The sequence below is a fragment of the Luteibacter sp. SVR4-7G genome (genome assembly GCF_056755555.1).
Genome location: NZ_JBPGXO010000013.1, coordinates 1 through 89,042, shown reverse-complemented (window position 1 = coordinate 89,042; position 89,042 = coordinate 1). Strand labels below are relative to the sequence as shown.

Annotated in this window: 78 protein-coding genes and 4 tRNA genes; 32 read left to right on the top strand and 50 right to left on the bottom strand. The window is 66.0% G+C overall.

Annotated features, from left to right (window positions below):
• Positions 1-186 precede the first annotated feature (186 nt).
• The 3 genes from ACR9ZH_RS07275 to ACR9ZH_RS07265 all read right to left on the bottom strand — a co-directional run bounded on the left by ACR9ZH_RS07275 (position 187) and on the right by ACR9ZH_RS07265 (position 3,325).
• Positions 187-588, bottom strand: coding sequence for a hypothetical protein (locus tag ACR9ZH_RS07275; RefSeq protein WP_481290092.1), 402 nt, complete (start codon positions 586-588; stop codon positions 187-189).
• Positions 589-665: 77 nt separating this feature from the next.
• Positions 666-2,810, bottom strand: a complete 2,145-nt coding sequence (gene rlmKL, locus ACR9ZH_RS07270) for a bifunctional 23S rRNA (guanine(2069)-N(7))-methyltransferase RlmK/23S rRNA (guanine(2445)-N(2))-methyltransferase RlmL (RefSeq protein ID WP_481290091.1) — start codon at positions 2,808-2,810, stop codon at positions 666-668.
• The gene (locus ACR9ZH_RS07265) at positions 2,807-3,325 is read right to left on the bottom strand and encodes an alpha/beta hydrolase (protein WP_481290090.1); all 519 of its coding nucleotides are present in this window, start codon (positions 3,323-3,325) and stop codon (positions 2,807-2,809) included. Before ACR9ZH_RS07265 ends, rlmKL begins: the two co-directional genes overlap by 4 nt.
• A 45-nt stretch (positions 3,326-3,370) precedes the next feature.
• On the opposite strand from ACR9ZH_RS07265, the gene ACR9ZH_RS07260 reads away from it, so the two are divergent.
• Positions 3,371-3,925: an N-acetylmuramoyl-L-alanine amidase gene (locus ACR9ZH_RS07260; protein WP_481290089.1), complete on the top strand. Its 555-nt coding sequence runs from the start codon at positions 3,371-3,373 to the stop codon at positions 3,923-3,925.
• A gap of 48 nt (positions 3,926-3,973) precedes the next feature.
• Positions 3,974-4,840, top strand: a complete 867-nt coding sequence (gene tesB / locus ACR9ZH_RS07255; RefSeq protein ID WP_481290088.1) for an acyl-CoA thioesterase II — start codon at positions 3,974-3,976, stop codon at positions 4,838-4,840.
• A gap of 15 nt (positions 4,841-4,855) precedes the next feature.
• Here the strand turns inward: tesB and ACR9ZH_RS07250 are convergent, their stop codons facing one another.
• Positions 4,856-7,489 carry a dermonecrotic toxin domain-containing protein gene (locus ACR9ZH_RS07250; protein WP_481290087.1) on the bottom strand — a complete coding sequence of 878 codons (2,634 nt, stop codon included), beginning with the start codon at positions 7,487-7,489 and terminating at the stop codon, positions 4,856-4,858.
• Between the two features lie 195 nt (positions 7,490-7,684).
• Here ACR9ZH_RS07250 and ACR9ZH_RS07245 point away from each other — a divergent pair, with 195 nt between their 5' ends.
• Positions 7,685-8,572 (top strand): LysR family transcriptional regulator, encoded by an 888-nt coding sequence (locus tag ACR9ZH_RS07245; RefSeq protein ID WP_481290086.1) that lies wholly within the window; start codon positions 7,685-7,687, stop codon positions 8,570-8,572.
• Here the strand turns inward: ACR9ZH_RS07245 and ACR9ZH_RS07240 are convergent.
• The 7 genes from ACR9ZH_RS07240 to ACR9ZH_RS07210 all read right to left on the bottom strand — a co-directional run bounded on the left by ACR9ZH_RS07240 (position 8,547) and on the right by ACR9ZH_RS07210 (position 18,813).
• Positions 8,547-9,779 carry an MFS transporter gene (locus tag ACR9ZH_RS07240; protein WP_481290085.1) on the bottom strand — a complete coding sequence of 411 codons (1,233 nt, stop codon included), beginning with the start codon at positions 9,777-9,779 and terminating at the stop codon, positions 8,547-8,549. The two genes, ACR9ZH_RS07245 and ACR9ZH_RS07240, sit on opposite strands and share 26 nt — an antisense overlap.
• Positions 9,780-9,885: 106 nt before the next feature.
• Entirely contained in the window at positions 9,886-12,588 is a 2,703-nt protein-coding gene (locus ACR9ZH_RS07235) for a dermonecrotic toxin domain-containing protein (RefSeq protein WP_481290084.1), read from the bottom strand.
• Between the two features lie 182 nt (positions 12,589-12,770).
• On the bottom strand, positions 12,771-13,229 hold the full coding sequence (locus ACR9ZH_RS07230) for a hypothetical protein (protein WP_481290083.1): 459 nt from the start codon (positions 13,227-13,229) through the stop codon (positions 12,771-12,773).
• A gap of 55 nt (positions 13,230-13,284) precedes the next feature.
• Entirely contained in the window at positions 13,285-14,211 is a 927-nt protein-coding gene (locus ACR9ZH_RS07225) for a multidrug resistance efflux transporter family protein (protein ID WP_481290082.1), read from the bottom strand.
• Between the two features lie 44 nt (positions 14,212-14,255).
• The gene (recJ, locus tag ACR9ZH_RS07220; protein ID WP_481290081.1) at positions 14,256-15,968 is read right to left on the bottom strand and encodes a single-stranded-DNA-specific exonuclease RecJ; all 1,713 of its coding nucleotides are present in this window, start codon (positions 15,966-15,968) and stop codon (positions 14,256-14,258) included.
• The gene (locus ACR9ZH_RS07215; protein WP_481290080.1) at positions 15,965-16,921 is read right to left on the bottom strand and encodes a phosphoglycerate mutase; all 957 of its coding nucleotides are present in this window, start codon (positions 16,919-16,921) and stop codon (positions 15,965-15,967) included. The genes recJ and ACR9ZH_RS07215 overlap by 4 nt, the downstream gene beginning before the upstream one ends.
• 2 nt (positions 16,922-16,923) lie before the next feature.
• Positions 16,924-18,813 carry an ATP-binding cassette domain-containing protein gene (locus ACR9ZH_RS07210; RefSeq protein ID WP_481290079.1) on the bottom strand — a complete coding sequence of 630 codons (1,890 nt, stop codon included), beginning with the start codon at positions 18,811-18,813 and terminating at the stop codon, positions 16,924-16,926.
• 175 nt (positions 18,814-18,988) lie between these two features.
• Between ACR9ZH_RS07210 and ACR9ZH_RS07205 the strand changes: the two genes are divergently transcribed.
• The 6 genes from ACR9ZH_RS07205 (at position 18,989) to ACR9ZH_RS07180 (ending at position 23,513) form a co-directional block, all read left to right on the top strand.
• Positions 18,989-19,330, top strand: a complete 342-nt coding sequence (locus ACR9ZH_RS07205) for a hypothetical protein (protein WP_481290078.1) — start codon at positions 18,989-18,991, stop codon at positions 19,328-19,330.
• A gap of 209 nt (positions 19,331-19,539) precedes the next feature.
• Positions 19,540-20,577: an agmatine deiminase family protein gene (locus ACR9ZH_RS07200; RefSeq protein WP_481290077.1), complete on the top strand. Its 1,038-nt coding sequence runs from the start codon at positions 19,540-19,542 to the stop codon at positions 20,575-20,577.
• Between the two features lie 16 nt (positions 20,578-20,593).
• Positions 20,594-21,484, top strand: a complete 891-nt coding sequence (locus ACR9ZH_RS07195) for a carbon-nitrogen hydrolase (RefSeq protein ID WP_481290076.1) — start codon at positions 20,594-20,596, stop codon at positions 21,482-21,484.
• 22 nt (positions 21,485-21,506) lie between these two features.
• Positions 21,507-22,739 (top strand): TraB/GumN family protein, encoded by a 1,233-nt coding sequence (locus ACR9ZH_RS07190; RefSeq protein ID WP_481290075.1) that lies wholly within the window; start codon positions 21,507-21,509, stop codon positions 22,737-22,739.
• Between the two features lie 85 nt (positions 22,740-22,824).
• Positions 22,825-23,145 carry a c-type cytochrome gene (locus tag ACR9ZH_RS07185; protein ID WP_167022973.1) on the top strand — a complete coding sequence of 107 codons (321 nt, stop codon included), beginning with the start codon at positions 22,825-22,827 and terminating at the stop codon, positions 23,143-23,145.
• Between the two features lie 17 nt (positions 23,146-23,162).
• The gene (locus ACR9ZH_RS07180) at positions 23,163-23,513 is read left to right on the top strand and encodes a c-type cytochrome (protein WP_481290074.1); all 351 of its coding nucleotides are present in this window, start codon (positions 23,163-23,165) and stop codon (positions 23,511-23,513) included.
• 129 nt (positions 23,514-23,642) lie between these two features.
• On the opposite strand, the gene ACR9ZH_RS07175 is transcribed toward ACR9ZH_RS07180, so the two are convergent.
• On the bottom strand, positions 23,643-24,236 hold the full coding sequence (locus tag ACR9ZH_RS07175; RefSeq protein ID WP_481290073.1) for an NfuA family Fe-S biogenesis protein: 594 nt from the start codon (positions 24,234-24,236) through the stop codon (positions 23,643-23,645).
• Between the two features lie 137 nt (positions 24,237-24,373).
• Between ACR9ZH_RS07175 and ACR9ZH_RS07170 the strand changes: the two genes are divergently transcribed.
• Together ACR9ZH_RS07170 and ACR9ZH_RS07165 are read left to right on the top strand one after the other, a co-directional pair.
• On the top strand, positions 24,374-24,715 hold the full coding sequence (locus tag ACR9ZH_RS07170) for a 4a-hydroxytetrahydrobiopterin dehydratase (protein WP_481290072.1): 342 nt from the start codon (positions 24,374-24,376) through the stop codon (positions 24,713-24,715).
• 34 nt (positions 24,716-24,749) lie between these two features.
• Positions 24,750-26,117 (top strand): CPBP family glutamic-type intramembrane protease, encoded by a 1,368-nt coding sequence (locus tag ACR9ZH_RS07165; protein WP_481290071.1) that lies wholly within the window; start codon positions 24,750-24,752, stop codon positions 26,115-26,117.
• 104 nt (positions 26,118-26,221) lie between these two features.
• Here the strand turns inward: ACR9ZH_RS07165 and ACR9ZH_RS07160 are convergent, their stop codons facing one another.
• Positions 26,222-27,169 (bottom strand): RluA family pseudouridine synthase, encoded by a 948-nt coding sequence (locus ACR9ZH_RS07160; RefSeq protein ID WP_481290070.1) that lies wholly within the window; start codon positions 27,167-27,169, stop codon positions 26,222-26,224.
• Between the two features lie 350 nt (positions 27,170-27,519).
• Between ACR9ZH_RS07160 and ACR9ZH_RS07155 the strand changes: the two genes are divergently transcribed.
• The gene (locus ACR9ZH_RS07155) at positions 27,520-30,678 is read left to right on the top strand and encodes an Rne/Rng family ribonuclease (protein WP_481290069.1); all 3,159 of its coding nucleotides are present in this window, start codon (positions 27,520-27,522) and stop codon (positions 30,676-30,678) included.
• 70 nt (positions 30,679-30,748) lie between these two features.
• On the opposite strand, the gene ACR9ZH_RS07150 is transcribed toward ACR9ZH_RS07155, so the two are convergent.
• Positions 30,749-31,402, bottom strand: coding sequence for a response regulator (locus tag ACR9ZH_RS07150; RefSeq protein WP_481290068.1), 654 nt, complete (start codon positions 31,400-31,402; stop codon positions 30,749-30,751).
• A 354-nt stretch (positions 31,403-31,756) separates the two neighbouring features.
• Here ACR9ZH_RS07150 and ACR9ZH_RS07145 point away from each other — a divergent pair, with 354 nt between their 5' ends.
• Entirely contained in the window at positions 31,757-31,903 is a 147-nt protein-coding gene (locus tag ACR9ZH_RS07145) for a hypothetical protein (RefSeq protein ID WP_481290067.1), read from the top strand.
• A gap of 3 nt (positions 31,904-31,906) precedes the next feature.
• On the opposite strand, the gene ACR9ZH_RS07140 is transcribed toward ACR9ZH_RS07145, so the two are convergent.
• The 5 genes from ACR9ZH_RS07140 to ACR9ZH_RS07120 form a co-directional block, all read right to left on the bottom strand.
• A complete protein-coding gene (locus tag ACR9ZH_RS07140; RefSeq protein WP_481290066.1) occupies positions 31,907-32,116 on the bottom strand; it encodes a hypothetical protein in 210 nt (69 codons plus the stop codon).
• Positions 32,117-32,211: 95 nt separating this feature from the next.
• Positions 32,212-34,428, bottom strand: coding sequence for an alpha-galactosidase (locus ACR9ZH_RS07135; RefSeq protein ID WP_481290065.1), 2,217 nt, complete (start codon positions 34,426-34,428; stop codon positions 32,212-32,214).
• A 16-nt stretch (positions 34,429-34,444) separates the two neighbouring features.
• Positions 34,445-35,329, bottom strand: a complete 885-nt coding sequence (locus ACR9ZH_RS07130) for an aldose 1-epimerase (RefSeq protein ID WP_481290064.1) — start codon at positions 35,327-35,329, stop codon at positions 34,445-34,447.
• A gap of 4 nt (positions 35,330-35,333) precedes the next feature.
• Positions 35,334-38,171 carry a TonB-dependent receptor gene (locus ACR9ZH_RS07125; protein ID WP_481290063.1) on the bottom strand — a complete coding sequence of 946 codons (2,838 nt, stop codon included), beginning with the start codon at positions 38,169-38,171 and terminating at the stop codon, positions 35,334-35,336.
• Between the two features lie 246 nt (positions 38,172-38,417).
• Positions 38,418-39,131 carry a FadR/GntR family transcriptional regulator gene (locus tag ACR9ZH_RS07120; protein ID WP_481290062.1) on the bottom strand — a complete coding sequence of 238 codons (714 nt, stop codon included), beginning with the start codon at positions 39,129-39,131 and terminating at the stop codon, positions 38,418-38,420.
• Between the two features lie 167 nt (positions 39,132-39,298).
• On the opposite strand from ACR9ZH_RS07120, the gene ggt reads away from it, so the two are divergent.
• Together ggt and ACR9ZH_RS07110 are read left to right on the top strand one after the other, a co-directional pair.
• Positions 39,299-41,086 carry a gamma-glutamyltransferase gene (gene ggt, locus ACR9ZH_RS07115; protein WP_481290061.1) on the top strand — a complete coding sequence of 596 codons (1,788 nt, stop codon included), beginning with the start codon at positions 39,299-39,301 and terminating at the stop codon, positions 41,084-41,086.
• A gap of 50 nt (positions 41,087-41,136) precedes the next feature.
• Complete coding sequence (locus ACR9ZH_RS07110) at positions 41,137-44,181, top strand: TonB-dependent receptor (protein WP_481290060.1); 3,045 nt, start codon at positions 41,137-41,139, stop codon at positions 44,179-44,181.
• Positions 44,182-44,330: 149 nt separating this feature from the next.
• On the opposite strand, the gene ACR9ZH_RS07105 is transcribed toward ACR9ZH_RS07110, so the two are convergent.
• Entirely contained in the window at positions 44,331-44,714 is a 384-nt protein-coding gene (locus ACR9ZH_RS07105) for a hypothetical protein (protein WP_481290059.1), read from the bottom strand.
• Positions 44,715-45,186: 472 nt separating this feature from the next.
• Complete coding sequence (locus tag ACR9ZH_RS07100; RefSeq protein WP_481290058.1) at positions 45,187-45,828, bottom strand: outer membrane beta-barrel protein; 642 nt, start codon at positions 45,826-45,828, stop codon at positions 45,187-45,189.
• 222 nt (positions 45,829-46,050) lie between these two features.
• Here ACR9ZH_RS07100 and ACR9ZH_RS07095 point away from each other — a divergent pair, with 222 nt between their 5' ends.
• The 4 genes from ACR9ZH_RS07095 to ACR9ZH_RS07080 all read left to right on the top strand — a co-directional run bounded on the left by ACR9ZH_RS07095 (position 46,051) and on the right by ACR9ZH_RS07080 (position 48,154).
• Entirely contained in the window at positions 46,051-46,389 is a 339-nt protein-coding gene (locus ACR9ZH_RS07095) for a hypothetical protein (protein ID WP_481290057.1), read from the top strand.
• Positions 46,390-46,404: 15 nt separating this feature from the next.
• The gene (locus ACR9ZH_RS07090) at positions 46,405-47,430 is read left to right on the top strand and encodes a hypothetical protein (RefSeq protein WP_481290056.1); all 1,026 of its coding nucleotides are present in this window, start codon (positions 46,405-46,407) and stop codon (positions 47,428-47,430) included.
• A gap of 15 nt (positions 47,431-47,445) precedes the next feature.
• Positions 47,446-47,775 carry a hypothetical protein gene (locus tag ACR9ZH_RS07085; protein WP_481290055.1) on the top strand — a complete coding sequence of 110 codons (330 nt, stop codon included), beginning with the start codon at positions 47,446-47,448 and terminating at the stop codon, positions 47,773-47,775.
• A gap of 70 nt (positions 47,776-47,845) precedes the next feature.
• Positions 47,846-48,154, top strand: coding sequence for a hypothetical protein (locus ACR9ZH_RS07080; protein ID WP_481290054.1), 309 nt, complete (start codon positions 47,846-47,848; stop codon positions 48,152-48,154).
• 939 nt (positions 48,155-49,093) lie between these two features.
• Here the strand turns inward: ACR9ZH_RS07080 and ACR9ZH_RS07075 are convergent.
• From ACR9ZH_RS07075 to ACR9ZH_RS07025, 11 genes are all read right to left on the bottom strand, one after another.
• Positions 49,094-49,180 (bottom strand) — tRNA-Leu (locus ACR9ZH_RS07075).
• A 48-nt stretch (positions 49,181-49,228) separates the two neighbouring features.
• A tRNA-Cys gene (locus ACR9ZH_RS07070) sits at positions 49,229-49,302 on the bottom strand.
• Between the two features lie 80 nt (positions 49,303-49,382).
• Positions 49,383-49,458 (bottom strand) — tRNA-Gly (locus ACR9ZH_RS07065).
• 38 nt (positions 49,459-49,496) lie between these two features.
• Positions 49,497-50,111: a CDP-diacylglycerol--glycerol-3-phosphate 3-phosphatidyltransferase gene (gene pgsA / locus ACR9ZH_RS07060; protein ID WP_481290053.1), complete on the bottom strand. Its 615-nt coding sequence runs from the start codon at positions 50,109-50,111 to the stop codon at positions 49,497-49,499.
• Between the two features lie 49 nt (positions 50,112-50,160).
• Positions 50,161-51,987, bottom strand: a complete 1,827-nt coding sequence (gene uvrC / locus ACR9ZH_RS07055; protein WP_481290052.1) for an excinuclease ABC subunit UvrC — start codon at positions 51,985-51,987, stop codon at positions 50,161-50,163.
• Between the two features lie 222 nt (positions 51,988-52,209).
• Positions 52,210-52,989, bottom strand: coding sequence for a 3-deoxy-manno-octulosonate cytidylyltransferase (gene kdsB, locus ACR9ZH_RS07050; protein ID WP_481290051.1), 780 nt, complete (start codon positions 52,987-52,989; stop codon positions 52,210-52,212).
• A gap of 38 nt (positions 52,990-53,027) precedes the next feature.
• Positions 53,028-54,332, bottom strand: a complete 1,305-nt coding sequence (gene aroA / locus ACR9ZH_RS07045) for a 3-phosphoshikimate 1-carboxyvinyltransferase (protein WP_481290050.1) — start codon at positions 54,330-54,332, stop codon at positions 53,028-53,030.
• Entirely contained in the window at positions 54,329-55,441 is a 1,113-nt protein-coding gene (gene hisC / locus ACR9ZH_RS07040) for a histidinol-phosphate transaminase (RefSeq protein ID WP_481290049.1), read from the bottom strand. Before hisC (ACR9ZH_RS07040) ends, aroA begins: the two co-directional genes overlap by 4 nt.
• Entirely contained in the window at positions 55,438-56,538 is a 1,101-nt protein-coding gene (pheA, locus tag ACR9ZH_RS07035) for a prephenate dehydratase (RefSeq protein ID WP_481290048.1), read from the bottom strand. The genes hisC (ACR9ZH_RS07040) and pheA overlap by 4 nt, the downstream gene beginning before the upstream one ends.
• Before the next feature lie 79 nt (positions 56,539-56,617).
• On the bottom strand, positions 56,618-57,703 hold the full coding sequence (gene serC, locus ACR9ZH_RS07030; RefSeq protein ID WP_481290047.1) for a 3-phosphoserine/phosphohydroxythreonine transaminase: 1,086 nt from the start codon (positions 57,701-57,703) through the stop codon (positions 56,618-56,620).
• A gap of 103 nt (positions 57,704-57,806) precedes the next feature.
• Entirely contained in the window at positions 57,807-58,574 is a 768-nt protein-coding gene (locus ACR9ZH_RS07025; RefSeq protein WP_481290046.1) for an FHA domain-containing protein, read from the bottom strand.
• 127 nt (positions 58,575-58,701) lie between these two features.
• Here ACR9ZH_RS07025 and ACR9ZH_RS07020 point away from each other — a divergent pair, with 127 nt between their 5' ends.
• Both ACR9ZH_RS07020 and infA read left to right on the top strand, forming a co-directional pair.
• Entirely contained in the window at positions 58,702-58,977 is a 276-nt protein-coding gene (locus ACR9ZH_RS07020) for a polyhydroxyalkanoic acid system family protein (RefSeq protein WP_481290045.1), read from the top strand.
• Between the two features lie 59 nt (positions 58,978-59,036).
• On the top strand, positions 59,037-59,255 hold the full coding sequence (gene infA, locus ACR9ZH_RS07015) for a translation initiation factor IF-1 (RefSeq protein ID WP_019466733.1): 219 nt from the start codon (positions 59,037-59,039) through the stop codon (positions 59,253-59,255).
• Between the two features lie 163 nt (positions 59,256-59,418).
• On the opposite strand, the gene clpA is transcribed toward infA, so the two are convergent.
• Together clpA and clpS are read right to left on the bottom strand one after the other, a co-directional pair.
• Complete coding sequence (clpA, locus tag ACR9ZH_RS07010; protein WP_481290044.1) at positions 59,419-61,683, bottom strand: ATP-dependent Clp protease ATP-binding subunit ClpA; 2,265 nt, start codon at positions 61,681-61,683, stop codon at positions 59,419-59,421.
• A 78-nt stretch (positions 61,684-61,761) separates the two neighbouring features.
• The gene (clpS, locus tag ACR9ZH_RS07005; protein WP_481290043.1) at positions 61,762-62,094 is read right to left on the bottom strand and encodes an ATP-dependent Clp protease adapter ClpS; all 333 of its coding nucleotides are present in this window, start codon (positions 62,092-62,094) and stop codon (positions 61,762-61,764) included.
• A gap of 121 nt (positions 62,095-62,215) precedes the next feature.
• On the opposite strand from clpS, the gene ACR9ZH_RS07000 reads away from it, so the two are divergent.
• From ACR9ZH_RS07000 to hflD, 3 genes are all read left to right on the top strand, one after another.
• Positions 62,216-62,704 carry an NUDIX hydrolase gene (locus tag ACR9ZH_RS07000; RefSeq protein WP_481290042.1) on the top strand — a complete coding sequence of 163 codons (489 nt, stop codon included), beginning with the start codon at positions 62,216-62,218 and terminating at the stop codon, positions 62,702-62,704.
• Positions 62,701-63,795, top strand: a complete 1,095-nt coding sequence (mnmA, locus tag ACR9ZH_RS06995; RefSeq protein WP_481290041.1) for a tRNA 2-thiouridine(34) synthase MnmA — start codon at positions 62,701-62,703, stop codon at positions 63,793-63,795. The genes ACR9ZH_RS07000 and mnmA overlap by 4 nt, the downstream gene beginning before the upstream one ends.
• A 133-nt stretch (positions 63,796-63,928) precedes the next feature.
• On the top strand, positions 63,929-64,555 hold the full coding sequence (gene hflD, locus ACR9ZH_RS06990; protein ID WP_481290040.1) for a high frequency lysogenization protein HflD: 627 nt from the start codon (positions 63,929-63,931) through the stop codon (positions 64,553-64,555).
• A gap of 208 nt (positions 64,556-64,763) precedes the next feature.
• Here hflD and ACR9ZH_RS06985 read toward each other — a convergent pair whose 3' ends face one another.
• Positions 64,764-65,696 (bottom strand): LysR family transcriptional regulator, encoded by a 933-nt coding sequence (locus ACR9ZH_RS06985; protein WP_481290039.1) that lies wholly within the window; start codon positions 65,694-65,696, stop codon positions 64,764-64,766.
• A 224-nt stretch (positions 65,697-65,920) separates the two neighbouring features.
• On the opposite strand from ACR9ZH_RS06985, the gene acnA reads away from it, so the two are divergent.
• The gene (acnA, locus tag ACR9ZH_RS06980; RefSeq protein ID WP_481290038.1) at positions 65,921-68,665 is read left to right on the top strand and encodes an aconitate hydratase AcnA; all 2,745 of its coding nucleotides are present in this window, start codon (positions 65,921-65,923) and stop codon (positions 68,663-68,665) included.
• A gap of 150 nt (positions 68,666-68,815) precedes the next feature.
• On the opposite strand, the gene ACR9ZH_RS06975 is transcribed toward acnA, so the two are convergent.
• Positions 68,816-69,247, bottom strand: coding sequence for a hypothetical protein (locus ACR9ZH_RS06975; protein ID WP_481290037.1), 432 nt, complete (start codon positions 69,245-69,247; stop codon positions 68,816-68,818).
• A gap of 100 nt (positions 69,248-69,347) precedes the next feature.
• Here ACR9ZH_RS06975 and ACR9ZH_RS06970 point away from each other — a divergent pair, with 100 nt between their 5' ends.
• Positions 69,348-71,039 carry an AMP-binding protein gene (locus ACR9ZH_RS06970; protein WP_481290036.1) on the top strand — a complete coding sequence of 564 codons (1,692 nt, stop codon included), beginning with the start codon at positions 69,348-69,350 and terminating at the stop codon, positions 71,037-71,039.
• Between the two features lie 69 nt (positions 71,040-71,108).
• Here ACR9ZH_RS06970 and ACR9ZH_RS06965 read toward each other — a convergent pair whose 3' ends face one another.
• Both ACR9ZH_RS06965 and dinB read right to left on the bottom strand, forming a co-directional pair.
• The gene (locus ACR9ZH_RS06965) at positions 71,109-71,465 is read right to left on the bottom strand and encodes a PilZ domain-containing protein (RefSeq protein ID WP_481290095.1); all 357 of its coding nucleotides are present in this window, start codon (positions 71,463-71,465) and stop codon (positions 71,109-71,111) included.
• Between the two features lie 131 nt (positions 71,466-71,596).
• Entirely contained in the window at positions 71,597-72,784 is a 1,188-nt protein-coding gene (gene dinB, locus ACR9ZH_RS06960) for a DNA polymerase IV (protein WP_481290035.1), read from the bottom strand.
• A 390-nt stretch (positions 72,785-73,174) separates the two neighbouring features.
• Between dinB and ACR9ZH_RS06955 the strand changes: the two genes are divergently transcribed.
• From ACR9ZH_RS06955 to arsC, 4 genes are read left to right on the top strand one after another with little or no spacing between them, the layout of a single operon-like run.
• On the top strand, positions 73,175-73,981 hold the full coding sequence (locus ACR9ZH_RS06955) for a segregation and condensation protein A (RefSeq protein WP_481290094.1): 807 nt from the start codon (positions 73,175-73,177) through the stop codon (positions 73,979-73,981).
• A gap of 39 nt (positions 73,982-74,020) precedes the next feature.
• On the top strand, positions 74,021-74,776 hold the full coding sequence (scpB, locus tag ACR9ZH_RS06950) for an SMC-Scp complex subunit ScpB (protein WP_481290034.1): 756 nt from the start codon (positions 74,021-74,023) through the stop codon (positions 74,774-74,776).
• Positions 74,773-76,254, top strand: a complete 1,482-nt coding sequence (locus ACR9ZH_RS06945) for a pseudouridine synthase (protein ID WP_481290033.1) — start codon at positions 74,773-74,775, stop codon at positions 76,252-76,254. Before scpB ends, ACR9ZH_RS06945 begins: the two co-directional genes overlap by 4 nt.
• A gap of 5 nt (positions 76,255-76,259) precedes the next feature.
• A complete protein-coding gene (gene arsC, locus ACR9ZH_RS06940; protein ID WP_481290032.1) occupies positions 76,260-76,595 on the top strand; it encodes an arsenate reductase (glutaredoxin) in 336 nt (111 codons plus the stop codon).
• A gap of 107 nt (positions 76,596-76,702) precedes the next feature.
• Here the strand turns inward: arsC and hisIE are convergent, their stop codons facing one another.
• The 9 genes from hisIE to ACR9ZH_RS06895 are packed head-to-tail and all read right to left on the bottom strand — an operon-like array spanning position 76,703 to position 84,026.
• Entirely contained in the window at positions 76,703-77,299 is a 597-nt protein-coding gene (gene hisIE, locus ACR9ZH_RS06935; RefSeq protein ID WP_481290031.1) for a bifunctional phosphoribosyl-AMP cyclohydrolase/phosphoribosyl-ATP diphosphatase HisIE, read from the bottom strand.
• On the bottom strand, positions 77,296-78,066 hold the full coding sequence (hisF, locus tag ACR9ZH_RS06930) for an imidazole glycerol phosphate synthase subunit HisF (RefSeq protein WP_481290030.1): 771 nt from the start codon (positions 78,064-78,066) through the stop codon (positions 77,296-77,298). Before hisF ends, hisIE begins: the two co-directional genes overlap by 4 nt.
• Entirely contained in the window at positions 78,060-78,812 is a 753-nt protein-coding gene (hisA, locus tag ACR9ZH_RS06925) for a 1-(5-phosphoribosyl)-5-[(5-phosphoribosylamino)methylideneamino]imidazole-4-carboxamide isomerase (RefSeq protein WP_481290029.1), read from the bottom strand. Before hisA ends, hisF begins: the two co-directional genes overlap by 7 nt.
• The gene (hisH, locus tag ACR9ZH_RS06920; protein ID WP_481290028.1) at positions 78,809-79,399 is read right to left on the bottom strand and encodes an imidazole glycerol phosphate synthase subunit HisH; all 591 of its coding nucleotides are present in this window, start codon (positions 79,397-79,399) and stop codon (positions 78,809-78,811) included. Before hisH ends, hisA begins: the two co-directional genes overlap by 4 nt.
• Entirely contained in the window at positions 79,399-80,463 is a 1,065-nt protein-coding gene (hisB, locus tag ACR9ZH_RS06915) for a bifunctional histidinol-phosphatase/imidazoleglycerol-phosphate dehydratase HisB (RefSeq protein ID WP_481290027.1), read from the bottom strand. The genes hisH and hisB overlap by 1 nt, the downstream gene beginning before the upstream one ends.
• Entirely contained in the window at positions 80,460-81,518 is a 1,059-nt protein-coding gene (gene hisC / locus ACR9ZH_RS06910; protein ID WP_481290026.1) for a histidinol-phosphate transaminase, read from the bottom strand. The genes hisB and hisC (ACR9ZH_RS06910) overlap by 4 nt, the downstream gene beginning before the upstream one ends.
• Positions 81,515-82,822, bottom strand: coding sequence for a histidinol dehydrogenase (hisD, locus tag ACR9ZH_RS06905; protein ID WP_481290025.1), 1,308 nt, complete (start codon positions 82,820-82,822; stop codon positions 81,515-81,517). The genes hisC (ACR9ZH_RS06910) and hisD overlap by 4 nt, the downstream gene beginning before the upstream one ends.
• Positions 82,819-83,682, bottom strand: coding sequence for an ATP phosphoribosyltransferase (hisG, locus tag ACR9ZH_RS06900; protein WP_481290093.1), 864 nt, complete (start codon positions 83,680-83,682; stop codon positions 82,819-82,821). The genes hisD and hisG overlap by 4 nt, the downstream gene beginning before the upstream one ends.
• A 26-nt stretch (positions 83,683-83,708) precedes the next feature.
• The gene (locus ACR9ZH_RS06895; protein ID WP_481290024.1) at positions 83,709-84,026 is read right to left on the bottom strand and encodes a YerC/YecD family TrpR-related protein; all 318 of its coding nucleotides are present in this window, start codon (positions 84,024-84,026) and stop codon (positions 83,709-83,711) included.
• A gap of 146 nt (positions 84,027-84,172) precedes the next feature.
• Between ACR9ZH_RS06895 and ACR9ZH_RS06890 the strand changes: the two genes are divergently transcribed.
• Positions 84,173-84,847 (top strand): response regulator, encoded by a 675-nt coding sequence (locus ACR9ZH_RS06890; protein ID WP_481290023.1) that lies wholly within the window; start codon positions 84,173-84,175, stop codon positions 84,845-84,847.
• Here the strand turns inward: ACR9ZH_RS06890 and ACR9ZH_RS06885 are convergent.
• Entirely contained in the window at positions 84,844-86,739 is a 1,896-nt protein-coding gene (locus ACR9ZH_RS06885) for an HAL/PAL/TAL family ammonia-lyase (protein WP_481290022.1), read from the bottom strand. The genes ACR9ZH_RS06890 and ACR9ZH_RS06885 overlap by 4 nt on opposite strands.
• A 34-nt stretch (positions 86,740-86,773) precedes the next feature.
• Entirely contained in the window at positions 86,774-88,159 is a 1,386-nt protein-coding gene (gene hisS / locus ACR9ZH_RS06880) for a histidine--tRNA ligase (protein WP_481290021.1), read from the bottom strand.
• A 128-nt stretch (positions 88,160-88,287) separates the two neighbouring features.
• Between hisS and ACR9ZH_RS06875 the strand changes: the two genes are divergently transcribed.
• A tRNA-Pro gene (locus tag ACR9ZH_RS06875) sits at positions 88,288-88,364 on the top strand.
• Between the two features lie 182 nt (positions 88,365-88,546).
• On the opposite strand, the gene ACR9ZH_RS06870 is transcribed toward ACR9ZH_RS06875, so the two are convergent.
• On the bottom strand, positions 88,547-89,042 hold a 496-nt coding region (locus ACR9ZH_RS06870), incomplete at its 5' end, for a hypothetical protein (protein WP_481290020.1).

The following is an 89,042-nucleotide window of genomic DNA, read 5'->3' as shown; positions in this document are numbered from 1 at the left end:
GAGCTGGTCCGTGTGGCGTGTGGCGAAAGGCTCAGCGCGCGCGTTGCGCTTCGTGTAGGAGCGCGCAACGCGCGCGACAGCTCTTCGCGAGGCGCCCAAAGGCGCCCACCCAGCAACAACGCAGGATGCGCGCAAAAAAAAGCCCGGCCAATGGCCGGGCTCTTCGTCCTGTTCCTGAGCGACGGATCAATAGCCGTCGTCGCGGATGTAGCGCGTGCCGTAACCATCGTCCACATAGGTCGTGGTGGTGGTCACGCGACGCGTCACGACCGGCGCGTCCTCGTACACCACGGTGGACGGGCGGCTGTAATACACCGGACGATCGTAGACGACGGTGCGCGGCGCCGTGGCATTGGCGACCAGACCGACGACCGCTCCGGCGACGATGGCACCGGCTATCCAGCGACCGGCGCTGTCGTAGTGGCCGCCACGGTAGTAACCGCCGTGGTACCCGTGGTAACCACCACCGTAATATCCGCCGTGGTAGCCGCCGTAATAGCCGTGCCCGCGAGCGAACGCGCCCGGTGCGAAAGCCATCAGACCTGCCGCGGCGAGGGCGAGACCCGACTTGACGAACTTACCTTTCATGACAGTTACCTCCAGGTGTCGAGCGCAGATTCGCGCTCCGGCGCTGAATCCGGACTGAAGTTTTCTCGACCCTTTCTTCACGTTCTCCACGGATTCACGAACGGTTTCTGGAGAAGCCAGCAGCCGTGTATGTCGTGGCGCCGTGCGAAGTCGAAAGGGATGCTCGGAGCACTCCAGTCTTCGATGGAAAAGTGGGGCTCCAGGGCCGCCCGATCAAGCTGGAAGCGGCGGTAGTTATTTGAGAAAACGATCACTCCGTCCGGCAGCAGGCGCTCGGCGCAGAGCAGCAGGAGCTCGACGTGGTCGCGCTGCACGTCGAAGTCGTCCGCCTTCTTGGAGTTGGAGAAGGTGGGCGGGTCGACGTAGATCAGCCCGTACTGCATCGAACGGCTGCGCAGGAAGGTGAATGCGTCTTCCTGAACCAGCCGGTGCCGGTTGCCGCTGAACCCGTTCAGCGCCAGATTGCGCGAGGCCCAGTCCAGGTAGGTGCCGGAGAGATCCACCGTGGTGGTGTCGCGGGCGCCACCGGCCGCGGCGTAGACGCTGGCGGTACCGGTATAGGCGAACAGGTTCAGGAAGTGCTTGCCCGCGGCCAGTTCGCGGATCCGCGCTCGTACCAGGCGGTGGTCGAGGAACAGACCGGTGTCCAGGTAGTCGGTGGGATTGATGAGGAAGGCCAGGCCGCCCTCGTGGACCTCCACGAATTCGCCCTTCTGGTCGAACTGGCCGTATTTGGAACCGCCCTTGCCACGCTCCCGGGTCTTCACCGCGATGCGCTCGCGCGGCACGCCAAGGACCTCCCCTGCCACCCGCACGATTTCGCGCACGCGGATGCGGGCGATGTCGGCAGGCACGTCCTGGGGCGCCTTGTATTCCTGGATGTGCAGCCAGTCTTCGTACACATCGATCGCCGCGGCATACTCCGGCAGGTCCTGGTCGTAAGCGCGCCAGCAGGTGATCCCCTCCCGGGTAAGCCGCTTGCGCAGGTGACGAACGTTCTTCTCCAGGCGGTTCTTGAGCATCTGCGCGCCGGGCGACAGCGGCTTCGCCTCGCGCGGCGCATCGTCCCATGCGCGCAGCGCAAAGGTGAGCAGCGGCGTTTCGAGGGCGCCGTTGTACAGCGCATAGCGCTTGTCCGGGCTGAGGCGGAGCGCGCGGCCCAGTTCCTCGTCGCCCGCCAGCACGGCGGCGCGCCAGCCCGCGAAGCGATCCTTCAGCGCCTGCCCCAGGTCCCGGTAAAGCACCGGCAGTTCGGCGCGGTCGCCCAGGCGCTCGCCGTAAGGCGGATTGGTGATGACCAGGCCCAGCGGGGTCGCCGGTGGCGGCTCGACGTGCACGGCATCGCGCCGGTCCAGGTGGACGAAGCCGGCCACGCCGGCGCTCTGGGCGTTGCGCTTCGCGGTCTGCACCATGTGCGGGTCGGAGTCGCTGCCGAAGAACACCGGTCGCAGGGCTCGCATGCCTTCGTCCGCGCGTGCCTTGGCTTCGTCGTAGATCGAACGCCAGAGGGCGTAGTCATGCTTCAGCCACCCCAGGAAGCCGTAGTAGTCCCGGCGGAGGCCCGGCGCCACGTCGGCGGCCATGAGGGCACCCTCGATCAGCAGCGTGCCGGACCCGCACATCGGATCGACCAGGGCGCCGCCTTCGGCATAGATGCGCGGCCACTGCGCCCGGATCAGCATCGCGGCGGCGAGGTTCTCCTTCAGCGGGGCCTCGCCCTGCTGCTCGCGCCAGCCCCGGCGATGCAGGGGCGAACCGGAAAGGTCGATCGACACCGTCGCACGGTCGCGGCGCAGCCGCACGTTCACGCGGACGTCCGGCTCCTCGGGATCGACGTCGGGACGCGCGCCGCTGGCAGCGCGAAACTGGTCGACGATGCCGTCCTTGGTCTTGAGCGCGATGAACTGGCTGTGCGTGAGTTTGCTCTGCGCCGTGTTCGCGTCGACGGCCAAGGTGCCGTGGGGCGCAAGGTGCTCCGCCCAGTCGATGCCCTGCACGCCAGCATAGAGAGCGTCCTGGTCGGCGGCGTCGAATTCTGCGAGCGGCAACAGCACCCGGCTGGCCATGCGCGACCAGAGGCAGGCCCGGTACGCCGTCTCCATCGATCCGGCGAACGACACGCCCGCCAGCGCCTCGTGCACGTCGCCGGCACCGAGGGCGACCAGCTCGTCTTTCAGCAGGTATTCCAGACCCTTCGGGCAGGTGGCGAAGAACGCGCTCATGCCAGGCCGCCCAGGAAACGGCGGAATTCCGCTTCGATGTCCGGCAGGGTCGAACCCAGGCGATGGTCGTCCTGCACCAGCAGGGCAGGCAAGGCATGGCGCCGGGCGAAATCCACGGCCTCGCCCAGCGGGCACACGTCGTCCGCGTAGCCGTGCACGAGGAAGGACGGCATGCCGGGACGGACGGCAAACGGTCGCGGATAACCCGGAATACGCGTCGGGAGGGCCAGCAGGAACAGGCCTGCGACCGGCGCATCCAGAGAAGCGAGGCCGGAAACGAAGGCCCCCATGCTGGAGCCCACGAGGACCGGAGCCACCGGCGAGGCCGCGATGGCAGCCGTCAACCGGGCTAGGCGCGGGTCGATCGAGCCGGCGTGGCCGCAGGCGTCGTCCTCACGGTAGTCAGGCCGGGCCGTGCTCCAGCCGAGCGATTCGGCGACGGCGGCAAGTGCGCTCACCTTGGTGGCGTCGGGACTGGAATCGGAGCCGTGGGAAAGAATGATGTGGCCGCGCATGGCGGTCTCCGTACGCGGAATGACCGGCTATGTTATCAAAGCGGCATGATCGACATCCTCCACGCCCCCCTCCCCTACGAATCGATCCTGCCCGAACGCAAGGCGGACGAGATCGACCTGGTCGTCATCCACTGCACCGAGCTGCCCGACCTGGCCATGGCTCGCGAATATGGCGAGCGCGTGCTCCACGATTCCGGCGCCGGCAACAGTGGCCACTACTACATCGACCGCGACGGTTCGGTACTCTGCTACGTGGATCCGCTGCGCGTCGCCCACCACACGCGCGGCTACAACCCGCGCTCGATCGGCATCGAGCTCGTGAACACGGGCCGCTACCCGGACTGGTTCCATTCCGCGCGGCAGACGATGACCGAGCCCTACCCCGAGAAGCAGATCCTGGCGTTGCGCGCCCTGCTCGACCATCTCGTCGCACGCTTCCCCTCGCTGCGCCACATCGCCGGCCACGAGGACCTGGACACGGCCATGGTGCCGTCCAGCGACGATCCGGAGAACGAGGTGCCGCGCAAGCGCGATCCGGGCCCGCAGTTTCCCTGGGCCCGCGCGTATGATCCCGGGCGGCTCGGCCGGCTGGCCGGGTAGCCCCGTTATACTGCCGCCCTCAGCGCCACTGCCTATCCAGGGATCCCCATGTCGGACAACCACGTCGGCGAACTCGTCGAACTGCTCGAACTCGAACGCCTGGAAGACAACCTGTTCCGCGGCCAGAGCCGCGACATCGGCACGCGCTTCGTGTTTGGCGGGCAGGTGCTCGGCCAGGCGCTCTCGGCCGCGCAACGCACGGTCGACCCGCGGCGCGAAGCGCATTCCCTGCATGCATACTTCCTGCGCGCCGGCGACATCAACGCACCCATCGTCTACAGCGTGGAACGCACGCGTGACGGCGGTTCATTCTCCTCCCGCCGCGTCGTGGCGATCCAGCACGGCCAGCCGATCCTCAACAGCTCCATTTCGTTCCAGGAACCGGAAACCGGCTACGAGCACCAGATCTCCATGCCCGAGGTGCCCGCGCCCGAAGACGTGGAGCCGATGCCCTCGGTTTCCGCCGAGCAACTCGGCCGGCTGCCGGAGAAGACTCAGCGCTGGCTCGGGGTGGACGGCCCGTTCGAGTTCCGTCATGTCTGGCCACGCGACGAACTGCGTCCCGCGAAGCGGCCGCCTTACCAGCACATCTGGTTCCGTCTCACCGCGCCGATCGGGGATACGCTGTCGCTGCACCAGGCGTTGCTCGCGTATGCCTCGGATTTCCACCTGATCGGCACGGCCACGCTGCCGCACGGCATTTCCTACCTCACGCGGAACATGCAGATGGCAAGCCTGGACCACGCACTGTGGTTCCACCGGCCGTTCCGCATCGACGAGTGGCTGCTGTATTCCTTCGACAGCCCGACGTCGCAAGGCTCGCGCGGCCTCGCACGCGGTACGATCTACACGCGCGACGGCGTCCTCGTGGCATCCACCGCGCAGGAAGGCCTGATCCGCGTCCGTCCGGACTGACGAACAGCCCTCGACTCAGGGGTGAATCAAGGGAGCGTTTTCACCTGATAAAGAGGTGTCGCTGGACGACAGCGGTCGATGCGAGACCTCGACCGTTGACTCGGTCCCAACCGGTGATGACGCGCGCGAGGGGAGGTCGAGATCGATGTGCCCCTGCGTGAACTTGTTGGGGGCGTAAATCTCCAGCCGACCGGCGAGATAAGAGGTAAGCGCCTCCAGGGGGACGCCGTACGGCGTGGAAACATATCTCGATTCATAGATCTTTGCGATGGCCCTGGCGAAAGCCGGGTCAAACGAATCGATGATGAAGATGTCCTTCGCCGGAATATCGGCTGGAAAATGGACTTCATCCAGCGGCGTATCGTAGGCCTTCAAATGAGCGTTATCCGAAGCGGACGCCACAGGGCGCCCATCCGTCCAGATCGCGTACTGGTGGTAATTTTTCCCACGAGAGGTCTGCTGCCACGTACGGAATGCCGTATTGCTCGCCATGAGGGACCCACTGCCAATGGAGGATGGCCGCGGCATCATGGGCGAGATAGCATTGAAATTCCTTGACGGTCCGAAGCCTCCGTTGTCCAGCAACTCGCTCGGGCTCCGATCATCCACCCGATAGACGATGGATTGGTCAAACGAAGCCGTGGATCCCAATGCATTCGTCGCTAACGACTCCGCTCTGAAATCTTCCAGGCGATGGCGCAAGTCGTCGATAGCCGCCTTTTTCAGGTCAATGACCTGTCGTGTCCGGCTCGCGGCGTTGGGTGGCATCGTCATGACCAGATAACCCCAGTCGTGTACGCTCTGTCCCGTGCCACTGAGGGAGGGCGGTTGCCTGGCATCGTTCGTTGCCAGCGGATCGAAAACACGGCGCGGCAGACTTTCGCCTTCCGCCGTCTGCTGCCCGCTTCCTTCCTGTTCCGCAACCTGCGGCAGCCCGGGGCGCGATGGCGGTCCCATGAGATAACCGATTCGCCCATTGATCCTTTGCAGAGGCACCAGCTCGGATGTCGACATCGCAGGAGCTTCTCCTGTGCGCCCTGCCGGCGCGCTGCGACCGCCGATGGCGGAAACCACCGCTGTATTGGTCACGACCGTCATCACCGCCTGCTCGAGGGCGCTCCTTCGCTCTTCCCCTGTCCTGCCATCGATGCCTTGCTCGAGAGCCGTACTCAACGTGACGAGGGCGCTGCCTGCCTGAACGGGAATAGCTATCGGCGGTACATAGCCCAAGGGACCGATAATGGCGGCTGCCCGGTTGAGCGAGGTACGCCATGCGTCCCAGGCCGTGCTGGTCTCCATGCGTGTGTCGTCGCGCTGCCGCGCTTCCACCTGAACCCGCATGTCGTCGAAGACATCCCCGACGATAGCGATATCGCCCTGGTCGACCGTCGTATTATCGGCCGTCCACTTGCCCTTGACAAAGTTTGCCATCGCCTGGGCCACGCCCGTCCACAATATGCCATCCTGCTTGTTGTAGATCGAGAAGTGCGACAGAAGCTCGTCCAGTGCCAGGGGATTCCTTGCCTGTCGATCCACCCATTGGCGAAGTGCACTCTCGTCGGAAAAAACCACGAAGGGCGAGGTGGCACCCGGTACGTACATCACCTCGCTGCCGTCGGTATCGATAAAGCGCACGATGTCGCTCGCTGCATAGCCGTTGATATCGAAGCGCCGCGCCCTGACGGGAGCACCCGGAGGTGCGCTTTGCAAAGACTGCAGGGTGATCGGCCCCTCCAGTGGAACGTTTGGCGCACCTCCTTTCATGGCCAGTTCGTACTGGCGTTGCGTCAATACACCATCGTCTAGCGCCTGGCGCGCCGAATGGACGAAGCGATAGCGGGCGAGCAGCGGCCAGACAGACCGTACCGTTTCCCAGTAGTTCTGGAGTTCCAGGTTCAACCGCCTGATGTACGGAAGCTCGGAAAAGATGTTCTCTTCCTTGAACGTGTCGATAACGTGCGACAACCGGAGCGTGCTGACATTCTCGGGGAGGAAGGTCGAAGCGATCGGAAAGATGCCGAACGCCTCGTCCAGCGAACGCAAGTCCTCGTGGATGACCTCGCGGACATTACCCGTGCCAATAAAAGCGTTGTAGACGTACCCGGGCCCCGTCCTGCTCCACAGAAACCTGCCGATGCGGGAGAAACATTCATCCGCCGTCTTGCAGGTAAAGACACTCTTCACGAATGCAAGCGAGCTGGGACTTTGCCTGCCACCGGCGTTCACGGCGCTCACGGCATCCGCAAGCGCGGCGAACCAGGTGTACCTGGAATGCTCCGGGAAGGCCCTCATCAAAGCATCGGTAAGGAGGATGGTGTTGTCGGCTGTGCCCTCGGAACGCATCTGCGGTGTCGCGAAGTGCGCGACCGCATAAGCGTCGCCGTCGATACCGAGGTGCTCCTTGAGAAATGCCTTCGCCAGGGCCCGCGCATCGGGTACCGGCAACGACCAGGCGCGGACGGACAGGTCCCAGAACAGGCGGGCATCTTCCGAGGTAGCGAACAATGGAGCGGATGCGGGAACTGCGAGCATCGATCCCTGGGGAGGCGCGGATGAGGAATCATTGTCCGCCTGCGCGACGGAAAGCATGAAGACAGCCGTCATCAAAGCGGTAGCGATTCTGCGACGCGTAATGGAAGAGCGATTCATGGCGTACGTACCCCTATTGATCGACGTTCGTCAGGATAGTTCGCAGCCGCATGGCCCTCTGTCACCCGAGGACTAAGGCCACGCCATAACCCAGCGCATGCAGGCGTACGGCACCGCCGATGGATCATGTCGGCAGGACTGTCTCTTGCTTCGTCCGGCGTATACTGCCGCCCTCAGAGCGAGCGTCTGTCCAGGATGAGCATCGAGCTACGACATCTGCGCTATTTCATCGCCGTGGCCGAGGAGCTCCACTTCAGCCGCGCCGCGGAACGGCTGGGCATCTCCCAGCCGCCGCTCAGCCAGCAGATCCGCGACCTCGAAGACACGCTCGGCGTCCGCCTGCTGCGCCGGACCAACCGCCGCGTGGAACTCACCGCCGCCGGCGAGGTGTATCTCGTCGCCGCCAGGGACATCGTGGTCAGGGTGGACGATGCCGGCGACATGGCGCGCCGCGCCGAGCGTGGCGAGATAGGCGAACTGCGCGTGGCCTTCACCCGCAGCACGCCGCTCAGCGAGGGCTTTCCACGCGCGATTCGCGCGTTCCGCGAGGCGTACCCGGCTGTGCGCCTGGTGCTGCTCGAGCGCAACACGCTGCAGCAGGTGGAATGCCTGCTCGACGGTCGCCAGCAGGTCGGCCTGGTACGCGGCACCGAGCTTCCACCGACGCTCGTCGCGCACAAGCTCGTCGACGATCCGTTGGTGGCGGTGCTGCGCGCCGACCACCCCCTGGCGCGGCGCAAGCGGCCCGTGCGCATGCAAGAACTGGCGGAAGAGAGCTTCATCGTGTTCACCCGCGCCGCCGGCACCGGCATCCACGACCAGTTGCTCAGCATGTGCCGCAACGCCGGCTTCGTGCCCCGCATCGCACAGGAGGCTGGCGAATCGTCCACCATGATCGGGCTGGTCGCCGCAGGCATGGGTGTCGCGACCCTCCCGCGTTCCTTGCGACAGGTGCAGGTGGAAGGCGTGGCCTATGTGACCATCGCCTCACCCGACGCGGCGAGCGCGTTGTACGTCGCGCATCGCCGCGACGACACCTCGCCGCTGGTGAAGGCCTTTACGCAGCTGATGCTGAAGGTGTGAGCTTGCGCAGCCGGAGTGCGATGGCCAGTCCGGCCAGCACCAGCACGGCGACATAGCACGCGACGCCGTTCCAGCCCGCGTGTGTCCACGCCAGTCCGCCCAGCGACCCGGCGACGCTCGACCCCATGTAGTACGAGAACAGGTAAAGCGACGAAGCATGCGCTCGCGCGAAGCTCGCACGCTTGCCCACCCAGCTGCTCGCGATCGAATGGCCGCCGAAGAAACCGAAGGTAAGTACGGCAATGCCGGCGACGATCACCCACACCGAGCCGCTCGTCGTCAGCGCCACACCGGTCAGCATCATCACCAGCGTCGCCCAGAGCACGCTCCGGCGGCCGATTTTGTCCGCGAGGGAACCGATCCATGCGGAGCCGACGACGCCGACGAGGTAGACCATGAAGATGGCGCCGACATGCGATTGCGACAGCGAGAACGGCGCTGCCAGGAGGCGGAAGGACACGTAGTTGTAGATCGTGACGAAGGCACCCATCAGCAGGAAACCTTCGGCGAAGAGCCATGGCAAGCCTTTGTCCTTCCATAGCGAGCCGAACGCCGACAGCAATGCCCGCGGGTGCGCGCGGCGCTGCACGAAATGCAGGGACGGAGGCAGCCCCTTCGCGACGAGAGCGGCGGCGACCAGGCCCAGGGTGCCGATCAGAGCCACGGCAAAGCGCCAGGAGCCGTGATCGGCGGCGAAGCCGGAGATGAGCCGCCCGCCCATGCCGCCAATCGCATTGCCGCCGATATACAGGCCCATGGCGAAGCCGAGCGAATCGCCATGGATTTCCTCACTGACATAGGTCATCGCCACGGCGGGCAATCCCGCCAGCGTGATTCCGAGCAGCGTACGCAACACCAGCAGCGTCGACCAGTTGGGGGCTACCGCGGTGCCCAGGACCAAGACCGACGACCCGAGGAGGGAAACCAGCATCACCGGCTTCCGCCCCCACACATCCGAAATCGCACCCGCGAACAGCATGGCCACGGCAAGTACAGCCGTGGTCAGCGACAGTGAGAGGCTGCTACCCGCGGCATCCACGCCGAACACGCGCGAAAAAGCCGGCATCAGGGGCTGCACGCAATAAAGCAGACCGAAGGTGGCGAAGCCCGACGAAAACAGGGCGAGATTGGTGCGCCGGAAGGCCGGCGTACCATGGCGAATGCGCCGATCCACGACCGCCGGCGCGGCGGACGACGAGCCGTCCACGAAGACCTCCAGGGATTGAGCCAGGAGGTCAGGCTAATCCCTGAATTCAGTCGGATCGATAGGGCAAGACGTTTGCTTCCATATTTCAAAAGTATCGATCCATGCCTCAGGGACGAAGCAGTGGGACCCGGTCATCCGACGGGCTGGTCCCACTCGTCGAAAGCGGCTGATGGTCTATGCTGAGTGTCGAGCCGGACTCAAGCGACGACGACGCCTCCGCCGGCAAGCTTCCCGTCAGGCGCCGCGGGGTGAACCGGTTCGGAGCCTCGATATCCAGCCGGCCTGCGAGGTATTCGTTGAAGACCTCCAGGGAAACGCCGTAAGGAGTCGACACGTAGCGGGACTCGTATACCTTGGCGATTGCAGCGGCGAACGTCGGGTCGAAAGAATCGATGATGTAGATATCCTTCGCTGGGATATCGGCCGGGAAATGGACTTCGTCCAAGGTGAAATCGTAGTTTCGCGGACCGTGGTTATCCAACGCGGACGCCACGGGGCGTCCCTCGGTCCAGACCGCGTACTGATGGAAGGTCGCCCACTTGGGGTGACCCGACTGCCACTCGTGAAATACCAGGTTGCTGGCCAGGAGCGAGCCACTCCCGATCGTGGCTGGTTGCACGAGCATGGGCCGGAGATCGTTGAATTGCATGGATGGTCCAAATCCACCGTCGGCCAACAGCTGCCGCGGCGTCCGCGAATCCACTCGATAGACGATCGAATGATCCGAGGAAACGTCGTGCCCCAACCGGTTGGTCCTCAATCGCTCGGTCCTGAAGTCATCCATGCGATGGCGCATTTCGTCGATTTCCGCCTTCTTCAGATCGATGACCGCCCTCACCCGTTCACCCGCGTTTATCGGCACGGTCTGGACGAAATAACCAAGCTCCTGACTCAGGGGATTGAACGGCGCCCGGTGATCGTCCCCCAACCGGTCGAATACGCGGCGCAGCATCTGGTCGTTTTCTACCCGTTGCAACGGGGAAGCGCTTATTGCTTCCACGACATAACCGACACGACCTCCGGGGCTTTGAGGCGATCGGGATGACGGAGAGGATAACGCCGTCGTTGTAGACGCGGCAGAGGACGCAGAGGGCGCTGGCTCTTGCGCGGGAGCTGTCGGCCAGTGCGGAGTGTTTATGGCGACAGCCGCGGTCGCACTGGTAACGACGGTCATCACCGCCTGTTCCAGTGCGCCCCTTCTCTCCTCCGCGGTCCTGCCGTCGATTTCCTGCTCCAGCCCAGTGCCGAGCCCGATGACCGCGCTGCTCACCTGGATGGGAATGGCCAGTGGCGGCACGTAGCCCAACGGACCCATCAAGGTGACCGTCCGGTTGATCGTGGTGCGCCATGCGTCCCAGGCCGTGCGGGTCTGCATGCGCGCATCGTCGCGCAACTGCGCTTCGACCTGAGCCCGCATGTCGTCGAAGACGTCCCCGGCAATCAGAGCATTGCCCTGGTCGATCGTCGTGCCATCGGCCGCCCACTGGTCATTGGCAAGATTGGCCAGTCCCCGCGCCACACCCGTCCAGAACACACCGTCCTGACCGTTGTAGATCGAGAAGTTCGACAACAGTTCGTCCAGTGTCGCGGGATTCCTGGCCTGTCGCACCACCCATTGCCGAAGCTCGGCTTCGTTACGAAAGATCACGAAGGGCGATGCGGCGCCCGGGAGGTACATCACTTCGCTGCCGCCCGTAGAGATGAAGCGCACGACGCGACTGGCCGCGTAACCATTGATATCGAACCGTCTGATGCTGACCGATCCAGCCGGGGGCGAGCTGCGCAATTGCTCCAGGGTGATCGGACCCTCGAGCGGAACGTTCGGCGCGCCTCCTTCCATGACCAGTTTGTACTGGTCTTCGGTGAGCATCCCACGGCCTCGCGCCCAACGCGCATGATGGACGAACCGATAGCGCGCCAGGAGCGGCCAATCGGATCGCACCGCGGACCAATAATCGTCCAGGGCACGCCTCAACTTCTTGATGTAGGGAAGTTCGGAAAAAGTGCCTTCTTCCTTGAACTTGGCGACGACCTGCGAAAGCAGAAGGGAACTGGCGTGTTCAGGAAGGAAGGGAGACGAGATCGGGAAGATGCCAAAAGCCTCGTCCAGCGGACGCAGGTCCTCCTGGATGGCGTCGAGCACGTTGCCCTTGCCGATAAAGGTGTTGTAGACGTACCCCGGCCCCGTTCTGCTCCAGAGGAACCGGCCGATCCTCGAGAAACACTCCCCTACCGCCTTGCAGGTAGCGAGGCTCTCCACGAAGGCGAGGGCACTGGGACTTTCCGTGCCACCGTTCATCAATCCGCCTACGGCATCCGTCAACGCGCCGAAGAAGGAATGCCTCGAATGATCCGGGAACGCCCTCATCACAGCATCGGTGAGCTTGATCGCACTATCGGCGCTTCCTTCCGCACGCGTCTCGGGCGTAGCGAAATGCGCGACGACATAGGCGTCCCCGTCGATACCGAGCCGTTCCTGGATAAATGCCCTTGCCATCGTCGCCGCATCGGGCACCGGAGACGCATAAGAACGGACCGCCATGTCCCAGAACGTACGGGCACCCCCGGGCGTAGCGAACACAGGGGTAAAGGAGGAAACCGCGAGCATCGATCCTTGCCTCGCCATGATCGTCGCGTCGCCGCCTCCCACGACTCCGCTCATCGTGCCTATCTCGTTATCAAGCGTGTTGCCGTCATTTTGCGATGTGACGCCGACCTGCACTGCCGTCGTATCGACGGGAAGCAAGCATGCCGTTGCCAGCAGGGCCGTTGCGACTCCGTGTCGCGCCATGGAAAGCAAGTCATGCATGGTGTACATCCCTCATGTCGGAGCCCGTCACGATAGGCCGCGACATGATGGCCACGCTGTCACCGGGCGACCAAATAGGCAGCGCACCCGACACACGCCAACGTGCGCCCTATCCGACGCGCAATGTCAGGTAGAGGTCGGGCATCTATCCGCGGCGACGAGGCAACCGGCCGCTTCCCGGCTCAGCGCGACACGGTGCCCTGCGCGCCGCCATCCCACCGCACGGCAGACGCCAGTTCCTCGTTGGTCAGGGCAAGCTCCCTACCATCGGCTGCCGTCTTCACGGCCACCACGTGATCGCCACGCCGCGACAGCTCGGATGCGCCGCTACTGGTAAGCGCCTGCAGCCGCATCTCGTCCGACGACAACAGGACGAGCAGGGTCTTCGAACCCTCCATGAAACGTACGCCGCTGGTCGCGCCGGATTTCGCCAGCTCCTTCGACGTCAACGGTTCTGCCCTCACCTTGCCGGCCCAGCGCGGTGGCGCGACGAAGGTGTAGCCCGCCGCTTCGTCGCGCCAGGAAAAGCGCTTCATGGGTTCGCGCGCGGGGGCGTCGGCGCGGTGGACGCCCGGGGGCGCAGGCGGCTCCTGCGGCGTGACCGGGAGGCCGAGCATCAGAGCAAGGACGACGGTTTTCATAGCCGGGCCTCCGTGGGAATCCCGTCCAGCGTACGCCGTATGCGTCGCGGCGGCGTCAAGCGCCGCGATCGCCGCGGGTTCCGTCGCCAGGAGGAGCCTCCCGGCTGCTGACCCACGCGAACAGAGCGATGCCCAGGACGATCGCGCCCGCACCCAGGGTGCTGAGCGCGCCCGGCGCGGTCTCGTGGAGGAACATCGCGCCGATGGCGGTGGCGAACAACAGCTCGGCCGCCTGCATCGCCTCGACGGCAGCCAGTGCCGTGGGTTGGCGTCCTACCCGCTCCGTCGCGTGGAAGAACAACACCGTGGCGATCACGCCGGACGACAAGGCCACGCCGGCGGCAAGCAGGCTTTCGCGCAGCGTCGGCGGACCGACCGTGCACCACGCGACGATCGCCAGCAGCCACCATAGCGGCCAGCTCGCCAGCGTCATGCCGAACACGCGCTGTACCGCGCCCAGCCGCGTGCCGACGCGCTCCAGGTGGAGGAGGATCTTGCGGTTGCCGAGCGGATAGGCGAAGGCGGCGAATACCACGGCGCCCACGGCAAGCCACGCGGAGGCATCCAGTGCACCGTGCGCGTGACCGAGCTGCAGCAGCATCACGCCGATGACGATGAGCACGCCGATCGCGAGGGCACGCACGTGCCACCGCGCGCGTTCGTCGCGATAGATGAAGGGAGCCATCAAGGGGCCCGCAAGAACGGTGGTCTGGAAGCTCCCCGCCACGAGCCACGACGGGCCGCTGCTCGCCGCCCAGGTGAGCGGCAGACCGAACAGCACGAAGCCGACGCTGCTCCATCCCAGCCACTGGCGGGGATGGGTGCGCAGCTCGCCAGGCAGCGCACCGAGTCCGCCCTGGAACGGCAACACGACGGCGAGCAAGGGCAAGGTGATGAGGTAACGCAGGATCACGGCCCACTGCCAATGCCCGCCACCACTCACCACCGCGCGGTTCAACACATAGGTCAGCGTGAAGAACAACGCCGAAAGCAGCGCGATTCCGACGGCCTTGAGCGCATTGGCGTTCAGGAGAGGGCCTCCATGTGGACGAGCAGCAGGCGCAGGCTTTCCCTGCCCTGCCAGTCGTTGACCGAGAGCTCGTAGGCGACGCGCATCCGCGAAGGCGGGGGCGTGCCGTCGTAGCTGTTGAACATCACCGCATCCAGCGGTCCCCCGCCCTGCGCATGGCGCAGCTGCAGGCGCAGGTGACGGCTGCCCATCGGTTTCCAGGATGCGCATTCGAAGCGCGCCTCGAACAGCGGCGGCGGGAAGCCCTGGCCCCAGGGGCCGGCGTGGCGAAGCTGCCTGGCGAGCTCGAGCGTGTGGTCGCGGTAATCGAGTTCGCCGTCGGTCTGGATGAGTGCCTGCAGCCGTTCCTCGTCCAGGCGCGCTCGCGCCGTCGCATCGAAGACGGCGGCGAAGCGCTCGAAATCGGCCGTACGCAGGCTCAGTCCTGCGGCCATCGCGTGTCCGCCGAAGCGGAGGATGAGCCCGGGATGCTTCGCGTCGATCTCGGCCAGGGCGTCGCGAATGTGGAAGCCGGGAATCGAACGCGCGGACCCGCGAAGCTCGTCGCTGTCGTCGCCCGCGGGGGCGAACGCCAGCACCGGACGGTGCAGCTTCTCCTTCAGCTTCGATGCGACGAGCCCGACGACGCCGGCATGCCAGCCCGGATCGAACAGGGCCACGCCCACGGCGTCGACATGCGCCGCGTGGGCGACCATCGCCTCGGCCTCCTCCACCATGCCCGCCTGCATGTCGCGGCGTTCCTGGTTGATCGCCGAGAGTTGCTCCGCGTAGCGGCGCGCGATGCCCGCGTCGTCGATGAGCAGGCAGGCGACGCCGAGCGACATGTCTTCGAGGCGGCCCGCGGCGTTGAGGCGCGGCCCTACGGCGAAGGCGAGATCCGTGGCGCATACCGTGGACAGCGAGCGTCCGCTCGCTTCCACGAGCGCGGCGATGCCGGCACAGGCCTTGCCCGCGCGCATGCGTTTCAGGCCCGCTTCGACGAGTACGCGGTTGTTGAAATCCAGTGGCACGAGGTCGGCGACCGTGCCGAGGGCGACGAGGTCGAGCAGCGGACTCAGGTCGGGCTCGCCATTCGGAAAGCGCCCGGCTTCGCGCATCGCCGCACGGAGCCCGAGCAGCAGGTAGAACATCACGCCGACACCGGCCAGTGCCTTGCTCGGGAAGCCGTCGCCGGCGAGGTTGGGGTTCACGATGGCATCGGCATCGGGCAGCGTGTCGCCCGGCAGATGATGGTCGGTGATGAGCACCGCGATGCCGCGCGCCCGGGCCGCCGCGACGCCGGCTACGCTCGCCACGCCGTTGTCGACGGTGACGATGAGATCGGGCGCCGGATCGAGTGAAGCCACCAGCGCTTCGCTCAGCCCGTAGCCATGCACGAAGCGGTTCGGCACCACGTGGCCGACGTGCCGCGCGCCAAGCAGGCGAAGTCCACGTTCGGCCACCGCGGTGCCGGTGGCACCGTCGCAATCATAGTCGCCGGCGATCACGATTTTTTTGTCGTCGAGGATCGCGCGCATCAGCAAGGCCACGGCACGGTCCATGCCACCGAGCAGCGTGGGCGCCAGCATGCGGGCAAGACGGTGCTCGGCACCGTCCGGCGTGCAGACGCCGCGCGCGGCATAAATGCGCTGGATTACCGGGTGTACATGGGCAGGCCAGCCACTGGGGGCGGCCTGGACGATGCGCTGGCGCCAGACCTTCGCGGTCATGCCTTGCGCCAGAAGCGCAGGCGATGCCGCTTGTGCAGGATCATGCGCGTGCCGTCGGCGAAGGCGAGGCGGACTTCGCTGCCGGCAAGCAGGCGTGCTTCGATGGCGGGCCACCAGTCGCGGTCGAAGACGGAAGGCTGCACGTCCTGCAGATCGAGCAGACCGCATGCGGGAGCCGCTTCAGGGGCGATAGCCGGGCTACCGCGAGCACCCGTCTCCGCTGGAGCGGTTCCCACAAATGCCGTCCGCGGTTGGATATCCACGCCCGCGCGATGCGCCAGCGCCCACGCCAGCAGGTCGTCGCTGTAGACCCGGGTCAGCCCGGTTTCCACCCAGTCGGGCAAGCTGCCGGGCCCCCACAGCCACACACTGTTCACCGGCGGCAGGCCTTGCGCCGACCGCGTCCGGTTCACCGGGTGGTTGTGCAGTACGACCTGCGCCTCGTTGATCAGCGCGCGCCAGCGGCGGCCACCCTCGCCCTTCGGCAGTTGCTCGAAGAGATCGGCGCCAAGCGCGTCCTCGGGCTCGGGGAACGAAGGCAGGTCGACGTAAGCAGGCAACCTGAGCTGCCAGTGCTGGGCGTCGCCGACGCGAAGTTCCATGCCTTCCGCCTCGAAGGTCTCGGCCAGCGCGGTGGCAAGGCTCTGCGCATCGGCCGCGCTCAGGCCCAGGTTTCCGCAAGCCAGCAGCCGGGCGCCGTTGAGTTCGGGTTGTACCCAGGCCGGATCGGCCGAAAGCCAGGCCGAGGTACCGGCGTCGCCGGCGACGGACTGGCGGATCAGCGCCGCCGCCGGGAGCGGGCCCTGCGGCCAGCGGAAATGCTCGGCCAGTGCGGCCAGATAGCCGGGCACGGCGGCAGGCAAGCGGGTGCCGCGCGCAAGCCACTCCGCGAAGCCGGCCGTGCCGGCGAGCTTCGCGCGTCCGGGCAACAGCACGTGGAGGATGCTGCCCATGCTCAGGCCTCGATCTGCTCGAGGATACCGAGCCACTCGAGCTCGAGGGTTTCCTTTTCGCCGCGCAGTTCCGCCTGGCGCTGGCCGAGCTTCATCAGCTCGGCGGTCGAACCTTCGTAGACCGCCGGATCGGCAAGCTTCACTTCGATGGCGACGAGCTCCTTGTCCACGTTTTCGATCAGCGATTCGATCTTCTTCACGCGCGCTCGCAGCGGTTTTTCCTTCTCGCGCTCTTCGGCGCTCTGCTTGCGTCGCTCCTTCGCGGATTCCTGCACCGGCGCATCGGCCGGCGCGGACGCCACCGCCGCCGTCTTGCGGGTGGTGGCACGGCTGCGCAGCCACTTAGCGTAGTCGTCAAGATCGCCGTCGAACGGTTCGACCTTGCCGTCGGCGACGCGCCAGAACTCGTCGCAGACCATGCCGAGCAGGTGACGATCGTGCGAGACGAGGACCAGCGCACCGTCGAACGCGGCGAGCGCGTCGGCCAGTGCCTCGCGCATGTCGAGGTCGAGGTGGTTGGTGGGCTCGTCGAGCAGCAGGAGATTCGGTTTGTCCCACGCGATCAGCGCCAGCGCGAGGCGCGCGCGCTCGCCGCCGGAGAACGCGTCGACGGGCTCGAAGGCGCGATCGGCCGGGAAATTCCAGGTACCGAGGTAATCGCGCAGCACCTGCGCACCGGCATTCGGCGCCTTCTCCTGCAGGTGGTCGAACGGGCTCGCGCCCTCGCGCAGGCTCTCCACCGTATGCTGGGCGAAGTAGCCGATCCGCGTGTCCTTGTGGATGCCGCGCTCGCCGCGCAGCGGCGCCAGCTCGCCTACGAGGGACTTCACCATCGTCGATTTGCCTGCGCCGTTCGGGCCGAGCAGGCCGATGCGGTCGCCGGACTCGAGGCCGAAGGCGATGTCGCGCAGCACGACATGTTCGCCATAGCCCGCGTCGACGTGGTCGAGCTGGAGCATGGACGTAGGCAGGCGCTCCGGCTGCGGGAACGAGAAGCTGAAGGAGCGCTCGGCGCGCACGGCCTCGGTGCCGGCCATTTTTTCCAGCCGCTTCATCCGCGACTGCGCCTGCTTGGCCTTGCTGGCCTTGGCCTTGAAACGGTCGATGAAGGATTGCAGGTGGGCCCGCTCGGCCTGCTCGCGCTCGTGCGCGATCTGCTGCTGGCGCAGGTGCTCGGCGCGCTGGCGTTCGAACGCGGTGTAGTTGCCGGTGTAGAGCTTCGCCGTGCCGTCGTGCAGGTGCAGCGTGTGCGAGATCACGCCGTCGAGGAATTCACGATCGTGGGAAATGATCAGCAGCGTGCCCTGGTAACGCCGCAGCCATTCTTCCAGCCAGAGCACGGCGTCGAGGTCGAGGTGGTTGGTGGGCTCGTCGAGAAGCAACAGGTCCGACGGCGCCATGAGCGCGCGGGCCAGGTTCAGGCGGACGCGCCAGCCGCCGGAAAACGAAGCCACGGGCTGCTCGTGCGTCTCCGGCGCGAAGCCGAGGCCGTGCATGAGGCGGCCCGCGCGGGCCCGCGCGTCGTATCCGTTCACTTCCTCGATGCGCAGGTGCGCGGCGGCGACGGCCTCCAGATCGCCTGCGTCCAGGGCGTCCGCCTCGGCCTTCAGCGCGGCGGCGACTTCCGCATCGCCACCGAGGACGTATTCGATCGCGGGGTCGGGCAAGGCAGGGGTTTCCTGCGCGACGGAGGCCTGGCGCACCTTCGAAGGCATGTCCAGGTCGCCCACTTCCGGTTCCAGCTCGCCCTTCAGGGCGGCGAACAGGGTGGACTTGCCGCAGCCGTTGCGGCCGATGACGCCCAGGCTCCAGCCGGTCTGGATGGTGAGGTCCATCCGCGACAGGAGGGTGCGGCTGCCCCGGCGCAGGGCGAGATTGCGGAACGAGATCATGGTGGGCACGCGGGCGAAAGACGACTGCGCATGATAGCGGTCCGGGAGCTTGCCGTCCCCGAAACGCGACGTAGCACACAGCCGCGCTATCGCTCACGCGCCGCCCATGGCGCTGCACCGGGGCGATCTGTTACAACGGCGTCCTGCGCCGCATGGGGAGCGCGACGGAGCCATCATGAATACCTTCAAGCCTGTTTTCATCGCGATCGCGCTGGCCCTCGCGGCAGCCTCCGTGGCCCCGTCCGCGCAGGCGGGCGATACTCTGCTCATGCAACGCGTGAAGCAGGAGCAATCCATGAACCTGCCCAGGAAGGGCATGAGCATGGCCGAGGTCGAGCGCCGCTTCGGACCGCCGACCTCCAAGCTGGATGCCCGCGGCGGCGGCAGCCGCAAGCAACCGGTAATCAACCGCTGGATGTATCCGGGCTACATCGTCTATTTCGAGCGCAGCCATGTGATCCATACCGTGCTGAACACGCCCGCCGGGAACAACACCAACCCCGCCAATCCACGGTAGGAGCGCGCCTGCGCGCGACAGCTTTTGAGGCCGTGCCTTGAAGCTGGCGCGTGAGCCGGATGACCGAGGCGAAAGGCTGTCGCGCGCGGGGCGCGCTCCTACAGAGCCCGTGGAACGAGAGCAGGGCCAGGGGAGCCAGCGGCGGTTCGGGCAGCGGTAACACGGAAGCCTTACAATACCCGGCTTCCCCTTTGCCGCCCCCGCCCGCCATGAACGACCGATCTTCCTATCGCCTGCCCGCCGAGTGGGAGCCGCAGGCCGGCGTCCTGATCGCCTGGCCGCACGCGGACACCGATTGGGCCGACCGGCTTGCCGAGGTCGAGACCACTTACGTGGCGCTCGCCGTGGCCGTGACCCGCTTCGAACCGCTGCACGTCGTCGTGGCCGATGCGGCACTGCGCGAGCATGCGCGCCTGGCGATCGAGCGGGCCGGCGCGGACATGTCGCGGGTGCACTTCATCGAACTGCCCTACGACGACACCTGGCTGCGCGATTCAGGCCCGATCACGCTGACCGGACCCGACGGCGTGCTGCTCAACGACTACCGCTTCACCGGCTGGGGCGGCAAGTTCGGTGCCGAGCAGGACGACGCGCTCATCGCCGGCCTGCTCGAGCGCGGCGTGCTCTCCGGATTGCCGCACCGGCGGATCGACTGGGCGCTGGAAGGCGGCGGTATCGAGAGCGACGGCCGCGGCACCATCCTCACCACCTGGAAGTGCCTGAACCAGCGCCACCCGGATCTCTCCCGCGAGACGATGACCGATACCCTGGCCACCACGCTGCATGCCGAGCGGGTGCTGTGGCTGGAGCACGGCTATCTTGAAGGCGACGATACCGACGCCCATATCGACACGCTCGCCCGCTTCTCCGAGGACGGCGGCATCGTGTACCAGGCATGCGACGACGCCAGCGACCCGCACTTCGAGGAACTGGGCCGGATGGCCTCGGAACTCGCCGAACTGCGTTCGCCGGAAGGCAAGCCCTATGCGCTGCATCCGCTGCCCTGGGCCCAGCCGATTCTCGACGAAGGCCGGCGGCTCGCGGCGTCCTATGCGAACTACCTGATCGTCAACGGCGCGGTACTCGTGCCGGCCTATGGCGACCGGGTGGACGCGGACGCGGCCCGGGTCATCGGGCTGGCCCATCCGGGTCGCGAAGTGGTCCAGGTACCGTGCCGCCCGCTCATCTGGCAGAACGGCAGCCTGCATTGCATCACCATGCAGTTGCCGGCGGCGATCGCCGCCTGACATCCGAGGAATATCCATGACCCGCAAGACCCTCAAGGTCGCCCTCCTCCAGGAAACCGACCACGGCAGCCGCGACGCGAACCTCGACGCGATCGAGGCGGGCCTGCGCGAAGCCGCGAAGGCCGGCGTGGAGCTCGTGCTGCTGCAGGAGCTGCACAACGGCCCGTATTTCTGCCAGCGCGAGAGCGTCGACGTATTCGACCTCGCGGAGACGATTCCGGGCCCGGGCACGGATCGCATCGGCAAGCTTGCCGAGGAACTCAAGCTCGTCGTCGTCGCCTCCATCTTCGAGAAGCGCGCCACCGGCCTGTACCACAACACCGCGGTGGTCTTCGACCGCTCGCGCGAGATCGCGGGCAAGTATCGCAAGATGCACATCCCCGACGATCCCGGGTTCTACGAGAAGTTCTACTTCACGCCGGGCGACCTCGGCTTCGAGCCTGTCCACACGTCGGTGGGCAAGCTCGGCGTTCTCGTGTGCTGGGACCAGTGGTATCCGGAAGCCGCGCGCCTGATGGCGCTGGCCGGGGCCGACCTGTTGTTCTATCCCACCGCGATCGGCTGGGATCCGGGCGATTCGGACGAAGAGAAGGCACGTCAACGCGAGGCGTGGATCACCGTGCAGCGCGGCCACGCCGTGGCCAACGGCCTGCCCCTGCTCTCGTGCAACCGCACCGGCTACGAAGCGGATCCATCCAACGTGGGCAGCGGCATCCAGTTCTGGGGTTCGAGCTTCGTGGCCGGGCCGCAGGGCGAGTTCCTCGCCCAGGCCGGCACCGAAGGCCGCGAACTGCTCATATGCGACGTGGACATGGAGCGCAGCGAGCACGTCCGGCGTATCTGGCCATTCCTGCGCGACCGCCGCATCGACGCCTACGGCGACCTGACCAAGCGTTTCCGCGACTGATCCCTTGAGGACTCCCCGCCACATGATTCCCGCCGAGCACGTCGCGTCCCCCGCCGCCCTGGAAGGCCAACCCATCGAGCGCATGACGCGCGACGGTGTCGAGTACACGATCCTCGGCACGGCGCACGTCTCGCGCGCCAGCGTGCAGGCGGTGGACGCGCTGCTGGCCAGCGAGCATTTCGACGCCGTGGCCGTCGAGCTCTGCGCCAGCCGGGCCCAGGGCATCCGCGATCCGGAAGCGTTCAAGCAGATGGATCTGTTCCAGGTGATTCGCCAGGGCAAGGCGGGCATGGTGGCGGCAAGCCTGGTGCTCGGTTCGTTCCAGAAGCGGCTTGCCGCGCAGTACGGCATCGAGCCGGGCGCGGAAATGAAAGCAGCCATGGACGGTGCCGACGCGCGCGGCATCCCGGTGTGGCTGGTGGACCGCGAAGTGGGTACCACGCTCAAGCGCGCCTGGCGCAGCGTCGGCTTCTTCCAGCGCTTCGGTCTCATGGCGGGCATGCTCGGCAGCGTGTTCGAGCGCGAGGACATCGCCGAGGAAGACATCGAGAAACTGAAGCAGTCCGACCTGCTGGAGACCGCGTTCAGCGAATTCGCGAGCGGTTCCGCGCCGCTATACCACGCGCTGATCGCCGAGCGGGACGAGTTCATGGCGGCCAAGCTGCGTGAGCACGCCGCGGCGATGGACGCTGCCGCGCCAAGCCGCAAGGTACTCGTCGTCATCGGCGCCGGCCACCTCAAGGGCATGAGCGCGCAACTCGCCGAACAGCATGGCGACGCACGCGCCGTCGCGGACGACCTGGCGGTGACCCCGCCGGCGCCGAAGTGGCCGAAAATTCTTGCGGTGGGCGTCGTGCTGGCGATCTTCGCCGCCATCGGTTTCGCCTTCTACCGGAATCCGAGCCTCGGCGCCGATGCGCTGAAGAACTGGATCCTGCTCACCGGAGGACTTTCCGCGCTCGGCGCGCTGATCGCCGGCGCCCATCCGCTTTCCATCGTGGCCGCCTTCGTGGCCGCGCCGCTCAAGCCGTTCCGCCCCGGCATTCCTTCCGGCGCCATCAGCGCGATGGCGGAGGCCTGGGTGCGCAAGCCGCGCGTCCTGGATTTCGAGCGCCTACGCGACGACATCACCCACTGGACCGGCTGGTGGAAGAACCGCGTGGCACGCACCCTGCTCAATTTCTTCCTGGTCAGCATCGGCACGATCGCGGGCGAGTACATCGCCGGCATCCATATCATCCGCAGCCTCTTCTGACTCCGAGTTGTCGCTCGTCGCGACTGGCCTCTATACTTCCGGGGCTATTCAACCCCGGCCCCGCCCGGCACCCAGGGAACTCTTAATGAAGCGTCTGCAACTGGTTGGTCTGATTGCTGTAGCTCTGTGCGCCGCATCCGCCGCGCATGCCGAAGGGGACAAAGCCAAGGGGCGGGAACTCGTCTATACCTGCAACGGCTGCCATGGCGTGCCGGGTTATGCGAATGCCTATCCCGACTACCACGTGCCGCACATCGCCGGGCAGAACGAGCAGTACATCGTCAATGCGCTGAAGGCCTACAAGAGTGGCGAGCGCAAGCATCCGACGATGGGTGCCCAGGCGCAGAGCCTGTCCGACCAGGAAATCGCGGACATCGCCGCCTACCTTTCCAGCATCGCCAAGTAAGTCGCCGAGGACGTACGATGACCCGTGGGTTTTCCCTGATTGCCATCGGCGCGCTCCTCGCGCTGACCGCCACCCAGACTTTCGCCGCCGGTGATCCGGCGCGCGGCAAGACCAAGGTCGCCACCTGCGTGGCCTGCCACGGACAAGACGGCAACTCCGTCGATCCGCAGTATCCGCGCCTCGCCGGCCAGTATGCCGACTACCTCGCGCAGGCGTTGCACGAGTACAAGGACGGCCAGCGCAACAACGCGATCATGAAGGGCTTCGCGGCCACCCTGTCCGACGAGGACATCCAGGACGTCTCGGCCTATTTCGCCACGATGCCGACGAAGCTCCAGGGCCTCGAGAACCATATCCAGGGCGAGTAGCGCCCGTAGCCCGCCTGGCGCGCGTGTAGGAGCGCGCCCAGCGCGCGCTGAGCCTTTCGCCCCGGTTACCGAAGCTCATGCGCCGGCTTCAAGGCACGGCCTCAAAAGATGTCGCGCGCAGGCGCGCTCCTACCCGGCCGCGCGGGCGAAATAGGGCTTGTCGCCCGTTTCGTGGTCCGTGGCGTCGCGGACCTCGGTGATTTCCGGAATCCGCTCGCGCAAGGTCTTCTCGACACCGTTTTTCAGGGTGACGTCGACCATGCCGCAACCGTGGCAACCGCCGCCGAAGCGTAGCACCACCACGCCGTCGGCCGTCACCTCGACCAGGGAGATGCGTCCGCCGTGCGAGGCGATCTGCGGCGCGATCTCCGACTCGAGCACGAACTGTACCCGCTCGACCAGGCCGGCGCCTTCACCCGGGGCCTCACCCTTGATGCGCGGCGCGCGGATGTTCAGCTGGCTGCCGGTGGGCGTGGTCTCGTAGTCGATGGTCGCCGGATCGAGCCAGCGCATGCTTTCCGCGTCGACGTAGAGGTTGAAACCCTCGCACTCCACCGTCCATTCGTCGCCCCGCAGTTCCGATGCGGCGCAGAACTCCAGCTCGCACTGCGCCGACGGCGTACCCGCGGCCACGACACGCAGGCGGATACCGAGGCCGTCCTCGCCCTGCTGCGCCAGAAGGCGCTGGAAATGCGCCTGCGCACGTTCCGAGATATCGATCATGATGGCTCCGTAGGAGGTCCGGGCTGGGGAAGCCGGAAACAGCACCATTTTAGTACGCTTTCGACGTGGGCGCCGCCTTTTGACAATTCAACCGGCCGCACGCCACGCTTCGCGCTTTCCCGGATGGACACGCCACGATGACCCTTTCCCCGCTCGCCACCCAGCACTGCCAGCCCCGCAAAGGTAAGGAACACGCCCTGGACCGCGCCGCCATCGACGGCTATCTCGCCGGCCTTCCCGGCTGGAAGGTGAGCGCGGACGGCAAGGCCATCGTGAAGGACTTCCGCTTCCCCGATTTCCACCACACCCTCGGTTTCATCAACGCCGTCGGCTTCATGGCCAACCAGGAAGACCATCACCCGGACCTCGAAGCCGGCTACGGTCATTGCCAGGTGCTGTGGTCGACCCACGACGTGGGCGGTCTTTCGCTGAACGACTTCATCTGCGCGGCACGCGTCGAGGCTCTGCTGGACCGCTGACGTGTCCCCCGCGGGTTCGCGCTGGACCGGGCTGGTGGCGGCCCTGGCTGGGCTCGCGCTGCTGCTTGCGCTGCCCTACGTCGCGGCGGCGGTGGTCCGCGCCGCCGTCGAATCACGAAGCGCCGCGGACCGCGCCGCTTTCGCTGCCGGCGGCTCGCCGTGGACGTGGCGCTTCCGCGAACCTGACGACGTCGTCGCGGGGCACACCTTCGGAAGCGGCTCACTAGGTGCCTCCCCGGCGGGACTGGTGATCCGGGCCACGGACGGAAGGACCATCGAGATCGGCTTCCCGCTCTCCCGGCCCGCCGATATCGCCCGGCTAGATTCCCTGACATGGCACGCCGCCGCGTCCGCTACCGGCACTTACGGACTGGCGGTGCGCGAAACGCTGACCGGGCCGCTCCTGCAAGCCAGCCTGGGGACACTGAGGCCGGAGGCGCTGTCCCAGCCGATACGTCTTCAGCGACTGGCCTGGACCGGGGAAACGGGGCGTCCGATAAAGCCACCGTCGCGGGCGGCGATGTTGCGCCTGCGGATGATCCTCCCTCCCGGGGCCACGGTCGTGCTGGACAAGGCCAGGCTTCGACCGGCCGGCGGCGCGATCGCGCCTCCTTCGGTTTCGATCCCCTCGGGGCTCTCCGCAGAAGGTGTGCTGGCCTGGCGCGACGGCCAGTACGCCATCGATCCATCGATCACTTTCGGAAACGCGTTGGCCACGCCTGCCGTCCCGGCGTGGCTGGCGTGGTTGCCGCCCCTCGTGTACCTGGCAATCCTCGCCTCCCGGTTGATTCGGCGCAGGCAAACCACGGCATCCGACCTGATCGACGCCACTCTCGTCCTGGCCGGACCGTTATGGTTCATCGCCGGCCTGGACCTCGCGCCCCGGCCGGTGCCGCAGGGCATCGCGATGTTCGCCGCCGGTGTGGCCTATGCGCTCTTCCTCGCCTCTCGCCAGACGCTTCCGGCATGGCGCTGGCTCGGCACCTGGCGCACGGCCGGGGCGCCCCTGCTCGCGGTTCCCGTCGCGCTCGGCCTGGTTCTCGTCGCCGGCCACGCCCTCTCCTGGCCTCCAGCCGGACGCGTCCTGCTCTATGTCGGCTGGGCCCTGTTCCAGCAATGGCTGCTTCTGGCGGTCATCGGCGCCCTGCTGGCGCGGGCACTCCCGCGTCCGTGGGCCATCCTGCTCACGGCGCTCGCCTTTGCCCTGCTGCACACGCCGAACGGGCTGCTGATGCAGCTGTGCTTTGTCGCCGAACTGGGTTGGGCATGGTGGTATTTCCACCGCCGCGCGCTGCTGCCGGTCGCCGTGGCGCATGCCGCCAGCGCGGTGCTGCTGCAGGCCGGGCTGGCGGGCGGTGTACTGCGGTCGCTGGAAGTAAGTGCGCGATTCCTGAACATGTAGGAGCGCGCCTGCGCGCGACGTCTTTTCGCCGCAGTCTGAAACCTTGCGCGCCAGTTCCAAGTCAGGGCCTCAAAAGATGTCGCGCGCAGGCGCGCTCCTACAGGTCAGTCGCGGAGATTGTCGAGGAACGCCTTCAGATCGTCGGGCAAAGGTGCAGAAAAATCGTAGTTCTTGCCGCCGAGATCGAAGCTCATCCTCGAGGCGTGCAGGAACATGCGCTTCAGGCCCCTCGCACGGAAGCGCTTGTTCGCCTCCTCGTCGCCGTATTTCGGGTCGCCGGCCAGGGGGTGGCCGATGTACTGGGCATGCACGCGGATCTGGTGGGTACGGCCCGTGCCGAGCGTGGCCTGCATGAGTCGCGCTCCCGGGTACTGTTCCAGTTCCTGGAAGAAGGTGAGCGAGGGCTTGCCCGCATCGTCCACCCGCACCATGCGCTCGCCACCGTGGAGAACGGACTTCAACAGGGGTGCATTGACGTCGAACTTCGCTTTTCGCGGCGTCCCGGTCATGAGGCACAGGTATTGTTTGGTCACCTCGTTGTCGCGGATGAGCGCCTGGAGGCCGGTGAGACCAGGACGCGACCGGGCCAGGACCAGCACCCCGCTGGTGTCGCGATCGAGGCGGTGGACCAGTTCCAGGTGCTCGTTCGGCCGCGCCGCGCGCAGCAGCTCGATGGCGCCATGGCTCACCCCGCTGCCGCCATGGGCGGCGATACCCACCGGCTTGTCGATCACCAGGAAGTGCTTGTCCTCGAAAATGACCGCATCGGCCACGGCCTTCACCATGCCCGACGGTGCCACCCCCTCCTCGCGCTCGGCCACGCGGACCGGGGGAATGCGCAGCATGTCGCCCAGCGCGAGGCGGGTCTCCGGCTTGGCGCGCTTACCGTTGATACGGACCTGGCCCGTTCTCAACAGGCGGTAGACGAGGCTGCGCGGCACCCCCTTGAGCAGGGTCATCAGAGCGTTGTCCACGCGCTGACCGTCCCGCTCGGGACCGATTTCGACCTGGCGCACACCTTGGCCGCCGTCGAGGGAAGTTGCCGTCTGCATTGATAAAACTCGAAATTGATAGGATACTCGGCGAGCGCCAGGCTCCGCTGAAGACTCATCTCTCGCGGGGTGCCGGTGCCGCCGCGTAAGGCGAGTGTCGCGCCGTTCCGTCCGAGGGGTCGGAAGGCGGGGACACCCCACATCGTAGCGGTTCGGGTTGCGGTTGTCCGGGTAATCCGTAGGGATGCGGGCCGGTTGCAAGGCGCTTATTCACGAATCACGCCGGGTCCAGGTATTGGTCCCGGATCCCATGCCGCTTGAAGCCTCACCGCTGCGGCGCGATCCCCGGCAGGCCGCCACATGGGCGCCACCGCGGCGCGCGGCCGCGCGGCAAGGCCGAGGAACCTACAATGAAGCGTATGTTGATCAACGCGACTCAGCGCGAAGAGTTGCGTGTGGCCATCGTCGATGGTCAGAACCTTTACGATCTCGATATCGAAATCCCGTCCCGGGAACAGAAAAAAGCCAATATCTACAAGGGCCGCATCACCCGCGTCGAACCCTCCCTCGAAGCCTGCTTCGTCGACTACGGCGCCGAGCGCCATGGCTTCCTCCCGCTGAAGGAGGTCGCTCGCGAATATTTCAACCCGAACGCGGAAGGCAAGTCGAACATCCGCGAACTCCTCAAGGAAGGCCAGGAAATCATCGTCCAGGTCGAGAAGGAGGAGCGTGGCAACAAGGGCGCCGCCCTGACGACGTTCATCAGTCTCGCCGGCCGCTACATGGTGCTGATGCCGAACAACCCCCGTGCCGGCGGCGTGTCGCGCCGCATCGAGGGTGAGGACCGGCAGGCGCTGAAGGAAGCCATGGAGCACCTCTCGGTGCCCGACGACATGGGCCTCATCGTGCGCACCGCCGGCATGGGCCGCGACGCCGAGGAGCTCCAGTGGGACCTCGACTACCTCCTGCAGCTGTGGAAGTCGATCTCGGCCGCCGCGAATTCGCAGAAGGCGCCGTTCCTGATCTACCAGGAATCCAAGCTGTTCATCCGCGCCCTTCGCGACTACCTGCGCAACGACATCGGCGAAATCCTGATCGACGAGGAATCGCTGTTCAACGACGCGCGGGACTTCGTCCAGCAGGTGATGCCCAACAACCTGCGCAAGCTGAAGCTGTACCAGGATCCGACGCCGCTGTTCTCGCGTTACCAGATCGAAACCCAGATCGAGAGCATCTTCGAGCGCAATGTGCGTCTGCCCTCCGGCGGTTCGATCGTCATCGACCAGACGGAAGCCCTCACCGCCATCGACATCAACTCGTCGAAGGCCACCAAGGGCAGCGATATCGAGGAAACGGCGTTCAACACCAACCTCGAGGCCGCCACGGAGATCGCCCGCCAGTTGCGCATCCGCGACGCCGGCGGCCTGATCGTCATCGACTTCATCGACATGGACAGCCCGCGCCACCAGCGCGAGGTAGAGGAGCGCCTGAAGGACGCTCTCAAGGCCGACCGCGCCCGCGTCCAGATCGGCCGCATCTCACGCTTCGGCCTCCTCGAGATGTCGCGCCAGCGCCTGCGCCCCAGCCTGGGCGAAGCCACCCAGATCGTCTGCCCGCGCTGCGAAGGCCATGGCCACATCCGCAGCGTGGAATCGCTGGCGCTGTCCACCCTGCGCCTGATCGAAGAACACGCCATGAAGGAAAACACCGGGCAGGTCCTGGTGCAGGCGCCGCCGGCGGTCGCCAACTTCATGCTCAACGAGAAGCGCGCCAGCATCGTCGAGATCGAGCTGCGCCACAGCGTGCACGTGGTCGTGGTGGCCGACGAGAAGCTGGAAACCCCGCACCTCGAGATCACCCGTATCCGCGAGGCGGACATGGGCGAGCACAGCAAGCCGAGCTACGAGCGCACCACCCCGGCGGTCGCCACGGCGCTGCCGAAGATGGGCCAGGCGCTGGGCAGCGGCGAGCAGCCGCTGGTCACTGGCGTGGTCCCGTCCACGCCCGCCCCCCTGCGCGACGATGACGAGATCGAAGCTCCCGCTGCGCCGGCCCAGGCCGCGCGTCGTCCGGCACCCGCGGCGCCCGCCGGCGGCTTCTTCTCCCGCCTGTTCGGCAGCCTGTTCGGCGGCGCTACCGCGGCGCCGGCAGCCGAGCCCGCCAAGCCCGCACGGCGCGAGGAATCGCGCCAGGGCGGTCGTAGCGATCGCCATGCCCGTCGCGACGACCGTCGTGGCAACGAGGGCCGCGGCAAGGTGAACGAACAGCGCGGCCAGCAAGGGCAGCGCAAGGACAACGCCCAGCAGCAGGCTCGCGGCCAGCAGCAGGCGAAGGGCGGCAACAAGCCGCGCCAGGGCGAGGAAAAGCAGCAGGGCCGCCAGAAGGATGGCCAGCAGCAGGCTCGTCAGGGTCGTCAGGAGCAGGCCGCGGCGCAGGGCGAGAACCGCCGTCAGCCGCGTGGCGAGCGTCAGCCACAGGGCGAGAAGGTCGAGAAGGCCGCAACAACTGCTGCCGTTGTCGCGGCCGCTGCGCAGGCCCAGGGCCCCGCAGCCGCGCCGCGCGCGCCGGCCGAGAAGGTTGCTCCCGCAGTGAAGGCCGACGATAAGCCGGTCCTGGCCGCAGAAGCGCCTGTTACGGATATCGAGGCCACGATCGCCACCAGCGCTCCTGCCCCGTCTGCCGAAGACAGCAAGGAAACCGAGGGCGGCCAGCGCCGCCGTCGCGGACGCCGTGGCGGCCGCCGTCGCCGCCGCCAGGAAGACGGTGCCCAGGCCGGTGCGGTCGAAGGTGCGACTAACGTCGATGACCTGGACGACGAGGACGGCGATGACGAGGCCCAGCCCGCCACCGCCCGGCCCAGCCCGAGCGTGCCGCCCGTGCTCGACACCGCGGCCGCGGCCGAGAACGCGTTCGCCGTGGAAGCACCCGTGCGGGTCGCGACACGCCCTGCTGCCGAGCCCGCGGACGACGAGACCGTTCCGTCGGCGCTCACCCTGCCCACCCTGCCGAAGCTGCCGCCGATTCCCGGCAGCACCGCCGCGGTGACGCCCGCCACGCACGCTGCCGACGCTGCCACGCCGGCGGATTCGGCCCAGACGCGCGCCACCGAACGCCGCCAGACCGAATCGGACGCGCCGCTGAAGAGCGCGCCGGTGACGGGCTCCGCGCCGGTGCCCGCCGCAGCTCCCATGAAGGCCGAGCAACCGCCGGTCGAGGAAATCGTGGCTGCCGCTCCGTCGTCTTCCGGCATCGGTCTGGACGCACCGGCGCGCGGCTTCCTGCCTGAAGAGCTAGAGGTAGAGGCGGCCGCCGCGAAGGCTGTCGAGGAGGCGCCTGCCGTGAAGACCGTCGAAGAGACCGCTCCGGCATCGGCACCGGCTCCGGCCCCGGTCGCGGCGACTGCGGAGGACGAGGAAAAGCCGGCACCGGCTCCCGCGCCGGCAGCTCCCGCTCCGGCAGCTCCCGCTCCGGCAGCTCCCGCTTCGGCGGCTTCCGCTGCCGGCTGGACGCCACCGGCGCAAGGCGACCTGCTCACCCGCCCGAGGCAGGAGCCGCACGGCGAGCAGTGATCCCTACGCAGTGATCCATACGAAAAACGCCGGGTCACCCCGGCGTTTTTTTGTCAGTGTCACAATGAGTTCAATTGCCAACCTGATGATTATGCGTATCGAGAAGACCGTGCACGGTCATGAGGTGTGCCAGGCCGACGACGTGCTCGACGTGCAGCTTTTCCATGAGACGCTGCTTGTACGTCGAAACCGTCTTCGGACTCAGGTTGAGTCGCTCGCCGATGGAAGTGAGCGGCATGCCGCGAACAAGCATCATCGAAACTTCCATCTCCCGCGTGGAGAGCGTATCGAACGGCGAGTCCGAGCCGTCCAGGGTAGCCAGCGCCAGCTGTTGCGCCACGGTGGGTGCGAGGTAGCGGCGACCTGAAGCGACCTGGCGAACGGCGCTCAGCAGTTCGTCCGACGAGCAGCCCTTGGTGAGATAGCCGAGTGCGCCGGCGTCCAGCAGGCGCTTGGGGAACCGCGCATCATCCACGACCGTCAGGATGACGACGTTGGTGCGCAACTTGGCGCGAATGATGCGCTCCGTCAGCTCCACGCCGCTCATGCCGGGCATGTGGACATCCACCAGCGCGATGTCCGGCGAATGCGAGCGGATGAGACGCAGACCCTCCTCCGCCGAACTCGCTTCCCCCCGGATGCGGAGATCGGCCTGCTGTTGCAGGATCATCCGAAAGCCGGTCCTGACCAGCTCATGGTCGTCGACCAATACAACGTTAATCATTTTGTGCCCTCCCTGGGCCGACTGTTCTAGGCGCGCGGTTCGGACCGGGCGCCGCCTGCGAATGCATACAATGCCAGATGTGCAGGCGAGACAACCAGCGTGAGGGTATGATCGTGACCTGAACCCGCTTTATGTAGCGGTATCCCTGCGCCACGCGCTGATGGCCGGCCTGATGATCGTGTCAGCCCTTGCCGGAGCTACATGTCAGGTTTAATCCGGGCTTTGTGCCCGGTTTCGGTTGCAACGGTGTCTCTCGCTGGCCGACGCGCGGCGACGCATCGCTCACACGCCAAGCACGCAGCCGTCAGCCTCGCCACGCCATGGTGGGCCCTCCCCCCATGACGGAGAACCCCGATGGCCAATGAGAAAAATCGCCCACCCCAGCAGCCGGGCCAGGATGTGCCGCCGAAAGACAGGCGCGGCCCGACAGAACAGGCACCGACCGATGCCTCCGGCGATCCCGTCGACGACACCGGCGAAGACAACCAGCAGAAGAAGTAATCCTTACCTCGGCATATCCAGTTCATCGGCGTCGGCCACGTCCGCGCGTACCCGGCGCGCCGCCCTGGCGGCGGCGCGTTTGCGCAGGAGGATGATGCCGGCGAGGATCAGGATGGCGGGACCCCAGCGCCCCCCGGTCGCCTTGGCGAGCAGCTTGCCAGCCGCGAGCGCCCCGATGGTGCTGGTATGCGAACCCGATGCAACCGTAGCCATGACCGTACTCCCAGCATGTTCGCCCCAAGGAGCGGACAGCGTCCCCGCCGCCGCATTGGAACGGCGTGAAGCCGGCAGCTAGACCGCCTCCACGCTCACTTGCCTTCGCGTTCCAGTACCAGGCCGGCCGCCTGCAGGTCGCCCTTCATCACGATGTCGACGCCGCGCCGCATCCAATAGGCCCCACTCGCCGATGCAGGCGTGTCGGTTGCCACTTTCCCGTGCATTGCACGAATGCGATAACGCGCTGCCGGATCCAGCCCCCGCAGACGCAGCGTCGGGAAGGCCCGCGCCTCCTCGCCCTGGCGCTGGAACGCGAACACCACTGCTTGCCGTCCGTCGGCGGCGACGGATTGGGTGGCGGACCACGGCGCCCGGTCCTGCGGCGAAAGCAGTCGGTACAGTTCGCCACGCTGCACCGTGGCGCGGATCTTCTTGTACTCGGCGATATAGTCCCGCGCCGTGGCCTCCTCGGCGGGCGTCCACTCGAGCAAGTTCGCGCCGATACCCAGGCCGCCCTGCATCGCGGAAAGAAAGCGGAAATCCAATGAGCTGCTACGTGCGTTCACCCAGTTCGGCGAGCCGGTCACCCAGGCCATCATCGTGGCGGGCGCGTAGGCGTAGCTGAAACCATCCTGGATCGAGAGGCGATCGGAGGGGTCGGTGTTGTCGGATGGCCAGACCTCGTCGGTCAGCGCCATGATGCCAAGATCCACGCGGGCGCCACCCCCGGAACACGATTCGATCTCCACACCCGGATGACGTGAGCGCAATTCGCGCAGGATGTCGTAAAGATTGTGCACGTACGCCACATACACCTTCTGCTGTTCGTCCGGCGGCATCTGCGGCCAACCCGGTTCCGACCAATTGCGGTTGTAGTCCCACTTCAGGAACTGGATGTCGTTGTCACGCAGGAGTCCGTCGAGCACCGCCAGCACATGGGCCTTCACGTCCTCGCGTGCCAGATTGAGCACGAGCTGGTGGCGTCCTTCGCTGCGCTCTCGCCCGGGGAAGTTGAGTACCCAATCGGGATGCGCGCGATACAGGTCGCTGTCTCGGTTCACCATTTCGGGTTCGACCCACAGGCCGAAGCTCATCCCCAGGCCATGCACCTTGTCGATGAGCGGTTTCAGGCCGTTCGGGAACTTGCGCCGGTTCACCACCCAGTCGCCGAGGCCGGCATGATCGTTGTCGCGCGCGCCGAACCAGCCGTCGTCGACCACGAAGCGTTCGACGCCGAGCGCAGCGGCCTTCTCGGCAAGACGCTCCTGCCCCGCCTCGTCCACCTTGAACTCGGTGGCTTCCCAGGAGTTGTACAGCACGGGACGCAGCTTTGCCTTGGCACCGCCGGGAAGGACGCGATCGCGCTCGAACCGGTGCATCAGGCGCGATGCCTCGCCGATACCTTGCGCGCTATAGCCCGCGTAGAACACCGGCGTATCGAGGCCCTGCCCGGGCTTCAGCCGGTAGGCAAAATCGAACGGGTTGTAACCGCCCGTGACCCGAACCTGGCCGAGGATGTCCTCGTCGACCTGGATGCGCCACGAACCGCTCCAGGCCAGGGCGCCGAACCAGACGTCGCCGTGCTCTTCGTCCCAGCCATCTCCGCGGCCAATGGCGAACCATGGATTGTTCTCGTCGCCGGTGCTGCCGCGGCGGCTTTCAAGTACCGTGGCGCCCTGCGTCACCGCGCGCGTCTGCAGGTGCCACTCTCCCGCCCACGTGCCGGTGAGATAGCGCAGCGAATAATCGCCGCGCGGGAGGTTCCACGTCGCGGCCGCCGCGCTGTCGATGGTCAACGCCTGTTTTCCCGCGTTCTCGATATGCGCGGAGCGCCCCACGATGCCTGTCGCTTCGTCCACCGTGTAGCGCAGGTCCACCGTCACACCGGCTTGTGCGTCGCGCAGGCGGATCGACAGCGCATCCTTTTCGATGCGGTGGCTGTCGTAACGTAGCACCAGGTCGCGGTTGCCGTCGTCCAGGCGAATCTTCAGCGCGGGCGTGGCAGTCATCGCACCGCCCCACCCTGCGTACTCCTGCGGGGTCAGGCTTCCGGCAGGATCGAACGAAGATCGCTCGGGTGCGGGAACGGCAGGTCCGAGCGGATCGCCGGCCGGCAGCCGCGCGCCCCAGTACAGGGTCTGGAGGACGCCGTCGGCATTCACGCCCATGGCATAGGTGACATCGCCCGCATCGAGGCGGAAGACACGGCGATCGGCATCGTAACGCGGCGCGGCAACCAGGCTCGAAGCGAGGAACAGGCCGGCGGCCACGGCGAGCAGGAGCCTGATGATTCGGGACGAACGATTCACGGTGTCGTATTCCTCTTTATCGCCACGTCTCGGCATGAAAGGCGAAGCATCGTTCCAGGCTGACGCCGGGCGCAAGGTCGGTCAACCCGTTGGCGAGCGGACCGCCCGGAAGATGGACGGCATTGATCGGATGGTCCACCGGTTCGAAGCAGAAAAACGTGCCTCCGTCGGGCACGTAGAGCACATACCTGTCGACGTCCGATTCGACATGCAGGCGAAGCGCCAGTGCCGGCCACTCGATCGTCGCCGCGCCGGACCAGCCCTCGAACGCATGATTGAGACCACCATGCGGCAACGCGCGGGCCATGCCGAAGTCCCATGCGCCGGGGATCGCCTCCCGGCGGACCGGCAAGGGATCGCGGCCGTCGTTCTGCCAGACCGACCGCGCGGGTGCCCGCAGGCGGACACCGTCGTGCAGAGGAAAGAATGGATGCAGCCCCAGACCGAACGGCAACGAGACATCCCCGGTATTCGTGACGCGAAGGCGTATGCGCAACGTATCGCCGTCGAGGCGATAACCGAGGAGGGCCCGATAGCTGTAGGCATCGGATACCGACTCTTCCAGGGTCAGCGCGAGCGTCCGGCTGTCGTGCTGGGCCACCGTCCATTCGCGCTGCCATCCGCTGCCGTGGATGGGCCACGCGTCGCCCTCGCGGTTGCATGCAAGAGCCACCCTCCGACCGCGGTAAAAAAAGCCGCCGTGGGCAATGCGATTGCTCCACGGCAGCAGGGGGTAACAGGCGAGGCTGTTGGGGTCCGGGGAGCCGTCCCAGCCCCTCATCAAGGCTACCCCGGCACCCCGCCCCATCCACTCCAGTGCCGCGATGCCGCCGCCGAGCCGCGGCGACACGCGCAGGTTCAGCCAATCGTTGCGCAGCTGGAGCGGGGCGGGTTCGGCCATTCGCTCAGAACGAACCGCGTACGCCGACGAAGAACGTGCGCCCGTTGGCCTCGGCATAGTTCAGCCGGTCGGCGAGGACCTGGTACTGGTAGATGTTCTCGTTGGTCAGGTTGGTCGCGTACAGGAAGATCGACGCGTGCTTGTTGAGGTTGTAGCTCGCGCTGAGATCCACCTGTCCATACGACTTCACCGAGGTAGGCTGGCCCTGGTTGCCTGCGAGCAAGGTCAGGTAGCTCTGCCGCCAGTTGTATGCGGCGCGCAGCTCGACCGGCCCCTTCTGGTAGTAAACGCTGAAGTTCGACGAATTGCCGATGCCCGGCACCGCGAAGCGGCCCGTGCTCGCGAGATGGTCCGAACTGATCGACGTGTCGCTGGTGACGTAGGTGTAGTTCGTCGCCACGCCCAGGCCGTCGAACGGCGCCGGCAGCCTGGTGAACTGGTAGTTGAAGGTGAGCTCGGCGCCCTTGATGGTGGCGTCGTTGAGGTTGACCGGCTCGGTCAGCTGGAACGGGAAGCCGAGCAAGGTCGTGTTGGTGGTGATCTTAGTGGTGAAGTTGCTGACCTTCTTGTAGAACAGGTCGATCGCGGTGTAGCTCGTATCGTTGAAATACCACTCGAGGCCCGCATCGTAGTTCTTCGACACGTACGGCAGCAGGCTGGCATTGCCCTGGTCGATGGTCTGGTCCTGCGGACGGAAGTTGTACCTGACGTTAAGCGCCAGGTCGCCCAGGTCCGGACGGGTCAGCGTCTTCGAAGCCGCCGCGCGGAAGACCAGGTCGTCGCGCAGGTTGAGCTTGAAGTTGGCGGAGGGCAGCCAGTAATGGTAATCGCCCTTCTGGGAGATCGGCGTCAGCGAGCCATACGTCGGAATCGCATTGGTCGGGTCGGCGGGGTTCACCGCGATCGCCAGGATCGGGATGGAAAACGCGCGCGACGTGGTGTCGGTCTTCGTATAGCGCATGCCGACGTTCAAGGTCCACGGCATCGCCGCGTCCTGCTCGAAGGTTGCCGTGCCGTAGGCCGACGTCGTGTGCTCCTTGATCTGCGCATACGAGCTGGGGTCGATCTGCGCCTTGAAACTCCCTCCGTTGGCCGCCAGCGCGGCCTGGAACGCCGCGGGGTTCGCCAGCTGGTTGTACGCAGCCGGCGAAGCCAGGTACTGGAACAGCTTGTCGACATCGTAGGTGACCCACTGGTGCGGGAAGGTCGACGACACGCCGTCCACCAGGCTGCCACCATTGAAGACATGGGCGTCGACGGCATCCGCCGGAACGTTCACCGCGTAACCGCAATAGACCGCGCAGGCCACATCGTCGGGCGTCTTGTAAGTGACCTTGGTCTTCTTGCGCTGCGTGCTCGACACGCCGAAGTCCAGCCGTGACAGCGTGCCGTCCAGGAAGCTCTTGGAGAAATGCAGCTTGTTCTCGAAGATGGCATCCGTGACGTTGGCGCTCTGCGTGCCCTGGTTCGGCACGTGGGCGTGCAGCGAGTCGATGTCGTCGGTGGGCAGGAAACCGGTCCAGCTGGGCAGATGATCGCTGCCGCCGTTCTGCCACTGCGGTGTGGCACCGATGTTGCGCGTGCCCAGCACGGTGAAGTTGCTGTCCGCCGACTTCTTGTTCCAGGCGCGCGACACCGCGCTGTCGAAGTCCACCTGCATCGACGGATCGATCTGCCAGTTGAAGTTCGCGCCTACCTGCGTGTTGAAGGCGTCGCGCGGCACTGAGCTCACGATGTAATCGTTCGCCATGCCGCCCGAGGCATCCACGCCGAAATGCTGCGCGGTGCCGTTGGCATCCGGCGTGATGGAGTTGATGATGCCCGTGTTGGTGTAGAGACCGAATCCGCGCACGTCGGAATCCACCTGGTACTCCGAGAACAGGCCGTCCACCTTTACCGTGAAGTCGTCGGCGGGCTTCCAGTCGATGGCGCCATTGAACGAGCGGCGGGTACGGGTTTCCTGGGTCGACTGCCCCTGCAGGGTCTGCGGGAGCGAGACGTTCGTATACGCGGGGTTGATGCGCGAAAAGTCCTGGTTGCTCAGCCAGCCGCCCGTATCCATCGTCTGCTGCACGTGGTCGCGCTTGTAGTACACCACCGAGGCGAGCCAACCGAAAGTGTGGTCCGCATTGGTGTTGCCGATCATGCCGGAGACCTTCGGCGTGGTCTTGCCGCCGAAGCCGCCCCCCGTATGGTCGTTGACCGCGGCGGCGCTGCCGGCGCCATGCCACCCGTTGAAGTCGAAGGGGCGCGCGGTGATCACGTTCACGGTACCGCCGATGCCGCCTTCTTCCGTGTCCGGCGTGGCGGTCTTCTGCACCACCGCCTGCTGGATGATCTCGGACGGCAGGACGTCGAAGTCGAACGCGCGATCGGTCGCCGCAGTAGCCATCGTGCGGCCGTTCACCAGGACGTTCACGAAGTTCGGGCCGAAGCCGCGCACGGTGATCTGGTTGGACTCGCCGCCGCCACGGTTGACCGACACGCCCGGCACGCGCTGCAGCGCGTCGGCCACGTTCTGGTCGGGAAACTTGCCCGCTTCTTCGGCCGATACGGAATCCACGACGCTGATGGAGTCGCGCTTGGTGGCCTGGGACAGGTACAGCGACTGCAACTGGCCAGTCACCTGAACCCCGTTGAGTTCGGTCACGGACTTCTTGTCCTTGACCTTGTCACTTCCGGTGGAACCGGCGTTCGTGTCCTGCGACTGGACCACCGGGCCGCCCGGGGCCGCGGTAGCAGCGTCCTGCGCGACGGCCTGGAAAGACCCGCCGATGAGACCGATACCGATCATGCCCGCCAACGCGTTGCGCACCGACAACGCCAATACCTTCCGCTGCATTCCGACGCCCCTTTATGGATGGACTGCCTTCATCTCCAAACCGGGTAAACGAAGGCCGCAGTCAGCCGTCGAGGGCAAGCTATTGCCCTCGCGCTTTGTGTGTCCTGTCGATCCCGAACTGTTTCCCCGCGACGCCGGGCCAGCACCATCCCAGCCCGGTCGTCCATGGCTGAATTGTAGTATTTTATTATTATCGGACTGCAAGCTGCGCCGCAGCATGCGCGGAAACGGCAAGGGGACGCCGTATCAGGCGGATTTCGTCCGGCGCCCGCGGCCGCGGATGTTTTCCCGCGAAGTGGCAACCATGCCCAGCATGGCCTCGCGAGCTACCTCGGGCTGGCGTTTCCGTACTGCCTCGTAGACCTTCTCGTGATGCGGGAGGGCCAGCTTGAAGTTCCCGGAATTGCGCGCGGAAAGCAGGAAGAACGTGCCGAGCGCCGTCGCGATCACCGAGAACAGCGAGACCATGAGTTCGTTGTTGGTGGCGCGCAGGAGCGCCTCGTGGAAGGCCAGGTCGGCCTGGGCCCAGGCGTCGAGATCCTCTGAAGATGCCATGGCCTCATAAGCCGCCTTGAGGTCCGCAAGCTGCCCGGCGGTGCGCCGCTTCGCCGCTGCGGCAGCGGCGGCGGGCTCGATAAGCTCGCGCATCTCCACGAGTTTCTCGACGAAGCTTTCGGTGGGCATCAGGGCGCAGCGCCAGGCCAGCACGTCCGCATCCAGCTGGTTCCAGTGGATGGCGTCGCGTACGCGCGCCCCGGTACGCTGGCGGGATTCGATGAGCCCTTTGGCGACGAGCACCTTCATGGCCTCGCGCAAGGCCGTGCGGCTCACCTTCATCCTCTCCGCGAGCACCTCCTCGCGTGGCAGCCCTTCGCCCGGCGCCAGCTTGCCGCTGACGACCAGCTGTCCCAGCTCCTGGACCACTTGGCTATGCAGGTTACGCGTGGCCACAGGTTTCACTATGTGTCGCTCCCTCGGTATGCGATGCGCTATATCTCGCGGCAACGCTACACAGCAGCGTCCCTGGGCGTCAATCCGACAATGGCCTACGCTCCATCGCGTGACGCTGCTCACATCACCACCCGGCTCTCATCCGTCAAGGTGGCCGGTATCGAGGAGAAACCCGCATGAAGTGGACGTCCCTTTACACGCGGCCATGGCTCGTGGCCACCCTGCTCTGCCTGCTTTCCCAGGGCACCTTCGCCTCCGAAGGGCTGGGGCGTGGCGACCGCTACTCGGGGACCCCATGGGCATCCCGTTCGCCGGTGCTGGCACAACATGGCATGGCCGCCACCGAGCAACCGCTAGCCTCGCAAATCGCCCTCGACATCCTGAAGAAGGGCGGCAGCGCAGTCGATGCGGCGATCGCGGCCAACGCCGCCCTGGGGCTGATGGAACCGGTGCTCAATGGCATCGGAGGCGATTGCTTCGCGATCGTCTGGGATCCGAAGACGGGCAAGCTCTACGGATACAACGGTTCCGGACCGTCCGCAAAATCTCGCGACCTAGCGAAGATGCGCGCCGAAGTGAAGGACGCTTACGCGAAGGCCGGCATGCCGTACAAGGACCACATACCGCCGATGGGCTCGCTCCCCATCACCGTGCCCGGGACGGTCGACGCCTGGTTCGCCCTGCACGACAGGTTCGGCAAGCTGTCCATGGCAGACGACCTCGCACCGGCCATCGCCTATGCGAAGAACGGGTTCCCCGTGACCCAGCTGGTAGCGGCCTATTGGAAGGGCAACTTCGCCGCCTTCGAGAAGCGGGAAAAGCTGGTGGGCGATCTCACCAATGCCCGCGCCACGTACCTCATCGACGGACACACGCCCGCCGAGGGCGAGGTCTTTCGCAATCCGGACCTTGCGCATACGTTGTCGCTGCTCGCCGAAGGAGGCCGCGACGCCTTCTACAAGGGAAGCATCGCCCACACGATCGATGCCTACTTCAAACGCGTGGGCGGGGACCTCCGGTATGCCGATTTTGCCGACTACCATGGCGAATGGGTCACCCCCCAATCAGTGAACTACCGAGGGTACGACGTCTACGAACTGCCCCCGAACGGCCAGGGCTTCGCGGTGCTGGAGATGCTGCAGATCCTGAAGCACTTCGACCTCCGGAAGATGGGCCAGGGTAGCGCCGACACGCTGACCGTCATGCTCGAAGCCAAGCGCATGGCGTACGAAGACCTGGCCAGGTACTACGCCGATCCCCGCTTTGCGAAGGCACCGATGACGGCCTTGATCTCCGAGGCGTATGGCGCGAAGCGCGCTGCATCGATCCGGCCCGATCGCGCTGAGCCGGCCATCGGACCGGGCGACCCGAAGCTGTTCGACGGCGACACCACCTATTTCACGACGGCGGACAAGGACGGCATGATGGTGTCCATCATCCAGTCAAACTATCGCGGCATGGGCTCCGGCCTCGTCGCCGATGGCCTGGGCTTCATGTTCCAGGATCGCGGCGAGCTCTACTCGCTGCGCGACGGCGACGCGAACGTCTACGCGCCCGGCAAGCGTCCGTTCCACACCATCATTCCCGCCTTCGTCATGAAGGACGGCAAGCCGTTCCTGTCCTTCGGGCTGATGGGCGGCGACATGCAGCCGCAGGGCCATGTGCAGGTGCTGTCCAACATCATCGACTTCGGCATGAACGTGCAGGACGCCGGCGACGCCGCGCGCTGGCGGCACGTCGGTAACGCCGAGCCCACCGGCGAAGCGTCGACGGGCATCGGCAGCGTCGAAATGGAATCGGGCTTCGATCCGGCTGTGAAGACGGCGCTGTCCGCGCGAGGCTACAAGATCATTCCCGGCAGCGGCAATTTCGGCGGATACGAAGCGATCATGTTCGATGCGAAGCAGCATGTTTACTGGGGCGCGACCGAGATGCGCAAGGACGGCACGGTGACCGGCTACTGACCCTCGAACGCCCTGCCCCCAATCCCGCGAACCTCAGAAGGTATGTGACGATGACCGACACCATGCGAACCGCTCCCCGCAGCGCCACGTTGAAGCTCCTCGTTCTAAGTATGGGCCTCGCACTGGCGGGCGCCGCCGCCGCGCAGTCGACGACAGGCTCGGTCTTCGGGACGATCGCCGGGGACAGCACGGGCGACACGGTTCGCGTGGAAGGATCCAACGGCATACGTCGCGAGGTGGCGGTGGACCGGAGCGGCCACTACCAGGCGGGCTCGCTGCCCGTCGGTACCTACGCCGTCAGCCTTTTTCGTAACGGCACCCTCGTTTCGACGCGCGAGAACGTCGCGCTCCGCGTCGGTGGCGCCGCGCAGATCGATTTCACGGGCGCCGCGCCGGCATCGGCTACTGCCACGAACCTGGGTGGCGTGACCGTATCGGCAACTGCCCAGCCCGCCATCGACGTCACGACGGTCGATTCGCGCACCGTGATTTCCGCTGAACAACTGCGGCAACTGCCTCTCGCCAGGACGGCCGAGGACATCGCATTGCTCGCGCCCGGGACGGCTACTTCAGGTGCCTTGTACGCCAGCCGTATAGGCGGTGGAGGCAACCTGGTGTCCTTTGGCGGTTCAAGCGGCGCGGAGAACGCGTACTACATCAATGGATTCAATACGACCGACCCCTACAAGGGCGAAGGCGCCCTGCAATTGCCCTACGGCGCCATCGACCAGCAGGAGGTGCTGACCGGAGGGTACAGCGCCAAATACGGGCGCTCGGACGGTGGCGTCATCAACCAGGTGGGAAAGAGCGGGACGAATACGTGGCACTACGGGTTCCAGGCGCAATGGAGTCCACGCTCGCTCGCATCGTCGCCGGACAACATACGCTATGCGCAGAACCGCTTCGCCGGCCAGCTCTACGACTACCGCGACGAGGACAAGAGCTGGACGACCACTTATAGCGCCTACATCGGCGGCCCGCTGATCGCGGACCGCCTGTACATGTTCGCCGCGGCCGAGCAGGACACGACACGCGGCGATACCACCGCGACGAATGCCGATCCGTCGAATCCTTTCGCACAGTCCTCGCGGCTCCACTACAAGAACAAGACGCCCAAGTGGTACGGGAAGCTCAACTGGAACATCACCGACAACAACATCCTCGAAGTCACCGGCATCCACAGCGAGCAGTCCGGTTCCGGTCAGAACGAGAACTTCACCTACGCGAACCTCGGCACGAATGGTCATTCCGTCCCATCGGTATTTACGAAGACGGGTGGCACCGCCTACATCGGCAAGTTCACGAGTTATATCACCGATGGCCTCACCTTCACCGCCCTCTGGGGCCGCATGCGACTGCATGACTACAACTCACCCGCGGGCTACGACCCGACCCTGCCCTACCTGCAAAACATCACGGACCAGGATCCGCTGCTGAACGGAGGACGCTCGATCAGCAACTCGCAAACGATCTCGTCGCTGTCCGCGCCCGACCAGGGCTCGCAGAACACCAGCCTGCAGCTGAACCTGGAATGGAAGCTCGGCGATCACACGCTCAACCTCGGCGTGGACAACGACAAGCCCGAGACCATCGACCAGGGCAACAACCAGTCCACCTGGACCTACGGCCAGAGCGCAGGCGCGATCGACATCGCCAACGGCATTGGTGCGCCCGGTGGCCGCGGCTACTACGTCGTCAACGAAATCACCAACGGTGCCTCCGGCGTGAAGACCGTCGAGAAGGCGCAGTACCTCGAGGACAACTGGCAGATCAGCGACCGTTTCCTGCTCAGCCTCGGCATCCGCAACGATTCCTTCGACAACTACAACAACAGCAGCGTGAAGTTCACCTCGCAGGACCATAACTGGTCGCCTCGCGCGGGCTTCAGCTGGGACGTGTTCGGCGACGCCTCCCTCAAGGTGTTCGGCAACCTGGGCCGCTACTATCTGGCCATCAACAACAATACGGCCTATGACGGCGCCACGGGTTACCAGTGGCAGCGCAGCTATTACACCTATACCGGCATCGCTCCCGATGGCATGCCGACGGGCCTGTCGCAGTTCGGCAGCTTTTACGTCAACGGGCATACGGGCGCAGCGCCCGATCCACGGACGGTCGCCTCCACGAACCTGGGTGCGGAGTACCAGGACGAATTCATCCTGGGTGCCACGAAGGCGCTGGGTGAGCATTGGGTCGCCGGGGTCAAGGGCACCTTCCGCAAGCTTCGGCAGATTTCCGACGACGTCTGCGACAGCGCGAACCTGCTCATCGCCAAGGCGGAAAACCAATACGGCCTCACCGACGACCAGATCAGCGCGAACCGTGGCGGCTGCTACATCTTCAACCCCGGGAAGACGAACGACTTCCAGGTCGCGACCACGAACGGATACGTGAATGTACCGATGAGCGACGCCGACTGGGGATTCAAACAAGGACCCAAGCGGAATTACTACGCCCTCGAAATGTTCCTCGAGCATCCCCTGTCCGACGGCCCCTGGGGTGGCCGGGTCGACTACGTGTTCTCGCGAAGCTACGGCAACTCGTCGGGGCTGCTCACGGCAAGCCGCGGCGACGACTCGGTGGGCGTCACCCAGGACTGGGACAATGCCTATGTCATGGAGCACGCCAACGGCCTGCTGAGCAACAACCACACCCACCAGCTCAAGTTGAACGGCGTCTACCGGTTCTCCCCTGAATGGATGGTTTCGGGCGTGGTGCGGATCGCTTCCGGCGCTCCCCGTTACTGCCTCGGCTTCTACGGACCGACGCCCGACGATCCGGCGACCAACAGCCCGAACGGCTACGGCAGCCTGTACCACTGGTGCAACGGACAACCGTCCCCGCCCGGCAAACAAGGCGACCTGCCGTGGACGCACCAGGTGGACCTCAACCTCGACTACTCGCCGGAGTTCGCACACCACCACCTGTCCTTCGACCTGAGCGTGTTCAACGTCTTCGACGAACAGCGTCCGCTTGCCATCTACTCACGGAACAACTCCAGCGCCACCCCGTCCCAGCGCGACGATCTCTATGGCACGGCGACGGTACTGGAGCCGCCGCGATACGTGCGGCTTGGAATGAACTACGATTTCTGATTCCAGGCTGGTCTTTCCGTGCTCGAACCACGGCGAGGAGCCCGCTGTTGCTGTATCCGATGACGGATGTGCGAACGCCAGCCATCTGACCAGCGTTCGCGCATCGATACCCAGCCGACCGGAATGCCACCCTGAGGCACTTGGAATCGTTATCGGTGGTACTCCACCCGCAAGCCCCACGTATTCACGGTGATGGACTGGGAGTAACGCTGGCCGCGAAACTCCCCGCCAACCTCCGGCCGGTACCGGTCGGCAGCGAGCGCCACCTCAAATCGAGGGGTGACTTCGTAACCCAAAGCCACGCCCCAGTACGCTCCGTTGCGCACCCGTCGATGTCCCTCACCGGGGCTCGCGAAAGGAACACCGTTGTCCTCGCCGGTCTCGTGCACCGTGTACTGCGAGCGATACCGGGCAATACCCCCGTGTGCCATCAGCGAGAAACCACGGCCGATCTGCCAGCGAAGGTTCGCGCCGAGCAAGGGTGCCTTGACTGACTCTTTGCGCTTGTAATATGCAGTAACGTCGTGCCCCATATAGGGGTCCCATACTCCGGCGCGACTGCTTGACTCGCCGAGGTCAGCGTACCCGGCTCAAGTCCGAGGTGGACCGCAGGCGAAAGCGTCCAGCGATAGCCCAAGGCCAGGGAGGCCGCTCTATCGCTTCGATCGGAACTGATCCCCAGGCTGTGTGGGAACAGCCCGCCGCCCGCCCGGTTGTTCAGGAGATCGTTGCGCTCAAACGAGCTACGACCCAGTCCAAGGGAAATAAATGACGATCCATCAACTGCTTGCGCAATGGGAACCGTCATGACCGCCAGTGCCAGTGCTGTGGCGGCGCCAGTCAGTCTGCTTACGGGTCGAATACGCGTCTTGGCCATTGGCCAGGTCTCCCCCTTTTTTGAAGACGCGATTGTACGAATTGCTCGCCCCTCGTTCTGTAGGGGAAACCCTACATCAACGGACGAGGTGGCCTCACGCATCCCTCGGGCCACCCCAAAGCGAATCATCAGAAGCGGAATTCCACAGCCGCACCGTACGTGTCGAACTTCACCGTCTCCTTGATGCCGTACGCTTCGTACTTGGGCGCGTAGTGATCGTAGGTGAAACTCAGGCTGACCTGCGGGTTGAAGTCGTAACCGAACCCGAGACCGGCGTAATAGTTGGTGTCGTAGTACCGATAGTGGCCGCTGGAACTTTCCGCGGGGGCACCGTCCAGGCTACCGCTCGAGTGCACGCGGTTGTCGTTTCTATAGCGCGCGATTCCGCCATGAGCGGTGATGAAATACTGCCCGGACAATTCCCATTTCGCACTGACGCCAAGGAGAAGAGCTTCGTTTTTCGTCCTGATCCGGCTTTGGCTCATCAGCGTATGCGAACCCGCGAAGTCGGTGAACGCGACTGTGTTGGAGAACGTGTAGTTTCCGCGATCGAGGTTGACATAACCGCCCTCCACACCGAAGTAAAAGGGCGCCCGGACCGCCCAGCGGTAGCCGCCCAGCACGCCGTACGTGGAACTGCCCCTGGCATCGCTATCCGAATGTCCCGCACCCGCCTGGACGAAGCCGCCCTGGCTGTCGGCGAGCGCGACGAACGAGGTGGAGAATGCCACGGTACCCGCGGCTACGAGCAATAGAGCCTTCTTCTTCATGAATTTCCCTGTTCCAAATCGACGCCCGGCCCGATAGCCGACGCGGCCCCTGGAGGCAGCGCATTCTAGCCTTGCCGACGGCGGAGATTCGATGCCTTCGTCCGCAGGCGATGGCGTAGGAGTTCCCTTACACCAAAATGGGCATTCGCCTACAGACTGCGCAGACAAGACGATCGCATGATGCCAACGCCGTGGCTCTCACGGCCCTCAAGGGGGAAATTCATGAACCTCGCAGCGCTAGGCCTCGCGGCCTTGACGGTAGCCGTCTCGATTCCGGCACAAGCTGGCAGCGTCAACGGCCACGTTCTGGCCATTTACGTACGTCAAAGTGATGGACTGGTTTACTTCGAAACGGATGGCACCATCAGTAACAGAGCCGCTTGCGCAGCCTCCAATAACCTCTGGGTCCTTCCAAACGAAAACTCGGAAACATCCAAGCGTCAGTATGCAGCACTCCTCGCCGCCAAGGCATCTAACGTTTCGATTGATGTCTTCGGATCTGGCTTGTGCGGTCGCTGGGTCAACAGCGAAGACGTTGACACCATCGTCGTACGCAACTGACACGGAGCCCTGGTCATGCTATCAAAACGACTGTCGATAATCGCCGGACTGCTGATTCCCTTCGCCTCACACGCGCAGCCCGCTGACAAGTATTTCGGATATTTCGGAGGCGACTACGAGAGCCCCCAAGCTGCCGATCCGGCGAATTCGGGCTTTCCCGAGTTCAAGGACCATGTAAACCTTTACTCGATCCTGGTCTGGACCGCCGATGTTTCCGATGCGGGCAAAGCTGGCTCCGAGGCCTACGTTTTAGGTGAGCTGGCGAAAGCCAGGGCAGCCCATGTGCATGCCATCGTCCCTGCCTTCCCATTTGTTTTTCGCACGACGTTCAATGCCGATCATCAGCAAAACGGATGCTGGACCATCGAGCCCAACGCCGCACAAGCTTGGTCGAGTCTTGCCCAGAAGATGGTTGCACAGGGCTACCTTGTTCCTGGCGATCCAGCTCATAGCACGGTCGTTGCCACGTATATCGTTGACGAACCAAACTCTTCGGGGAACTGCCTCTCAGATGCCAATGGGCAAGCAAATCCGGCATGGGTAAATGCTGTGAATGCGATTAGGCAAGGTCCCGGAACCGCGACATTGCCGATCGCGTCGATCATGACCGACAACTTCCAGAACAACATGCGTCAGGGCATCCAGCTGATTGACTGGGTCGGATTCGATCATTACGGCTACAGTGACAGCGAATGGCAAGGAGCCATGAACGCATTAAAGGCGATAGCCCCGACCAAGAAGTACATTGTGGTCCCTGGCGCCAGACAGGGCTGCGACAACGTCGTCGTCGAAGGAACCGCGCGATACTTCAATGCCATTGAGAATGACCCGAGCGTGACCTGGCTCGTTCCCTTTGCGTGGTTCTCTGGCGCTGGCTCTTGCAAGGGGGTTCGCGACATACCTTCGCTGCGCGCCACCTACAGGGACCAGGGGTTGAAGATAAGGAATCAGCAATGTGACGTATCGGCGGGCGAAAAGTGGTTCTGCGGTAAAGCGGGCGATCTCAGTGCCGCGATCAACTACCTTCTCGACGAAAATTGACCGGAGAAATAGTGCATGAAAAATCTTACACTCGCCGCCACTGCGCTTGTCTCACTTTCAGCAGCATTCACTGCGTCCGCAGGCGACGGAAGCGGGGTCGTTACGAAACTCACGGCATACGGTACGGCCGTCATCTTCTCAGTCGCCGATCACCCCATAAAAGCTCCTTGCAGCCAAGATGGTGCTTTCGTGATCAACGCTTCAACGCAGGAAGGTAAGGTCATGTACGCAACCTTGCTCACGGCAATTTCCACCGGTCGCTCAATCTCGGTATTCAGCGCGAACGCCTGCCCAACCTGGTGGGCGAATGCAGAAACCCCCAACTCCGTCACCATTACGCCGTGAAGCCAGGATGCGCGATGGCCGCATGAACCCGTCACTGTGGGCATCCCGGTGATCAGAAAAGGAGATCCCGATGAGGAAGTTCGTACTTCTACTTTGCTCCGCGCTTATTGCTGTGTGCACGGGCGCATCGGCGACTGATGAGTACAACCATAGCATTGTGTCGGTCGGCGCACAGGGGCTCGGATATGTTCAGTTCAAGGAAGCACTATCCCAGCCATGCCAATTCGGCGTCGTCTACCTTCCCGATCTCGGTCAGTACAACGCTCGAGCGATGATGGCTGTCCTGCTATCGGCTCAGGCCCGAGGGGCGCTGGTAAACATCAGCTATGACATGGCTTCGTCGGGCTACTGCACCGCGACCAAGATATCCGGACAGTAAGATCGAGTCTAACCAGGACACATCAACATGCCGCAGGGAAGCGGCGCATGACCGGAGGCCTTCGCGGCCTTCCCAGCCACTCCAGCATCGTCACGTCTAGCGTCCTTCGCGGCTTCCATCGGGTGTCGGCGCGCATCCGGGCCCTCGCGGTTGTGATTAATCACCCGACTGCTCGCTTATGGTTATGGGGCCTACCCGCAGCCTGAGTTGCGAGATCACGATCACCGGTATCAATACGCGCGTGGTGTTCGGAGCGTCCGCGTGGCTCATCCGCTCTAGCGTTCATGGCTTTCGGCACGCCTATCCAGACACCTTTTCTCCGGGTCCATTCATTTCGACGAAGGCTTGCTGTCATCTGCTGAAGCGGCGCGACTGCGTAAAGTCAGCTAGCCCTAGTGGAGCGGTACACGCCTAGATCACAATTTCATGACGAATGTAAAGAGTCATGTTGGCACCCTAATGCTCAATCCGTCACAATACCTGTAACAAACGGACATGAGGGGTGTCTAATGGCAGACGGGGAAGGCACAGCCAATTCGCGGCGATCCGAGAGATTCACGCAGGGAGCCACGGAGATATCGGAATCGTTGAAACTCGCTCGAGCACTTCATCCGTTTCGTGCGGCCGATGCGCCGTGCGAACCTTCAGCACGAAATGAACAGGGACGACGGCCGAACCGCCGAACCCGGCAATTGCTGGTGCCCGAATCGCCCGTAGATGGCCGCGGGCAATCGCGTGAGGTCGAAGCCGGATGCCAGAGGCATCCACAATAATTCCAAGTCGCGATGGGTAGCTAGTGACCCACTCCCAAAGTTGCCCACATGCAATAGCTGTGTCACGACGTGGTTAGACGCGAAAGAACAAGTGAGCCGCAAATAGGCAGTTGGCGGGCTCAGCGCTCCCTCGGTAGTTGAGAAAGGACGCCGGCGGCGACGGCGATGGTGCCCGGAGTGGGACTCGAACCCACATACCCTTTCGGATGAGGGATTTTAAGTCCCTTGCGTCTACCGGTTTCGCCATCCGGGCGGAAAGAAAAAAGGCGCACCGCGTTGGCGGGTGCGCCTTGGAATGCGATGGAGGCCGAGGTCGGAATCGAACCGGCGTACGCGGATTTGCAGTCCGCTGCATGACCACTCTGCCACCCGGCCATCGCTTGCGCAGCGCGAAGAGTATCCGCGAAGCGCTTAAAAAACAAAACCTCGGCGGACCGAGGCTTTGTGGAATGACTTGGAGCGGGAAACGAGACTCGAACTCGCGACCCCGACCTTGGCAAGGTCGTGCTCTACCAACTGAGCTATTCCCGCGTCGTTGTCCGGCCATTTTAGATCAGATCGGGAATGTGTCAACCACTTTGCACCGTCTTTTTTTCAGTTTTCTTCACTTCCTCTGAATCCTCGCTTAGGCTCGGCCAGGCAGCGCGCAAGTAGTCCAGGCCGGACCATATGGTGAGGACGCCGGCCAGCACCAGCAGGGCTTCGCCCACATGGTACAGCCGCAGGGTTTCAGCGTCGTGCTGGAGCAGGAGCACCACCAGCGCCACCATCTGCGTGGCGGTCTTGAGCTTGCCGAGGAAGGCCACCTTCACCTTGGAGCGGGCACCGATCTGGGCCATCCACTCGCGCAGTGCCGACACGCTGATCTCGCGGCCAACGATGATCGAGGCCGTCACGGCCATCAGGATGCCCTGCCACCCTCCCCTGTGCGACTGCACGAGCAGGAACAGGGTCACGGCGACCATGAGCTTGTCCGCCACCGGGTCGAGGAAGGCGCCGAAGGCCGACGTGAGGTTCAGGCGCCGCGCGAGGTAGCCGTCGAGCCAGTCCGTGACGGCAGCCAGGACGAACACCAGCGCCGCTGTCAGGTTCGCCCCGCGAAATGGCAGGTAGAAGACGATGACCATGACGGGGAGCAGGAGCACCCGGAACAAGGTCAGCCACGTGGGAAGGTTGATTCGCATAAGTCAGCCGGTGCGGGATGCGGTGCCAGCAGGCGCCACGTCCGTTCGTTCAGGGGTGCAGCATGGCATAGATGCGTTCCGCAAGACCGCGATCAATACCCTTTACGCTCATCAGTTCCTCGACGCCGGCGGCCTCGACCCCCGCAAGTCCCCCGAAGGCCTTCAGCAGCGCCGCGCGGCGCCGGGCGCCCACGCCGGCCACGTCCTCGAGCGTGCTGCGCTCCCGTGCCGCCTCGCGGCGGCGGCGGTGCCCGCTGATGGCGAAGCGATGCGCCTCGTCGCGCACCGCTGCCACGAGGTGCAGCGCCGGCGACGAGGTGCCGGGATGCAGGGTCTTGCCGCTATCCGCGAGCACCAGGGTTTCCTCGCCCGCACGGCGGCCAGGCCCCTTGGCGACGCCTACCACGCGGATGCCCTCCTCCACGCCGAGCTCCCGCAACACGTCCATGGCCTGGGCCACCTGGCCGACGCCACCGTCGATGAGCAGGATGTCGGGCTTCACGCCGCCTTCGACCACCTTCTTGAAGCGGCGGGTCAGGGCCTGGTGCATGGCGGCATAGTCGTCGCCCGGGGTGATGCCTGCGATGTTGAAACGCCGATAGTGGGATTTCTCCGGACCTTCCGGGCCGAAGACCACGCAGGAGGCAACGGTCAACTCGCCCCGCGTATGGCTGATGTCGAAACATTCGATGCGCCGCGGCGTGGTCTCGAGTTCCAGCACCTTCTGCAGATCGTCGAACCGCGCCAGCAGCGTGTGCCGGCTCGCCAGGCGCGAGGTCAGCGCCGCGCTCGCATTGCGCTGGGCCATCTCGAGGAAGCGCGCACGCTCGCCGCGGACACTGGGCTTCAACGACACCGTATGGCCCGCATGATCGGACAGGACCGAGGCCAGCACGTCCATGTCTTCCACCGGATCGCTCAGCACGAGTTCCCGCGGTACCTGGCGCTCCAGGTAGTACTGCGCGATGAACTGCGACAGCACGTCCGAGATCGAGGCATCCGTCGGCAGCCGGGGGAAGAAGTCGCGCGAACCGAGGCTGACGCCATTACGGAAGAACATCACGCTCACGCAGGCCATGCCGCCCTCCATGCAGCAGGCGATCACGTCCATGTCCGCACTGGCGCCCTGCACGAAGTGCTGGGCCTGCAGCTTGCGCAGCGCAGCCACCTGGTCGCGCAGGTTCGCCGCGCGCTCGAAGTTCAGCGAGCGCGAGGCCGCTTCCATCGACGCGGCCAGTTCGTCGATGACGGCGCTGCTGCGCCCTTCCAGGAACATCTCGGCGTGGCGCACGTCGCTTTTGTAGTCGTCCACTTCGATCAGGCGCACGCAGGGCGCGCTGCAACGGCCGATCTGGTGCTGGAGACAGGGGCGCGAGCGATTCCTGAAGTAGCTGTCCTCACACTGGCGCACCTTGAAGAGCTTCTGCATCAGTCCCAGGCTCTCGCGCACGGCGAACGTGCTCGGATAGGGGCCGAAGTACCGCCCGGGCCCGGTCTTGGCGCCGCGATGAAAGGCCAGGCGCGGATAATCCTCGCCACCGGACAGGTAGATGTACGGGTAGCTCTTATCGTCGCGCAGCACGATGTTGTATCGCGGCTTGAGCGACTTGATCAGTTGGGATTCGAGCAGCAGTGCCTCGCCCGCGGTGCGGGTGAGCGTGACTTCCGCCCGCGCGATCTGCGACACCATCGAGGCGATGCGCGGATCCATCGGCGGCTTCAGGAAGTAGTTGCCTACCCGCTTCTTGAGATTGGCTGCCTTGCCGACGTAGAGAAGCTCGTCTTCCGCATCGAAGTAGCGGTAGACGCCGGGAGATGTGGTGAGATGGCGGACGAAGGCCTTGCCGTCGAACGGATGCGACTCGGTGTGCTCCATGCCCTCATTTTACCGCGTTGAGGCATGGCGGACGCGAAAACGCCGGCATGGGGATGGACCATGCCGGCGAGGACCTTCCTTGGGAGCGTCGCCGTCCTGCTAGGGTGAGTGTGGCGACGGGGTTAGGTTACGTCGGAGACCTGGATGGCGCGCTAGGTGTAGTCCTGTGCTGCATGTAGGGGAGGCCCTCGGTCAATTGCAGGAAACCCCTTACACCGGCGCTCAGGCCTGGCTGAGCAGCCAACGCTCGGCCCTGGCCAGGTCTTCGGGAGTATCGATGCCCGGCGGGAACGGCTCCGGGGTCGGGCTCACGGAGATGGCATACCCATGCTCCAGCGCCCGCAGCTGCTCCAGCGACTCCGCCCGCTCCAGCGGGGTCTGCGGCAGGGCCGCCAGGCGGCGCAGGAATCCGGCCCGGTAGGCGTAGATGCCGATATGACGCAGGAACGGCACCTCGGGCGGCAGCGCCCCCCTGTTCGCCGCAAAGGCATCCCGGGCCCAGGGCGCGGGCGCGCGGGTGAAATAGAGCGCCCGGCCGTTAGCTGCCCGCACGACCTTGACCACGTTGGGGTCGAACAGCTCCTCGGCATCCCCGATGGGCGCGGCGAGGGTCGCCATGGGCGCCTCGTCGCCCGCCAGCGTCGCCACCACGGCGCGGATACCCGCCGCCGGGGCAAAGGGCTCGTCGCCCTGGAGATTCACCACGATGGTGTCCTCCGGCCATCCGAAGCTGGCCGCCGTCTCGGCGATACGGTCGCTGCCCGAGGCGTGGTCCGCGCGAGTCATGCAGACCAGGACATCGCCACGACCGCGCAGTTCGCGGGCCACCCGTTCGTCGTCGGTGGCGACCACGACCTGGGCCGCTCCCGCCTGCCCCGCCCTGGCCGCGACCCGCCGGATCAAGGACTCGCCGCCGATCTTCAGCAGTGGCTTGCCCGGCAGCCGGGTGGAGCCGAAGCGCGCGGGCACCACGACGACGAAGGGGGGGATCTTCACGGTCATGACGGCATCCGGCTCATAGGGACGTGAAGCGTAGCGCGTCACGCGGCCCGGAGGTTGAAGCCCACGCCGTTCGCCAGCTCCATGAAACCCGGGAACGAGGTCGCCACATTGGCGCAGTCGCCGATGGCGATGGGCGCCGCGGCGACAAGTCCCGCGATCGCGAAGCTCATGGCGATGCGGTGGTCGCCGTGGCTGTCGATGCTGCCGCCGGCGATGCGGCCACCGTGGATGATCGCGCCATCGGGAAGCTCCTCGAGCGAGACCCCGCAGGCCTTCAGCCCGTTGGCCATGCTGGCGATGCGATCGGATTCCTTCACGCGCAGCTCGGCCGCGCCGCGAATGGTGGTGTTGCCTTCGGCCACGGCGGCGGCGACGAACAGCGCGGGGAACTCGTCGATCATGTCGGGAACGACGTCCAACGGCAGGTCCACGCCACGCAATGGCGCGTGGCGCACCAGGAGGTCGCCGATGGACTCGCCGCCGCTGCTGCGCTCGTTCTCGACGACGATATCCGCGCCCATCAGCCGAAGCGCCGCGAGCAGGCCGGTGCGCCGCGGGTTGAGCCCCACGGCGCGCAGGCGCACTTCGGAACCCGGCACGATGCAGGCGGCCACGATGAAGAACGCCGCGGACGAGAAGTCGGCCGGCACGTCCACGTCCGTCGCGCGCAGGGTATGACCGCCCTCCAGGCGCGCACGCCCCGGGGCGTAGTCGATCGGCCAGCCGAAGGCTTTCAGCATGCTCTCGGTATAGTCCCGCGTCGGGTGCGGCTCGATCACTTCGGTGACGCCGCTGGCATAGAGGCCGGCCAGCAACAGGGCCGATTTGATCTGGGCGCTCGCGACGGGCGGGTGGTAGGTCACGCCATGCAGCGAGGCGCCGCCATGGATCCGCAGCGGCGGCATGCCGTCACGCGTTTCGATCGACGCGCCCATCGTTGCCAGGGGATCGGTCACGCGGCGCATCGGCCGGCGCGACAACGACTCATCGCCCACCAGTGTGGAATCGAACGCCTGTCCCGCGAGCAATCCGGCGAGCAGGCGCATGCCCGTTCCCGCGTTGCCGCAGTCCAGCTCCCCGGAGCTGCCGCGAAGCCCGTGCAGGCCGACGCCGTGCACGACGCGCTCGCCCTCCGACGGCGTGTCGAATCGCACGCCGAGCTTGCCCAGGATCGCCGCCGTGGCCCGCGTGTCCTCGCCTTCGAGAAAACCGCGGATATGCGTCACGCCTTCGGCGATGGCGCCGAACATCAGGGCACGATGCGACACGGACTTGTCGCCCGGCACGATGACCTCTCCGCGCAGCGGGCCGCCCGCGCGGCTGATCCAGTCGACGCGGCTCATGGCAGGTTCTCGAGCAGGCGTTCCAGTTCCGCGCGGCTGCCGATGCTCACGCGCACGGTATGCGGCAGCCGGTAGCCGGTCATCGGCCGCACGATCACCCCGCGCTCGAACAGTTGCGCCTCGAACGATGCCGCATCGTGGCCGAGGTCGACGAGCAGGAAATTCGTCTGCGACGGCAGCACACGGTAACCGCGTGCGCTCAGTTCTTCCGCAAGCCACGCGCGATCGCGATGGTTCGTGGCGCGCACGCGAGCGCGATGCTCGTGGTCGCCCAGCGCCGCTTCCGCCGCCGCAAGCGCCACCGCGTTGACGTTGAACGACTCGCGCAGGCGCTCGCACACGGCGGCCACGGAAGGATGGCTCAGCATGTAACCGATGCGCAGTCCGGCCAGGGCATACGCCTTGGAAAACGTGCGGGTGACGATGAGGTTCGGGAAACGCCCGAGAAGGTGGGCGGCGGTGCTGAGGCCTTGCGCATCGACGTACTCGTGGTACGCCTCGTCCACGACCACCAGGGTCTGCGCGGGGATCTTGCCGAGAAAGGATTCCAGCGCCGCGTCGCCGAACCACGTGCCGGTGGGATTGTTCGGATTGGCGAGGTAGACCAGGCGCGTGTCCGCGGTGACGGCGGCGGCGATCGCCTCCAGGTCGTGCCCATAGGGCGCCTCGGGATGATCCGCGGGAAGCGCCGGCACGGCGACCGACGGGGCGCCCGCCGCCGCGGCGGCGATCGGAAACACGGCAAACCCGAACTGCGAGTGCACCACCGGATGCTCCGCGTCGGCGAAGCACTGTGCCAGAAGCATCAGCAGCTCGTGCGAGCCGTTGCCGAGCGTGATGCCCGACACGGGCACGCCCTGCTCGTCAGACAGCTTGCGCTTCAGCGACGCGCCGAGCGGATCCGGATAACGCCAGATGTCCTCGAGCGCGCGCGTTGCCGCGCGCATCGCATGCGGACTCGGGCCCAACGGATTCTCGTTGGAGCCCAGCTCGGAAATCGCGGCGCCGAATCGCAGGCGCAGTGCGGGAAGGTCGTGGCCTGGATCGTAGGCACGGAGTGCCGACGTCGCCCGGTTGGCGAACGCGGCTGCATCGAATGGTGAGGTCATGGCAAGGCGACAGGGTAAGAGCCGAGCACGCGTACATCGGCGGCGGCGGGTTTCATTTCTTCGAGCGCGGCCTGCACGGCCGGATCGTCCACATGGCCGGACACGTCGATGAAGAACGCGTACTGCCACTTCCCCGTGTGTGCCGGGCGGGACTCGATACGGTTCATGCTGATGCCATGTTCGGCCAACGGCTTGAGCACGTCGAACAACGCACCCGGCTTGTCGCGCACCGACACCAGCAGCGAGGTGCGGTCATTACCCGAGGCCGGGAAGATCGAGCGGCCGATCACCAGGAAGCGCGTGGTGTTGTCCGAGCGGTCCTCGATGGGTCCGGCCACGGTCCTCAGGCCGTAGACCCGCCCCGCCGTCTCGCCGGCGATCGCGGCGGATTCCGGGGAGAGGCGCGCGGTGCGTGCCGCTTCGGCATTGCTCGACACCGGCACGCGTTCGGCGTGCGGCAGATTGACGCGCAGCCAGCCCTGGCATTGCTGCAACGACTGCGGATGCGAGTAGACGCGCTTCACGTCCTTCAGCTCCCCGCTGAGCGAGAGCAGGTTCTGGTGGACGCGCAGCTCCACTTCGCCGCAGATGGTGGCCTTCGACACGAGGAACATGTCCAGCGTCATCTGGATCATGCCCTGTCCTGAATTCTCGACCGGCACGACGCCGAAGTCCGCATTGCCCGCGGCGACTTCCTGGAACACCTCCTCGATGCTGCCCAGCGGCAGGCCGTAGGCGGCGTGGCCGAAATGCTTGCGCACGGCCTGCTCGCTGAAAGTACCCTCGGGACCGAGGAAGCCGATCTTCAGCGGCTGCTGCTGCGACAGGCAGGACGACATGATCTCGCGAAACAGGCGAACCAGCTCCGCGTTCGGCAGCGGGCCGTCGTTGCGATCGATGACGCCGCGAAGGACCTGGGCTTCCCGTTCGGGCCGGTAATATTCCACCGCCGCCTTCAACGGGCCCTTGGCCCGGCCGACCTGCTGCGCCCAACGGGCGCGCTCGCTGATGAGCGATTGCAGTTGCTGGTCGATGCTGTCGATGCGCGTACGCGCCTCGGCGAGCGTGGCTTGTTTATCGGCGGGGGTCTTGCTCATGGACGTCCAGGCGGCTAAGTGGTTGCAGGTGAAACAGTCGGGGCCGGCGAAGCATGCTGCATCGCGGCGACTTCCGACTTTAACCGTGCCGCGCTGCAAAGTCCCGCATGAATTGCACGAGCGCATCCACCGCGGCTTGCGACACGGCGTTGTAGAGCGAGGCGCGCATGCCTCCCACGGCCTTGTGCCCCTTCAGACCAATGAACCCGGCGGCCTCGGATTCGGCCAGGAACACGCTGTCCAGCGCGTTATCGTGCAAGACGAACGACGCATTCATGCGTGAGCGCGCGCCACGCTCCACATCGTTTCGATAGAAACCGTCGGAGCCGTCGATGGTGTCGTAGACCATGGCGGACTTGCGCGCGTTGCGCTCGCCCATCGCGTCGAGGCCACCCTCTTGCTCGATCCATTCGAAGGTGAGGCCGGCGAGGTACCAGCCCCAGGTATTCGGCGTGTTGAGCATCGAGTCGTTCGCCGCCTGCTCGGCGTAGCGGAGGATTCGGGCGATCGGCCGCGGCGGACGCGCCAGCAGGTCGTCGCGCACGATCATGAGCACCAGGCCCGAAGGCCCGATGTTTTTCTGTGCTCCCGCATAGATCAGACCGAAGCGCGAGACGTCCAGCGGCGCGCCGAGGATGTTGGAGGACATGTCCGCCACGAGCGGCACGTCGCCAACGTCGGGGATCTCGTGGAATTCCAGGCCGCGAATGGTCTCGTTCGGCGTGTAGTGAACGTATGACGCCGCCTGACTGAGCCGCCATGTTGCGCGTGGCGGGAGCGAGAGGAAGTCGGTGGATTCGGAACTGGCCGCTATGCGCGCGTCGACGTGGAAGGCCGCTTCGCTTGCCGCCTTCTTGCTGAAGACGCCGGTGACGATGTAGTCGGCTGTGCCGCCTTCCGGCGCGAGGTTCATCGGAATCTGCGCGAAATGCTGGGTCGCCCCGCCTTGCAGGAACAACACCTTGTAATTCGCGGGAATGTTCAGCAGGCCGCGCAGCCGGTGCTCGGTCGCCGCGGCCAGTTCCATGAAGCGCTTGCCGCGATGGGACAGCTCCATCACCGAGGCGCCGCTGCCGTTCCAGTCGAGCATGTCCGACTGAGCGCGCCTCAGGACCGCTTCCGGTAGCGCCGCGGGACCGGCGCTGAAATTCCACGCTCTGCTCACTTCGTTCTCGCCATCGGGAAGGAGGACGCATTATGCCCGCACGCACAGGGCGGCAAGCGGGCTCCGTCCAGGGCGTTTTGCAGGCGATCGCCGATGTGGTTCGTCAGAACTGAATGAACAAGACCGCGGCGATACCAAGCGCCAGCAGCGCGGCCGTCAGGATCAGCCACCAGACATCGCCGCGCGGCGCTTCGGCTTCGACCGGCGCCGGCTCGGGCTCGGGTTCCGGCATGGCCAGCACCGGCTCGGCCCTCCAGCCGGGCCCTTCCAGGACTAACCGGTGCGCCGCGATGCCGATCTGGTCACCGGGCTGCAGCGAGGCGCGCATCACCTTCACGCCATTGACGCGGACGGCATGGCGCGCCGGCACGCGGGAGGCGTCGAGCACCAGCTCCCCGTCGTCCCACGCCAGGGTGAGCAGCGCGGCGTCGTTACCGGGGAGTTCGAGGGGCAGCGCGCCATGGGTCGAACCGAGTTCAAGGCGATCGCCCACGGCGACCACGCGACCGGAGAGAGGTCCTGCCACCGGCCGTAACGCGACCGTGCAACGCGATTCGGTGGGTGCCACGACCTCACGCGCATCGAGGTCGGTGTCGTCCCGCACGAGCATCCGGCAGTCGCCTAGCGAGAGGCTGTCGCCCGGACGCAGCAGAGCACGCTCTCGCACGGGTCGCGCATTGACGTAGACGCGACCCGTAGCGGGCGCGACTTCGAGCACCAGCCCGCGCCGGTCGCGGTGGATGGTGACGTGGCGGGCGGCCACCTGGGCTTCGGACACGACGAGGTCGTTGTCCTCCGCCCGGCCGATCGTGAGCATGGGCCGTGACCAGTGGAAATCACCGCGAGCCGAGCTGACGAATTCGATACGCATGAAGGGACCGGGACGTTGACGACGCGACTTTAGCAGAGTGAGGTATCTATTTGAACGCAAAGGTGTCGACGCCGCGCGATGACGGGCCCTGTTAGACTCCGCCGTTTCCGGAAGCAAGGAGCCATCCATGGCGAAGATCGACATCCGCCGCCCCCACGGAACCACGGTGGAGAACGCCCGTGCCGTCGTCGAGAAGGTGGCCGCGCGCATGCGCGAGAAGTTCGGCACGGAAGGCACCTGGCAAGGCGACACCCTCACCTTCGCCCGCTCCGGCGTGAAGGGAGCGATCGCCGTCTCCGCCAGCGACGTGCACGTCACCGCGGAACTGGGCATGCTCCTTTCGCCCCTGCGCGGCACCATCGAGGACGAGATCCGGAAGAAGCTGGACGAGCAGTTCGGCTGATCCTATGGCATACTAAGGGACTTATGCGGCCATTCCGGCCGTCTGCCGACCCGGGACACATGGCAAAAGACGACGTCATCGAAATGGAAGGTACGGTCCAGGAGACCCTGCCCAACACCATGTTCCGCGTGCAGCTCGAGAACGGGCACGTCATTACCGCCCACATCTCCGGCCGCATGCGCAAGCATTACATCCGCATCCTCACGGGCGATAAGGTGAAGGTCGAAATGACCCCTTACGACCTGACCAAGGGGCGTATCACGTACCGCATGAAGTAAGGCGCACCGCGCCGACTTCGCCTGGAACGAAAAAAAAAGCCGCGGCTCACGCCGCGGCTTTTTTTGCTTTGTGGCAGCCGCTTCAGCGGCGATGGTACTCGCGGCGAGATTGCCCGCTACCGCGGGATCGCCGGCATAGCCGGCTCCCACACTGGGCTGAGGTTTACGCCTCAGCTGTCGCCGGCACGGCCGACTCCGTTTCCACGTGCAACTCGTCGCCCTCGACCGAGAGCGTGACCTTGCCGCCGTCGGCCAGCTTACCGAACAGCAGTTCGTCGGCCAGCGCGCGCTTCACCTTGTCCTGGATCACGCGGGCCATCGGGCGGGCTCCCATCTGCGGATCGAATCCGTGCTCCGCCAGCCAGCGGCGGGCGTCCGGCGTCACGTCCACGCTCACCTTCTTCTCCGCCAGCTGGGTTTCCAGCTCGATCAGGAACTTGTCGACCACGCGCAGGATGTGGTCGAAGTCCAGGGCGTTGAACTGGATGATCGCGTCGAGACGGTTGCGGAACTCCGGCGTGAACATGCGGCGGATGGTTTCCATCGCGTCCAGCGAATGGTTCTGCTTCACGAAGCCGATCCCGCGCCGCGACGCCAGCTGCGCGCCGGCATTCGTGGTCATGACGATGATCACGTTCTTGAAATTCGCCTCGCGGCCGTTCGTATCCGTCAGCACACCCCGGTCCATGACCTGGAGCAGGATGTTGTAGACGTCCGGGTGGGCCTTCTCGATTTCGTCCAGCAGCAGCACGCAATGCGGATGCTTGGTGATCTGCTCGGTGAGCAGGCCACCCTGGTCGAAGCCGACGTAGCCCGGAGGCGCGCCGACCAGGCGCGAGACCGAATGCGCTTCCATGTACTCGGACATGTCGAAGCGGACCATCTCGATGCCCAGCTGCATGGCGAGCTGGCGGGTGACCTCCGTCTTGCCGACACCGGTGGGGCCGGCGAGCAGGAAGCTGCCGATCGGCTTGGACGGATCGCCCAGGCCCGAACGGGCCATCTTGATCGACGAGGCCAAGGCCTCGATCGCCGCATCCTGGCCGAACACGACCATCTTCAGGTTGCGCTCGAGGTTACGCAGCACGTCACGATCCGACGCCGAGACCTGCTTGGCCGGGATCCGCGCCATCTTGGCGACGATGTACTCGATCTCGGGCACGTCCACCGTCCCGGTCCGCTCGTCTTCCGGCAGCAGGCGCTGGCGGGCACCGGCTTCGTCGATCACGTCGATGGCCTTGTCCGGCAGCAGGCGGTCGGGGATGTGCTTGACCGAGAGGTCCACCGCCGCACGCAGCGCTTCCCCGGTGTATTCCACCGAGTGGTGCTCCTCGAAACGGCTCTTCAGGCCGCGCAGGATCTCGATGGAGTCGGCCACGGTGGGCTCGACCACGTCGATCTTCTGGAAGCGGCGGGCCAGGGCGCGGTCCTTCTCGAACACGCCGCGGAACTCCTGGAACGTGGTGGAACCGATGCAGCGCAGCTCGCCCGAGGCCAGCATGGGCTTGATCAGGTTCGACGCGTCCATGGTGCCGCCCGACGCCGAACCCGCACCGATGATGGTGTGGATCTCGTCAATGAACAGGATGGCGCTCGGCTGCTTCTTGAGCTGGGCGATGACCGCCTTCAGGCGTTTCTCGAAGTCGCCGCGGTACTTGGTGCCCGCCACCAGCGCGCCGAGGTCGAGCGACCAGATCGTGCAGTCTTCCAGCACTTCCGGCACCTGGCCTTCCACGATGCGCTTGGCGAGGCCTTCGGCCAGCGCCGTCTTGCCCACGCCCGCCTCACCCACGTACAGCGGGTTGTTCTTGCGGCGGCGGCAGAGCACCTGGATGGTGCGCTCCACCTCGTCCTGGCGGCCGATCAGGGGGTCGATCTTGCCCTGGATGGCCAGTTCGTTCAGGTTCGAGGCGTATTCGCTGAGCGGATTGCCCTTGCCCTCACCTTCCTCACCATCGCGCTCGGCGCTCGGGGCGGCTGCCGCGGATTCGTCGCCGATCTTGGCGATGCCGTGCGAGATGTAATTGACGACGTCGAGGCGGGTGATCTCCTGCTGGTGCAGGAAGTACACCGCATGGGAGTCCTTCTCGCCGAAAATGGCCACGAGCACGTTGGCGCCGGTGACTTCCTTACGGCCCGACGACTGCACGTGGTACACGGCGCGCTGGAGCACGCGCTGGAAGCCGAGGGTCGGCTGGGTATCGCGCTCGTCGCCGGCGGGGAGCACCGGCACCGTCTCGGCGATGATCCGCTGCAGGTCGGCCGCGAGGCGCGGCAGGTCGACCCCGCAGGCACGCAGGGCGGCCAGTGCGGAGGTGTTCTCCGTGAGCGCGAGCAGCAGGTGTTCCACGGTCATGAATTCGTGGCGCTGCTCGCGGGCCTGCTTGTAGCAGTGCCCGATGGTGACTTCTAGATCCTTGCTGAACATACGGACCGTCTCCGATAGCTGTGGGCGGCGGGGACCAGCCCCTTGTCAATGCCGCATGAACTCCAGATGGGGGATCGGCTACATCTTTTCCATAGTGCACAAGAGCGGATGCTGATGAGACCGTGAGTACTCGTTGACCTGCGTCACCTTGGTTTCTGCCACTTCCCGGGTGAATACGCCGCAGACGCCCTTCCCTCGTGTGTGAACATGAAGCATCACCTGCACCGCCCGCTCCTGGTCCATGCCGAAGAAACTGCGCAATACCTCAATCACGAAGTCCATCGGCGTGAAATCGTCGTTCAGCAGGACGACCTGGAACAACGGCGGCCGTGCCGTTTCCGGCCGGGAAGTCTCGATGGCGAGACCGTGCCCGCGCTCACTTTCCTGATCGTGTTCGTGTTCTTGGGACATTAATTCGGAACCTTCGATACGCGATTCGTTTATACACCGGAATCCGGCCCACTTCCGGGTCGATTCCCACAGGTGATGGCACAATAGGCCGTTTTCCAGAGCCCCCTATCTCCTTAAGCCGATGCCGCAGACATCCCCCTCCAACGGAAGCGTGTGGTGCCCACGGGTCACCGTGGCCTGTGTCGTCGCGCGCGAAGACCGCTTCCTCATCGTCGAGGAAGAAGCCCTGGGCCGGCTGGCCTACAACCAGCCCGCAGGACATCTCGACCCGGACGAGACCCTGCAGGCCGCGGCGGTACGCGAGACCCTGGAAGAAACCGGCTACCACATCGCCCTCGATGCCTTCCTCGGCGTCTGGCAGTGGACCAGTCCCGAGCATGGGGAACAGGTGCTTCGCTTCGGTTTTGCCGGACATGTGCTCTCACACGAGGCCTCGCGGCCCCTGGACGAAGGCATCCACCGGGCCCTCTGGCTGCGCCGCGATGAAATCGAGGCGCTCGCCGAGCGCCTGCGTACGCCGCTCGTCCTGGACAGCATCGACGCCTGGCTCGACGGCCGCCGCCTTCCGCTGGATACGGTCTCCAGCCTGCTTTCGGGCGCAACTCCGTGAAGGTGATCCTCGGCGTGTCCGGCGGCGTCGACTCCTCGGTCGCGGCCCTCCTGCTCCAGCAGGCCGGGCACAAGGTCGAGGGCATGTTCATGCAGAACTGGGAAGAAGACGACCGTTCCGGCCCCTGCACCACCGACGAGGACCGCAAGGACGCCGTCGCCGTGTGCGGACGCCTGGGCATTCCTTTCCATTCGCGAAATTTTGCGGGCGAGTACTGGGACGGCGTATTTGCCTATTTCCTCGCCGAGTACGCGGCAGGGCGCACGCCGAACCCTGACGTGCTCTGCAATCGCGAGATCAAGTTCAAGACCTTCCTCGAGCATGCCAGGGCTCTCGGCGCGGAAAAGATCGCGACGGGCCATTACGCCCGGGTGGACGTCCGCGACGGACGCTATCGCCTGCTTCGTGCCGTCGACGCGGCGAAGGACCAGAGCTACTTCCTCCACGCCCTGGGCCAGGAGGCACTGTCCGCCACGCTGTTCCCCGTGGGCGAGATCGAAAAGCCGCGCGTACGCGAGATGGCGCGCGAAGCCGCCCTGCCCACGCACGCGAAGAAGGACTCCACCGGCATCTGCTTCATCGGTGAACGCGATTTCCGTGCGTTCCTCGCGCAGTATCTCCCGGCGAAGCCGGGCGCAATGGTCGATCCCGACGGGCGTCATATCGGCGAACACCAGGGGGTGATGTATTACACCCTGGGCCAGCGCAACGGCCTGGGCATCGGCGGCCGCGCCGACGCACCGAACGAGCCCTGGTACGTGGTGGGCAAGGATGTCGCCCGGAACACGCTGATCGTCGCCCAGGGCGGCGAGAACCGTTGGCTGCAGTCGACCCGGCTGGAAGCCACCGATGCGACCTGGGTCGCCGGCGAGCCGCCTGCGGTCCATTTCCGCTGCACGGCCAAGACGCGCTATCGGCAGTCCGACCAGGACTGCACGGTCGAGGTTCGCGCCGATCGCCTGCACGTCGTCTTCGACGAACCGCAGCGCGCGGTCACACCTGGCCAGTCGGTGGTTCTGTACGATGGTGAGGCTTGCCTCGGCGGCGCGGTGATCGCAGCCACCGACGCGCCTTACGGCGGCCTGACATGACCTCCCGTAGGAGCGCGCCCCGCGCGCGACGGCTTTTCGCGCCAGTCTTCATCGCTTTCGCGAAAGGCTGTCGCGCGCAGGGCGCGCTCCTACGCAACGCTTATCGCCCCCTCCTCTTCCCCGAGCCCTACGAATGAACGAAGAACGCGTCCTCGCCCTGGCAGGTGTTTTCCAGGGTGCCGCCCTCGCCCAGCAACTGGCGACCGATGGCCGCTGTGACGAGGTGGCGTTCGAAACCAGCCTGGCCAGTGTGTTCCGCATCGATGCCGATTCGGTGGCGGGCGTGTATGGCGGCGTTTCCGGCGTGCGCCGCGGGCTGCGGACGCTGGTGGCGCAGTTCGAGGACGAGACACGCGACGTGGCAGTGATGCGCATGGCCGTCACCGTCCTGCGCCTGGAGCGCTCGCTGTCGCGCAACCGGGGCCTGCTCGAGCGCCTGCGCGAGGGCATCGTGTCCGCGCAGCGGCAGGTGGAGCACTTCGGGCTGGGCCATCCGAACGTCGCGGCGCGTCTGGCCGAACTGTATGCGTCCACGCTTTCCACTCTAAAGCCCCGCGTCATGGTCACCGGCACCCCGGCCTACCTGCAGCAGAAGGCCAACGTGGACAAGGTGCGCGCCGCGCTGCTGGCCTCGGTGCGTTCCGCGGTGCTGTGGCAGCAGCTCGGTGGCCGCCAGTGGCAGCTGCTGATCTACCGCAAGCAATGCGCGATGCTGGCCCGCGGCCTGCTCACCGGCTCGACCCTCGACGACGGCGGCTAAAGGCCTACCAGGCGCAGGAGCCCCACCCCCAGTAGGAGCGCGCCTTGCGCGCGACAGCCTCTCGCGAAAAGCCCCACCCTGTCGCGCTATCCCGAAGACCCACACCCAGCCGCGCTACTTCAAATAGCCGTAATCCAGTTGCGATATCGCGAAGAGCTGTCGCGCGCAGGCGCGCTCCTACGGGGGGCTCCTGCACCTGTCGTGTCGGTCAGGTACGTTCCGCTGCGTCGAGGCCCGGAATCGTCCCGGCAAGACTCCGCAATAGATCGCCGAAGCGGGCCAGGTCTTCCCCCCACGGCGTGGCGCTGCGCCAGTAAAGCGAAATGTGCCGCCCCGGCCGCGCACCTTCCACCGCGGCCAGCACGACGTTGGGAATCGAACCGAGCCGCTCGTGCGCGAGGATGGGCACCAGCGTGTAGCCGCCGCGCAGGGCCACCAGCGTGGCCAGGCTCTCGATGCTGAGGTCTTGGATCCGTTCCGGCCGCGCCGGACCCGCCATACCCAATTCCGACACGCCGCTCCCGTGGCTTTCGGCCATCAGCGTGGCCTCGGCCGCGTCCAGTTCCGCCAACGCCACGGACTTCCGCCCCGCCAGCGGATGCGCCGCATGGAGCATCAGCTCGTACGGCTCGAAAAACAGCGGAATGGCTTCCAGCCCGGCAACCGTGGCGGCAGGCGGCGCCAGCACCGCGTCCAGCTCTCCTTCGTGCAGCCGGCGCAGCAGGCCGCGCGGCTTGCCTTCGGAAATGGTCAGCCGCGCCCCGGCGAAGCGCTGCGGGAACGGCTCGATGAAGTGCGGCAGCAGGTAGGGACCAAGGGTGGACGGCACGCCCAGCCTGAGCTCGCCGCCGAAAGCGAGGTCGCCTGCCCGGGCGGCATGCTCGAGATGCTCGGCCGTGGCCAGCACTTCTTCTATATAGCCGAGCAGGCGCCGCCCGCCGGCGGTGGGAACCACCCGCCTGCCGCCCCGTTCGAACAGGGGTACGCCGAGGGCCTGTTCCACCTTCTGTACCTGGTGGGAAAGCCCGGAGGGGCTGATGTACATGGCGCGGGCGGCGCTGGTGAAGCTGCCCACACGCGCCACCGCCTGGACGAGGGCGAGGTCGCGCAGGGACACGGACGACAAGGCCATCGAAATCATCGAACGCTGCGTGCCATCAAATGCGTTTGCGCCCACGATCCGCCGCCCTCATCCTTTTCGCGCCCAGAAATTCCCATGGCGTATGCCTGGGACCGGTCATTCTAGCCACAGCCGGTCTCATGGCGGTCGCACACGAACGACAGACTGCGCGATAATCGACGCCTTTGGCGGCCCCCAGGGCCAGCCCGGCCTCCCCAGCTAAAGAACCACGCCAGGAGTACAGCATGAAAGACTCGTTCTCGGTCCGAGACAGTATCGAAGTCAACGGCAAACGCCACACCATCGCGAGCCTGGCCAAGTTCGGCGACAAGTTCGACATCAAGCGCCTGCCCTACTCGATGAAGATCCTGCTGGAGAACCTTCTCCGCCACGAGGACGGCCTGAACGTCACCTCGAAGGAAATCGAGGCCGTCGCCAAGTGGGATGCCAAGGCCGAACCGGACACTGAGATCTCCTTCATGCCGGCTCGCGTGGTCCTGCAGGACTTCACGGGCGTGCCCTGCGTGGTCGACCTGGCTGCCATGCGCGACGCCGTCGCCAAGCTCGGCGGCGACCCGGACAAGATCAATCCGCTGGCGCCGGCCGAACTGGTCATCGACCACTCGGTGCAGGTGGACGCCTTCGGTACGGAAAGCTCGCTGGAAGAGAACGTCGCCATCGAGTTCGAGCGTAACCAGGAGCGCTACTCGTTCCTGCGCTGGGGCCAGAAGGCCTTCAACAACTTCAAGGTCGTGCCGCCGCGCACGGGCATCGTGCACCAGGTGAACCTGGAGAACCTCGCCCGCGTCGTCTTCACCAATGAAGTGAATGGCGAATCCTTCGCTTATCCGGACACCGTGTTCGGCACCGACTCGCACACCACCATGATCAACGGCCTCGGCGTGCTGGGCTGGGGCGTGGGCGGCATCGAGGCCGAAGCAGCCATGCTCGGCCAGCCGTCGTCCATGCTGATCCCGCAGGTCGTGGGCTTCCGCCTCACCGGCAGGCTCTCCGAAGGCGTGACCGCGACCGACCTCGTCCTCACGGTCACCCAGATGCTGCGCAAGCTCGGCGTGGTGGGCAAGTTCGTCGAGTTCTTCGGCACGGGCCTGCAGAACCTGCCGCTGGCCGACCGCGCCACGATCGCCAACATGGCCCCGGAATACGGCGCCACCTGCGGCATCTTCCCGATCGACCAGGAAGCGCTGAACTACATGCGCCTGTCGGGCCGCGACGAGAACCTGATCGCCCTGGTGGAAACCTACGCCAAGGCCCAGGGCCTGTGGCACGACGCCAACACGCCGGAGCCGGAATTCACCACCGTGCTCGAGCTGGACCTGGCCGACGTGCGCCCCTCGCTCGCCGGTCCGAAGCGTCCCCAGGACCGCGTGCTGCTGGAAGGCGTGCAGCAGAGTTTCCACGACGCCGTGGGCCCGCTCACCGCCAGCCGCAAGCCGAAGAACGGCGACGTGTCGCGCTTCAACAACGAAGGCGGCGGCACGGCCGTCGGTAACGAAGGCAACAAGGTCGACGACGACGGCGTGCTGGTCGAGAAGGACGGCAAGTCCTTCCGCCTCAACGACGGCTCGGTGGTGATCGCCGCCATCACGTCGTGCACCAACACCTCCAATCCCGCCGTGATGCTCGCCGCCGGCCTGGTCGCGAAGAAGGCCGCGGCCCGCGGCCTCACCTCCAAGCCTTGGGTGAAGCCCTCGCTCGGCCCGGGTTCGCTGGTCGTCACCGAATACCTGAAGAAGACCGGCCTGCTCGAGGAATTGGAGAAGGTGAACTTCTACGTGGTCGGCTACGGCTGCACCACCTGCATCGGCAACTCCGGTCCGCTGCCGCCCGAGATCAGCAAGGGCATCGCCGACGGCGACCTCGCCGTGGCGTCCGTGCTCTCGGGCAACCGCAACTTCGAAGGCCGCGTGCATCCGGAAGTGAAGATGAACTACCTGGCCTCGCCGCCGCTGGTGGTCGCCTACGCGCTGGCCGGCACGTTGGACATCGACCTGACCAAGGATCCGATCGCCACGGGCAGCGACGGCAAGCCGGTGTACCTCAAGGACATCTGGCCGACCAACCAGGAAGTCTCCGACGCCATCGCCGGCGCGATCAGCCCGCAGATGTTCAAGGACAGCTACGCCGACGTCTTCAAGGGCGACAGCCGCTGGAACGCCATCGCCTCGCCGGATGGCAAGACCTACGCGTGGGACGACTCGACCTACATCAAGAACCCGCCGTACTTCGAGGGCATGACGGCCGAGGCCGGCACCATCGAAGACATCCACGGCGCGCGCGCCATGGGCATCTTCGGCGACTCGATCACCACCGACCACATCTCGCCGGCCGGTTCGATCAAGAAGGACAGCCCGGCGGGCCGCTTCCTGATCTCGAAGGGCGTGGAGCCGAAGGACTTCAACTCGTACGGTTCGCGTCGCGGCAACGACGACGTGATGGTGCGCGGCACCTTCGCCAACATCCGCATCAAGAACCTGATGCTGGACGGCGTCGAAGGCGGCTACACCAAGTACATCCCGACCGGCGAGCAGATGGCCATCTACGATGCCGCCATGAAGTACAAGGCCGACGGCACCCCGCTGGTGGTCCTGGCCGGCAAGGAATACGGCACGGGTTCGTCGCGTGACTGGGCGGCCAAGGGCACCCTGCTGCTGGGCGTGAAGGCCGTGATCGCCGAGAGCTTCGAGCGCATCCACCGCTCCAACCTGGTCGGCATGGGCGTGCTGCCCTGCCAGTTCCAGGATGGCGAGAACGCGCAGACCCTGGGCCTGAAGGGCGACGAAGTGTTCGACATCACCGGCCTCAACGGCGGCGAGTCGAAGACGGCGACGGTCAAGGCCACGCGTCCGGACGGTTCGGTCAAGTCCTTCACCGTGAAGGTGCTGCTGCTGACCCCGAAGGAGCGCGAGTTCTTCCGCCACGGCGGCATCCTGCAGTACGTGCTTCGCCAGCTGGCGAAGGCGGCCTGATAAGGCTTCGAAGAACGCCCCGGGAAACCGGGGCGTTTTTTTATGCCCTGTAGGAGCGCGCCTGCGCGCGACATCTTTTCGCGCCTGTTCCCAAGCCGACGCGCCAGCCCCAGGGCACGGCCTCAAAACATGTCGCGCGCAGGCGCGCTCCTACAACGCGCGCTTCCATGTGGCGGTGAAGCAACGCCATTCGCTGCCATCTTTCCGCCAGCCGGTCTCTACCGTATAGGCGCCCGCGTTATCGGGGAGCACGCCCGCCCCGGCCGTGAGCGTAACGGTGAAGCGCGCGACCATTCGCTCGCCACGCCGCTCGACCTCGGCCGGGCCCATCAATACGTGGACTTTCTGTCCGCGCAGCGCGTACGCCCGGACCAGGTTGGCCAGCGCCCGTCGGTCGAGCATGCCGGCGTTTCCGTCGAAGTCATCCGTCAAGGCCGCGACCGTGTCTCCGGCCTTGCCCTCTTCTGCCGCTTCCACGGTCGCCGCGATCGCCTTGCGCACCTGCATCTCGTCGGGCGCATGGCGACATGCGACGAGGCTCATCAATAGCAGACAAGACAATAGCTTTCCCACGTTGCACATTGCCGTTTCCTCATCCCCAGAGCCGCTGCGATGCGGCTTGCCGCTATACGCAAGCGTATGCTCCAATGCTTCGCGTTACTTCCAGGAGTCCGTCCGATTCATGAGCATCGAGCGCCCGTGGCTTGACCACTACCCGGCCGGCATTCCCGCCGACATCGACGTCAACGCATTCCGCTCCATCGCGGCCGTCCTCGAAGAATCCTTTCAGAAATTTCGCAACCGTCCAGCGTTCGCGAATTTCGGCAAAGTCCTCACCTATGGCGAGATCGACGAGCTTTCGCGGGCCTTCGCCGGTTACCTTTCCGGCGAACTCGGCCTGAAGAAAGGCGACCGCCTGGCGATCATGCTGCCGAACCTGCTGCAGTACCCCATCGCGCTGTTCGGTGCGCTGCGCCTCGGCCTCACCGTAGTAAACACGAATCCGCTGTACACGACGCGCGAACTCCATCACCAACTGGAAGACTCGGGCGCGCAGGCGCTGCTGGTCCTGGACAACTTCGCGGCCACTGCCGAGAAGGCGCTGGACGGCACCCAGGTGCGGCACGTCATCACCACCGCCGTCGGCGACATGGTCGGTTTCCCCAAGGGAAACATCATCAATTTCGTGGTGAAGAGCATCCGCAAGGAAGTGCCCGCGTTCAACCTGCCCAAGGCCGTGCGTTTCCGCGCCGCCATCGAGAAGGGCAAGGCGCATCCGCTTCCGGCCGTCGAGATCGACCACGAAGACATCGCCTTCCTGCAATACACGGGCGGCACCACCGGGGTGGCGAAGGGCGCCATGCTCACCCACCGCAACATGATCGCGAACATGCTGCAGACTCGTCCGTGGGTCGCGGGCCACGCCATCCTGGGCGAGGAAACGATCATCACGGCGCTGCCGCTTTATCACATCTTCTCGCTGACGGTGAACTGCCTCATCTTCGCGAGCCTGGGCGGCCAGAACCGGCTCATCACGAACCCTCGCGACATGCGCGGCTTCGTCAAGGAACTGCAGAAGACGAAGTTCACCGCGATCACCGGCGTCAACACGCTGTTCAACGGTCTGCTGAACACGCCCGGCTTCGAGCAGGTGGACTTTTCGCAGCTGAAACTGTCGATGGCGGGCGGCATGGCCGTGCAGCGCCGTGTCGCCGAGCGTTGGAAGACGGTCACCGGCCATCCGATCATCGAGGGCTACGGCCTCACCGAAACCTCGCCGGTCGCCTTCGCCAACCGGGTGGACATCACGGACTACACGGGCTCCATCGGCTACCCCATTCCGGCCACCGACGCGCAGATCCGCGACGAGGACGGCAAGGTGCTGCCCATCGGTGAAGTCGGCGAGCTCTGCATCCGCGGCCCGCAGGTGATGAAGGGCTACTGGAACCAGCCCGAAGAGACGGCGAAGGTGCTCGACGCCGATGGCTGGCTGCGCACGGGCGACATCGCCCGCATGGACGACACCGGCCAGGCCTTCATCGTCGACCGCAAGAAGGACATGATCCTGGTCTCGGGCTTCAACGTGTACCCGAACGAGATCGAAGACATCGTCATGCACCACCCCGGCGTGGCCGAGGTCGCGGCGGTGGGCGTGGACGACGAGCACTCGGGCGAGGTGGTGAAGCTGTTCGTGGTCCGCAAGGACCCGTCGCTGACGATCGAAGCGCTCAAGGAGTACTGCCGGGAAAACCTCACCGGCTACAAGCGCCCGAAGCAGATCGAATTCCGCGACGCCCTGCCGAAGACCAACGTCGGCAAGATCCTGCGCCGCGAGCTCCGCGATGAGGAGCGGAAGAAAAAACAGGCCTCCTGACGGCCGATGCGGTGAAGCGTGCTCTTGTGGGGGAACATAGGATCTCCCACAGGGACCAACCCTCGCAGGTTAATCGTCCTGCCAGGCTTCCAGCGTATCGGCGTAGCCGCCGAGCAGTTCCCACAGCGAGGCCTGCTTGTCCTCCGGGATGAGGGTGTATTCCATCCCGATCTGCCGGGCCGACACCCGCGCCACCGAGGCTTCCAGGTGGATGTGCAGGTCGTGGCCGAAGATCATGTCGAGGATCCAGGTCTGGCCGGGCTCGCCGCGCCAGCCCAGCGGACGGCGCAGGAGCGCGCCCGTCGCGGAAATGTCGACCAGGTCGGTGGGATGCGCCTCTCCGCCGCGGCTCATGAGCACCGCGGTCTGTACGCGCATCCGCGCGTGGCGATAGCGCGTGTGCGCGGCGTCCTTATCGTTCGACATCAGCTTCTCCACCCATCCCGATATCTCGTCCTTGCCTGTTGCTATCGGCATGACACACCTCGTCTGCTTACGTTCCGTGTCACAAACCGACACATTAGCGCAGCCTGGATGACGCATACATACTGCCGCGTTCACTCGTTCCCGCGCGTCTTCAGCACACCTGCCCGAACCAGGGCCCCGGCGCCGAAGCGCCCGTTGATCAGATCCTGCACGCCGTCGGATGCCTTGTCCGATACCGGCATGGCGAACAGGTCCTGCTGTTCGTCGCCGTGCCTGGCGTCGAATCCCGACAGGGTCACCCCAAGCAAGCGCAGTCTGGGCCGAGGGTGCTGGTCCCACCAGACCCGAAGCAAGCGCCGTGCCACGGCGTAGATATCCGCCGTGGCGTTGCCGGGGACGGGCAGCTGGGCCTGACGGCTGTGGGTGGTGAACGGGGGTTCGCGCAGCTTCACCGATACCGTACGGGCATTCACACCGCGTTTTCTCGCCCTGGCTCCCACTTTTTCGCATTGGCGGAGCATCCAGGCCTCGGCGATGGCCAGTTCCTCGAGGTCGTATTCGAAGGTCCACTCCGCACCGATGGACACCTCCGGTGCATCGGCGACCACCGGCCGGCGGTCCTCGCCACGGCAAAGCTCCCGCAGCTGCGCCGCGTGGCGTTCGCCCACCGCCTTGTTCAGGCGCCAGGCGTCGGCTCGGACGAGATCGCCGATGGTGCGGATGCCCACCTTGTGCAGGGCTTCCTCGGCCACCTTCCCCACCGTCCACATGCGCCCCACCGGCAAGGGGTCGAGGTAACCGCGGATCTCTTCCGGGGCAATGCGCAGGAAGCCGTCCGGCTTCGACAGCTCGCTGGCCAGCTTGGCAAGGAGCTTGTTGTGGGCCATGCCGACGGAAGCGTTGAGGCCGGTGCGGGCGCGAATCTCGTCCTTCACCCGGCGCCCGATCCCCTCGATAGATGAGAACAATCTTAGGCTGGCGGTGACGTCGAGGAAGGCTTCGTCGAGCGAAAGGCCTTCGATCAGGGGGGTGACTTCGGCGAAGACCCCGAAGACCACGTTCGAGATCTCCTGGTAACGCGAGTGTCGGGGGACGATATAGATGCCGTCCGGGCAGCGCCGGCGCGCCTCGGACGTGGCCATCGCCGAGCGGACCCCGTATTTCCGCGCCTCGTAGTTCGCCGTCGAAACCACGCCGCGCCGTCCCAGGCCGGCCACGATCACCGGCTTCCCCACCAGCGCGGGTTCGTCCAGCTCTTCCACGGAGGCATAGAACGCGTCCATGTCGACGTGGATGATGGCGCGCTGGGCAGGCTGCATGGTTCTATTGTGCCCCAAGGGCCCGGCGGCCGGCGGGCCGCCGCTGGACTTGGATGGACGCAGGCGATACTCTGTATGGCAATCGGGTGAACTTATTCGGGCGTCGCGCCCTCACCGGTCCGTTCCTGGGACCGGCCGCGGTCAGCTCCCGATGTTCCTTCACAGACGGTGACCCTCCTGGGTGTCCAGCGGCTATGCCTATCGCTCGTCGGCGACGATGCGTGGCATGCCGGGCGAGGTGGCGGTATGGCCGCCGGACGGCATCGATTGTTGCGCTACCGGTCGCTCTCGCGACCCTTCTGACGTGTGCCGATGACTAACGAGACAACCGAAGTCCAGGTGGTCGAAAAAACCCAGGATGCCTTCGCGGGCATCCCGCAGCAGCAGGAAATGCCCCTCGCGCTGGTGCGCGGGCAGCCGGTGCTGCAGATGCCGCAGGATCTGTACATTCCGCCGGACGCGCTCGAAGTCATCCTCGAATCGTTCGAAGGTCCGTTGGACCTGCTGCTTTACCTGATCCGCCGGCAGAACCTCGACATCCTCGATATCCCCGTCGCCGAAATCACCCGGCAGTACATGGACTACATCGAGATGATGCGCGACGTGATGCGCCTGGAGCTCGCGGCGGAATACCTGCTGATGGCCGCGATCCTGGCGGAGATCAAGTCCAGGCTGCTGCTGCCCCGGCCGCCGGCCGAGGAAGGCGTGGAGGAGGATCCCCGCGCCGAGCTCGTCCGCCGCCTGCAGGAGTACGAACGTTTCAAGAGGGCCGCGGCGGATATCGACGAGCTGCCGCGCCTGGAACGCGACACCACGGTGGTCCACGCCTTCATCGGCGAACACAACGTGGTACGCGTACCGCCCCCGCTGGACCTCAGGGAGCTCCTGCTCGCGCTCAAGGACGTGCTCAATCGCGCCGACCTGTTCACGCACCATGCGATCCAGCGCGAGCCGCTCAGCGTGCGCCAGCGCATGGGCGACCTGCTCGGCACGCTGAGCGAGGGCGGCGGGTTCCACCGCTTCGAGACCTTGTTCGACGTAAGCGAAGGTCGCCTGGGCGTCGTGGTCACCTTCCTGGCCATGCTCGAACTGGCCAAGGAAATGCTCATCGAAATTGTCCAGGAAGAGGCCCTCGGGCCGATCTATCTGAAGACGAAGGTACACACCGAGGCCGAGCCGGAAGAAGCGCTCGCCTGACGGCTCCCCAGGGGCCAACGAACCACCATCCAAGGGCCTATGCAACCCGAACAACTCAAACCCATCGTGGAAGCGGCGCTGCTGGCGTCGACCCAGCCGATGACCATCGCGCAGTTGAAGGCGATCTTCGGCGAGGACGAAGAGATCGGCACGGAAGAGCTCACACAGGCCCTGGCGGCACTCGGTGCCGACTGCGAGGGACGCGGCGTGGAACTGGTCGAGGTCGCCTCCGGCTGGCGCTACCAGGTCCGGCGCGAGGTGCATGGATGGGTGTCGCGGATGTGGGCGGAGAAGCCAAGCCGTTACTCGCGCGCCCTGCTCGAGACCCTGGCCCTGATCGCGTACCGCCAGCCGATCACCCGGCCGGAAATCGAACAGATCCGCGGCGTGGTGGTGTCCTCGAACATCATCAAGACGCTGGAAGAACGCGAGTGGATCCGCGTGGTGGGTCACCGCGACGTACCGGGCAAGCCGGCGCTGTTCGGCACCACCCGCGCCTTCCTCGATTACTTCAACCTCAAGTCGCTGGATGCCCTGCCCCCGCTGTCGGAAATTCGCGACCTCGAGGAACTTAACCCGCAACTGCGCCTCGAAGGCGACGCGGAACCCGCGCCGGCCCACGCCGCGATGCCGGAAAACGAACACGAAGACACTGCGGCAGACGCCGCGGACCACCTGCCAGACGGCGACGACGACGTCGCCGCGGCTTCCCCCACTGCCGACGAGGCAGAGAACCCCGTAAGCGACGCCGAAAACGGCGACGCCGAGAAAGATACCGAGGAGTCACGCGCATGAATGCGCCCCAGCGATCCCTGCTCACCCTGAAGCGCGGCGGCAACGATGCCGCCGACACCACCCAGCAACTCGAAGAGCGCCTGCACAAGGTGCTCGCCAATGCCGGACTCGGCTCGCGCCGGATGCTCGAGCAACGCATCCAGGCCGGCGAAGTCGAGGTCAACGGCACCGTCGCCACCATCGGCGCCAGCGTCCACGCCGGCGACCGGGTGGTCCTCGACGGCAAGCAGTTCGTCGTCGCCACCGACAACCGCAGCGACGCGGAAGTGCTGGTCTACCACAAGCCGGAAGGCGTGGTGACCACCCGCGAAGACACCGAAGGCCGCCCCACCGTGTTCGAACAGCTGCCGCGCCTGCGCGGCGCGCGCTGGGTCGCCGTGGGCCGCCTCGACATCAACACCACCGGCCTGCTCCTGCTCACGACCGACGGCGAACTCGCCAACGCTCTGATGCATCCGAAGAGCGGCCTGGAACGCGAATACCTCTGCCGCGTCCACGGCGAAGTGCCGGACGAGGTGCTCGAAAGGCTCAAGGCCGGCGTGGAACTGGAAGACGGTCCCGCCCGCTTCGACGAGATCGGCGTCATCAGCCGCGGCGGCAGCCATAGCTGGTTCCGCGTCACCATCCGCGAAGGCCGCAACCGCGAAGTGCGCCGCCTGTGGGATTCGCAGGGCTTCCTCGTCAGCCGCCTGAAGCGCATTCGCTACGGCTCCGTGGAACTCCCGCGTGCGCTGCGCCGCGGCGACTGCGAGTCGCTCGACGAGACCGCCATCAAGGAACTGCGCGAGCGCGCCGGCCTTGGCGCGCCGGCACCCGTGCTGACCTTGAGCGCCGTGGTGCACCAGCGCCGCGCGCCGCGGCACGTCACCGAGTACCGCCCCGATACCCGCACCACCGGGGCATGGAGCTCGGCGCGCCACGACGAGGCCCGCGAGCTCACCGCCTTCGACCGCATCCGCGACGACAACCCGCGCGGCGGGCGTGGCGGCCGCGGTGGGCGTGCCCAGGGCGGCGTCGGCGGCGCTCCGCGCCGCGAAGTGAATGGCAACGTCGCGCGTCCGGAACGGGCGGGCGGCGGCGGCCCGCAGCGCAAGTCGCGCCGCGTCGCGCCGGGCCAGGAACTGCCCTCGATCCGCACCTGGTTCGCCGGCGACAGCCGCACCGGTGGCGGCAACACGGCGGGCAACACCGCCGGCAACCGCGGCCCGCGTCCGGGCGGACGCCCCGGCAATGCGCCGGGCAACCGCGCGCCGGGCCAGGGTCCGGCACGCGCCGATGGCAACCGCACCCCGGGCAGCCGCTTCGAAGGCGGCGGCAACCGTGGCGGCCGTCCGGGTGGCGGTGGCAATCGCGCCGGCGGTCCGGCCGGTGGCGGCAACCGTCCGGGCGGTCCGCGTCCCGGCGGCAATCGTGGCGGACGCCCGGGTGGCGGCAACCGCGGCGGTGGCGGCGGTGGCAACCGCGGCGGCAACCGGTAAGCGCCATGCTCACGATCTGGCATAACCCGCGCTGCTCCAAGTCGCGGGAAACGCTGGCGCTGTTGCAGGCCCGGGGCCTCTCGCCCACGATCGTCGACTATCAGGCCACGCCGCCCTCGGCGGCGGAGATCGACCGCGTGCTGGGTCTGCTCAAACTCGAACCGCGCGCTCTGATGCGCAAGGGCGAAGAGGCCTATGCCGCGCTGCCGGAAGGCCTTACGCGGGCCCAGCTGATCCAGGCGATGGTGGAGACACCCAAGCTGATCGAACGGCCCGTGGTCATCAACGGTAACAAGGCGGCGCTAGGCCGCCCGCCCGAAGCCGTCCTCGACATTCTGTAGGAGCGGACTTGTCCGCGACAGCCTTTCGCGAACAGCAACAGGGCCTGCTGCCATATCGCGAGAAGCTGTCGCGGACAAGGTCCGCTCCTACAGTAACCGGGGGGTTGCTACTCGCGGTGCCTTGACGCCAGCTTCGCGGCGACCGCGTCGAAGCCGATGTTGCGCGCGCGCAGTGCCACCATGAGGTGAAAGACGAGGTCGGCCGCTTCGCCGACCAGCGCATCGTCGTCCTGCGCGACTACCGCCAGCGCCGTCTCGACGCCTTCTTCGCCCACCTTCTGCGCGATGCGGCGCAGGCCTTCCTCGAACAACCTCGTCGTATAGCTGCCGGGCGGACGCTCGTCGAAACGCGATGCCACCAGCGCGTCCAGCTCCGCGAGGAAAGCCAGCGATGGCGCCACGCCGTCGCCGAAGCAGCTCGACGTGCCGTTATGGCAGGTCGGGCCTGCCGGGAGCGCGCGCACGAGGATCGTGTCCGCATCGCAATCGAGCCGGGTGTCGACCACGGCCAGGGTGTTTCCGGACGTTTCGCCCTTCGTCCAGAGACGCTGCTTGCTGCGGCTGAAGAACGTGACGAAGCCGAGTTCCTGCGTAGCCTTCCACGCCGCTTCGTCCATGTAGCCCAACATCAGCACCTCGCCGGTGCGCGCGTGCTGCACGATCGCCGGCAACAGGCCGCCGCCTTTGGCGAAATTCGCGTTCATAGCCTCACCTCGATGCCGTGCGTCCGCAGTTCGCGTTTCAGCGCGGGAATGCCGATGTCGCCCGAATGGAACACGCTTGCCGCCAGTGCCGCGTCGACATCGGCCTCGCGGAATACCTCGGTGAAATGGGATGCCACGCCCGCGCCTCCCGAGGCGACGAGCGGTACGCTGCTCACGGCCCGCGCCGCCTTGAGTTGTTCGATGTCGTAACCGCGGCGAACGCCGTCGGTGCCCATGCAGTTGAGCACGATCTCTCCCGCGCCGAGCTGCTGCACATCGGTTATCCAGTCCAGCGTTCGCTTGCGCAGGGCACGGGTGCGCGAGGGATCGCCGGCGTACTGCCGGACCCGCCACTCGCCGTCTTCGTCGCGAAGGCTGTCCACGCCGACGACGACGCACTGCACGCCGAAGGCATCGGCGAGTTCGCCCACCAGGGCAGGCCGCTCGAGCGCTGGCGAATTGATCGAGATCTTGTCGGCTCCTGCATGGAGAACCTCGCGCGCGTCGTCGACGCTGCGAATGCCGCCGGCAACGCAAAAGGGAATGTCGATCTCGCGCGCCACGCGCTCCACCCAGGCACGGTCGACGCGACGTCCTTCCGGGCTGGCCGTGATGTCGTAGAACACGAGTTCGTCGGCTCCCTCGTCGCGGTAGCGCAATGCCAGCTCCACGATTTCGCCCACGACGACGTGGTCGCGGAAGCGCACTCCCTTCACTACCTGCCCGTCGCGCACGTCCAGGCAGGGCACGATGCGACGGCTCAGCATGATGCGCTCGCCCGTTCCGCCATGGCGAAGGCCGCCGCGAGGGTGAAAGCGCCTTCGAGCAGCGCCCTGCCGAGGATGACGCCTGCCGTGCCTTGCAAGGCCAGCGCGGCGACGTCGTCGAGTGAACGCACGCCACCGGAGGCCTGCACCGCCAACGCCGGGGCCAGCGCGCCGAGGTGCCGGTAGAGCGCCGTGTTGGGCCCGCTCATGGTGCCGTCGCGGTCGATGTCCGTGCACAACAGATGACGCGCACCGGCGGCCGCATACCAGGGGACCAGGTCGTCGAGCGTCCTCGCTTCGTCGGCGGTCCAGCCCGCGCTGGGCAGTTTCCATACGCCATCCCTGAATCGCGTATCCAGCGCGAGCACGATGCGGTCGGCACCGTACCGGCCGATCCACGCCGCCACAGTCTCCGGATCGCGGATGGCCACGCTGCCGACGACGACGCGATGCACGCCCGCCTCCAGCAACCGGCGCACGCCATCCTCGTCGCGAACGCCGCCACCGGCCTGGACGCGAAGACGGCCGCTCGAGGCGATCCCGGCGATGGTCGCGAGGTTCTCGAAGCGTCCCGAGCGCGCGCCATCGAGATCGACGACATGCAGCCAGTCGGCGCCTTCGTCGGCGTAGCGTGCGGCGAGCGCCTCCGGCTCGAAGGCGAAGGTGGTCTGCTGCGTGTAGTCGCCCTTGTACAGGCGGACGACCTTGCCGTCGCGCAGATCGATGGCGGGAATCGGTAGGGTCATAGGGAGAGGAAGTTTCGCAGGAGCTGCGCGCCCAGGCCCGCCGAGCGCTCGGGGTGGAACTGCATGCCCATGAAGTTGCCGGCGGCGACGACCGCCGAGAAGGCCTGGCCGTGCTCGCTCGACGCAAGCGTGTACTCGCCGGTGGGTACGGCATAGCTGTGGACGAAGTACGCCGCATCGCCCTCGCGCAGCCCGGCGACGAGCGGATGGTCGGCCGTGACATGCAGGCCGTTCCAGCCCATGTGCGGTACGCGCAGTGCCGCGCCGCCTGCGAAATGGCGCACGGTGGCCGGAACGACGCCGAGGCACTCGGTATCGCCCTCCTCCGAGCGCTCGCACAGCAGCTGCATGCCCAGGCATACGCCGAGGACCGGCTGGGTCAGGCTGCGCAGCACGTCCACGAGGCCTGATTCGCGAAGCCTCCGCATGCCCGGGCCGGCCGCACCGACACCCGGCAGGATGACGTGGCTGGCGGCGCGGATGCGCTCCGCGTCGGCGGTGAGTTCCGCGTCGGTGCCGAGGCGCTGCAGGGCGTAGCGCACGGAGCCGATGTTCGTGCCGCCGGCATCGACGAGGACCACGCGCATCACAGGCTGCCCTTCGTGCTCGGCAGGTCGGCACCCTCGCGGCGGATCGCCTGGCGCAAGGTGCGCGCGACCACCTTGAAGCAGCCCTCGACCATGTGGTGCGCGTTGTCGCCGCGCACGGTCAGGTGCAGGTTCGCACCCAGCGTCTCGCACAGCGAGCGAAAGAAGTGCGGCACGAGTTCCGTCGGCAGGTCGCCGACCCGCTCGCGCGGGAACGAGCCGTCGAACACGAAGTACGGCCGCCCCGAAAGATCGAGTTCGGCGCGCGCCGCGCTTTCGTCCATCGGCAGGGCGAAGCCGTATCGGCCGATGCCCCGCTTGTCGCCGAGCGCCTGGCGAAGCGCCTGGCCCAGGGCGAGCGCGGCGTCCTCGACGGTGTGGTGTTCGTCGATGTGGATGTCGCCGTCGCAGCGCAGGCTCAGCGCGAAGCCGCCGTGCTTGCCGATCTGTTCGAGCATGTGGTCGAAGAAGCCCAGCCCCGTGTGGACGACGGGGTCCGCGATACGGTCGAGGTCGACGGAGACGCGGATGGATGTCTCCCTGGTGGCGCGCACCACGTCGGCCGTACGCGGGGAGTCGAGCAGCGCGTGGGCAAGTTCTGCCCAGGTCATGCCACCCTTCCCCACCCGGAATCCGCGTACGCCCATGTTCGCCGCGAAAGCGAGGTCGGTCTCGCGGTCGCCTGCCATGGCCGATTGCGCACGGCTCCAGCCGTCGTCGGCAAGCCAGTGACGGGCGAGGCCGGTCGCGGGCTTGCGGGTATCTCGATTCTCTTGCGGGAAGCTGCGGTCGATCAGCTGCTCGCGGAAGACGATGCCCTGGGAGGCGAAGATGCGCAGCAGGAGTTCGTGCGGTCCGTCGAAGGCTTCCTGCGGAAACGACGGCGTGCCAAGACCGTCCTGGTTCGTCACCATCACCAGCTCATAGCCTGCCCCGACGCAACGCTGCAGCGCGGCGATGACACCGGGCATCAACGCCAGCTTCTCGTAGCTGTCGATCTGCTCGTCAGCAGGCTCCTCGATGAGGCACCCGTCGCGGTCGACGAAGAGGATCTTCCGGTTCATGCGCCAGCCCTGAGTACCGCGAGCACGCGGTCGTTCTCGTTCCCCGTGCCGACGGTGATGCGCAAGGCATCGCCGAGTCCGGGATACTTCGTGATGTCGCGCACCACGACGCCTGCCGCCAGCAGGCGACGGTACGTGCCCGCCGCGTCGTCGAAGCGCACGGCGAGAAAATTGGCGTGCGACGGCAGGACTTCCCGCACGCCCGGCAGCTTCGGCAGCTCGGCGAACATGCGCGCACGCTCGGCCAGGATCTCGTTCAGGTGATGGCGCTGCACGCGGCGGCCTTCGTACGAAAGCGCGCCGAGCGCCGCTTCGACGCACGGCGACGGCAACGGATAAGGCGGGATGATCCGGCGCAGCAGACCGATCACCTCGGGACGCGCGACCAGCGCACCGACACGGGCGCCCGCCAGGGACCAGGCCTTCGACAGCGTGCGCAATACCGCCACGTTGTCGTATGCGTCGACCAGCGAGGTGGCGCTGCGCGCGCCACTGAACTCGGCATAGGCCTCGTCCACCACCAGCAGTGCACGCCCGTCAAGCTCCTTCGCCAGGCGGTCGAGCACGCCGACGTCCACGAGGTTGCCCGTCGGGTTGTTCGGCGTGCAGACGAAGACCAGCTTCACCGCTGGGGTGATGTCGGACAGCAGCTTTTCGGGATCCAGCGCGCCGGAGGCGCCGAGCGGCGATTCGATCACGGCCGCAGCCTGGATCCGCGCGCACACGGCATACATGCCGAAGGTCGGCGGCGATACCACGACGGCATCCTGGCCCGCGCGGCAGAACGCGCGAACGAGCAGGTCGATGGCTTCGTCGCTGCCGCGCGTGACGAGCACGCGATCCATGTCGCAGCCGTAGAGTTCCGCCAGCGCGGCCACCAGCGCGAGCGGCTGCGGATCGGGATAGCGGTTGAGACCCTCGCCGCGGGGGATGTTCGGTGACCGGGAGGATTCGTTCGCGTTGAGCAGCACGGTTCCACCCTGCGCTTCCATACGCGCGCTGGAGTAAGGCGTCAGCGCGCGGATATCGGGCCGGGCCAGGTCGAGGACGCTCATGCGACCGCGTCCATGGCAGCGAGACGGAGGGTCACCGCGCGCCGGTGCGCTTCCAGCTGCTCCGCCTCCGCGAGGACCGCGGCGCAGGGACCGATGCCGCGCAGGCCTTCGGCCGTGAGCTCCTGCACCGTGACCTGTTTCTGGAAGCTTGCCACCGACACGCCGCTATAGCTGCGTGCGTAGCCGTAGGTGGGCAGGACGTGGTTGCTGCCGCTGCAATAGTCGCCCACCGATTCAGGCGTCCATTCGCCGAGGAAGACGGATCCCGCGGATTCGATGTCGTCCAGCAAAGCGCGCGGGTCGGTCGTCTGCACGATCAGATGCTCCGGTGCGTAGCGGTTGCTGACCGCCACCGCCTCGTCGAGGTCGCTCACCAGTACGAGGCGGCTCTCGCGCAGCGCGACGCTTGCGACTGCCGCCCGCGGCAGCTCGCCGCATTGGCGTTCCACTTCGGCCTCCACGCTGTCGAGCAGCTCGCTGGAAGGGCTGACCAGGAACACCTGCGAATCGGGTCCGTGCTCCGCCTGCGACAGCAGGTCGGCGGCGACGAAGCGCGGGTCGGCCGAAGCATCGGCGATGACAAGGACTTCCGACGGACCCGCGGGCATATCAATGGCGGCACCTGAGGGATCGCCGGCCACCTGCAGCTTCGCCTCGGTGACCCAGGCATTGCCGGGTCCGAAGAGCTTGTCGCAGCGGGGTACGGAGGCCGTTCCGTAAGCCATGGCCGCAATCGCCTGCGCGCCGCCCAGTTTGAACACGCGATGGACCCCGACGGCACGGGCCGCGAACAAGACGGCGTCGTCGCAGCGTCCGTTCGCCTGCACCGGCGTGCACAGGACCACGTCGCGGCAGCCCGCGATCGCTGCCGGCACGCCGAGCATGACCGCGGTGGAAGGCAGCGGTGCGCCCCCCGCGGGTACGTAAAGACCGACGCGGCGAATGGGCCGCAACACGCGTTCGACCCGCACGCCCGGTGCCGTATCGACGGCGACCGGCACGGGCGCAGCGGCTCGGTGGAAGGTCTCGATGCGGCCCGCGGCCTCGAGCACGGCCGCCTTGAGTTCCGGCGCGAGCCGCGCCTCCGCGCGATCGAACTCTTCTTCCGTGACGGCAAGCTCGTCCAGCTCGCAGCCGTCGTATCGCGCAGTCAGCTCCAACAAGGCCGCGTCACCACGCGCGCGCACCTCGGCGACGATCACTTCCACGCCCTGGCGCAGGCCGGGAGCGCGCGACTGCGCGGGCCGGGCCAGTGCGGCGTCGCGCTCCGCTTCGTCGAGCGTCTTCCAGTCGATCCGCTTCATGCCAGCATCTTCTCCACCGGGAGCACCAGCATGTCGCGGGCTCCGGCACGTTTCATGTCTTCCAGCTGGCGCCAGCTCACCGAGCCCGCGCAGAGTGCCTGCAGCACCACCTGGTCCGGTGCGCCGTCTACCGGCGTGAGGGTCGGCACCGGGGCGCCAGGAAGCAGGCGCGTGATCTCCGCCAGCGAGTGGCGCGGCGCCTGCATCAGGATCAGGCGCGAATCGCGCACCTGGATGACGCCGTCGAGCCGGCGCAGCAGGAGTTCGGCGATCTCGCCGCGCTCGTCGGCCGGCAGTTCGCGGCGCCCTGCGAGCACGGCTTCGCTCTCGGCCACCACCGCCACTTCGCGCAGCTGGTTGGCTACGAGGGTGGCACCGCTGGAAACGAGATCGCAGATGGCATCGGCCGTGCCGAGCCTGGGTGCGATTTCCACCGAGCCCGCCAGCATCACCACCTTCGCGTCCACACCGTTCGTACGCAGCCACTCACCGAGCAGCCCGGGATACGACGTGGCGATGCGCTGTCCACCAAGTTGCAGGGGACCTTCGTAAGCGTCTTCCTGGGGCATGGCGATGGACAGGCGGCAGTGGCCGAAACCAAGCGGCCGCAATTCGTCCAGCTCCGCGCCGGCGTCCAGGTTCGACTGCTGGAACTCGCGCAGCACGTTCCGCCCGACGATGCCCAGGTCGCAGACGCCTTCGGCGATGAGCCCCGGGATGTCGTCGTCGCGAACCAGGAGCAGATCGACCGGCTCGCCCTCGCCGAAGCAGAACAGCTTGTCGCGGCTTTGCCTGAACTTCAGGCCGCAGCGCGCCAGCAGTTCCTGGGCCGGCTCCGTGAGCCGGCCGGACTTCTGCATGGCGACGCGCAGGCGGTCGCGCGGCTTCACGCCGCACCTCCGGCATTGCGCCGCGCCGCGGCGGCCATGTACCCGCCGTTACCCTGGTTCAGGTAACGGGCCACCCGGCCGATCGTGGTGATGCTGACCGCCGTGCGCTCGTGGATCTCCCGGTACGACCGCCCCTCCAGGAGGTGCGGCACGACCCGCCAGCGGTCGACCATCACCTCGATCTCCGCCGGGGTGCAGAGGTCGTGCAGGAAGGCGCGCATCTCTTCCACCGTGGACAGGCCGGCAAGGGCCTCGCACAGGCTGGTTTCGGCGGAATCGGCGGGAGTTTCCGGGGCAAGCGATCGGCGCTTCATAATGTACTAACGCGTTAATACGATAACGCATCGTACCTATGCAACCGCCGCGTGGCAAGTCCCCGGCAAGGAATTGCGCTTTTCTTCCATATATTTCGGGGCAGGCGCTGGCCAACATGTCGCCATTCCATGTTGTGAGCCGTACCATGCCGAGCTCCGTGATCATCGCCGACGATCACCCGGTCGTCGTTGCGGGGGTCGAAACCATTCTCAAGGGGCATCGATACGATGTCGTCGCCCGCGCGCACGACACCGACACGCTCTTCGAGGCCCTCGCCGACCACCCCTGCGATGTCGTCGTCACCGACTATTCCATGCCCGAAGGCAGCCAGCCGGACGGCATGCCCATGATCCGCCGCATCCGGGCCACCCGGCCGGACATCGGGATCGTGGTCCTCACCATGCTTGCGAATCCCGCCATCCTGCGCAGCCTGCTGGACATGGGCGTGGCCGCCATCTTCGACAAGCGCACCAACCTGCGCGACATCCCGGTGGCCGTGCATGCCGCGGACGTGGGCCGCTCCTATCTGAGTCCAGCGATCCGCCGGCTGTTCCACGAGGCGGACTGCGCCGCCGGGCATGAGGACCTCGCCACGCGGCTGTCCCCGCGTGAAGTGGAGGTGCTGCGCGCCTATGCGGAAGGACACGGGCTATCGGAGATCGCTGCCCTCATGGGCCGCAGCTTCAAGACCATCAGCCGGCAGAAGCGCTCGGCCATGGCGAAACTGGGCCTCGTCAACGACGCCCAGCTCTACCAGTACCTCGCCGGCGTTCGTGCCGGCATGCTCGATGACTGGGTGCCTGCCGGCGAGACGGTCTAGAGGCCGGCCACCAGCCGGCCCGACGCTACCAGGTCGCACACCGCGCGCACGTCGCCGTCCATCGCGCGGTCGCGCTGCATGAAGGCCACGTGCTCGCGCAACGTGGCCAGCGCGCTACGCACCGCTTCGCCGCCATGGAAATCCTCGGCCGAGGCCAGCGCATCCATCAGGGCACGCACCTCGCTTTCGAAGCGCGCGTAATGCGGCGAATCCGTGCGCGGCGCGCCGGAGATCTTCGACGCCAGGGCCTGGAGATCGCCACGATGCGCCAGCGAGCGCGCCGCATTGAGCATGTCCTGCCGGTATTCGAGCGCCTGCGCGGCGGTATACAACTCCATCGCCAGTACATGGCCGAGGTCTTCGGTCATTTCCAGCACGTGGCGCGCTTCGTTGGCGCCCATCGAGACGTGGTCTTCGGCGTTGGCGCTGGTGGGTACGGAATAGACCGAGGCCGGATGCGCGCGCGTGGCGAGGTCGTTGACCAGGGCCGCGGCCGTGTACTGCACGATCATGAAGCCCGAGTCCGTCGCGTCCTCGTTGCCGATGAGGAACGCCGGCAGGCCATCGTTGTTCGCCGGATCGACGAGCTTCGCCGTGCGGCGCTCGGAGATCGACGCCAGCACCGGAATGGCCGCCTTCACGTAGCTCATGGCCAGCGCGAGCGGCATGCCGTGGAAGTGGCCGGCGGAAATCACCTGGTCTTCGATGACTTCCGCGTCCTTGGCGTCCGGGAACACCAGCGGATTGTCGGTGACCGCGTTGAGCTCGACATCGAACACGCGGCACGCCTGCTCCCAGGCGTCGCGCACCGCGCCGTGCACCTGCGGTGCGCAGCGCAGGCAGTAGGCATCCTGGGGCTGGTGTTTCTTGCCGCCCTTGAACGGGAGGAAGCGCGAGTAGAACGCTTCCTTGCCGTGGCGCTGGGTGACCGGCACCCAGTCCCAGCCGATATCGAAGCGGTAAGCCTGCTCCTCGGGGGTCGACCAGGAGTCGGAAAGCCAGGGGCGGAAACGCGGCACAAGGTGGTAGGGAATATCGGCGAGGGTCGATCCCGCGAGGAGGCCGCGGATGTTGCGCGCCGCCGCGACCTGGCCCGGATGCGGGCGCAGGGCGTGGACTTCCTCGGCATACGCACCGGTACGCCCGGCGAAGGCATCGAGCGTCATCGCCGCGGCGAGGTCGGCGGTGCGGATGAGCATGTCCATCGTGTCGAGCGCGAGCACGCCGGTCGCGAGCATCTGCGTCGTGCCGTTGTTCAGCGCCAGGCCTTCCTTGAAGGACAGGCGCAGCGGTTCGAGACCCGCGGCAGCCAGCGCCTTCGCACCCGGCATCCGCTCGCCCTCGTAGAACGCTTCGCCGCCACCGAGCAATACGATGGCCAGGTGGGAGAGCGGCGCCAGGTCGCCGCTGGCGCCCACGGAGCCCTTCTCCGGAATCACCGGGATCACGTTGCGGTTCAGCAGTTCGGCGAGCGCACGCAACGTTTCCACGCGAATGCCGGAATGTCCCTTCATCAACGTGTTTACGCGGATGGCCAGCATCGCGCGGACCACTTCGGCCGAGAACGGCTTACCCACGCACACGGCATGGGTAATGATCAGGTTGTGCTGCAGCTCTTCGAGCAGGCTGCCCTCGCGCGGCTCCGGATTGCCGCCCGGGAGTTCGTCGCGCACGCGATGCGCGCCAAGCAGCTTGTCGGCATTGCTGCCGAAGCCCGTAGTGACACCGTAGATCGGCTCGCCCCCGCCCACCTTCTCGGCCAGGAAATCCGCCGCCCGCTTCACCTTCAGCAGCTGCGCCTCGTCGAGGCGGATCGTAGCGCCCTGCCGGGCGATGGCGGCGACCTGCGCCCGGGTGAGGCTGCGGCCGTCGAGGAGGATGCTGCTGGTCATGGGTAGGGCCGTGGGACGTCGGTGGGAGGAGGAATCAGCAGCCGATCTCGGCCTGGGCCAGTTCGACGCGCAGTGTCTTCACCAGATCGGCGCGGGAGACTTCGAACTGGTCTTCGCGGCGCAGGTCCTTGACGGTGACGACACCCTTGGCCATCTCGTCTTCGCCGATGACCAGGACGAAACGGATACCGGCGCGATCCGCGTACTTGAACTGCTTGCCCAGCTTACCGCCTTCGAGCACCACCTCGGTGGCGATCCCGGCGTTGCGCAGCTCGCTCGCGATCGCGAGGTAGGTGGGCAACTGGGCGGCGTCCATCTGGGTCACCAGCACATCCACCGTGCTCTGCGCCGTCGACACCAGGCCGGCTTCGCGGAGCTGCCAGTAGAGGCGCGTCAGGCCGATGGAAATGCCAACGCCCGGCAGGTGCGACTTGGTGTACTGGCCCGCAAGGTTTTCATAACGGCCGCCCGAGCAGATGGAACCGATGCCCGGATGGTCGTTCAGCGTGGTCTCGTACACCGTGCCGGTGTAGTAATCGAGACCGCGGGCGATGGAAAGGTTCAACGCGAAGTGCGTCTCCGGCACACCGAAGTCGCGGATCAGACCGAGGACTTCCTTCAGTTCGGCCCGGCCCTGCTCGAAGGTTTCCGAGCCGCTGCCGAGCGCATCGAGCCTGGCGAACGCATCCGCCACCGAGGCCGAGCGAACCTGGACGAAGTCGAGGATCTTGCCTGCGACGTCGTTGGAGAGGCCGAAAGCGTCGCCGGTGAGCGTTTCGCGCACGTAATCCGCACCGCGCTTGTCGAGCTTGTCCACCTCGCGCAGCACCAGCGTCTGCTGTTCCGCACCGGTAATGCCGAGATTCTCGAAATAACCGCGCATCAACTTCCGGTTGTTCAACTGGATGGTGAAGGGGCCGATGTCGAGGTCGCGGAAGACGCTGTAGATGACGGCCGGGATCTCGGCGTCATAGCGCACCGACAAGGAGTCCTTGCCGATGACGTCGATGTCGCACTGGTAGAACTCGCGGAAACGGCCGCGCTGCGCGCGCTCGCCGCGATACACGCGCTGCATCTGGTAACGGCGGAACGGGAAGCTGAGGTCGTGCTCGTGCTCGGCCACGTATCGGGCGAGCGGCACGGTAAGGTCGAAGCGAAGCGCCAGTTCCGGCACCCCGCCCTTTTCCGCCGCCGCACCGAGGGCGCCGGTCGACTGGACGAAATACACCTGGCGCTCGGTTTCGCCGCCCGTCTTCGTCAGCAGCACGTCGCTATGCTCGATCACGGGCGTTTCGATCGGCAGGAAGCCGAACCGTTCGTAATTGCGGCGGATCGTGTCCAGCATGCGCTGGAAAGCGATCTGGTCGAGCGGAAGGAGCTCGAGGACACCGGGCATGGTGCGAGCCGGGGTGAGTGCCATGCAATTCCTCTTCGGACAGGCTTTACGGAGGCCGCCATGCGGCAGCCGCATAGATTAGCAGCATGTAAAAAAAGTGCGACGACCTGTTGCCAATGAATCGCCCCATGGCTAATATACGCGGCTCCCGTCGGGGTGTAGCTCAGCCTGGTAGAGCGCTACGTTCGGGACGTAGAAGTCGCAGGTTCGAATCCTGTCTCCCCGACCAATAATCAAGTAGTTACGTCGCTTGACGATGAAAGGCCCGCTCGTGAAAGCGGGCCTTTTTCGTTTCAGGTGGCCTGGAATGGTCCGAAATGCGCGGTTATATCTGCGGCGAGGGCGAAAGCCGCCGTACAGCTCCCGCGCCGCCTTGTTTGCCAATATCCCGCTGAGGCGTATCTAACCTGGTCAGTCGATGGGCGTCAGCCCGGCGTTGATGGCACCCGCATAACCCGCGGACAAGGTTCCGCCGTTATAGGTCTTGCCCGCGATGTCGTCATACAGCCACAGGAACGCGCCGCTGATGCCGCACTGGCTTTCCCAGCTGGCGACGGTGCTCTCTGCCCCGGTGACTGAAACACCGCCCGCGACGCTGGTATCCGCCAGGCCGGGGTAGACGGGGATGCCGCCGAAATCCCAGCCTGAACATGGGTTGTTGCCGGATCCGCCTGCGTACGCCTGCAGATGGACGCCATCGATCGTGCCGGGGCGTTGTTGGTTCACCTGGGAGACGACGGTCATCCAATACGACGCGTTGGTATAGGGGTCGGGCATGACGTGGTACCCGAGCTTGCCGAGCATCACCGAGAAACTTACCGTGGATGCCACGTCATAACTGTTCTCGTCATCCAGGTCGATGGCGTCGATGGATGGGATGGCGGCTTTCAGCGCCTGGAAGTTCTTG

What these genes read in the sequence shown, in the direction of transcription:
- ACR9ZH_RS06955 (WP_481290094.1), top strand. Translation starts at nt 73,175, where the DNA reads ATGCCCCTCGCGCTGGTGCGCGGGCAGCCGGTGCTGCAGATGCCGCAG.
- ACR9ZH_RS07145 (WP_481290067.1), top strand. Translation starts at nt 31,757, where the DNA reads ATGGCCAATGAGAAAAATCGCCCACCCCAGCAGCCGGGCCAGGATGTG.
- ACR9ZH_RS06970 (WP_481290036.1), top strand. Translation starts at nt 69,348, where the DNA reads ATGAGCATCGAGCGCCCGTGGCTTGACCACTACCCGGCCGGCATTCCC.
- ACR9ZH_RS06890 (WP_481290023.1), top strand. Translation starts at nt 84,173, where the DNA reads ATGCCGAGCTCCGTGATCATCGCCGACGATCACCCGGTCGTCGTTGCG.
- hisC (WP_481290049.1), bottom strand. Translation starts at nt 55,441, where the DNA reads ATGACCTCACCATTCGATGCAGCCGCGTTCGCCAACCGGGCGACGTCG.
- ACR9ZH_RS07025 (WP_481290046.1), bottom strand. Translation starts at nt 58,574, where the DNA reads ATGCGTATCGAATTCGTCAGCTCGGCTCGCGGTGATTTCCACTGGTCA.
- hisF (WP_481290030.1), bottom strand. Translation starts at nt 78,066, where the DNA reads ATGCTGAGCCGTCGCATCGTGCCCTGCCTGGACGTGCGCGACGGGCAG.
- ACR9ZH_RS07085 (WP_481290055.1), top strand. Translation starts at nt 47,446, where the DNA reads ATGAAAAATCTTACACTCGCCGCCACTGCGCTTGTCTCACTTTCAGCA.
- ACR9ZH_RS06965 (WP_481290095.1), bottom strand. Translation starts at nt 71,465, where the DNA reads ATGTCGAACGATAAGGACGCCGCGCACACGCGCTATCGCCACGCGCGG.
- ACR9ZH_RS07195 (WP_481290076.1), top strand. Translation starts at nt 20,594, where the DNA reads ATGACCCGCAAGACCCTCAAGGTCGCCCTCCTCCAGGAAACCGACCAC.
- ACR9ZH_RS07130 (WP_481290064.1), bottom strand. Translation starts at nt 35,329, where the DNA reads ATGGCCGAACCCGCCCCGCTCCAGCTGCGCAACGATTGGCTGAACCTG.
- pheA (WP_481290048.1), bottom strand. Translation starts at nt 56,538, where the DNA reads ATGAGCAAGACCCCCGCCGATAAACAAGCCACGCTCGCCGAGGCGCGT.
- ACR9ZH_RS07160 (WP_481290070.1), bottom strand. Translation starts at nt 27,169, where the DNA reads ATGCAGACGGCAACTTCCCTCGACGGCGGCCAAGGTGTGCGCCAGGTC.
- hisA (WP_481290029.1), bottom strand. Translation starts at nt 78,812, where the DNA reads ATGACCCTACCGATTCCCGCCATCGATCTGCGCGACGGCAAGGTCGTC.
- ACR9ZH_RS06895 (WP_481290024.1), bottom strand. Translation starts at nt 84,026, where the DNA reads ATGAAGCGCCGATCGCTTGCCCCGGAAACTCCCGCCGATTCCGCCGAA.
- scpB (WP_481290034.1), top strand. Translation starts at nt 74,021, where the DNA reads ATGCAACCCGAACAACTCAAACCCATCGTGGAAGCGGCGCTGCTGGCG.
- kdsB (WP_481290051.1), bottom strand. Translation starts at nt 52,989, where the DNA reads ATGACCGTGAAGATCCCCCCCTTCGTCGTCGTGGTGCCCGCGCGCTTC.
- ACR9ZH_RS07190 (WP_481290075.1), top strand. Translation starts at nt 21,507, where the DNA reads ATGATTCCCGCCGAGCACGTCGCGTCCCCCGCCGCCCTGGAAGGCCAA.
- pgsA (WP_481290053.1), bottom strand. Translation starts at nt 50,111, where the DNA reads ATGCGAATCAACCTTCCCACGTGGCTGACCTTGTTCCGGGTGCTCCTG.
- ACR9ZH_RS07275 (WP_481290092.1), bottom strand. Translation starts at nt 588, where the DNA reads ATGAAAGGTAAGTTCGTCAAGTCGGGTCTCGCCCTCGCCGCGGCAGGT.
- ACR9ZH_RS07105 (WP_481290059.1), bottom strand. Translation starts at nt 44,714, where the DNA reads ATGGGGCACGACGTTACTGCATATTACAAGCGCAAAGAGTCAGTCAAG.
- ACR9ZH_RS07170 (WP_481290072.1), top strand. Translation starts at nt 24,374, where the DNA reads ATGACCCTTTCCCCGCTCGCCACCCAGCACTGCCAGCCCCGCAAAGGT.
- ACR9ZH_RS06945 (WP_481290033.1), top strand. Translation starts at nt 74,773, where the DNA reads ATGAATGCGCCCCAGCGATCCCTGCTCACCCTGAAGCGCGGCGGCAAC.
- infA (WP_019466733.1), top strand. Translation starts at nt 59,037, where the DNA reads ATGGCAAAAGACGACGTCATCGAAATGGAAGGTACGGTCCAGGAGACC.
- ACR9ZH_RS07215 (WP_481290080.1), bottom strand. Translation starts at nt 16,921, where the DNA reads ATGGGCAGCATCCTCCACGTGCTGTTGCCCGGACGCGCGAAGCTCGCC.
- ACR9ZH_RS07125 (WP_481290063.1), bottom strand. Translation starts at nt 38,171, where the DNA reads ATGCAGCGGAAGGTATTGGCGTTGTCGGTGCGCAACGCGTTGGCGGGC.
- ACR9ZH_RS07235 (WP_481290084.1), bottom strand. Translation starts at nt 12,588, where the DNA reads ATGCATGACTTGCTTTCCATGGCGCGACACGGAGTCGCAACGGCCCTG.
- ACR9ZH_RS07205 (WP_481290078.1), top strand. Translation starts at nt 18,989, where the DNA reads ATGAATACCTTCAAGCCTGTTTTCATCGCGATCGCGCTGGCCCTCGCG.
- aroA (WP_481290050.1), bottom strand. Translation starts at nt 54,332, where the DNA reads ATGAGCCGCGTCGACTGGATCAGCCGCGCGGGCGGCCCGCTGCGCGGA.
- recJ (WP_481290081.1), bottom strand. Translation starts at nt 15,968, where the DNA reads ATGACCGCGAAGGTCTGGCGCCAGCGCATCGTCCAGGCCGCCCCCAGT.
- clpS (WP_481290043.1), bottom strand. Translation starts at nt 62,094, where the DNA reads ATGTCCCAAGAACACGAACACGATCAGGAAAGTGAGCGCGGGCACGGT.
- ACR9ZH_RS07090 (WP_481290056.1), top strand. Translation starts at nt 46,405, where the DNA reads ATGCTATCAAAACGACTGTCGATAATCGCCGGACTGCTGATTCCCTTC.
- clpA (WP_481290044.1), bottom strand. Translation starts at nt 61,683, where the DNA reads ATGTTCAGCAAGGATCTAGAAGTCACCATCGGGCACTGCTACAAGCAG.
- ACR9ZH_RS07200 (WP_481290077.1), top strand. Translation starts at nt 19,540, where the DNA reads ATGAACGACCGATCTTCCTATCGCCTGCCCGCCGAGTGGGAGCCGCAG.
- ACR9ZH_RS07185 (WP_167022973.1), top strand. Translation starts at nt 22,825, where the DNA reads ATGAAGCGTCTGCAACTGGTTGGTCTGATTGCTGTAGCTCTGTGCGCC.
- ACR9ZH_RS07150 (WP_481290068.1), bottom strand. Translation starts at nt 31,402, where the DNA reads ATGATTAACGTTGTATTGGTCGACGACCATGAGCTGGTCAGGACCGGC.
- hisIE (WP_481290031.1), bottom strand. Translation starts at nt 77,299, where the DNA reads ATGAACGCGAATTTCGCCAAAGGCGGCGGCCTGTTGCCGGCGATCGTG.
- dinB (WP_481290035.1), bottom strand. Translation starts at nt 72,784, where the DNA reads ATGCAGCCTGCCCAGCGCGCCATCATCCACGTCGACATGGACGCGTTC.
- ACR9ZH_RS07100 (WP_481290058.1), bottom strand. Translation starts at nt 45,828, where the DNA reads ATGAAGAAGAAGGCTCTATTGCTCGTAGCCGCGGGTACCGTGGCATTC.
- ACR9ZH_RS07175 (WP_481290073.1), bottom strand. Translation starts at nt 24,236, where the DNA reads ATGATCGATATCTCGGAACGTGCGCAGGCGCATTTCCAGCGCCTTCTG.
- ACR9ZH_RS07140 (WP_481290066.1), bottom strand. Translation starts at nt 32,116, where the DNA reads ATGGCTACGGTTGCATCGGGTTCGCATACCAGCACCATCGGGGCGCTC.
- ACR9ZH_RS07245 (WP_481290086.1), top strand. Translation starts at nt 7,685, where the DNA reads ATGAGCATCGAGCTACGACATCTGCGCTATTTCATCGCCGTGGCCGAG.
- ACR9ZH_RS07110 (WP_481290060.1), top strand. Translation starts at nt 41,137, where the DNA reads ATGACCGACACCATGCGAACCGCTCCCCGCAGCGCCACGTTGAAGCTC.
- ACR9ZH_RS06885 (WP_481290022.1), bottom strand. Translation starts at nt 86,739, where the DNA reads ATGACCAGCAGCATCCTCCTCGACGGCCGCAGCCTCACCCGGGCGCAG.
- hisH (WP_481290028.1), bottom strand. Translation starts at nt 79,399, where the DNA reads ATGCGCGTGGTCCTCGTCGATGCCGGCGGCACGAACATCGGCTCCGTG.
- hisC (WP_481290026.1), bottom strand. Translation starts at nt 81,518, where the DNA reads ATGAGCGTCCTCGACCTGGCCCGGCCCGATATCCGCGCGCTGACGCCT.
- hisB (WP_481290027.1), bottom strand. Translation starts at nt 80,463, where the DNA reads ATGAACCGGAAGATCCTCTTCGTCGACCGCGACGGGTGCCTCATCGAG.
- ACR9ZH_RS07260 (WP_481290089.1), top strand. Translation starts at nt 3,371, where the DNA reads ATGATCGACATCCTCCACGCCCCCCTCCCCTACGAATCGATCCTGCCC.
- ACR9ZH_RS07000 (WP_481290042.1), top strand. Translation starts at nt 62,216, where the DNA reads ATGCCGCAGACATCCCCCTCCAACGGAAGCGTGTGGTGCCCACGGGTC.
- tesB (WP_481290088.1), top strand. Translation starts at nt 3,974, where the DNA reads ATGTCGGACAACCACGTCGGCGAACTCGTCGAACTGCTCGAACTCGAA.
- ACR9ZH_RS07080 (WP_481290054.1), top strand. Translation starts at nt 47,846, where the DNA reads ATGAGGAAGTTCGTACTTCTACTTTGCTCCGCGCTTATTGCTGTGTGC.
- ACR9ZH_RS06975 (WP_481290037.1), bottom strand. Translation starts at nt 69,247, where the DNA reads ATGTGCAACGTGGGAAAGCTATTGTCTTGTCTGCTATTGATGAGCCTC.
- ACR9ZH_RS07020 (WP_481290045.1), top strand. Translation starts at nt 58,702, where the DNA reads ATGGCGAAGATCGACATCCGCCGCCCCCACGGAACCACGGTGGAGAAC.
- uvrC (WP_481290052.1), bottom strand. Translation starts at nt 51,987, where the DNA reads ATGGAGCACACCGAGTCGCATCCGTTCGACGGCAAGGCCTTCGTCCGC.
- ACR9ZH_RS07265 (WP_481290090.1), bottom strand. Translation starts at nt 3,325, where the DNA reads ATGCGCGGCCACATCATTCTTTCCCACGGCTCCGATTCCAGTCCCGAC.
- hisS (WP_481290021.1), bottom strand. Translation starts at nt 88,159, where the DNA reads ATGGCACTCACCCCGGCTCGCACCATGCCCGGTGTCCTCGAGCTCCTT.
- ACR9ZH_RS07095 (WP_481290057.1), top strand. Translation starts at nt 46,051, where the DNA reads ATGAACCTCGCAGCGCTAGGCCTCGCGGCCTTGACGGTAGCCGTCTCG.
- ACR9ZH_RS07180 (WP_481290074.1), top strand. Translation starts at nt 23,163, where the DNA reads ATGACCCGTGGGTTTTCCCTGATTGCCATCGGCGCGCTCCTCGCGCTG.
- hisD (WP_481290025.1), bottom strand. Translation starts at nt 82,822, where the DNA reads ATGAAGCGGATCGACTGGAAGACGCTCGACGAAGCGGAGCGCGACGCC.
- acnA (WP_481290038.1), top strand. Translation starts at nt 65,921, where the DNA reads ATGAAAGACTCGTTCTCGGTCCGAGACAGTATCGAAGTCAACGGCAAA.
- hflD (WP_481290040.1), top strand. Translation starts at nt 63,929, where the DNA reads ATGAACGAAGAACGCGTCCTCGCCCTGGCAGGTGTTTTCCAGGGTGCC.
- ACR9ZH_RS07210 (WP_481290079.1), bottom strand. Translation starts at nt 18,813, where the DNA reads ATGATCTCGTTCCGCAATCTCGCCCTGCGCCGGGGCAGCCGCACCCTC.
- ACR9ZH_RS07250 (WP_481290087.1), bottom strand. Translation starts at nt 7,489, where the DNA reads ATGAATCGCTCTTCCATTACGCGTCGCAGAATCGCTACCGCTTTGATG.
- ACR9ZH_RS06985 (WP_481290039.1), bottom strand. Translation starts at nt 65,696, where the DNA reads ATGATTTCGATGGCCTTGTCGTCCGTGTCCCTGCGCGACCTCGCCCTC.
- ACR9ZH_RS07155 (WP_481290069.1), top strand. Translation starts at nt 27,520, where the DNA reads ATGAAGCGTATGTTGATCAACGCGACTCAGCGCGAAGAGTTGCGTGTG.
- ACR9ZH_RS07230 (WP_481290083.1), bottom strand. Translation starts at nt 13,229, where the DNA reads ATGAAAACCGTCGTCCTTGCTCTGATGCTCGGCCTCCCGGTCACGCCG.
- rlmKL (WP_481290091.1), bottom strand. Translation starts at nt 2,810, where the DNA reads ATGAGCGCGTTCTTCGCCACCTGCCCGAAGGGTCTGGAATACCTGCTG.
- arsC (WP_481290032.1), top strand. Translation starts at nt 76,260, where the DNA reads ATGCTCACGATCTGGCATAACCCGCGCTGCTCCAAGTCGCGGGAAACG.
- hisG (WP_481290093.1), bottom strand. Translation starts at nt 83,682, where the DNA reads ATGCAGAAGTCCGGCCGGCTCACGGAGCCGGCCCAGGAACTGCTGGCG.
- ggt (WP_481290061.1), top strand. Translation starts at nt 39,299, where the DNA reads ATGAAGTGGACGTCCCTTTACACGCGGCCATGGCTCGTGGCCACCCTG.